Here is a 113,637-nt window from a genome sequence, read left to right as displayed (position 1 = left end):
GCGTCGGTGAACAGCAGGGCGTACTGGGCGTCGAAGTCCTGCCAGGTCATGCAGGTGCGATCGGGCGCGGCGGCGAACAGGGCGCGGTAGTGGTGCCAGGCCAGTTCGGCCAGCACCAGCGGCCAGACGTCGCGGCCGAAGGACGCGCCGGGGCGGGCCAGCGCGGCGCGGCAGGCGCCGGGCGTGGCGAAGCGGAGGCCGCCGTCGGGCGCCGCGGGCGCGGTGGCCGACGGCTTCGGGGGCAGCGGTACACCGCGGCGGGAGCCCGCGTACAGGCGGGGTTCGCGGCCGGACGGCAGATAGCGCAGCGAGCCGCCGGGCGCCCCGGAGAAGCGGCCGCCGCGGCCCTCCGTCAGCAGGGCCAGGCAGTCGACGAAGACCAGGCCGAGGCCGCGGACGACGACGGGCGCCCCGGCCGGTATGCGGTCCAGCGCGTCCGGGTCGGCGGGGCCGGGGCCGATCCGGGTCAGTCCGGGCGGGGCGGGGGCGGCGAGGGTGTCCACATGGCCCTGGGCGAGGACCACCCGGTCGGCGAGGACGGTCCGGCCGGAGTCGAGGACCACCCGCTGGCGTCCCGGGCGGCCGTACGGGGCGGTGCGCAACAGGTCGACGGCGCGCGCCCGGTGGACGTGCAGCCGTACCGACGCGGGCCGCGCGCCGGTCACCTCGGCGAAGAAGCTGCGCAGATAGCGGCCCTGGTCGCGGCGGGCGGCATAGGCGCCGTCGTGCAGCGGGGCGTCGAGCCACCCGGCGGTGGTGGGGCCGGGGCGCGGTGGTCCGGCGCAGGCGACGCTCTCGTCGGGGTACATGGTGACCTGGTCGGCGGCGGAGTTCATCCACAGCAGGCCCGGCTGGTCGGTGCGCCAGGTGCGGCCGGCGCCCGGCGGGTACGGGTCGACGACGTGCAGGTCCAGCGGGCGGTCGCCGTACAGGGCGGGCACGTTGGCGAGGATGCGCTCCACGATGGAGGCGCCGCGCGGGCCGCAGCCGATGACGCAGAGGGAGAGCGGTGCGCCGGTCTTCCCGCCGTGGTGCGGGTCCTTCCCCATCGCCGTCCTCCCCGTCCTCCCGTCCTGCCCTGCCTCTCGTGAACGCGCCTCCCGGACCCGATCCGGAGCGCGCGCCGGGAACCGCCCGGAAACCGCAGGAGCCCGGTGGCCCGCACCGCAGCGCGGGACCACCGGGCGCCGTGTCAGCAGCCCGTGCTGACGGTGGAGCCGAGAGCCTGGGCCTCACGCTCGGCCGGCACCTCGATGCCCTGAAGGTCCATGATGGTCATTTACGACACCTCCCTTCCGCGATTCGGTGGTGATGTGTACGGTGAGAGGTCCGGTGCTGTGCAGGCACCGGACGGCGTCAGCAACCGGTGCTGACGGTGGAGCCCAGCGCCTGGGCCTCACGCTCGGCGGGCACCTCGATGCCCTGCAGGTCCATGATCGACATATCGGAAACCTCCCTTCGATGTGTCGCAGTGGTGGTTGACCACGGTGGTGACGAGCCGTATCAGGTGCCGATGCGGGGCACCTGACGGCGCGTCAGCAGCCGGTGCTGATGGTCGAGCCCAGCGCCTGAGCCTCACGCTCGGCGGGCACCTCGATGCCCTGCAGGTCCATGATGGTCATTTACGACACCTCCCTTCCGTTGTCCGCAGTGCCCTCCGGCCCGGACGGGACGGCGGGGGTCGCGGCGCCGTGGGCGCCGCGGGCGCGCTCCGGGACGGCCGGGTGAACGGCCGCGGCGGACCGCGAGTCGGTGAGGAACGGGAGCAGCCGGGTGCCCCGTTCGGCGGCGGCGAGGGCCAGCAGTACGCCGGCCCCGCCGGTGGCCACGTCCATGGAGATCCGGGCCCGGCCGTCACAGGGGAAGACCGTCGCGCCGTTCAGCCTCATGGCGTGCTGCTGGAGATTGGCCAGATGGCGGTGGAGCTGCCGCTCGGCGTCCGCCGCGGGCAGCGGGACCCACTCGCGCAGGGCGGCGAGGGTGCCGATCAGTCCGGCGCGTCCGCCCCACAGCCCCGATTCGATGACGAAGTCGGCGGAGCAGGCCCGCAGCAGCCCGGGCAGGGCCGCACGGATCCGGGCGTCGTCGCGGTGGCCGAGGAGTTCGGCCGCCACCAGGGCGATGCCCGCGCTGCCGTTGTCCAGATAGGGCAGGAGCCGGAACCCCTCGTCGACCTGGAGCGTGTCCTGCGGTCCTGACGCACAGCGGTCGAGGTCGCGGTGGACGGCCCAGACCGCCTGGTCCAGCAGGCCGGTGTCGCCGGTGGCCTGATGGGCGCGGAGCAGGAACAGCGCCGGTCCGGACCAGCCGTACATCAGCCCGCCGGCGTGCCGGGAACCGGTCCGCCGCTGGTACTCGACCGGCTCCCGGAGGGCGTCGGCCAGCCGGTCGGTGACCCGGTCGGCCAGTCGCAGGGCCGTCGCGCGTGCCGTGTCGTCCGCCCAACGGTCCGCGAAGTGCAGCAGGTTGAGGCCGGCGCCGGACAGTCCGCGGTAGAGGCTGGGGCAGTGCCGTACGTCGAGTTGCCCGCCGGCCCGGTCCAGCGCGCGGCGCGCCCCTTCCTCGTCGCCCAGCTCCGCGAGGACGTACGCGATGCCGTGCAGCCCGTCGTAGAAGCCGATCCGCTCGGCCGGTACCCGGTCGGCGGCGGCCCGCAGCCAGGCGACGTGGTGCGCGTCGCGTTCCCCGAGCACGGTGTGCCGGGCCCACAGGACGCCGGCGGCGCCGTGCGCGAACCCCGCGCCGCCCTCGGCGAATTGGGCGAAGTCCCCGGGGTGCAGCCGGTCCGTGCGGTGCGGGGTGGCGCTGTCGCGCAGCCCGCGCCCGATGGAGGCGATCAGGTCCGGGGCCGGGAACGGGCCGGGGGCGCTGACCAGGGCGCACGGCGGGGCGCCTTCGGACGGCCCTGCCTGAGCTGCCGGGGCGAGCTGCCCGGCCAGCCGGGCCACCAGGTCCTCCGGGAGGCCGAACCGGCGGGCCGCGATGTCGAGCAGCGCGGGCGCCTTGTCGGGGGACAGGCCGCCGAGCGCGGCGAGCGGCAGGAACAGCCACAGGGCGATGGCGGCGAGTGCGTAGCGGTCGCCGTCCGCACCGGTGGCGTCGGCCCGGTGGAAGCCCGGTGCGCCGAGGCTGCTGGGGGTTGCCCGGTCGATCGCGTCGGCCACCTCGAAGTCCAGGAGGACCGGGATGTCGCCGGGCTGGATGATGAAGTTGCCCGGGTGCAGGTCGCCGATCCGGATGCCGCGTCCGTGGACCGAGGCGACCAGCGCCTCGATCCGGGCGAACAGGGCCAGCGCGCGGTCCCGGTGGGCGGCCACGGCCGCCTCGTCGGGCTCGGGCACGGTCAGCGGGTAGACGCCGGCCAGCCAGGACTGGAAGTCCTTCCCCTCGACGTCCTCCAGGACCAGGAACAGGTGGTCGCGGACCTCGAAGGTGCCGAAGGTGCGGGGGATGCCGGGCAGCCCGGCGAGCGTGGTCAGGATCCGGTGCTCGTGGGCGAGCCGGGCGACCGCGTCCCGGCCGACGCCGTCCGTACCGGAGTACGGACGGCCCTCCTTGAGGACGACGCTGCGCGCTCCCGCCCCGAGGGCGTGCTCCCCGGCCGGCTCGGCGCGGTAGACGCCGCCGCCGTGCGAGAAGTGCAGCGCTCCGGTGATCCGGTAGGGGAAGTCGTCCACGGCCTGGCGGGCGGCCAGCGAGTCCTTGAGGACGTCCGGGAGCGGGACCCAGTCGGGGGTGCGGAAGACGGGGGTGCGGCGGTCCGCCTCCAGGGTGCCGTCGGGGCGCCGCACGGCCGTGACGAGATCGCCGCCGCCCTCGGCGTCTTCCATGTACCGGGTGCGGAAGCCGCCGTAGCGGACGTACAGCGGGCCCTCGCGAAAGCGCAGGTCGGTCAGGACGTACGGTCCGGGACGGCCGCCGACGACGGCGTCCAGCCCTTCGAGGGTGCGGGCCAGGTCCGCCTCGTCCACGGGGTAGACGGTCAGCAGCTTGCCGGCGGAGGAGCGCTGGGCGTACTTGCGGCTCAGCGCGCGCAGGACGTTGGCGCTCTTGAGGTACTTGAAGAGCAGGCCGTGCCGGACGCAGTAGGCGGCGACGTCGGCGAGGGTGCGCTCGGCGTCCTCAGGGGCCGCGCTGACGTGGATCTTCCAGCCCTGGTCGGGGAGTTGGCGGTTCTCGTCCCGGGGCGGGCGGCAGAAGGACCAGGCTTCGTTCTCGTCGTACGTCCAGCCTTCGGGGAGCGGCGGAGCCGGGAAGCGGGTGGCCTCCAGGTCCCAGTTGCCGGGCCAGTCGAAGAAGGTGCGGTCGGCCAGGGCGAAGCTCTCGGCGCCGTCCCTCATGCGGCACCCCGCTCGTTCCCGGCGGACGCGGCCGTGTCGAGGAAGGCCGCGACCGCGCTGCGGCCGGTTTCCGCCAGGTGCCCGGCGAGGATCTCGCGGGCCTGGACCTTGTCGTCCTCGGTCACGAAGTCCTCCAGCCCGACGGCCAGTACGCGGTTCGTCGCGCTGGGCTTGAGCGAGGCGTAGTGCTCGTCGCGGAGGATCCCCCACACGATCGCGTCGTGGTAGGCGCCGTCGAGGTAGCAGTGGTCCCGCAGGATGCCCTCGACCACGAACTGGGTCTTGGTCATCAGCCGGATGATGCTCTTGTTGTAGGCGGCGGTGGTGACCTGGACGCGGTGCGCGTCGAGCTGGTGGAAGAGATAGTCGACGAGGAGGACCACGGCCTCCGCGCCGTAGCCGCGGCGCCAGAGTTCCGGGGTGCCGATGGCGCCGCCGACGGAGTAGCCGCCGATCCGGCCGGTGCGCTGGTAGCTGACGGTGCCGATGCGTTCGCCGTCGTGGGTGCGGATCACCATGTGGCTGACCCGCCCGGAGCGGTTGGCCTGTTCGACGTCGGCGGCGCCCAGCAGTTCCCAGTCGCCGCTCATCACGGCCGCCGGCGAGCCGGGCCGCAGCCAGGAGGCGATCGCCGCCCAGTCGTCGTCGCCGGGCCATTCCAAGGTCACCAGTCGTCCCTGCACGGTGCGTTCCCTCCTCAGCCGGTGTAGCGGGCCAGTACAAGTACGGCGTTGTGTCCGCCGAAGCCGAACGAATTGCTGAGCACCACGTCTCCGTCCCAGTCGCGGGCGCCCTTGGTGACCAGGTCGAGATCCGGTTCCCCGGGGTGGTCGCAGTTGCGGATCGGGGGGATCACCCGGTCCCGCAGCGAGAGCACCGCGGCGGCGGCCTCGGCCGCCCCGGAGGCGCCGAGCATGTGCCCGGTCATGCTCTTGACGGCGGTGACCGGGGTGCGCCGCAGGGTGTCGGGGCCCAGCACCTCGCGCAGCGCGGCGGCCTCGATGCGGTCGTTGAGGACGGTGCCGGTGCCGTGGGCGCTGATCTGCCCGACGTCCTCGGGGTCCTTGCCGGCGTCGGCGAGCGCGGCCCGCATCGCGCGGACGGCTCCGGCGCCGGTGGGGTCGGGGGCGGTGGCGTGGTGGGCGTCGGTGGTCGCGGCGTAGCCGGCCACCTCGGCGAGGATCGGGGCGCCGCGCCGCTCGGCGTGCCCGGCCTCCTCCAGCGTCACCACGGTGGCGCCGACCGCCATCACGAAGCCGTCCCGGTCCCGGTCGAAGGGCCGGCTGGCGCCTTCGGGGTCGTCGTTGCGGCGGGAGAGGGCCCTGGCGTTGGCGGTGCCGGCCAGGTCGACGGCGGTGAGCGAGTCGTCCGTGCCGCCGGCCAGCGCGATGTCGGCGCGGCCGTGCCGGATCAGCTCGGCCGCCTCCCCGATGGCCACCGCGCCGGTGGCGCAGGCCGCGGAGACCGCGTTGCTGGGGCCGGCGATGCCGTACTTGATGGACAGCAGGCTCGCCGGGTGGTCGATCGCGGTGAGCACCGAGTGGTACGGGGAGACCCGGCGCGGGCCCTGCTCCTTGAGGACGTCGTACTGCTGCTGGATCGCGGGGGCGGCACCGTAGCCGGAGCCGATCACCGCGGCGAAGCGGTACGGGTCGATGCCGTCCGGGGGTGTGAGGCCGGCGGCGCGCAGCGCCTGGGCGGCGGCGGCCACCGCGTACTGGGTGAACCGGTCGCTGCGGCGGGCCTCTTGGGGCGTGAGGGAAGCGTCGGCGGCCGGGTCGAAGTCCTTGACGTCACCCGCGATACGCACCGGCAGGCCGGAGGCGTCGAAGCGGGTCACGGCGCCGACGCCGCTGCGGCCGGCCAGGAGGGCGGCCCAGAAGTCCGCGGTGGTGTTGCCCACGGGGGACACCACGCCGCAGCCGGTGACGACGACCCGCCGCCGATCCGCTGCCCGTAACTCCATGAAACCCGCCTCCTACTTTTCTGCCCCTTGTCACGACTGGGGTGCCCTCATGACCAGAAAGATGACAGCCGAGTCAGAGGATTGTCAACGCCTCGCTCGCAGCAGAGTCAGCAGACCGAGCAGGTCAACAGGGGCAAGAACGTCGCTCACCAGCGAAAACGCCACCCTCCGCATGACTAGCAGAGTCATGAAATTTGACTGATGGGGCGCCAGACAAGCGCGGTGCGCCGGCTGCCGCCACCGTCGCGCCCCGTGTCCGCTCCCGTGCGCCGGGCCGCGGGTAGGGGTCCGGCGTACATAGAAAGTGACAGGAGGCGCCGGGGAAAGTGCCTACCTGCGGATGATCCGGACCGGCGGGCCGGGCGGGACGCTGGAGCGGTCAACCAGCTCCGGCACCACCAACGAGGGACGAGGGAACTCATGAAGGGTATTGCCGTAGGCATTTTTCTGGCGATCGTCGGCGTCATCCTGTGGCTCACCACAAAGGAAGTGGAGACGCCGGTCATCTCACTTCACAAGGCCGGACTCGTCCTGGCCATCGTCGGCGGCGCGGAGGCGCTCTTCGCGCTCCTGGGGCTGGGGAAGAAGTCGAATAAATAGCGTCGCATTTACGGCATTTGTGGCACGGCCAACGCTTTTGGCAGTTCCCGCTCCGACGCCCGCCCGGGTGGACCGCACGTCTCCCCGGCGGGCGTCAGTTCCGCTTTTCGAGGAGTTCGGTGAGCCGTTCCCGGGCCCGGTCGGCGTGCCGGTACGCCTGGGCGCGCCGGAACAGCTCGGCGGAATACCGGAAGTAACCGGCCGCCTTTTCCCGGTCCCCGATCCGCTCGTGTGCCGCCGCGATCTCCAGGAGCGCGGCGGCTTTCTCGTGGCTGCGGCCGGTGTCGGGCAGCGCGGCCAGCTCAGTACCCAGCGACCGGACCCGCGCCGGATCGCCGGCGGCCTCCGCGCAGACCGCCTCGGCGGTCATCAGCCAGAGCGGGAAGTCCGGTTCCTGCGCCACGGAGGCGACCACCAGCCCGCGCTCCACGATGCTGCGCGCGGCGCTCCGCTCGCCGCGGCCGAGCAGCAGCAGCGCGTAACGGCCGTTGATCTTCTCCCAGAGCCGGAATCCGGCGGCCGGGGTGACCCGGCGCACGGTGTCGGCCAGCAGCTCCGCCGCCCGGTCCGCCGCGCCGCGGTCCCACAGGTCCAGCGCCCGGTGCAGCTCGATACTGGCGCGCGGCCCGGGCAGCACCCCGTGCGCGGGCGGCCGGCCGCGGTCGGTGGCCGGCGCCCAGTGGGCGCAGCCGCTCCAGTAGGCGCAGCGGGTCAGGACGTCGAGGACCAGCAGCGAGTGGAAGCCGGTGCCGGGGGCCCGGTCGGACTCCAGCGAGCCGGTCAGCGCGTAGCGGAGCCCGTCCTGGACCCGGCCGGCCGACTCCAGCAGGTCGGCGAGCGCGATCAGCGCGCGCAGCCGGGCCTCGGCGTACGGCGCGGCGGCGAGCGCGTCCAGCATCCGCAGCAGGACGGCCGCGCCTTCGTCGGCGCGGCCCAGTGACCCCAGTATTTCGGCAATGGCGAGCTGCGCCTCGGTATATACGTCGTCCTGCCGGCCGGCCGATTCGGTCTCGGCCAGCGCGCGGAATTCCCGGAGCGCACCCTCGGCATCGCCGCCCTCCCATTGGCGGCGGGCCGCGACCAATCGACCGACCAGATCCAGCCTGCGGACCCGGCCGGTGGATTCGGCCGACTCGGCGCCGCCGGATATTTCCGTCACGCCGACCCCGAGGCGTTCGGCCAGGATCTTGAGGGCCCGGCCGCTGGGAATGCGCTTCCCGCGTTCGACAAGGGAGATGTAGCTGGAGGACATGTCGGATCCGGCGAGATCGTGCTGGGTCATTCCCGCGCCGACCCGGAGCTCTTTGATTCGCCTCCCGGTGTCCGCCAGCTCAGGCATTCGACAAATCCTCCGGATTCGAACGGTTTGATGACTGTGGTCGGCGACTGTGGTCGGCTAGACAAATCCCGAGTCACAATGAGCGCAGGCTACTTTACCAAGCAGTCAAGAAGAAGTCGACATCCTTTTTACTTTCTTCACTCGACTTCACACAGGACTTCACCAAGCCATGACGAGATCATTTCGCAGGCCCCGGATCAATGGTGCGCACAACCAATACGGGGAGCGGCGGGGAGCGGCGCGCGGACCTGACGCAACGCCCGCCCGTCCGCCGGAACCGGACGAGGGATAGGCCGAACCGGGTGCCCGCAACCGCCGCCTGCACCTTTCGATGTAGTACCGCACGCCGATGTCCGCACCCCCTGTGACGTGGTCGGATGAGACCGCGCGGGGGCATCGCGGCGCCCGCATCACTACCGCCCGACCAGCGGAGGCCCCTCCCATGACGCAGCCCCAACGCCCCGATCTGCACAAGGAGTCGGCGCCGTCGCCGACCGCGCCCCGGCAGCCCTCGGTGCTCGCCTCGGACGCCGAGCGCGAGGACATGATCGAGCGGCTGCGGGAAGCCACCGTGGAAGGCCGGCTGACGCTGGAGGAACTGGCCGAGCGCTACGAGGCGGCCTATCTGGCCCGTACGCGTGAGGAGTTGGCGTCGGTCGGCGAGGATCTGCCCGCCGCCGCACCGCCGCCCTCGCCGGCTACCGCCGGACAGCGGGTGTTCAAGGCGGTGTTCGGCGATCTGACACTGAGCAGCCCCGCCCTGGAGAACGGCATCGAGGCCACCGCCGTCTTCGGCGATCTGACCCTCGACCTGTGCTCCTCCCCGGCCCCGTCGACCGGCGAACTGACCATCTCGGCCCGCGCGGTGCTCGGCGATGTGCACCTGCTCCTCCCCGAGGGCGTCCGGGTCGAGCTGAACTGCAGCAAGCTCTTCGGCGATTTGCGCGATCTGACCCGGGCGCACTCCGGCCCGGAGTCCGTCACCCCGCTGGTGCGCATCACCGGCTCCGCGGTCTTCGGCGACATCGTCGTCGCCCATCCCAGCAGCGACCGGCGCACGTACTGGCAGAAGTGGCTCGACGAGCGCCGGCGCGGGGCCTGAGCCACCGGCCGCCGGATCGAGGGAGGAGCAGCGATGACGTCGTACGAGGCCCCGCCGCACCCCGCGCCCGCCGCGCTCCGTCGCGACGAGGGGCGGATCGCGGTGCGGTCCCATCTGCGGCACACCGGCGCGCTGGTCCGCCGCAACCTCCTGCAGATCCGGCAGAACCCGGAGTCGATGACCGACGCGCTGCTGATGCCGGTCGTGCTGACGCTGCTGTTCGTCTTCGTCTTCGGCGGCGTGCTCGGCGCCGGCGGCGACCGCACCCGGTACCTGGGGTTCCTGGTGCCGGGCCTGATGGTGATCCTGGGGATGACCATCGCGATGGCGGTCGGCACGGGCGTCAACGACGACTTCCGCACGGGCCTGATGGACCGTTTCCGCACCCTGCCCATCGCGCGCTCCTCGGTGCTGATCGCCAAGGTCGTGGTGGAGACCGGCCGGATGCTGGTCGCCATCGCGGTCCTGCTGGCCGTCGCCGCGCTGCTCGGCTTCGACGTCGCAGGGCGCTGGCCCGGCCTGCTGGCCGCGACCGGGCTGACCGCCGTGTTCGGCACGTCCCTGGTGTGGACCTTCATGCTCCTGGGGCTGACGCTGCGCAGCGCCCAGGCCGTGCAGGGGCTGTCGGTGGTGGTCCTGACGCCGCTTCAGTTCGGGTCCTCGATCTTCGTGTCGCCGGCGACGATGCCGCACTGGCTCGAAAGCCTCACCCGCCTCAACCCCCTGACCCACATGGCCGACGCGGCCCGCGGACTGGCCCTGGGCGAGGGCCCGGTGGCCGGCCCGGTGACCTGGACGGTGCTGTGGTCGGTGGGCCTGACGGCGGTCACCGCCCCGATCGCCCTCGCGAAGTTCGCCAGGAAGACCTGACCCCGGACCCGTACGGAGCGGCGGCAACCACCCCCGGCACGCCGCGGCGCGGCCCCCTCCGTACGAAGAAGACGTGCCCCGCCCCCGTCCGGCTTCCCCCGTGGCCGGCAGGGGCGGGGCACGCACAAGGCCCGGCGGTGTACGACGTGGACGACGTACACCGCCGGGCCACAGCACGGCGGTCGCGGCGGGCGCACGCTCCCGGCGGCGCCCGCCGCCGCGCTCACCCGCCGTGCGGATCCTCCTCGGCGCCCTCCCGCTCCGGGAAGTCGCCCGCCGAACCGGCCATCCCCGGCGGGGTGTCGGCCAGCGAGACCGCCACCTCCACCACCGAGGCGGTACCGCCGGCGACCTCCTGCCAGGCGGCGGCCAGCGCCGCGTCCAGCGCGTCGGCGTCGGTCACCCGCCGGTAGCCCAGCCCGTACGCGGCAGCCAGGCCCTCGGTGCCCGTGGGGCGCGCCGCGGTGAAGGCGAACCGCGAGCCCGCGCCGGAGACCCGGTCCAGGTTGGACTGGAGCCAGCCGTAGCCCCCGTTGTCGAGCACGACGTAGAGGACGGCGACCCGTGCGTCGGCGACGGACGGCAGCTCGGCCCGGAAGAGGTGGAACGCGCCGTCGCCGACCAGCGCCACCACGGGGCGCCCGGCGGGCCCGGCAAGCCGGACGCCGACAGCGGCGGCGGCGCCGAAGCCCAGCGGTGTCTGCTCGCTGGGCACCACCGACCCGCCGCCCGCACCGAGCGTCCAGTGGGGGAAGTAGTAGGACCACATGTCCTGGAGGCCGTTCTCCTGGACGAGCACCCGGTCCGCGGGGACCGCGCGGTCCAGGGAGGACAGCACCCGCGCCACCGGCACGGTGCCCTCGGGCGCCGCCTGCTCCGCCTCGGCGGCGCGGTCCGCGGCCCGCCGGGCCAGTCCGGCCCGTACCTCCCGGACCCGGTCCGGCCACCCGGTGCCCGCCTCGTGGCCGGCGAGCAGGTCGTGCCAGCCGTCGACGATCCGCCCGGCGTCCCCGAGGACGTACGCCCCGGGCCGCTCCATGGACAGCCCGTCCTCGCCCAATACGGCCTGGACGACGGGTGGTTCACCCGCCTCCGCGTCCGGCCAGCCGAACGTCGCGGTCTCCTCCAGCCGGCTGCCCAGCGCGACGACCAGATCCGCCTCGCGCCACAGCGCGTCCGCGGGAGCGACCGTGTACAGGCCGCTGACGCCGCAGTACAGGGGATGGTCCTCGGCGACCGCGCCGCGGCCCGAGGCGGTGCAGAAGACGCCCGCGCCCAGCCGCTCGGCCAGCCGCTCGATCCGGCGGCCGGTGTTGCGGTGCCGGGCGCCGCCGCCGACCAGCAGCAGCGGGCGCCGGGCCGCGGCGATCCGGCGCGCGGTGGCGGCCAGCGCGTCGGGGTCGGGCGCCAACCGTTGCGGCGCGGCGTTGCGCCAGGGCCCGGTACGGGTCACCGGCCGGTCCGCCAGCTGTTCGGCGAGTTCGACGTAGACCGGGCCGGGGGTGCCGTTGACGGCGAGCGCGACGGCCTTCTCCAGGGTGCCGGGCAGCCGGTCGGGCTCGTCGACGCGGGCCGCCCACTTGACGTACGGGCGGACCGCGGTGAGCTGGTCCAGCTCCTGGAACGCGCCGGTGCCGAGCCGGTCGAGCCGGGTGCCGTCGGCGATCAGGAGCAGCGGGGCGGCGGCCGAGCGCGCCTCCAGGACGCCGGTGAGCGCATTGGTCAGCGCCGGGCCCTTGCCGATCACGCACACCCCGGGGCGGCCGGCGGCGAGCGCGTAACCGGTCGCCATGAAGACGGCGTTGCGCTGGTCCCGGCAGAGGACGACGGAGGTGTCGGCACGCTCCAGTTCACCGAGCGGCGCCATGTCGTCCCCGGGGAGCCCGAACACCGCGCCGGTGCCCAGGTGGCGCAGGTGGTCGGCGACGGCCGCCCAGGCGCTGGGGTAGGTCCGCGGGGTCACCGGGCGGCTCCCGGGCGGTGCGCGGCGACGGCCTGCGAGATCAGCACCGGCTCGGCGCGCAGCTCCTGGCCGTCGGAGATGTAGTTGGCCATCCGGCCGTAGCCGCCGAAGGGCGCGTTGCCGTTGTCGATGGACAGCAGCGTGGTGTCGACGGTGACGGTGGTCCGCCGGCGCAGCGCCGCGACCAGTTCGGGGGCGTCGCCGTAGACGCTGGAGCCCAGGGCGCGTTCGGTGAACATGCCGGTGGTCAGGGTCGCGGCCAGGGCGTCCTGGTCGCGGTAGCCGGCCACGTTGAAGATCGGCGCGAAGAACTCCGGTACGTGCGTGCGCGGGCTCACCTCCTCGCCGACGACGACCGTGGGGTCTACCCGCCGGGTGCGGAAGTCGACATGCCCGCCGTGCACGATGCCGGCCCGGTTGCGGGCGAGGAACTGGGCCGCCTCCTCCAACGCGTCCTCGTAGAAGATCGGCCCGAAGTCGGCGTCCGGGTCGGAGTACGGGCCGTAGCGCAGCCCCTTCAGCTCGCCGACGAGGGCGTCCACGAACGGGCCGAGCAGCGACTCGTGGACCGTGAACAGATCGGGGCCCAGGCAGTCCTGACCGGTGTTCAGCACCCGGATGGCGATCGCGTCCCGGGCGGCCTGCGCGACATCGGCCCCGGGGGCGACGACGAACGGGTTGACGCCCGATCCGAGGAAGAGGAAGAGCTGCCCGGGGGAGAGCTGGCCGCGGATCTGCTCGGCGTTGCGGTAGGCGCCGGTGAACACCACGACGTCGGCGGGCAGCACCTCCTCCCGCAGGAACTCCCGCTGGCTGGCGCCGCTGAGGGTGATCGGCAGCCGGTGCCGCTCGGCGAGCAGCGCGTGCAGCCGCCGCATCTGGTCCTTGACCCGGCTGGAGGGGCGGAAGACCAGCTCGTCGGTGTAGAGCGCGGGGACGAGGAGGTAGAGGGCGTAGGAGTAGAGGATGACGTTCGACGGCATGAACGCGGCGAGCCGCGGCACCCGGCCGGGCCGGTGGGCGGCCACCTCGTCCAGGGCCCCGTCGAGGGTGGCGATGGTCGACTCGATCTCGTAGCGCGCGGCGCGGTGGGTGGAGATCTCGCACAGCAGCTCGTGCACGACGCCGCCGTCCGCCGCCAGGAAGTCCCGGACCCGGCGTAACGCCGCCGCCCGCAGGCGCGCGCTGCCGCCTTCGGCACCGCCCTCACCACGGCCTTCGGTGCGGTCGTCCTCCTTCGGCTCGGCGGCCACGGTCGGCCATGCGGGAGCGGAGCTCATGTGTCCCTCCTCGGGGCGTAGTCCATGGAGGGTCAGCGTCAGCCAATTGTCATTTATTGTCAAGCAGAGTCATTGCCGGCAACGAGAGAACATGACAACAGGTCGCGCAGCGGAACCCCCACCACAACCACCCCTTCCCAGCACCTGCGCGCCGACCAGGGAGAGCACCGCCCTAACATCTCCATGACAAAAAATGACTCACTGGTGGCCCCGGATGCCACGGCCGGACGCCCGTCCGGCCCACGCCGGGCCGTCCACAGGCCGCACCGCGCCACGGCCCGGTGAGTAGACTCACCGTCACCACACCGCGTAACGCCGTCCACCGACCGTCACCGTCCGTCCCCCCAACTCAACTGCGAGCGATTTTCTTGACGATTGAGCAGCCTGCCTTCGGGAAGCGAGTGCGGGAGGTCCGGCGCGCTCAGGGTCTGTCCCAGGGGGATCTCGCCGGCGACGACCTCTCCCCCAGCTACGTCTCATTGGTCGAGAACGGCCGCAGGATCCCCGGCACCAAGATCGCGCGGTCCATCGCGCAGCGCCTGGGCACCACCGTCGAGGCGCTGAGCGCCACCGAGCAGCCCGCCGACCGGCTCGCCCAACGCCTCGGCCTGGTGGGCCAGTTGGTCGCCGCCCGGGCCAGCCAGCTGGCCGGCGACTGGTCCGCGGCGCTGCGCCAGCTGGAGTCCGTGGTGGAGCAGGCCGACGGCGCCGACCAGGACGAGGTCCGCTGGGAGGCGCGCTGGGAGCTGGCCACGGTCCTCGGCCGGCTCGACGATCCCGCCCGCCACGAGGCGGCGCTGCGCCGGCTGTTGGACGACCCGCTCACCCGCTCCGCGCCCGTCCTGCACGCCCGGGTCGCCATCGAGCTGGCCCAGCTGCTGCGCACCGCCGGCCGGCTCTCCGACGGGGTCCGCTTCGCCGAGGAGGCCGTACGGGTCACCGGCGAGCTGGAGCCGGGCCGCCCGGAGCGGGCCCAGGCGCAGGTCGCGCTGCTCTCCGCCTCCGTGGACAGCGGCGAGTGGGGCCGCGCCGAAGAACTCGGGGCGCCGCTGCGGGCGGAGGTCGCGCCGCTGCCCGCGGGCGAACTGCGGGCGAGCGCCCTGTGGGCGGCGGCCGGTGCGCAGTATCTGGGCGGCCACCCCGACCGGGCGCTGGCGCTCCTCGCCGAGGCGGACGAGCTGATCGCCGAGACGGACGGCGTACGGCTCCGGCTCCGGCTGGCCCGCTCCCGTACGCTGCTGGCGCTCACCGCGGGCCCCGAGGACGCCGCGGACGCCCTCATGGAGCGCGCCCGGCAGGCGGCGTCGCTGGTCACCACGCCCGGCACGCGGAGCTGGCTCGCCGTGCTGGAGACCGCCGCCGCGCTGCGCCACGGCGACCCCGGGGCGGCTGCCGGGCACGCCGCCGCGATCGACCTCGAAACCGGTGAGCTGTCCCCGCTGGACCGCGCCCGGTGCACGCTCTACCGAGCGCGCGCACACCGCGCCGCCGGCGACGCGGCAGCCGCCGAGGACGGCTTCAAGGCCGCCGCGGCGGGCTACGAGAAGGCCGGCGCGTTCCGGCTTGCGCTGGAGACCTGGCGCGAACTGAGCGCCGGCGCACGCGGCGGCGAGGGGCCGGACCCGCATGCGGTGATCATGCCGTAGAGCCGCCGCGCCGCCCCGTCCCGCGACTCAACTGCCGGGAACGGGCGGCGAATCCAGGGCGGCCGGCCCCCAGAGCCGTACACCGGGCACCGGCGCGGCGGTGGCCGCGCAGGCCACCCGGTCCGGCCCGGCCGGCAGCTCCCGTACGTAGGCGAGGCCGCCGTGCGCGGTGCTCGCGCGGGCGCCGCCGCCGTACGCGGCCGCCGTGGGCCGCGCCACGGAGGCCGGCAGGGTGACGGTGCCGGCCGCCTCCCGCGCCCCGCCCAGCGCGTCGACCTCGTCCGCGGTGGCCAGTCCGCCTCGGCCGGTGAGCCGGAGGGCGGCCTCCTTGCGGGTCCACAGCCGGGCCAGCCGCCGCGCCCGCCGCTCGGCCGGGGCCCGGCGGACGAACTCGCGCTCCAGCGCGGTGAAGGGGAGCAGCAGTTCACCGACCGGGCCGCGGGGCACGGTGTGGACGCTGAGGGCCACCGGGAGGTCGCGGACCAGGGCCAGCAGCCGGCGGCCGGGATCGTCGCCGAGGGCGAGGCAGAGGCGGGCGCCGGGGGGCCAGCCGGTGTACCCGGGCAGCGCGGCGGAGACCGGGCGCCCGAAGTCGTCGCGGGTCAGGGAAATATCGTCCGCGGAGCATTGCAGCAATCGCGCCAGGAAATCCGCCAAAGCGGCCGGCCGATCAATATCCGCGGCGTCCGGCGAGAATACGTGCAGGCGACCATCGGCTAATTCATCCTGCCGTTCCGACGTCCAACCACCCTCCCACCAGGAGGATTCGGCGGATTCGTTCGCACGGTCGAGCGTATGCGCGCCACAGAAGGGCTCATCCCCCCGCATAGATCCCCTCGCACCTTGTCTCCTTTCTCCGGCCTGGTCGCGTCCGGGAAAGCAGGGCACTGAATCGCTATCAATTACTCTCAGGCGATCTTCAAGGTAACCCTGGTCTATGCCTGAGTCAACAAGTGCCGACTGAGAATCAACTCCGGTTTACTGACTGGGATTACCAGATTTCGCCAACTTGAACCCGAGGCGCGCAGCGGCGTGTCACGCCTTGACGACCGGCCGGGCGCCGTCCGGCGGTTGCCCGAAATTCACCGACCCCTCCTCACATCCCTCGCGGAAGAGGCACTCCGGCCGGGCCGGCGCGGCCTGACCGAAGCACCGCGGACGGCGGGCCCGCTCAGGAGGCCAGCCGCTTCTCCACCCGGATCACCATGTCCAAAACGGTGTGCATGTCCTTCATCTCCTCTTCGGGGAGTTCGACGCCGAAGCGCTCCTCGGCGACGACGATGACCTCGGCCATCGCCAGGGAGTCCACATCGAGTTCTTCGACCAGGGACTTCTCCTCGGTCACCTCGGTCGGCACGACGCCGGCCACCTCGTTCAGGATCTCGGCGAGCTGAGCGACGATCTCTTCGCGTGTCATGACGGTCACCTCTCTTGGGCGGAAGGGGACTTGACGGTGTGGGGCATCGGCCTGGGGGTGCGTACGGAGGGCGGTGGCGGCCCGCGCCCGGAGCGGGCGCGCGGATGCGCTCGCCGCGCGGCGACGAGGCCCGCGCGCGTCAGTCATTCTTTTGACTCTGCTTGACTATTGTAGTCAACTGGAGGTCGGATAAGTTGTCAACGATTGGCTTGACGACCTGTCAGGCTGCTGTCATGGCACTGGATTCGGGCGCGTTCTCAGTTGCGCCGGGTGACTCCGGGGTCGGGAAAGAGTCAGGATGAGTCAGACGGAGGAGCGATGAGTGGTCTGCTCGACGGAAAGCGGCTGCTGATCACCGGCGTGATCACGGAGAGCTCGATCGCCTACGCCGTGGCCCGGCTCGCCCAGCGGGAGGGCGCCCGCATCGTGCTGACCGCCTACGGCCGGCCGTCCCTCGTGGCCCGGCTCGCCCGCCGGCTGCCGGAGGAACCCCCCGTCGTGGAACTGGACGTCACCGACGAGGCGCAGCTCGCCGCCCTCGCCGACCGGGTCGGCGCCCACCTCGACGGGCTCGACGGCGTCCTGCACTCGGTCGCCAACGCCCCCGCCGGCTGTCTGGACGGCGGCTTCCTCACCGCCCCCTGGAGCGATGTCGCCCAGGCGCTGCACACCTCCACGTACTCCCTGGTGGCGCTGACCAGGGCCTGCCGCCCGCTGCTGCGGCCCGGCTCCTCCGTCGTCGGCGTGGACTTCGACGCCTCCCGCGCCTGGCCCGGCTACGACTGGATGGGCGTCGCCAAGGCCGGGCTGGAGGCGTGCTCGCGCTATCTGGCGCGCGACCTCGGCGGCCAGGGCATCCGGGCCAACCTCGTCGCCGCGGGGCCGCTGCGCACCCTGGCCGCGAGCGGTATCGGCGGCGACGGCCCGTCCTTCGAGAAGGGCTGGGCGGGGCGCGCGCCGCTGGGCTGGGACCCGCAGAACGCGGAGCCGGTCGCCCGGACCTGCCTGGCGCTGCTGTCGGACTGGCTGCCCGCCACCACCGGCGAGATCGTGCACGCGGACGGCGGCCACCACATGATCGGCGACTGACCGCCGATGGACGGGAGACCGGCGGGCGGGGCCGTGCGCCGTACGTACGTCATCGAGCGGGCCCGGGTGGCCGCCTACGCCGCGGCGCTCGGCGGCACCGCGCACCCCGCGCACACCGACCCGGCCGCCGCCCGCGCCCTCGGCCACCCTGACGTCGTCGCGCCGCCCGGCTACCTCGCCACCCTCACCGCCGACGCGGAGGACCGCCTGCTGCGCGAGGGGGCCGGATGCACCGCCGACGGCGCCGTGCACCGCGCCCAGACCCTGCGCCACGGCCGCCCCGTCCACGCCGGCGACACCCTGCACGCCACCGTCCGCGTCACCGGCAGCACCCCTCTCGCCGGGCGCCGACTCCTCACCCTGGAGAGCGAGTTCCTGGCCCCCGACGGCACCTGGGTGGCCACCACGACCGCCTCGCTGCTGTGCCCCGCCGCCGTCCCCCGGGGACCGGACCGGCACCCCCTCGACCCCACGGGATCGGAGCACCCATGACCGACACCATCGCCACCACGCTCGCCCCTCCGGTCGGTGCCGCCCGCCTCGTCGACGGCGCCGACGGCACCGCCCGCCTGGAAGGCCACACCCTCGACCGCCGGGTCCACGCCGCCGCGCACGCCTTACGGGAACTCGGTGTCCGGCCCGGCGAGCGGGTGCTGGTCCAGGGCGACAACAGCGTCGACTACGTCGTGACGCTGCTGGCCCTGATGCACCTCGACACCTCCCTCATCCCGCTCGACCACCGCCTCTCCGCGGCCGACGCGGGCGCCGCCGCCCGGCAGGCGCACGCCGCCCGGCTGGTCACCGCCGACGCCACCACGGCCCTGCCCGGCCTCCCCGCCCACCGCGTCGTCCACTACCCCCGGCTCGCCGCGGACGCCCCGCAGCCACCGGGCGCCGCCGTCGACCTGACCCGCTGGTTCGACCGGCCCGACGCGCTCGTCCTCTGGTCCTCGGGCACCACCGGGCGCCCCAAGGGCGTGGTGAAGCCCGGCCGCGCCGTGCTCGACAACTCGCGGCGCACCATCCAGGCCATGGGCTACCGCACGGACGACGTGCTCGCCCCGCTGCTGCCCTTCTCCCACCAGTACGGGCTCTCCGTCATCCTGCTGTGGTGGCTGGCCCGTTGCACCCTGCTGGTCACGCCCTACCAGCGGATCGACGCGGCCGTGCAGCAGGCCGCGGCGCACGGCGCCACCTCCGTCGACGCCGCACCGTCCACGTACCACTCACTTCTGGGCGTGCTGCGCCGCCGCCCCGAGGTGCGCGCCGGCCTCGCGGGCGTCCGCATCTGGGGTGTCGGGGGCGCCCCGCTGCCCGCCCCGCTGGCCGAGTCCTTCCGCACGGCGATGGGCCGCCCGCTGCTGGACGGCTACGGCCTGACGGAACTCGGCAATGTCGCGCTGGCCACCCCCGACGCACCACTCGGCTGCGGGCGTCCCCTGCCCGGCGTGCGGCTGCGCGTGCTGCGCCCCGACGGCACTCCTGCCGCGCCCGGCGAACTCGGCGGCATCGAGGTGCGCTCCCCGGGGCTGATGGCGGGCTACCTCCAGGACGACGGCTCGCCGGCACCGGTCGACCCGGACGCCTGGTATCCGACGGCCGATCTCGGCAGCGTCGACGCGGACGGCATCGTACGGGTCGTGGGCCGCAACCAGGCCGTGCACCGGCTGGGCTTCACGCTCTACCCCGAGAGCCTGGAGCGCCGCGCCGAAGCCTGCGGCCGGCCGGTGAAGGTACTGGCCGTCCCGGACCAACGCCGGGGCAGCGCGCTGCACTTCGTCGTCGCGGACCCCGATGACGAGGCCCCGCTCACCTGGCGCCGGCGGCTCGCCCCGCATCTCGCGGAGTACGAACAGCCCAACGCCGTCCATGTCGTGGGCCACTTCCCGCTCACCGCGAACGGAAAGACCGACACCCGTGCGCTGCGTGCGCACCTGGGTCTGGCGCCGGGGCCGGGCCCCGGTGCGGGGGGCTGAACGGACCCCGGCCGCCGGCCGTTTCACGTGAAACGGCGGATGGCTGCGGTGTCCTGCCCTCGCGCCCGCGACGTCCTGTGCAACGTCACATCAAAGTCTGTGGGTACTGCTGTGGGTACTGCTGCGTGTGGTGCTCTGGCTTCTACCGTACGTGCTGCGTTCTGTCGTACGTACTGCCTTCTGTCGTACCGTGCGTGCTGCCGTCGGTGCTGCCGTGCGTCGTGCCGAGGTGTTCGCCGGTTCCGTCCGGGCTGCTCGTCCGGCGCTGCCGGTGAGCGTCAACGGTGCGGTTCCGGTGCGGAGTTGGTACGCGTGGTACGCGCCGTTCCGCCGCCACGGCGGGCGGTCCTGACCTGCGTGCGACGTGTCCGCCCGGATCAGACGGCACGGGCGGAGTGCGAACGGCCTCGGGCCGCCGGGATGAGCGGGGTGACCGGACCGCTGCCGCCGTGGAGTGCGGCATCGGCGGGAACGCTGGACAGCGGCACGCTGCCGGCGAAGACGCGGGTGCGCGCGGTACGCGAGGTGGGCGAGGCTCCGTGCGCCTCGGCACCGATGCGCTGCTTGATGGTCGGCGGGAGCGACGGCAGCGGGCGCATCATCCGGACCGAGCCGGACTGGCCGTACCGCGGCGCGGTACGCGCGGCCGGCACGAGAGGCCGAGCCGGTTCCGCGGCAGGCGTCACGGCCCCGGGATCGTGACCCGGCTCGCTGCCGGCCACCGCCTTGGGGGTCGTCGGGCCCGGGTCCGCGCTGCCCAGGGTGCGCTCGTAGACAGCGGCGTCCCGGCGGGCCGCCGAGGCCGTGGCGGAGACACCCAGTGACGCCAGGAGTTTGCCGAGGACGGCCAGGCACACCGCCCAGAACTTCATGACCTTGTTCGCAGCCATGATCCCTCTCTTTCGGTCGGGACCCCATTGGGGGATCCACGCGTTCCTTCTGTTGCGTTTTCTTATGATGAGTACGCAATGGGAGGATTCACGGACCGACGCCCCCGGATCGGCGTTCTTCGGATGAACACCACCCGTCCGCAGTAGCCGGACCCGCGAAACCCCTGGCCTGAGGGGTGCGGACGGGACCGGCGCGGGCGGTTGCGGGGGCTCGGGGCGGGCGGGGCGGGACGTCAGCGGATGCGCGCGGTGGGCCCCCGGGGTATGCCCGTCCTGCGGGCCGCGCGGTGCGCGATACACACCGCCTCAGGCCGGTGTCCGCTCGCCGCTTCGGGACATCTCCGCCATGATGCGCACCGCGGTGGGCTCCGGGGTGGTGGGCGGGATGATCAGCAGGTCCCAGCGGCCGACGCCGGTGGAGACCAGGCAGACGGTGTCCGGGCCGGAGCGGTTGATGGTCCGGCGCAGGCGGACGACATGGCCGGAGACCAGGATGCTGCCGGGCAGCGCGGGCCAGCCGGCGCCGTTCACCGTGGCATGGGTGATCCGCGGCCAGTCGAAGGGCAACGCGGCCAGCAGCTCGGGGAGTTCGGTGACCAGGTCGGCCGAGTGCGGCCACCAGACCCCGTCGATCCGCCGGGTCACCTCGCTGTGCGGCGCGATGGCCAGTCGGGCGACGGGCGGCGGGGCGTGGTGCCGGGGAGGATCGGGATGTGGGGCACGGCCCCCGGGGGCGCTGGTCATACGGGGCTCCTGACGCGACGGGCCGCGACCCGCGCCGGGTCCGGCCAGCGCACGTCCCATACCCAGCCGAGGCGTTCGAAGAGCCGGATGACCGCGGCGGACACATCGATCTGGCCGCGGTCGACACCGTGCCGGGCGCAGGTCGGGTCGGCGTGGTGGAGGTTGTGCCAGCTCTCGCCGAACGAGAGCAGGGCCAGCGGCCACAGGTTGGTCGCCCGGTCGTGGCGCCGGGTGCGGAACGGCCGGTCGCCGATCACATGGCAGAGCGAGTTGACGCTCCAGGTGACGTGGTGGAGCAGCGCGATGCGGATGAAGCCGGCCCACAGCAGGGCGGTCAGGGCGGTGACCCAGGTGCCACCGAGGGCCCAGCCCAGGGCGAACGGCAGGGCCAGGGTGAGCAGGCACAGCGCGGGGAACGCCCGGTCCACCGCGCGGATGGCGGGGTCGGCGAGCAGGTCGGGCGCGTAGCGCTCGTGCGGGGTGGGGTCGTTGCCGAAGAGCCAGCCGATGTGTGAGTGCACCAGTCCCCGGAGCTGACCGCGCAGGCTGGTGCCGTAGCGGTAGGGGGAGTGCGGGTCGCCGGGGCGGTCGGTGAAGGCGTGGTGGCGGCGGTGGGTCGCCACCCAGTCGATGACGTCGCCCTGGAAGCTCAGCGATCCGGCGACGGCGAGCACCACGCGCAGCGCGGGCGCCGCGGTGTAGCTGCCGTGGGTGAGGCCGCGGTGGAAGCCGATGGTGACGCCGAGGCCGGTGACGACGTAGAAGACAAGGGCCAGCAGCAGGTCCGTGAGGTGGACGACGCTGCCCCACAGCAGCGGGATGGCGACCGCCAGGCCGACGAACGGGGCGACGACGATGATGCCGGTGACCGTGACATACATCCGCCGGCCGCCGCTCGGCCGCGGGTCGGGGCCGGTATCGGGGAACGGCGACGTCCCGTCGTACTCCTTCGCCGACGGAACGTGGCCGGCGGTCGGGGTCACCGGTCGTGACCTGTGTCCCGGGAGGGCGGCGGCGGGCCCGCCGGATGCGGTCCGGGGTGGGCGCCGTGCGGGTGCCTGTGGAGCCGATGCTGGAACGACTCCCACAGATGCGCATAGCGGTGCGGGTTGGGGCGTCCGGCCTGCTGGGCGTAGACCCGGGCGATGAACAGCACGCCCATCGCGACCAGGGCCAGCAGCACGATCACGGTCAAGAAGGTCTGCATGGTGCTCACCCGAATACTCCCGGATGCCCCGGGTGTTCTCGGCACTTCGGTGCATTCTTCGCATTCCGCCGGTGCCTCCCACGGTACCCCGCAGCGATGCCGCATACCGCACCAAACCGGGGCATGAGGGCAGGGGGCGACCTCCGCGCACCTTCCACGGGACAGTAGGTTTTACTTCCGCATGACCAATTGCATACCGGAAGCATGCCTGACACGTGCCTGGCGCATCGCCTCCGGATGCCGTCCGCCCGACCAGTCGAGGAGAGCCAGATGGCGCTGTGGGACCGGATCAAGGATTCCGCGCAGACGATGCAGACCCAGCTCGTCGCCAAGAAGAACGACCTCAAGAGCGGCGCCTTCCGCGACGCGAGCATGGCGATGTGCGCCCTGGTGGCCGCCGCGGACGGCACCGTCGACGCCTCGGAGCGGCGACGGGTGGCGCAGCTGATCGCCACCAACGAGGTGCTCCGGAACTTCCCGGCGGACGATCTCCAGCGGCGCTTCGACGGCTACCTGGACAAGCTCGCCGCCGACTTCGACTTCGGCCGGGTCGCGGTGCTCCAGGAGGTCGGCAAGGTGAAGAAGCCGGTGGAGGCACGGGCGGTCGTCCAGATCGGCATCGTCATCGGCGGCGCCGACGGCGACTTCGACGCGACCGAGCGGGCGCTGGTGCGCGAGGTGTGCTTCGCGCTGGGGATCGCCCCGGCCGAGTTCGACCTCTGACCGCACGCACAAGGGAGCGGGCGCCGCACCGGGCTCCCGCTCCCCTGCCGCGCGGCCGGACCGGCTCAGACGTCGACGCCGAAGTCCGCCGCGATGCCCGCCGGCCCGGAGGCGTAACCCTGGCCCACGGCGCGGAACTTCCACTCGCCGCCGTTCCGGTAGAGCTCGCCGAAGGCCATCGCGGTCTCGGTCGAGGCGTCCTCGGTCAGGTCGTAGCGGGCCGACTCCACCCCGCCGGCCTGGTTGACGACGCGGATGCACGCGTTGCGAACCTGGCCGAAACTCTGCCCCCGGCTCTGCGCGTCGTGGAGGGAGACCGGGAAGACGATCTTCGTGATCTCGGCCGGGACGCCGCTGAGGCTGACGTTGATGGTCTCGTCGTCGCCCTCCCCCTCACCGGTCAGGTTGTCGCCGGTGTGCCGCACCGAACCGTCCGGGCTGTTGAGGTTGTCGTAGAAGACGAAGTGCCGGTCCGAGGCGACCTTGCCGCCGTCGGTGCACAGCAGCGCACTGGCGTCCAGGTCGTAGTCCGCGCCCGTGGTCGTCCGCACGGCCCAGCCCAGGCCGACCGAGACCGCGGTCAGGCCGGGCTATGGGGGCACCTCCCGGGCATGGGGGTACCCCCGCGCGAGCGAAGCCGAGCGTGGGGGGAGGAGCCGAGACCGGGGGACTTCGACAGCGAGACATGGCCTCCCTCGGCCAGCGAGACTCCCATGGCTTCCGTCCCAGATGCTGCCTGTTTGCGTGGTGGTGTGCCGGTACCGACTGATGTTGCCCGTTTTCCGGCGGTCGTCCAGGAAAACTACAGGGGTGTAGAAGTCGGTGGCGGGGATCCGTGCCGCGCGGCGCAACCGCCGCGATCCGGGCGCAGCGGCCGGGCCGCCGGGCCCTGGCCGGGACCGGCCCGCGCCGTAAAATGCCCCGGTGTCCCGGCCCGCGGGACGCCCGTGCGACGGGAGGCGACGAGATGGGCGGCACCCCCTTCGGGGAGTCCCTCGGCCAGAGCCCCGGCCGGCAGCGGACCCGGCGCGGGCAGGGCCAGTTGGAGGCCCAGGTCCTGGCCGCACTGCACCACGCACCCGGACCGGTCACCGCCGCCTGGGTCCAGGACCGGCTCGGCGACGGCCTCGCGTACACCACCGTGATGACGATCCTGTCCCGGCTGCACACCAAGGGGGCGGTCACCCGCGAGCGGACCGGCCGGGCGTACGCCTGGACGCCGGCGGCCGACGAGGCCGGGCTCGCCGCGCTGCGGATGCGCCGCGTGCTGGACGGCGAACCGGACCGGGACGCCGTCCTGACCAGCTTCGTGTCCGCGCTCTCGGCACACGACGAGCAACTGCTGCGCAGCCTCCTGGACCGCGTCGAGGACGGTGAGGACGGCAAAGACGGCGCGGACGGCAGAAACGCAGCCCCCGGTCCCGGAGCGGGTCCCGATCACCCCGCGGACGAAGCACGCGGAGGCTGACCGGTGGGCGTCTTCGTGTTCCTGCCGCTCGTTCTGCCGCTCAGCACGCTGCCGATCGCCCGGCTCGCGGAGCAGCACCTCCCCCCCCGGGTCACCACCCGCCTGCTGACCCTGCTCGCCGCGGTCCTCGGCCTGTGCAGCACGCTCTGCCTGGGGCTGCTGGTGGTCGTCGGCACCGCCCAACTGCCCGGCAATCCGCTGCCGGACGGCTGGTCGGACCCGGAGGTGCGGTCCGCGGTGCCGCACGCGGAGATCGCCGGCACCGCGGCGATCCTCGCGCTGGCCGCCGCGCTCACCGCGGTCGGCAGCGCGCTGCGCCGCGACCGCCGCATCCGGGCGCGGACCCACGGCGCGCTGGACGTGCTGCCGGCCGGCGCCGATCCCGCGGTGCTGCCGGACGACGATCCGTACGCCTATGCCGTGCCCGGCACGCCCGCGAGGCCGGGGCGGCCCGCCCGGCCCGGCCGGATCGCGGTCTCCCGGGGCATGCTGCGCAGTCTGAACGGCGCCGAGCAGCGCGCCCTGTTCGCCCATGAGCGCGCACATCTGCGCTGCCGCCACCACCGCTACCTGCTGGCCGTACGGCTGGCCGGATGCGTCAATCCCCTGCTGCTGCCGCTGCGTTCGGCGGTCGCCTTCAGCACCGAGCGCTGGGCGGACGAGGAGGCGGCGCGGGCGGTCGGCGACCGGCGGCTGACCGCGCGGGCGGTGGGAAAGGCGGCGCTGATCGCGCGGCCCGCGCCGTATCCGGGGCTGGCGCAGTTCGCGGCGCCCGAGCCGGGGCCGGTGCCGCGGCGGGTGGCGGCGCTGCTCGGACCGGTGCCGCCGGCGCGCAACTGGCCGCCGGCGCTGACCCCGGCGGGGCTGGCCGCGCTGGTCGCGGCGGCGGGTACGGCGGCCTCCGCGCTGTCCTCGCTGAACTCGGCGGTAGCGCTGTTCCTCGTTCTGAAGGCGGCAACGCCCTGGTGAGGGCACACTGATCCCTGACTCTCCAGCGCGCCACGCGGCGGACACCGGTCTGTGATCCGTAGCACAGCGGTCAACTTCTACAGCGTTGTAGAAGTTGCCGGTAGGGTTGCGCCTGACATGCGCAACAGGCGTGGCCGGAGGGGGAGATGGCAACGAGGTGCGGACCCCTGACCGGGGACAGCCCGCCTCCAGAGGCGGAGGTGCGATGGGTCTATCAACCAGTCGAGGTCCAATATCGGGACGGCGCCTGGGAGTTGGGCCGGATCAGCGCCTGGTGGACGGATACCGCGGGCGACGAGTGGTGCCTGCTGCGCACCGTGCCCGGCGGCAGCGCCCCGCAGTGGCTGCGCTACGACCCGGAGTCCGTACGGCTCCTGCCCACCACCGGAATCTGAGCCGCCCGCACGGCCGTCCGCCCCGCCCCGGATCGCCGCTGCCGCCGGCCGCGGCCACGGAATCCACGCCCTCCCCTGTACCCGCGCCCGTCCTCAGATACACGCTCCTTTCCCGATGCGCGGCCGGCCCCGGACGCGCGCGCGACTCCGTTTCCGCGCACCCCCTCGTACAGCAAGACCAGCTCCAGAAGGACCAGAAGGGCCATCGGCGTGCATGACAGGCAGACGCACAGGCAGACGGCCCGGCGGGGCAGCGGCGAAGGGAGCGGGCGGCGCGCGGCGGACGACGACGCGTCCGCCGCGGACGGCGGCACCCGCGCCGAGCGCCGCAAGGCCGGGAAGACCCGGATGACCCGGCGCGGCCGGATCCTGGCCTGGACGGGCGGGGTGGTCGGCGTCGTCCTGCTCGGCACGGCCGGGGTGGGCGCGTGGGTGTACCAGCACCTGAACGGCAACATCCACGGCGGGGACGTCAGCAGCGCGCTGGGCGGCGACCGGCCGGTCAACCTCAGCCCCGGCTCCAAGAACATCCTGGTCGTCGGCTCGGACAGCCGGGCGGGCACCGGCGGCAAGTACGGCAGCGGCCTGACCACGATGCAGTCGGACACCCTGATGGTGCTGCACATCGCGGCGAACCATAAGTGGGCCACCGCGGTGTCCTTCCCGCGGGACTCCTGGGTGCGGATCCCGGCGTGCGACAAGGGCGGCGGCGGGCAGTCGTCCCCGCACCACTTCAAGATCAATGAGGCGTTCTCGATCGGCGGGCTCAGCGGCAACGTCATCAACGCCGCGGCGTGCAGCATCAAGACGCTCGAGAAGAACACCGGGCTGCGGATCGACCACTTCGTCTCCGTCAACTTCGAGGGCTTCAAGGGCATGGTCGACGCGCTGGGCGGCATCGAGGTCTGCCCCAAGCACGCCATCCACGACAAGAAGGCCCAACTGGACATGGAGGCCGGCTGCCAGACCGTCAAGGACGAGAAGGCGCTCGGCTACGTCCGCACCCGCTACAGCGTCGGCGACGGCTCCGACCTCGGCCGGATCGGCCGCCAGCAGGAGTTCATGAAGGCGATCGCGGCCAAGGCCCAGTCCCAGCTCACCAGCCCGACCGCGCTCTACGGCTTCCTGGACTCGGCGACCAAGTCCCTCACCACGGACAACGATCTGGCCGGCGTCAAGCCCCTGTACGACCTCGCCTCCACGGTCAAGGACATCCCCTCCGACCGCCTCACCTTCCTCACCGTGCCCACCTATCCGCGCGAGGCGGACATCCCCAGCGACAAGGCCAACGTGATCTGGCAGTACCCGCAGGCCAGCGAGCTGTTCAGCGACCTGGCCCACGACCGCGAGATCGGCGCCGCCGGGAAGGCCAGGTTCGCCGAGGCCGCGAAGAACCCGGTGACCGCGCACTCCGTCCGGATCCGGGTCCTCAACGGCACCGGCACGCCCGGCCGGGCCGCCACCGCCGCCGAGGAGCTCCGCAAGCTCGGCTTCACCATCGTCGCCACCGGCAACGCGCCGACCACGGACAAGACCAGCATCGGCTACCCGGCTTCGCTGAAGACCCAGGGCGAGGTGCTGGCCGCCCGGCTGCCGGGCACCAAGGCCGCGGAGTCGGCACAGGCGTCACCGGGCGCGGTGACGCTGACCATCGGGCCGGACTTCACCACCGCCAACAGCTGACGGCCGCCGCGCAGTTGCGCTCCGGCTCGCCCGAGCCGGAGCGCGGCGTTGTGACCCACCGCTCGTCAGGCCTGCAGCCGCTCGACGGGGCGGGAGGTGTGCACCTCGATGTCGTGCGCGGCGCGGTTGAGCAGCTGATGGCTCAGGTCCGACAGCGCCCGCGCGGTCGCCAGCTCGTCCCCGATGGCGGGGACGTTCTCGTCCGTCGGATTGCACCTGGCGGTTCCCTGGCCGACGATCTGCCCGCCTTCCTTGCCGCGCAGCCGGGCCTCGGCCTGGACCTCGCTGCCGGATTCGACGATGCTGATCTCGGCGTTCCACGTCTTCGTACGCCTACCCGTACCGGTCACCGGAAGCCTCCCTCCGCCCCCTGGGAACAGTCCCCACACACAGCGTCGCACCGGCGCCGACCAGCCGCATCTGGAGGCTGGCCACAGGGCAATTGGGGGGCTGGCCCCATGGCCGGGCGGGCGGCCGGGTCCGTAGTGTCACGCGGGAAGGGCCGGGATCCGGTGGGAGCGGGCCCGCGCGGCGGGCTTCGGCCCGGCGCCCGGGGACGCGCCGCGGAGAGGGCCAACTCATTTCGTATCGGGGGGTATTCATGCGCAGGCAGGTCCGCTTCATCGGGGCCGTGGCGCTGGTCGGAATCGGGGCGGTCACCGTCGGTGCGTGCAGCCTGGTGGCCGGCACGACCTTCACGGACGACGCCGCGGTGTCGCAGAAGATCACCTCCGTCCGGGTGGACACCCGCGACGGCGCGGTGACGGTGCACGGCGGCAAGGGCGGCGACACGGTCTCCGTCCACCGGTCGGTCACCTACCGCGGCGACCGCCCGCAGGGCCCCAGCCACCGCGTCGAGGGCGGGACCCTGGTGCTCGGCGGCTGCGGCGACGAGTGCTCGGTGAGCTACACGGTCGATCTGCCCGGCACCGTCCCGGTCACCGGCGAGACCACCAACGGCGCGCTGAAGCTGTCCAGCGTGGGCGCGGTGAAGGTGTCCACCAGCTCCGGCAGCATCGACCTGGACCAGGTGTCCGGCGCCGTGGACGTCCGGACGACGAACGGCGCGGTCACCGGCAAGGGGCTGGCGGGCAGCCGCACCGCCGTCGAGACCTCGAACGGCCGGATCGACCTGACCACGACGACACCGCAGGACGTCCGGGCGAAGACGTCCAACGGCGCGATCGCGGTGACGGTGCCGGACGCCCACTACAGGGTGTCCGCGGACACCGACAACGGCGCGAAGAAGATCGGCGTCACCCAGGATCCGGCGGGGCGCTACCGGCTCGACCTGACCACCTCGAACGGGGAGATCACCGCCGAGAAGGCCGCCGGCTGAGGCCGCTTCGTCTCCGCCCCCGGCGGCGCCGCACCGCGACGTCGTAAACCTGCCGGACCTCGGGGGCGGCCGACTGCTGCACTGGTGAGCACCGCAACAGACCGCTCACCAGGACGGAATCCATGCCGACCGCCGCCCGCACCGCCACCGCATCCGAATCCGCAGCCGCAGCCGCAGCCGCAGGACCCGCGGCCGTCGCCCGCTCGCCGCTGAACGGCTGGCTCGCCGTGATCGCGGTGATGCTGGGGATCTTCTCCATCGTCACCACCGAAATCCTGCCGATCGGCCTGCTCACCGATATCGCGGCCGACTTCCGCATCTCGGACGGCACGGCCGGGCTGATGATGACGCTCCCCGGGCTGCTGGCCGCCTGCGCCGCGCCGACGGTGACGGTGGCCACCGCACGGATCGACCGGCGGCTGATGCTGTGCGCCTTCCTCGCGCTGCTGGCGCTGGCGAACCTGCTCGCCACGGTCGCACCGGCCTACTGGCTGGTGCTGCTGTCCCGGGTGCTGGTCGGCATCGTCATCGGGGGTTTCTGGTCGATCGGGGCCGGGCTGGCCGAGCGGCTGGTGCCCGCGGAGTCGGCGGGCCGGGCGACCGCGGTGATCTTCTCCGCGGTGCCGCTGGGCTCGGTGCTCGGGGTGCCCGCGGGGACCTTCCTCGGCAACCTCGCCGGCTGGCGGACGGCCTGCGCCGTCGTGGGGGCGCTGTCGCTCGGCGTGCTGGTGCTGATGGCCCTGGTGAGCCCGTCGCTTCCCGCCGTACGGGCCACCAGCGCGACGATGCTGCGCGGCATGCTGCGCGGCGTCCCTACCCGTTTCGCGCTGCTGATGACCTTCCTCGTCGTGCTCGCGCACTTCGGCGCCTACACCTATGTGACGCCCTTCCTGGAACAGGTCACCCACGTGGCATCCGCCGGGCTGATCACCGTTTTCCTGCTCGCGTACGGCATCGCGGGAATCGCCGGGAACTTCCTCGGCGGCGGGATGGTGGCGCGCCGCCCGCGCACCGTCTTCGGGGCCGCGGCGGGGCTGCTCGCCCTCGCCACGCTGCTGCTTCCGGTCCTGGGCCGCGGGGAAGGGGGTGCGCTGGTGCTGCTGGTGGTCTGGGGCATCGCGTACGGCGCGGTACCGGTCGCTTCGCAGACCTGGTTCGCCAAGGCGGCGCCCGCCGCGCCGGAGGCGGCGTCGGTGCTGTTCACCGCCTCGTTCCAGGCGACGCTGTCGCTCGGCGCGCTGGCCGGCGGGATGATCGTGGACCGTACGTCGCCGTCGACCGTGATGGCGCTGGGCGGCGCGACCGCGGTCCTGGTGGTCCTGGCGGCGTGGGTGCACCGCGCCAAGCAGCTGGAGTGGCCGCGGAGTTGAGGGCCCGGACGGGGTTCGCGAAGGAGAACGGGGGCGGTGTTTCACGTGAAACGCCGCCCCCGTCACGCCACTTCGCGCCTCAGTCCTCCCCCTCCAGCTCGCCCTCCGTCTCCAGGAAGGCGTCCCGCAGGGCGGCCAGCGTCTCCGCGTCGGGCTTCTCCCACATACCGCGGGACTCGGCCTCCAGCAGGCGTTCGGCGATGCCGTGCAGTGCCCAGGGGTTGGCCTCCTGGAGGAAGGCGCGGTTCTCCGGGTCGAGGACGTAGGTCTGGGCGAGCTTGTCGTACATCCAGTCGGCGACGACCCCGGTCGTGGCGTCGTAGCCGAACAAGTAGTCCACGGTTGCGGCGAGTTCGAAGGCGCCCTTGTAGCCGTGGCGACGCATCGCCTCGATCCAGCGGGGGTTGACGACCCGGGCGCGGAAGACCCGGGAGGTCTCCTCGACGAGCGTCCTGGTGCGGACCGTCTCGGGGCGGGTCGAGTCGCCGATGTACGCCTCGGGGGCCTTGCCCTTGAGCGCCTTGACCGTGGCGACCATGCCGCCGTGGTACTGGAAGTAGTCGTCGGAGTCCGCGATGTCGTGCTCGCGGGTGTCGGTGTTCTTGGCGGCCACCGCGATGCGCTTGTAGGCGGTCTCCATCTCGTCGCGGGCCGGGCGGCCTTCGAGCCCGCGGCCGTACGCGTAGCCGCCCCAGACGGTGTAGACCTCGGCCAGGTCCGCGTCGGTGCGCCAGTCGCGGGAGTCGATGAGCTGGAGCAGGCCCGCGCCGTACGTGCCCGGACGGGAGCCGAAGATCCGGGTGGTGGCGCGGCGTTCGTCGCCGTGGGCGGCCAGGTCGGCCTGGGCGTGGGCCCGGATGAAGTTGCGGTCGGCGGGCTCGTCGAGGCCGGCGGCGAGCCGTACCGCGTCGTCGAGCAGGCCGATGACGTGCGGGAACGCGTCCCGGAAGAAGCCGCTGATGCGGAGGGTGACGTCGATGCGGGGGCGGCCCAGCTCGTCGAGCGGGACGGCCTCCAGGCCGGTCACCCGGCGCGAGGCGTCGTCCCACACGGGGCGGACCCCGAGCAGCGCCAGCGCCTCCGCCACATCGTCCCCGGAGGTGCGCATCGCGCTCGTGCCCCACAGGGACAGGCCCACCGACTCCGGCCAGTCGCCGTTGTCGTCGCGGTAGCGGGACAGCAGCGAGTCGGCGAGCGCCTGACCGGTCTCCCAGGCGAGGCGCGACGGCACGGCCTTGGGGTCGACGGAGTAGAAGTTGCGGCCCGTCGGAAGGACGTTGACCAGCCCGCGCAGCGGCGAGCCGGACGGACCGGCCGGCACGAAGCCGCCGTTGAGCGCGTGCACCGCGTGGTCGAGTTCGTCGGTGGTGGCGGCCAGCCGCGGCACGACCTGCCGGGCGGCGAAGTCGAGGATGTCGGCGACCGCGGCCGGGTGCCCGTCGGCGACCCCGGCCACCGCGGCCGGGTCCCACTTCGCGTCCTCCATCGCCTGGACCAGCGCGCGGGCGAGGGCCTCGGCGTCGTCGGCGGCCGTCCGGGTCGCGGCCGACTCGTCCAGGCCCAGTGCCTCGCGCAGTCCGGGCAGCGCCGAGGTGCCGCCCCAGATCTGCCGGGCGCGCAGGATGGCGAGGACGAGGTTGACCCGCGCCTCGCCGGTCGGCGCACCGCCCAGGACGTGCAGCCCGTCGCGGATCTGGGCGTCCTTGACCTCGCACAGCCAGCCGTCGACGTGCAGCAGGAAGTCGTCGAAGCCGTCGTCGTCGGGGCGTTCGTCCATGCCCAGGTCGTGGTCGAGCTTGGCGGCCTGGATCAGCGTCCAGATCTGCGCGCGGATGGCGGGCAGCTTGGCCGGGTCCATCGAGGAGATCGCGGCGTACTCGTCGAGCAGCTGCTCAAGGCGGGCGATGTCGCCGTAGGAGTCCGCGCGGGCCATCGGCGGGACGAGGTGGTCGACGAGGGTGGCGTGCACCCGGCGCTTGGCCTGGGTGCCCTCGCCCGGGTCGTTGACCAGGAACGGGTAGACGAGCGGGAGGTCGCCGAGCGCCGCGTCCGGGCCGCAGGCCGCGGAGAGTCCGGCGTTCTTGCCGGGCAGCCACTCCAGATTGCCGTGCTTGCCGAGGTGCACCATCGCGTCGGCGCCGAAGCCGCCGTCCGCGGCGGGGGCGGCGATCCAGCGGTAGGCCGCCAAGTAGTGGTGCGAGGGCGGCAGATCGGGGTCGTGGTAGATCGCGATCGGGTTCTCGCCGAAGCCGCGCGGCGGCTGGATGAGGATCAGCAGATTGCCGCGGCGCAGCGCGGCGAGCACGATGTCGCCGTCGGGGTTGTGGGAGCGGTCGACGAACATCTCGCCGGGCGGCGGGCCCCAGTGCTCCTCGACGGAGCTGCGGAGTTCCTCCGGAAGCGTCGCGTACCAGCGGCGGTAGTCGGCGGCCGGGATCCGGACCGGGTTGCGGGCCAGCTGCTCCTCGGTCAGCCACTCCTGGTCGTGGCCACCGGCCTCGATGAGGGCGTAGATCAGCTCGTCGCCGTCGCCGGACGCGAGCCCGGGGACCGGCTCGGCGCCGAAGTCGTAGCCCTCGGCCTGGAGGCGGCGCAGCAGCTCGACGGCGCTCGCCGGGGTGTCCAGGCCGACCGCGTTGCCGATCCGGGAGTGCTTGGTGGGGTACGCGGACAGCACCAGCGCCAGGCGCTTCTCGGCGGCCGGGATGTGCCGCAGCCGGGCGTGCCGGACGGCGATCCCGGCGACCCGGGCGGCGCGTTCGGGGTCGGCGACGTACACCGGGAGGCCGTCCTCGTCGATCTCCTTGAAGGAGAACGGCACGGTGATCAGCCGCCCGTCGAACTCGGGCACCGCGATCTGCGAGGCGGCGTCGAGCGGGGACACCCCCTCGTCGTTCTCCTCCCAGGCGGCGCGCGACCCGGTCAGGCACAGCGCCTGGAGGATCGGCACGTCCAGGGCGGCCAGCGCGCCCGCGTCCCAGGACTCGTCGTCGCCGCCCGCCGACGCCTCCGCGGGCTTGGTGCCGCCCGCGGCCAGCACGGTGGTGACGATCGCGTCGGCGGCGCGCAGTTCCTCGATCAGCTCCGGCTCGGGGGCGCGCAGCGAGGCGACGAAGAGCGGGAGCGGACGGCCGCCGGCCTCCTCGATCCGGTCGCACAGATCTTGTACGAAGGCGGTGTTGCCGCTCATGTGGTGGGCGCGGTAGTAGAGCACGGCGACCGTCGGGCCGCCGGCGTCGCACGCCGCGCGCTCCAGCCGGCCCCAGGAGGGCGCGGGCGCGGGCGGCTCGAAACCGTGGCCGGTGAGCAGGACGGTGTCGCTGAGGAAGCGGGCCAGCTGCTCCAGGTTGGCCGGGCCGCCGTGCGCGAGGTAGGCGTGCGCCTCGGCCGCGATGCCGACCGGGACGGTGGACGCCTCCATGAGCTGGGCGTCGGGGGCCTGTTCACCGGTGAGGACGACGACCGGGCGGTGCTGGTCCGCGGCCAGCAGCACGTCGAGCCCCTCCTGCCAGGCGCGGATGCCGCCGAGGAGGCGTACGACGACGAGATCGGTGCCGTCGAGGAGGCCGGGCAGTTCGGCGACGTCGAGTCGGGCCGGGTTGGCGAGCCGGTACGGCACCGGCCCCGCGGCGGCACGAGCGCTGAGCAGGTCGGTGTCGGAGGTCGACAGCAGCAGGATCACGGCGCAGCCTTCCTCGGGGTATCCGCGCCCCGGGTGGTCGTATGGACGGCGGGAGTTCCTGGCTCACCCGGCGGTGGCCGGGTTCACAGTGGCGGGACCGCGCCGGATTCTCACCGGGCTTCCTCCCTGGCGCCGTCGCTGGCGTCCGGCGGGTCAGCCGACCCACCGACCTGCATAGTAAGGGCTGCGTCCCGGCAGCGGGAGCGCGCCTCCGGGGGCGCTCGCCGGGGCCTTGCGCCCCCGGTTTCGGAGCGACCCGGCGTAGGTATGCTCGCCGCCATGCCGCCCTCCCCCGCACCACCGCCCCACCGGGCCGAACCGCCCGTACGGGATCGTGGTGACGCCTGCCCGGGAGCGCTGCGGCTGCACTCCGCCGCGGACGGGCAGCTGGCCCGAGTGCGGCTGCCGGCAGGGGACTTGACGGTAGGCCAGGCCACCGCGCTCGCAGACGCCGCCGCACACCTCGGCGACGGCCACCTCTCGCTCACCTCCCGCGGCAACGCCGAACTCCGCGGACTGCCCGACGGCTGCGGCCGGCGGCTCGCGGACCTGCTCGCCGGCGCCGGGCTGCTCCCTTCCGTCCGCCATGAGCGGATCCGCAACATCGTGGCCTCGCCGCTGGCCGGACTGGACCGGCACACCCCGCCTGACGTGCGGGTGTGGGCCCGCGGCCTGGACGCGCTGCTCTGCGCGAGCACGGCCGCGACGGGGCTTTCGGGCCGGTTCCTCTTCGTCCTCGACGACGGGCGGGGGGATGTGGCGGGGCTCGGCGGCGATGTGACCTTGATCGCAGAATCGGGCATCGCGGGATCGGAGATCGCGGAATCGGGCGCTGCGGGTGCCGCGTCCGGGAGCGGGGCGCTGCTGCGGGTCGGTGACGACCCGGCCGCGCTGCGGATCGCCGGCGAGGACGTTCCGCGTGCCGCGCTCACCGCCGCCGAGACCTTTCTGACCATCGCCGCGGCGAGCGGCAGCGGCGCCTGGCGGGTCCGCGAACTCCCCGCCGACCGCGCGCTCACCGCCCGCGAGGTGGCGCGAGCCCTGCGGGCGGCGGGCATCGCCGCGGAACACGTGAATGACGTGAATTGCGTGAATGACGCGGGATATTCGGAATGCGCTGCGGATGCCGCCGAGGCCCCCGGTCCGCTCTCTGCCCCGCGGTACGCCGACTCCCGCGCCCCCGGCCTCGTCGACGGCGCCGACGGGCGCCGGGCGCTTGCCGTTCTCGCGCCCCTGGGTCGGCTGACCGTCGCCCAGTGGCGCGCGCTGACCGGCATCGCCGCCGACGACGGCGCGGGCGAACTGCGGCTCACCCCCTGGCGCGGGATCGTCCTTCCCGGCCTGCCGGCCGCGACCGCGCCCCTGCGCCTCCGCGAACTCGCCACCGCCGGGCTGATCACCGACCCGGCCTCCCCTTGGCACGGCCTCAGCGCCTGCACCGGCCGCCCCGGGTGCACCAAGTCCCTGACGGATGTCCGCGCCGACGTCGCCGCCGCCCTCGCCGAGGGTGCCTCCGCACCCGCGGGAGGCGGCGGCCTCCCCGTCCACTGGTCCGGCTGCGCACGCCGCTGCGGACACCCCCGCGGAACGTGGGTCGATGTCGTCGCGACACCCGACGGCTACCGCACCGCCGTCGTACGGCCCGAGGACCCGGCACCGTCCCCCGCCGTACGGAGACCCTCACGACCGGCGCCGGTTTCACGTGAAACACCCCAACTGCCCACCGTTTCACGGGAATCGGCCGCACCGGACCCGGTTTCACGTGAAACACGACCGGCACCGGGTCCGTCCCACACCACCCCCATCACCCCTCAACCCACCACCCCGAGGCCCCAGTGACCGCGTTCGAGTACGAAAAGGACGGGGCGGAGATCTACCGCCAGTCCTTCGCCACCATCCGCGCCGAGGCGGATCTCTCCGGGCTGCCCGCCGACGCCGGCCAGGTCGCGGTCCGGATGATCCACGCCTGCGGCATGGTCGACCTCGTACGCGACCTGGCCTTCAGCCCCGGGGTCGTGGCGCGTGCCCGCGCCGCACTGCGCGCCGGTGCACCGATCCTCTGCGACGCCAACATGGTCGCCAGCGGCGTCACCCGCAAGCGGCTGCCCGCCGACAACGAGGTGCTCTGCACGCTCACCGACCCGTCCGTGCCGGAGCTCGCCGCGCGGATGAGGACGACGCGCAGCGCCGCCGCGCTGGAACTGTGGCGGGACCGGATGGAGGGCGCGGTGGTCGCCTTCGGCAACGCCCCCACCGCTCTCTTCCGGTTCCTCGAAATGATCGAGGAAGGGGCGCCCCGCCCCGCCGCCGTCATCGGCATACCCGTCGGCTTCATCGGCGCGGCCGAGTCCAAGGACGCGCTGATCGACCACCCGTCGAAGCTGGATCACATCGTGGTGCGCGGGCGGCGCGGCGGCAGCGCCATGACCGCAGCCGCTATCAACGCCCTGGCGAGCGAGGAAGAGTGAGCGTGAGCGAGCAGCAGGCCCACAACGGCGTGCCGGAACAGCAGTCGGCGCAGCACCCGGAGCGGTCCACCGGCCGTCTCTACGGCGTCGGCCTCGGCCCCGGCGACCCGTCCCTGATGACGGTGCGGGCGGTGGAGGTCATCGCCCAGGCGGACGTGGTGGCGTATCACAGCGCCCGGCACGGACGCTCCATCGCGCGCTCCATCGCGGCGAAGCACATCCGAGCCGACCACATCGAGGAAGCGCTGGTCTACCCGGTCACCACCGAGTCGACCGACCACCCCGGCGGCTACCGGGGCGCGCTGGACGAGTTCTACGAGTCCGCGGCGGCCCGGCTCGCCGCCCACCTCGACGCCGGCCGCACCGTCGCCGTCATCTCCGAGGGCGATCCGCTCTTCTACGGCTCGTACCAGCACATGCACAAGCGGCTGGCCGACCGCTACCCGACCGAGGTCGTCCCCGGCGTCACCTCCTTCAGCGCCGCCGCGGCCTGCCTGGGCACCCCGCTCGCCGAGGCCGACGAGGTGCTGACGATCCTCCCCGGCACGCTGCCGGAGGAAGAGCTGACGGCGCGGCTGGCCGCCACCGACTCCGCCGTCGTCATGAAGCTCGGCCGCACCTTCCCGACCGTGCGCCGCGCCATGGCACGCTCCGGCCGGATCGCGGAGGCCCGCTACGTCGAACGCGCCACCATGTCCGGTGAGCGCACTGACCGGCTCGCCGCCATCGACGCCGACACCGTCCCGTACTTCTCGGTCGCGGTGGTGCCCAGTCGGATCGCGGCCACCGAAGCGCCGCCGGCCGCCGAGCACGGCGAGGTCGTCGTGGTGGGCACCGGTCCCGCCGGCCCCCTCTGGCTCACCCCCGAGTCCCGCGGCGCGCTGGCCGCCGCCGAGGACCTGGTCGGCTACACCACGTACCTGGACCGCGTGCCGATACGCCCCGGGCAGCGCCGCCACGGCTCCGACAACAAGGTCGAGTCCGAGCGCGCCGAACTCGCCCTCGACCTGGCCCGCCGCGGCCGGCGGGTGGCCGTGGTCTCCGGCGGCGACCCCGGCATCTTCGCCATGGCCACCGCGGTCCTGGAAGTCGCCTCCCAGGACCCGTACCGCTCCGTCCCGGTGCGCGTGCTGCCCGGGGTCACCGCCGCCAACGCCGCCGCCGCCCGCGCCGGCGCCCCGCTGGGCCACGACTACGCGGTCATCTCGCTCTCCGACCGCCTCAAGCCCTGGGACGTCATCGCCACCCGCCTCGGTGCGGCGGCCTCCGCCGATCTGGCCCTGGCCCTGTACAACCCCGGCTCGCGCTCCCGTACATGGCAGGTGGCCAAGGCTCGCGAACTCCTCCTGGAGCACCGCGCGCCGGACACCCCGGTCATCCTGGCCCGCGACGTCGGCGGCCCCGAGGAATCCCTGCGGACCGTCCCGCTCGCCGACCTCGACCCGGACCAGGTGGACATGCGCACCATCCTCCTCGTCGGCTCGTCGCAGACGCAGGCGGTGCGGCGCGATGACGGGACCCAGACCGTCTGGACGCCCCGGAGGTACCCGGAGTCCTAGGGTCTTTCCGACCCTGACCCATCGGACAGGATTTGGGGGCCGGGCGACGGGCCGGCCCCCAATCCGGCCCGTTCTCAGCCGAGTTGGCGGGTGACCGGCGGTAGTCCGAGGGCCGTCCGCAGCCAGTCCGCGGCCTCCTCGGGCCCTGCGGCCACCGGTACCCCTTCCGGGGCGGGTGGCCGCTGGACGACCACCACGGGGATTCCGGCCTCGCGCGCCGCCGTCAGCTTGGGGGCCGTCGCCGCCGCGCCGCTGTCCTTGGTCACCAGGACGTCGATGCGATGGTGGCGCAGCAGGTCCCGCTCCCCGTCCAGGGTGAAGGGGCCGCGGTCCAGAAGGGCCGTCATACGGGGCGGGCGCGGCGGCTCGGGCGCGTCGACGGAGCGGACCAGGAACCAGAGGTCCGTGAGGTGGGCGAAGTGCGACAGCCCCATCCGGCCCGTGGTGAGGAAGACCCGGGCGCCCAGGCCGGGGAGGGCACGGGCGGCGTCGGCCAATGAGGGGACCGGGTGCCAGATGTCGCCGGGTCCGGGGACCCAGCCCGGGCGGCGGAGCGCCAGCAGGGGAGTATGGGCGGTGGCGGCGGCCTGGGCCGCGTGGAAACTGATCGTGCCGGCGAAAGGATGGGTGGCGTCGATGAGCGCGTCCACCGCATGCTCGCGCAGCCAGCGGGCGAGGCCCTCGGGGCCGCCGAACCCGCCGATGCGCACCTCCCCGGCGGGCAGCCGCGGTGCCGCCACCCGCCCGGCGAGGGAACTCGTCACCCGTACCCGCGGTTCCTGCTCCAGGGCGGCGGCCAGGCGGCGGGCTTCCGTGGTGCCGCCGAGGACCAGTACGTGGCGGGCGGTGTCGTTCATCGGCATGGGCAGCGGGTTCCTCCGTGGCTGACGCGCAACCGAAGGGTACGGGAGGCCGGAGCGCGCAGCTCGCGCACACCGGGCTGCGGCACGGGTGGACGACCGGGGCGTGTGCCACAGCGGCGAGCAGCGCCGCGTACACGGCACTGCTGAGCGGGGAGTTCCCGGACCCGGTGACGATCACCCTGCCGAAGGGGCAGACGCCGTCCTTCGCCCTCGCCGTCGAGGAGCTGACGGCTCCGGGTGCGGAGCCGGCCCGCGCCATGGCCGGGGTGGTGAAGGACGCCGGGGACGATCCCGACGTGACGCACGGGGCGTTGGTGCGCGCCACAGTACGCGCGCTGCCGGCCGGTTCGGGCGTGGTGTTCAGAGCCGGTCCCGGGGTCGGGACGGTGACCCGGCCGGGGCTGCCGCTGGATGTCGGCGAACCCGCCGTCAACCCCGTACCGCGCCAGATGATCCGGGAGCATCTGACGGCCGTCGCCGAACGGTACGGCGGCGGGGGAGCCGCGGCCGACGTCGAGGTGGAGATCTCCGTCGACCACGGGGAGGAGATCGCCCGCAGCACCTGGAATCCGCGGCTGGGGATCCTGGGCGGGTTGTCGATCCTGGGGACGACCGGGATCGTCGTGCCGTACTCCTGCTCCGCCTGGATCGACTCGATCCGGCGCGGGGTGGACGTGGCGCGCGCCGCGGGACGGCGCCATGTGGCCGGGTGCACGGGATCGACCTCGGAGAAGGTCGCCGTCGCGCTGCACCACCTGCCGGAGGACGCGCTCCTGGACATGGGGGATTTCGCGGGGGCGGTGCTCAAGTACATCCGCCGCCATCCCGTCGACCGGCTGACGATCTGCGGCGGCTTCGCCAAGTTGTCCAAACTGGCGGCCGGTCATTTGGATCTGCACTCCGCGCGATCCCAGGTGGACAAGGGCTTCCTGGCCGAGCTGGCCCGGCGGGGCGGTGCGGACGAGGCGCTGACGGACGCGGTGGCCGGGGCCAACACCGGCCTCGCCGCACTCCAGTTGTGCGCGGCGGCCGGCGTTCCGCTCGGCGACCTGGTGGCGGCCACAGCACGTGACGCGTCACTGGCCGTGCTGCGCGGGGCGCCGGTAGCGGTCGATGTCATCTGTATCGACCGGGCGGGAATGGTGGTGGGACGGGCAGAGCCGCGCGGGCCGGGAGGCTGAACGGGCCGCTGCGGTGCGGTTTCACGTGAAACCGCACCGCGGCGATCGGACGCCGGCGGAAACCGGCGCCCCCCGCCGCGCGGCCCGTCGCCACTACTGCGACATCTCGCTCCGGCGCCCGAACTCGCCCTCGCGACCCTGGTCCATGCGCTGGTGACCGGTTTTCTCGTGGGTACGGAAGACAGGTCCGTAACCGTGGTCCCGCCAGCAGCTGGCGTCCCCACCGGTCAGCGCGCCCAGCGCCGACCCGAGGGCACAGGCGGCCATCCTGATCGGGCTCTCCTTCATCTCGAAGTGATGGCGCTTCGCCTTCCCGTGGCCGTCCTCCCGACCGTCGGCACTGGCGGCGGTGGTGCCGCAGAGGGACAGCAGGATCGCGGCGACGGCCGCACCGGCGGCCATTTTGGTACGCATCGTGGCGTGCTCCTTTGCATCGGTCCCCCCGGTGTCGCAGCTTCCTTACCGGCAGCCCTCGGCACGGAAACGGATATTCACCCCGATGCGGTCATATAATCATCCGGACAGGTCCGAGGGGCCCATCACGGCGCTGACGTACCCTCAAAGGCCGTCGGATCTCCGCACGGTGCGTGCGGGCGCTCCCGCTCCGCCGAGTAGAGGTGGCTGTCGCGGAACTGCTCGGCGCCCAGCGTGCGGCCGACCATGATCACTGCTGTCCGGACCACCCCCGCGCCCTTCACCTGGCCGGCGATATCGCCGAGCGTGCCGCGCAGGACGAGTTCGTCGGGACGGGAGGCCATCGCCACGACGGCGGCCGGGCAGTCCGCGCCGTAGTGCGGCAGGAGTTCGTCCACGACCCGGTCGACGTAGCGGGCCGCGAGGTGCAGCACCAGCAGCGCACCGCTGCGCCCCAGGGTGGCCAGGTCCTCGCCGTCGGGCATGGGGGTGGCCTGCTGTGCGATCCGGGTGAGGATGACGGTCTGCCCGACGGTGGGCACCGTCAGTTCGCGCTTGAGGGCCGCCGCGGCGGCGGCGAACGCGGGCACGCCGGGCACGACCTCGTACGGCACCCCGGCCGCGTCCAGGCGGCGCATCTGCTCGGCCACCGCGCTGAAGACGGACGGATCGCCGGAGTGCAGCCGGGCGACGTCGTGGCCCTCCTTGTGGGCCCGCACCATCTCCACCGTGATCGTGTCGAGGTCGAGCTGCGCGGTGTCGATCAGCCGGGCCCCGGGCGGGCATTCGGCGAGCAGTTCGCGCGGCACCAGGCTGCCCGCGTACAGGCACACGCCGCAGGCGGCGAGGGTACGGGCGCCGCGCAGGGTGATCAGGTCGGCGGCGCCGGGACCCGCGCCGATGAAGTGGACGGTCATGGTTCCTCGGTCTCCTGGTGGGTGGGGTGCACGGAGGTTTCCCGGGCACCGGGATGTGCGGGTTTCACCGCCGACCACTGGGTGACCGGCATCGCCTGCCGCCAGCCCGTGAAGCCGCCGACCGGCACCGCGTGCGCGACCGCCAGCCGCACCAGTTCGCCGCCGAACCGCCGGTACCGGTCGGCGAGCAGCGCCTCGGACTCCAGCGTCACGGTGTTCGCGACGATCCGGCCGCCCGGCGGCAGCGCCGCCCAGCAGGCGTCCAGCAGTCCGGGGGCGGTCAGGCCGCCGCCGATGAACACCGCGTCCGGCGTCGGCAGCCCGTCCAGCGCGGCGGGCGCGGGACCGTGCACCACGCGCAGCGCCGGTACGCCGAGGGTGTCCGCGTTGCGGCCGATCCGCTCGGCCCGTTCGCCGTCGCGCTCGACGCTGACCGCACGGCAACTGCGGTGCGTGCGCAGCCATTCGATGGCGATGGAGCCGGAGCCGCCGCCGATGTCCCAGAGGAGTTCGCCGGGCGCGGGCGCCAGCGCGGCCAGGGTGGCGGCCCGGACATGACGCTTGGTCAGCTGGCCGTCGTGTTCGTAGGCGTCGTCCGGGAGCCCGGGCACCGCCGGCAGGCGCAGTGCGCCCGGTGCGCGGACGCAGTCCAGCGCGATGACGTTCAGCGGATCGCCCGCCGGCGCGTCCCAGCCGTCGGCGGTACCCTCGCCCAACCGCTCGCGCGCGCCGCCGAGTTGCTCCAGGACACGCATCCGGGTCGGCCCGAAACCCCGCGCCCGCAGCAGCGCCGCGACCTCGCCGGGTGTCCCGGCCCCGGCGGACAGCACCAGCACCCGCCGCCCGTCGTGGAGCGCCCCCGCCAGATTCCCCGCGGGCCGCCCGACGAGCGTGACCACCTCGGTGTCCTCCACCGCCCACCCCAGCCGGGCGCAGGCGTAGGACACGGACGACGGATGCGGCACCACGCGCAGCGGCCGCGGCGCCGCCGCCCCCTCCGCCAGCACCTCGATCAGCGTCCGGCCGATCCCGTGGAACATCGGGTCCCCGCTGGCCAGTACGCACACCCGGCGCCCTTCGTGCGCGGCGAGCAGCCCCGGTACGGCGGGCCGCAGCGGCGAGGGCCACGGCACCCGCTCCCCGGCGCACTCCGCGGGCAGCAGCCCGAGCTGCCGTGCCCCTCCGATCAGCACCTCGGCCGCGGACAGCTCCCGCCGGGCGGCGGCGGACAGACCGTCCCAGCCATCGGCCCCGATGCCTACGACGGAGAGGGGTGGTGGGGCGCTCACTGCCGGGTACCTCAAGGGGCGCGAAGGGACGGGTGCCGAACTCTACTGACCGGCCCTGCTGCGGCCTCCCGCGGGGAGGCCGCAGCAGGGCCGAGGGGTGACCGAACACCCCTATTGCACATTGGTTGCAATTACTTGCTATTACTGTCCGGGGACACCGAACGGGACACGACGCGAGGGGAGTGCGGTCCATGGGCTCACCAGTGGTGCTGGGCATCGAATCGTCCTGCGACGAGACGGGCGCCGGCCTGGTGCGCGACGGGCGGCTCCTCGGGCACGCGCTGGCGTCGAGCATGGACGAGCACGCCCGGTTCGGCGGCGTGGTGCCGGAGATCGCGGCGCGGGCGCATGTGCACGCGCTGACCCCGGTGGTGCGGGGCGCGCTGGCCGACGCGGGGCTGCGGGCCGCCGATATCGGGGCGGTGGCGGTGACCACCGGACCGGGGCTGTCCGGTGCCCTCCAGGTGGGACTGGCCGGGGCCAAGGGGCTGGCATACGCGCTGGGGGTGCCGCTCTACGGGGTGCACCACCTGGCGGGGCACGTCGCCGCCGACACCCTGGAGCACGGACCGCTGCCCGACCCCTGCGTGGTGCTGATCGTCTCCGGTGGGCACACCTCGCTGTTGCTCGTACGCGACCTGACCCGCGACCGCATCGTGCACCTCGGCGACACTCTGGACGACGCCGCCGGGGAGTGCTTCGACAAGGTCGCCCGGGTCTTCGGGCTGCCGTACCCCGGCGGCCCGGCCATTGACCGGACAGCGCGCGAGGGGGATCCGCGCGCTGTCCCCTTTCCCCGCCCGCTCACCGTGGGCCCGCCCGAGAAGCGGTTCACCTTCTCCTTCTCGGGGCTGAAGACCGCGGCGGCGCGCTGGGCGGAGAGCCACCACGCCGCGGGGCATCCGCTGCCGGTCGCCGACGGGGCGGCGGCGCTCCAGGAGGCGGTGGCCGATGTGCTGACCCGCAAGGCGGTGGCCGCCTGCACCGAGCACGGTGTGGGGACGCTGGTGGTGGTCGGCGGGGTGGCCGCCAACTCCCGGGTCCGCGCGCTGGCGGAGGAGCGCTGCGCAGCGGCGGGCATCGCGCTGCGGGTACCGCCGCTGCGGCTGTGCACGGACAACGGCGCGATGATCGCCGCGGTCGGCGATCTGCTCGTCCGGGCGGGTGCCGAGCCCGCTCCGCTCGATGTCTCGATCGACCCGTCGGCGCCGCTGGAGTATGCCGCGCTGCATCCGGTGGCGGCGGGGCGGGCGCTCGCCGCATGAGCCACAGGAGAGGCGCCCGGTGCGCGGCGCCGTGGGCGCGCCCCTTCCGTGGCGACGTCGCCTCCGGCACGGCGTGTTTCACGTGAAACGGCGACCGGCCATGCGCCGGGGCCGTTCGGCGCCGCCTGGCCCCGGTCCGCGCAGCCGACTCACTCCACCGCTCTGACCAGGGAAGATACGCCGTTCGACGGTAATGACAACGGTCACCGGTGCAGCCTTTGGATCTTTTGTCGAAGTGCGGTTTGCTTCGCAGCGAGGACCCCGGAAGGAGCGCGCCCATGACCGAGCACGCCCACAGCGGCCACAGCCACTCGCACAGCCACTCACACGCCGTCTCCCCGAACGCAGACCGGCGCTGGCTGCGGGCCGCACTCATCCTGCTCACCGCCTACATGGCGGTCGAGGTCTCCATCGGCTTCCTGGCACAGTCGCTGGCACTGATCTCGGACGCCGCCCACATGCTCACCGACGTGGTCTCGATCGTGCTGGCACTGGTCGCGATGCGGCTGGCCGCGAAGCCCGCGCGGGGCGGGTACACGTACGGCCTCAAGCGCGCCGAGATCCTCTCCGCGCAGGCCAACGGCATCACCTTGCTGCTGCTCTCCCTCTGGCTGGCGTACGAGGCGGTCCAGCGGCTGATCTCGCCGCCCGCGGTCACCGGGGGGCTGGTGGTGGTCACCGCGCTGTCCGGTGTGGTGGTGAACCTGATCTGCACCTGGTTCCTGTCGAAGGCCAACCGCTCCAGCCTCAACGTGGAGGGCGCCTACCAGCACATCCTCACCGACCTGTTCGGCTTCATCGCCACCGCGATCTCCGGTCTGATCGTGCTGACCACCGGCTTCGAGCGGGCCGACGCGATCGCCTCGCTCGTCGTCGTCGCGCTGATGCTCAAGGCCGGTACCAGCCTGGTGCGGGAGTCCGGCCGGATCTTCATGGAAGCCGCCCCGGCCGGGATCGACCCGGACGCGCTGGGCGATCACCTCGTGGCCGCCGACCAGGTCGTCGAGGTCCACGACCTGCACATCTGGCAGATCACCTCCGGGCAGCCGGCACTCTCCGCGCACATCCTGGTCGCACCGGCCGGCGACTGCCACAAGGTCCGCCGCAATCTCCAGGAGCTGCTGAGCGGGGAGTACGGCATCACCCACGCCACCCTCCAGGTCGACCACGTCGGCGAACAGGACAACGACGAGCTGCTGACACTCGAACCGGGCCCGGGCCACGGGCCCGAGCCGGCCGCAGGCCACTGCGACGACTCCCACGGGCCCGTGCACCGCCCGGGACCGCACCGGCACTGAGCCCGCCGAGCGGGCCGCCCTCACTCGGGTGAACCCGGCCCGCGAGCGCCCGGAGAGCCACTGGTGCGAGCGGCACCGGTGCTCGGATGACGGCATGAGAACCGCCGCCGTCTGCGCGCTGCTGTACGCCGCCACGCTCCCCGCACCACCGGCCGCCGTCCCCGTCCCACCCGCCGTCTCGGTGTCGGTGTCGGTGACCGACGGGGTCGACCGGGCCGAGGCGGGCAGGCGACTCGACTACCGCATCACCGTCCACAACCTGGGCGCCCACGACGTCCACCGGGCCCGCATCGAGCAGGAGATGCCGGCCACCACCCTCTCCGCCACCGCGGCCGGCGGCACCGTCGGCGGCCACGGGACGAGCCGGCAGAAGGCCGTGTGGCACGCCGACCTGCCCGCGCACGACATCCAGGTGTTCACCGCCGGCGCGGTGCTCGGCGCCCCCCGCGACCCCGACACCACCGCCGCTCCCGGCACCCTGCGTGCCGCCTCCACGGTCTGCGTCTACGCCGGCCCGTCCGCCGCCCCCACCGCCTGCTCCGGCAACCTGGACGATCTGCCGACGGCCCGGCCCGGGCCGGAGCGCCGGGACACGTGGGTGTGGCGGGGTGCGGCGGCCCTGGTCAGTGCGCTGTTCGTCTCCGGGGCCGTCCGGGCGGTCCGGCGCGGCCGTGCCCGGCGGTCCGGGTGACCGCGGCGACCGGCGGCTGTCCGGGAGCCCGGACGGCCGCCCACCCGTACGGTCACCCGTTGGCACCGGCCCCGCTCGCGGCCGACGGCCCCACGGACTTGCCTGGAGCTGGCCGTAGTCCGCCGTTCCAGGAAGGACCGCAACGCGATGTCAGCGAGCGCACCCGTACGCGCCGACGGCCGGGTGGCGGCGGCGCGGTGCCCTCCCGGGCAGCCGCAGCGCCGCGGACGCTCGCTGGCCGGCGGGGTGCTGCTGCTGGTCGGGACGCTGCTGCTGCCGCTGAGCCTGGCCGCCGTATGGGCCCGCGCGGAACTCACCGACACCGACAGTTATGTGGCCGCGGTCGCCCCGCTCGCCGGAAACCGCGCCATCCAGAACGCCCTCGTCGACGACGTCACCAACAGCGTGATGCCCCATGTCCGGCTCGACGGGCTGCTCAAGGTCGTCCCGCGCGCCGAACGGCCGGCACTGCGGCGGAAGTTCACCCGCGGCATCCGCGAGTTCGTCGGCAAACAGGTCCGGCAGGTCGTCACCGGCCGCACCTTTCCCTCCGTCTGGACCGGTGTGCACCGCACCGCGCACCAGACCCTGGACGGCACGCTGGCCACCTCGGTCGACACCCCCGTCACCCTGGACCTCACCCCGGTCCTCGAACGCGTCAAACACCAGCTGTCCGGCAACGGCCTGGGCATCGACCTCGCCCGCCGGGTGCCGCGCACCGGTGCCTCGATCGTGCTGCTGAGACCGCCGGACGTGCCGCGGTTCCGGGCGGTGTTCCAGGCCGCGCGCACCGGCGCGCTGGTGCTGCCGCCGGCCGCCGCGCTCTGCCTGCTGGCCGGGCTGCTGCTGGCGCGGCGCCGGCGCCGGGCGCTGATCTGCGCGACAGCGGGCTGCACGGTGGCCTGTGCGCTGCTGGCCGCGGCACTGGCGCTGGTCCGCACCCGGGTCCTGGACGCGCTGCCCGCCTCGGTCTCCCGGCCGGCCGCCGATGCGTACGCGGACGCGCTGACCGATCCGCTGCGCACCGGTGTGTGGTGCGCCGTCGGCACCGGCGCGCTCGTCCTCGCGATCGCCGCCGCGGGCCCCCCGGCCGCCCGCGTACTCCGCTCACCGCCCCATCCGCCCGCTCCCACCGACTCCTCCTGACCGGGGCGGCCGCGGCCGCCCCGGCGAGAAGCGGCACCTCACCCGCGAGCGGAACGCGCACCACGCCGAGGCCCTGCGTGCGGGTGCGACCACCCCAACGCCCCCGAGGCGCTGGAGGAGTTGACGGAAAGAGCCCGGCGGGCAGACCGGCCTCAGATCGCCAAGACGGTCTTCCCCTGCGCCCGGCCGGTGCGGCTCGCCGCCAGTTCCTCGGGGGCCTCCTCCAACGGGACCTCGCGGCCCACGAGGACTGTCAGACGACCCGCGTCGAGATGGCCGGCCAGGATGTCCAGCAGTTGCGGGGACGGACGGTTGACGAAGTTGAAGCCGCGCAGATTGTGTTCGGTGAGCACATCGGCGTCGGCCGAGCCGATGAGCGAGACGGCCGTGCCACCGTCCCGCACGGTCCGGGTCAGCTCGATGAACTCTTCCGGGCCGCTGGCCATGTCGATCAGGACATCCACCCCGTCCGGGTGCGCCGCCAGGACCTGGTCGGCGACCGGGCCCGCGGTGTGGTCCACGGTCTCCGCGGCGCCCAGGGTGCGCATCAGCTCCGCCTTGGCCGGACGGGCGGTGGCGATCACCTCGGCCCCACGGCCGGCCGCGAGCTGAGTGGCGAAGGTACCGACCCCTCCGGTCGCGCCGACGATCAGCACCCGGCGACCCTCGCCGATCCGGGTCTCCTCGACGAGGTTGTAGGCGGTCATCCCAGCCGTCGGCACGGCGGCGGAGGTCGCGTAGGTGACACTGCGGGCGGCCGGCGCGAGGGAGTTCTCGTCGGCGACGGCGAGTTCGCAGTACGAGCCGCCGCCCCGCTCCGGCCGCTGGAACTGGCCGAACACCGGGTCGCCGACGGTGAACCGCCGTACACCGGGCCCGACCGCGACCACCTCTCCCGCTCCGTCCGTCCCCATGACCAGAGGGAAGGAGGCCTGCACGGCGTCCCCGAACATGCCGTCGGCCAGCTTCCAGTCGACCGGGTTGAGTCCGGCGGCGGCCAGCCGCACCAGGACCTCCCCGGGCCCCGGCTCGGGCTGCGGCAGCTCCATGAGCTGTGGCTGTTCACCGAATGCGCTGACTGCTACGGCTCTCATGCGGCGTTCCCTTCCACCCGTCCGAGGAGGCCGGGTGGATCGTAAGCACGCGGGCGGGGCGGGACGCGGCAGGACGGGAGGGGCTGCCCCGGAAGCAACTCTTACGGCCCCCGTCCCGTCTCGCCTCCCCCACTCGTTTGCCCGCATGACGGGACCGGTGGCGGACCGCGGGATTCAATGGCGCAATGATCCGGTTCGAGTCCGTCACCAAGCGCTACCCCGACGGGACCACCGCTGTCGACGACCTCTCCTTCGAAGTCGGCGAGGGCGAGTTGGTGACTCTCGTCGGACCGTCCGGCTGCGGCAAGACGACGACCATGATGATGGTCAACCGGCTCATCGACCCCACACAGGGCCGGATCTTCGTCGAGGGCTCGGACGTCGCCGGCGTCGATCCGGTCGGGCTCCGCCGCCGCATCGGCTACGTCATCCAGCAGACCGGCCTCTTCCCGCACCGCACCGTCCTCGACAACACCGCGACCGTGCCGTACCTGACCGGCTGGAAGAAGGCCCGAGCGCGCGAGCGAGCCGCCGAACTCCTCGACCTGGTAGGGCTGGACCCCGCCGTCTACGGCTCGCGCTATCCCGACCAGCTCTCGGGCGGCCAGCGCCAGCGGGTCGGGGTGGCCCGTGCCCTGGCCGCCGACCCGCCCGTGCTGCTGATGGACGAGCCGTTCGGCGCGGTCGACCCGGTCGTCCGCGACCGCCTCCAGAAGGAGTTCCTGCGGCTCCAGGCCACCATGCACAAGACGGTGCTTCTGGTCACCCATGACATCGAGGAGGCCATCCGCCTCGGGGACCGGATCGCGGTCTACGGACAGGGCCGGATCGAGCAGTACGACACCCCGGCGAGCGTGCTCGGCACCCCCGCCACGCCCTATGTCGCCGAATTCGTCGGCACCGACCGGGCGTTGAAACAGCTCTCGGTCACCGGTATCGACCGCGACGACCTGGAACGCCCGCCGTTCGCCCGGCTCGCCGAATCCGCTGCCGAGGCGGTGACCCGGTTGCGGTCCGAGGGCGCCCGCTGGGCGGTGGTGCTGGACAGCAACGGCGCACTGCACGGCTGGGTGGCCACGGAGAAGCTGGCCGGGGCCGGCGGCACCGTCGCTGACCATGCCCGGCGGATGGAGGCATGGGTCCCGGTGACCAGCACTCTCAAGGCGGCCTTCAGCGAGATGCTCAAGCACGACGCCGGCTGGATCGCCGTCCTGGACGGCCACCGGTTCCTTGGCGTCCTGACCCCCACCACCCTCCACGAGGCGCTGCGCCGCACCATCTCCCCGGACGAACGAGGAGTGCCGCGGGGGCGGGCAGAGGTGGACTCGGTCCCTACGGAGTGAGGCGAGCCGGCCCGGCACCGTACGACAGCAGCGCGGCGTTTCACGTGAAACATGGAGGATGGCGCACCGTTTCACGTGAAACACCGGCATATCGCGGATGTTTCACGTGAAACGCCATCCCGTCCCAATCACTGCTGCCTCAACAGCCCTTTCGACACGAGGTAGTTGTGCGCCACGTCCGCCGGCAGCCGCCGCCAGCTGTCGACCTGTTCGTTCAGGTTGGCCAGATCGGCGGTGGTCAGCACGGTGTTGAGGCGGTTGAGCGCGGCGGCCGGACGGGCGCTGCCGGCGCGGGCGCGATTGACGACGGGGACGACATAGTCGGCGTTCTGGAGCTTCTTGTCATCGTCGAGGACCACCAGCCCGAACTGGTCCAAGGTCGCGTCCGTGCTGGTGGTCAGCACCATCTGGTCCTGCCCGTTCTGCACGGCCTGCTTCGCGGGGGTGGTGCCGACGCCCTTCGGGTCGACGGCGGTGACGTCGATCCCGTACGTCTTCCGCAACCCCGGTGCGCAGAAAGGCCGTTGGACGCATTCGTCGCCCGCCGCCAGCCGGACCGGCAGCCTGGCGCGGCCCAGGTCGCTGAGGGTCCTGAGGTGGTGCTCGGCGGCGTACCCGGCGCTCACCGCGAAGGCGTTCTGGTCGACGGCCCGGCCCGCCGGGAGCACGGTCAGGCCGCGCGGGGTGGCCAGCCGGCGCAGTGCGGCCATGGTCGTGCCGAGGTCGGGGGAGGCGACCGGGGCGGCCTTCGGGCCGTGCTCCTTGGCGTTGAGCCAGTCCGCGAGGGTGGCGGCGTATTCGGGCACCACGTCGATCTGGCCGGACTCCAGCGCGGGCTCGTACAGCTCGCGGTTGCCGACGGTGAGGATGCCGGCGTGGTAGCCGGCCTGGTGGAGCAGCGCCGCGTACATCTGGGCCAGCAGCTCGCTCTCGGTGAAGCCGGCCGAACCGACGGACAGATCACGGCTGTTGCCAGGCGAGGCGGTGATCGCGCCGCGGTGCTCCAGGGAGGGCCCGCCGACGCACGCCGTCAGACCCGCCAGCGCGACCAGCGCGAGCAGTGCCGCCGGGACAGCGCTGCGGGCCGCGGGCGCCGGGCCCGGCGTACGGGCCGGTCTCACCGGGTCCGCCCCCGTACCCACACCGGCGCGAACCGCTGCACCAGCTCGAAGACGGCCTCCATCAGCAGCGCGAACACCGCGACCACCACCGCCCCGGCCACGACCTGCGGAGTGCTGGCCAGGTTGAAGCCCGCCGTGATGATGCGGCCGAGTCCGCCGCCGCCGACCAGCGCGGCGAGCGTGGCGGTGGCGACCAGCTGCACGGCGGCGATCCGGACGCCGGTCAGGACGAGCGGAAAGGCGAGCGGCGCCTCGACGTGCCACACCAGCTGCGCCCCGGTCATCCCCATGCCCCGCGCGGCTCGCACCATGTCCCGGTCGACCTCGCGCATTCCGACGTAGGCGTTGGTCAGCAGCGGCGGAATGGCGAACAGCACCAGCGCGACGACCGTCGGCCACTGCCCGTACCGCCCGATGGGCGTCAGCAGCAGGAGGACGAGAACGGCGAAGGTCGGCACCGCGCGGCCGACGTTGGCGAGGTTGACCGCCAGCGCGCCGCCCCGCCCCAGATGCCCCAGCGTCAGTGCGATCGGCAGCGCGATCAGGGCGCTGATGGCGAGACAGGCGAAGGTCAGGACGAGATGCTGCTCCAGCCGGTGGCCGATACCGTTCTCGCCGGACCAGTTGGTGGCGGTGGTCAGCCAGGACCAGACCTCGGAGAGGGTGTTCATGCTCGCCGCCCGGAGGCGGCGGGCAGCCGCCTCCCGCGGCCGCTCCGGGACCTTCGGCCCGCCCGCCGCCACGGGGTGAGCAGGCGTTCCGCACCGAGCAGCAGCACGTCGAAGACCACCGCGATCAGCACGCAGAGCACGGACGCGGTCAGCACCTGCGCCTTGAAGAACGCGTTCATGCCCGTGTAGATGAGGTTGCCCAGCCCGCCGTAGCCGACGATCGCCCCGACCGTGGTGAGCGCGACCGCGGAGACCGTCGCGATCCGCAGCCCGGCCATCGCGGCCGGCACCGCCAGCGGCAGCTCCACCGTCAGCAGCTGCCGCATCGGCCCGTATCCCATGCCCCGGGCGGCCTCCTTGGCCTCGGCCGGGACGCCGTCCAGCCCCGCCAGGATGTTCCGGACGAGCAGCGTGAGGGAGTAGAGGGCGAGTCCGACCACGACCAGGGTGGCGGAGAGCCCGTAGACCGGCAGCAGCAGCGAGAACATCGCCAGCGACGGGATCGTGTAGATGACGGTGGTGATGCCGAGCACCGGCCCGATCGTCCAGCGCCTGCGCCGGGCCAGCAGCGCGAGCGGGAGCGCGATCACCAGCCCCAGCGCCACCGAGACCACCGTCAGCCGGACGTGCTGCCCGACCGCGTCGAGCAGGATCTGCCGGCGGGTGCTCAGGTAGTCGCCGCAGATCCAGTCGTTCCGTGCCAGGCAGTCGTCCGGCGGTGCGGTCACGGTAGAAGTCCACCCCGGGCCGGGCTGAGTGTCGCGCGGGGCGCGTCCGATTGGGCTGCCGTCGGCCCCGCACCACGTATCCACCCCGTCTATACACATGGCGTGTAGCATCTATGTATAGTCGCTGGCGCCCCTACGGCCAGGGTCGGCGCATCGGGCCACGGCTCGTCCGCGCCTGCTCCGCCATACCCGAAAGCGCAGGTCACGGAAGTACGCGCCGCGCCCACAACGCCCCGCAGAGAGCCCACACCAACCCCGAGAAGAGACCAGGAAAGGCATCGCATGCCGAAGCAGATATCCGCGGCCCGCCGCACCGCCCTCGCCGGGCTGCTGACGGCCACCTCCCTGGTCCTGGCCCTCGGCGGCTGTGCCTCGTACGACGTCACCGCGCCGGCCGACGCACGGGCCGACGCCCCGGCGTCCGACAGCACGGCCCAGGGCGCGACGACCACGGGCGGCAAGGACCAGGGCGCGGACGGCGGCAGCGACGTCGACTGCCGCAAGGCCAAGTGCGTGGCGCTCACCTTCGATGCCGGCCCCAGCGAGAACACCAACCGCCTGCTGGACATCCTCAAGGAGAACAAGGCCCACGCGACCTTCTTCATGCTCGGCAAGAACCACATCGCCGAGCGCCCCGCCGAGGTCAAGCGGATCGACGCCGAGGGCCATGAGCTGGCCAACCACACCTGGTCGCACCAGATCCTGACGGAGATCAAGCCGGACGAGGCCAAGCGCGAGCTGTCCCGCGTCCAGGACGCGGTCCGCAAGATCACCGGCAAGACGCCCAAGCTGATGCGCCCGCCGCAGGGCCGGACCAACGAAGAGGTCTCCAACATCAGCAAGGACCTCGGGCTGGCACAGGTCCTGTGGAGCGTGACCGCCAAGGACTACCAGACCAACGACTCGGCCCTGATCACCAAGCGGGTCCTCGACCAGACCGAGCGCGACGGCATCATCCTGCTCCACGACATCTACAAGGGCACCGTGCCGGCCATCCCCGGCATCCTCAAGGAACTGAAGAAGCGCGGCTACACGGTCGTCACGGTCTCCCAGCTGCTGTCCCCGGCGAAGCCGGAGCCGGGGATGGTCTACCGGCCCTGAGCGGGGCCCCGTTGGGGCGGGGAGTCCGGCCGCGCCCCGGGGACGGCCGGACACGCAAAGGGGGCGCCGGACCGGTCCGGCGCCCCCTTCCGCGCTGTGCCGCGCGCTACGGCGTACGCATCACCCCTGCGGGCTCTCCGCCTCAACCCGCTTGTGCGCCTTGTCATCGGCGGGCGGCTGATCCTTGGACGGCATGCTCCTCGCCTGCCCCGGCGCCGGCTTCTGCGGCGTGGCCGCCTCCGTGTCCTGCGGGAAGGTCAGCTGCTGGCTCTGCCACTCCAGGGCCGGTACGACCTCGCGGCGCCAGGTCCCGAACTGGTGGCTGCCGTGCGGCAGGATGATGGAGTCGATCGTCATCGGCGGCTTCGCCGCCTGGATGAACTTCATCGTCTCACCGTAATCCGACTCGCCCTGGCGGCTGCTGGCCACCAGCGCGGAGATCTGCGGCGCCGGCAGGTGCTCCAGCCGCCACAGCAGGTCGTGCTCGTGCTCGCGCTGGGCGCCCTCCGGGCCGGGGCCGAAGAGGCTGCCGGTGGTGAGGTCGTCCTTGATCGCGTAGTCACCGGACAGCGAGACCGCCGACGTGTACGCCTTCGGGTTGCGCATCGCCAGCTGGAGCGAGCAGGTACCACCGGACGAGTACCCGAACGCGCCCCAGGCGCTGGGGTCGTGGCCGACCCGGTAGGCCGACTTCATCGCATCCGGCAGGTCCTTGGTGAAGAACGTCTCCGCCTGGGGTCCGCCCGGCACATCCACGCACTCGGTGTCCCGCGGCGGCGCGATCGTCGGCCGGACCATCACGATCACCGTCGGCTGCATCTTGCCGTCGGCAATCAACCGGCCCGCATTCTGCGGAATCTGGAGATGCTGGGCGAGATTCATGATTCCGCCCGGATAGCCGCTGATAACGACCATGACGGGGAACCGCTGCCGGTGGAACTGCTGCTGGAAATACTGCGGCGGCAAATACACAAAGCCCGGGTTAATGGCCCGTGTACGGCGGCCGACGATCCGCACGGACTCGACCTTGCCCACCTTGTCGGCGGGGCCCTTAGGCAGTCCGGTGACCCGGTCGAGGCCCTGTGGGCCCGCCGGTTGGACCAGCCCGCCCTTGATGTTTCCGACCGTGGCGTACTGCCCGTCGCCCTGGCCCACCGACGCCGGGGCCTGGTCGTTGTTGCCCAGCAGCTCGTCCCAGTTGCCGTAGAACTCGAAGTTCGCATTCACGGCCAGGGCGAGCGCGGACACGATCGCCACCTGGGTCACCATGATGGCCCCCAACCTGCCCAGCACCTGCCGCCATCCGTTGCGCGACAACCTCGGCCAGAGCCACACCGTGGCGGCCACACACGCCACCGCCAGCACAACCACCGTGATTTCGAGCGACTGACTGGTCAGCCCCATGCGCCCACATCTCCCGTCACCCTCGAAAGGGTTCTTGCCTTCTTATCGGCCGCCCCCGAGGCACAACGGCGGCTCAGGACAATGGTCACCGGAGAAGACGAGCCCATCTGGGAATCGGATACCTGCGCGACTTATTTCTTACCGACCCCTTGCCCGTTCGTTTCCCCGGCGTGATGTGTGCGAGCGGGCACGGCACGTACGTACGAGACGGCAGAACCGCGCACCTGTTTCACGTGAAACAGGTGCACCGGCAACCCCGTCGGCCGGTGGCACCGGTCGCCGCCACCGCCACCGGCGGCCCAACACACGAGTCCGCGAACTGCGGCCGCCGCATGGCTAGTTGACGTTACGGGCGGCGACGGATCACACGCCCCTGCGACATCACCGACACATTCGCCATTCCTCGCATTGAACGCCTCATACGCAACTACCGCACCACACAAGGAGTCAAGACCCACCGCAGGAACGATCACAACCGTCCTTTATCGACGATCACATGTCTTTTTCCCAAAGATCGATCCCGCTGTTTCGCCCCGCGGACCACCTCCCTTTCCCCGCCCACGACGCACTGCCCGAAACCACATCCCCGCACAACACCCCCGTATGGCCCACCATGCGAGGCGCGGGTTCCCACGAAGAGGCCGGTGCAGGCCGCTACCCTTACGTATCCGTCCTGGTCAGGGACATGTCCGCGCTTCACGGACATTCGCCGCACCCACCACACGCAAGAGAGGTCCGCCGATGGGCATTCGGAGTCTGCTGCGCAACGCTTTCGGTCGCTCCAAGGCGACCCGCGACGAATCCGGCGCGGCCCGGGGCAGCGCCGACAAGCCGGAATCGGCAACGATCCCGGAGGCCCGCGAGGAGTCCACCCCACCCCCGGCCACCCCCACTCCTGAGGCCGAGGTCCCGGCGGCCCGTACGGCACCGGGCGAGGCCCCCGAACCGGCACCGCTGCCGGTGACGGCCACTCTGCCCGCGCAGGGAAGCCCGGTTGACCGCGCGCCGGAGCCCTCGGTGTGCGAGCAGGTCGTACGGGACGAGCCTGCCGCCGAGCCGGTGGCGGTGAAGCCGGCCGAGAAGACCGAGGACCGGGCCGCTGAGAAGGCCGAGGACGCGGCGGGAGAGACGGTCGCGGACGAGGCCGTCTCCGACCTCGTCAGCCGGGCTTTCGACAACCCGGCCCCGGTCGCGCCGACGGAGAAGGCACAGCCCGAGGCCGAGACCGGTGCCGGGACCGAGACCGAGGACCAGGCCGAGAGCTCCGCCGAGGACGAGCCGAAGGCGACCGAGACGAAGGCCGAGGAAGCCGGAGCGGCGGACGAGCCGGCGAAGGCCGAAGAGGCCGAAGAGGCCGCGGAGGACGAGGCCAGGGCCACGGCCGAGGCTGCGGCTGCGGCGGTGGAAGCCCCCGAGGACGCCCCCGTAGCGGAGCCGGTCGCCGAGCCGGCCGCAGCGGAGACCGAGGCCACCGCCACGCCCCCCGCGGAGACCCCCGCGCCCGGCGCCCCGCACCCCCTCGCGGCCACCGCCCCCGCACTCCTCCCCCTCTACGACTCCGCCGCCGCCACCCTGGAGAAGCACCAACTCGCATCCCAGCGCGCCACCGTCTACCTCGTCCTCGACCGCTCCGGCTCGATGCGCAACTACTACAAGGACGGCACGGTCCAGCACCTCGCCGAGCAGGCCCTCGCCCTCTCCGCGCACTTCGACGAGAAGGCCACCGTTCCGATCGTCTTCTTCTCGACCGATGTCGACGGCACCGCCGAGCTGGACCTCCCCGGCTACGAGGGCCGCATCGAGGAACTGCACTCCGGCCTCGGGCACATGGGGCGCACCAACTACCACTGGGCGATCGAGTCCGTCGTCGAGCACTACAAGAAGTCCGGCTCCACCGACCCCGCGTTCGTCATCTTCCAGACCGACGGCGCGCCGACCTCCAAGCCGGCCGCCGAGCGGGCGCTGTGCGAGGCGGCCGGAATGCCCGTCTTCTGGCAGTTCATCGGCTTCGGCGACCCGGACGCCAAGGGCTTCGACTTCCTCCGGAAGCTCGACGACCTGACCGTCCCGGAGCGGCGCGCCGTCGACAACGCCGGCTTCTTCCACGCCGGCCGCGACCCCCGCGGCCTCTCCCACGACGAGTTCTACCAACAGCTGATGGTCGAGTTCCCCGAGTGGCTCACCGAGGCCCGGAGCGCCGGCGTCCTCAAGGACAACTGACCCGTCACGCAGACATCCCCCCGGCCGCGGCCGGGCCCCACCGGGCCCGCCCGCGGCCGGTGCCGTTTTCCCGCACGGCACCGGCTCCGCAGCGCGCCGCGGCCCGCACAACGGGCGAGTCCGCACCCCCTTACCTACGCTGAATGGAGGCGCTCCGTTGGAACCGGTTGCGAGGCGGGTCGTGATGAGTAACCCGAGCGGCGAAGGTGAAGAAGGCGGCGCCGGGGCCTGTCCGGGCACCGGGGCCGGTCCCCCTGCCGGGGTCCCGCCCGCCGAGCCCGATCCCCGGCGGTGGTGGGGGCTCGGCGTGATCGCGATGGCGCAGTTGATGGTGGTGCTGGACGCGACCATCGTGAACATCGCGCTGCCGTCGGCGCAGCAGGCGCTGGGGATCTCCGACGCGAACCGGCAGTGGGTGATCACCGCGTACACCCTCGCGTTCGGCGGGTTGCTGCTGCTGGGCGGGCGGATCGCCGATCTGGTGGGGCGGAAGCGGACGTTCATGGTCGGGCTGGTGGGGTTCGCGGTCGCGTCGGGGATCGGTGGTGCGGCCACGGGGCCGGGGATGCTGTTCGGGGCCCGGGCCCTGCAGGGGTCGTTCGGGGCGCTGCTGGCGCCATCCGCGCTGTCGCTGCTGACGACGACCTTCACGCGGGGGCGGGAGCGGAGCAAGGCGTTCGGTGTGTACGGGGCGATTGCCGGTGGGGGTGCGGCGATCGGGCTGCTCGCCGGCGGGCTGCTGACCGAGTACCTGAACTGGCGGTGGTGCCTGTACGTGAACGTTCCGGTCGCGGTGGCCGCCTGCACCGGTGCGGCCGTCCTCCTGCGCGACCGGGGCGGCCGCGGGCGGGTGCACCTGGACGTGCCGGGCGTGGCGCTGGGGTGCGGTGGTCTGGTCGCGATCGTCTACGGGTGCAGCGAGGCGGCACCCCGGGGCTGGGAGGACGGGCTGGTCGTCGGCATGCTGGTGTGGGGTGTGACGCTGCTGGCCGCCTTCGCCTGGTGGCAGACCCGGGCGCAGTACCCCCTGCTGCCCCTGCAGGTCGTCCGGAACCGGAATCGCGGCGGTGCGTTTCTGACGATGGCGCTGGCCGTGATCGCGATGTTCGGGATGTTTCTCTTCCTGACCTACTACCTGCAGGGCGTTCTCGGGTATTCGCCGATCAAGGCCGGGCTGGCGTTTCTGCCGATGACGGCCGCGATCGTCGTCGGATCGACGCAGATCTCGGCGCGGCTGCTGCACCGGCTCGCGCCGCGGCTGCTGATGGTCCCGGGTGCGCTGCTCGCGGCGGCGGGGCTGTTCACTCTGAGGTTCCTGACCGCGGCACCCGCGTACGCCGCGCATGTCCTCCCCGCCGAGCTCCTGGTCGGCCTGGGCATGGGCCTGATCTTCATGCCGGTGATGGCGACGGCGACGGCCGGGGTGGCCCCGCAGGACGCCGGAGTCACGTCGGCGACGGTCAACACCGCGCAGCAGGTGGGGGGTTCGATCGGTACGGCGCTGCTGAACACCATCGCGGCGTCGACGAGCGCGACGTATATCGCAGGTCATCTGACGCGCGCGGCCCGGGGCACGGGCCGGCCCGGTCTGGATCCGGCGGTCCGGGTGGGGATCGTGAAGGACGGGGTGGTGCACGGGTTCACCACGGCGATCGGGGTGGGTTCGGGGATCATGCTGCTGGCCGCCGTCGTCGCCGGCGTGGTGGTCAACGGGGCGGCACCGCAGCGCGGGCCGGTGCCGGCGACGGACGGCGCGGAGTCGGCAGAGGCGGGAGTGTGAGCGCCGCCGCCGGAGCGGCGTGGCGAGCGGCGGGCCGCAGGCCGCGGCACCGGTCCGTTTCACAGGAAACACGCCGTACCGGTTACTTGCGGCGCGCGTGATGATGGGGGATGCGGGGGGGGCGTTTCACGTGAAACGCACCGGTCCGGAATCCCCGTCCCTTCCCGGCCCCGGAGCCCCGTCCGCCCCCGAAAATCCCCGCGCGACCGCCCCCACCCCGTCCAGTACGATATTGACGTTCCGTAAAGCAAATCCTCACTCACCGTAGCGACTTGGGAGCAGCCGGCAATGGCTCGACACCTCATCACCAGCGCCCTTCCGTACATCAACGGGATCAAGCACCTGGGCAACATGGTGGGGTCCATGCTCCCGGCCGACGTCTATGCCCGGTACATGCGGCAGCGCGGACACGACGTGCTCTACATCTGCGCGACGGACGAGCACGGGACGCCCGCCGAGCTGGCGGCGAAGGACGCGGGGCAGTCGGTCGACGCGTTCTGCGCGGAGCAGCACGACAAGCAGAAGGCGATCTACGACGGCTTCGGGTTGGAGTTCGACTACTTCGGGCGCAGCTCGTCGCCGGAGAACGTGGAGCTGACCCAGCACTTCGCGCGCAAGCTGCACGAGAACGGCTTCATCGAGGAGCGGGCGATCCGCCAGGTCTACTCGAACGCCGACGGCCGCTTCCTGCCGGACCGCTACATCGTCGGCACGTGCCCGCACTGCGGCTACGACAAGGCCCGCGGCGACCAGTGCGAGAACTGCACCCGGGTCCTCGACCCGACCGATCTGATCGACGCGCGGTCGGCGATCAGCGGCAGCGGTGATCTGGAGGTGCGCGAGACCAAGCACCTCTTCCTGCTCCAGTCGGAGCTGCAGCACGAGGTCGAGGGCTGGCTGGCTGGCAACGGCAGCAAGGAGTGGCCGACCCTCGCCTCCTCCATCGCGCACAAGTGGCTGACCGAGGGCCTCCAGGACCGGGCGATCACCCGCGACCTCGACTGGGGCGTCCCGGTGCCGGCCGATGTGTGGCCGGAGCTGGCCGCGGAGGGCAAGGTCTTCTACGTCTGGTTCGACGCGCCGATCGAGTACATCGGCTCGACGAAGGAGTGGGCGGACCAGGCGCCGGAGGAGCGCGACTGGAAGTCGTGGTGGTACGAGGCCGACGACGTCCGGTACACGGAGTTCATGGCCAAGGACAACGTGCCGTTCCACAGCGTGATGTTCCCGGCGACGCAGCTGGGGACCCGCGAGCCGTGGAAGAGGGTCGACTTCCTGAAGGCGTTCAACTGGCTCAACTACTACGGCGGGAAGTTCTCGACGTCGCAGAAGCGGGGCATCTTCACGGACGCGGCGCTGGAGCTGCTGCCGGCCGACTACTGGCGCTACTTCCTGATGGCCAACGCGCCGGAGTCGGACGACACTTCCTTCACCTGGGAGCTGTTCTCGTCCTCGGTCAACAAGGACCTGGCGGACACGCTCGGCAACTTCGTCAACCGCGTGCTGTCGTTCTCCCGTAAGCGGTTCGGCGACGAGGTGCCGGCCGGCGCCGAGGCCGGGGCCGCCGAGCAGAAGCTGGGCGAGGAGATCGCCGGGCTGCTGGCGGAGTACGAGGGCCACATGGAGGCGCTCCAGTTCCGCAAGGCGTCGGCCTCGCTGCGTGCGCTGTGGAGCGCGGGCAACTCCTACCTGGAGGAGAAGGCCCCGTGGCTGGAGATCAAGACCGACAAGGACGCGGCGGCGCTGACGCTGCGGACCGCGATGAACCTGATCCACCTCTACGCGGTGGTCTCCGAGCCGTTCATCCCGACGTCGGCCCAGGCCATGCGGAGCGCGTTCGCGCTGGAGAACGACACCGCCCGATGGGTCTCGCAGGACGAGGCGAAGGCGCTGGCGGCCGTCCCCGCCGGGACGCCGTTCACGGTGCCGCCGGTGCTGTTCGCGAAGATCACCGAGGATGATCTGGAGGCGTACCGGGAGCGGTTCGGCGGCGAGGAGCAGTAGACCGCACCCCGCACATACGGCGAAGCCCCCGGACCGGGTTCGGTCCGGGGGCTTCGCCGTATGTGCGGCCGGTAGGCGAAGGGGCCCGGAACCGAGCGGTTCCCGGGCCCCCTCTCAGGCTCTCGGCGTCACTTCGTCGGCTTGTACGGCGTCGGCTTCGCGGGGCCCGTGCGGATGCTCAGGTGCAGCTCCTTGAGGCGCGCCTCGTCGACCTCGCTCGGGGCGCCCATGAGGAGGTCCTGGGCGTTGCCGTTGAGCGGGAAGGCGATGGTCTCGCGGATGTTGGGCTCGTCGGCCAGCAGCATCACGATGCGGTCGACGCCGGGGGCGATGCCGCCGTGCGGCGGGGCGCCGAACTTGAAGGCGCGGAGCATGCCGCCGAACTCGGCCTCGACGGTCTCCTTGTCGTAACCGGCGAGGGCGAACGCCTTGTACATGACGTCCGGCTCGTGGTTGCGGATGGCGCCGGAGGACAGCTCGGTGCCGTTGCAGACGATGTCGTACTGCCAGGCGAGGATGTCCAGCGGGTCCTTGGTCTCCAGCGCCTCCAGGCCGCCCTGCGGCATGGAGAACGGGTTGTGGGAGAACTCGATCTGGCCGGTGTCCGCGTTCTTCTCGAACATCGGGAAGTCGACGATCCAGCAGAACCGGAACTCGCCCTCGACGAAGTGGCCGGCGCGCTTGGCGGCCTCGACGCGGACCGCGCCCATGATCTTGGAGACCTCGTCGAACTCGCCGGCGCCGAAGAACACCGCGTGGCCGGGCTTGAGGTCCAGGGCGACGACCAGCGCCTTGACGTCCTCGTCGGTGAGGAACTTGGCGATCGGGCCGGCCAGCGCGTTGCCTTCGCCGACGCGGATCCAGGCCAGGCCCTTGGCGCCCTGCTGGACGGCGAAGTCGCCCAGCTGGTCGAAGAACTTCCGCGGCTGGTCCGCGGTGTCCGGCACGGCCAGGGCGCGCACGTGCTTGCCGGCGAACGCCTTGAAGCCGGAGTTCTCGAAGACGTCGGAGACGTCCACCAGCTCCAGCTCGGCGCGCAGGTCCGGCTTGTCGGAGCCGTACTTGACCATCGCCTCGCGGAAGGGGATCCGCGGGAACGGCGAGGTGACCGTGCGGCCGTTGCCGAACTCGGTGAACAGCTCGGTCATCAGCCTCTCGACGGGCTGGAAGACGTCCTCCTGCTCGACGAAGCTCATCTCGATGTCGAGCTGGTAGAACTCGCCCGGCGAGCGGTCCGCGCGGGCGTCCTCGTCGCGGAAGCACGGCGCGATCTGGAAGTAGCGGTCGAAGCCGGCGATCATCAGCAGCTGCTTGAACTGCTGCGGGGCCTGCGGGAGCGCGTAGAACTTGCCGGCGTGCAGGCGGGAGGGGACCAGGAAGTCGCGGGCGCCCTCGGGGGAGGTCGCGGACAGGATCGGGGTCGCCATCTCGTTGAAGCCGAGGGCCACCATCTTGTGGCGGATGGCGGAGATCACGGCGGTGCGCAGCATGATGTTGCGGTGCATGCGCTCGCGGCGCAGGTCGAGGAAGCGGTATTCGAGCCGCTTCTCCTCGTTGACGCCGTCTTCCGCGTTGATCGTGAAGGGGATCTGCTCGGCGGAACCGAGCACCTCGACCTCGGTCACCTCGATCTCGACCTCACCGGTCGGCAGGTCGGGGTTCACGTTGTCGGCGCCGCGCGCGCTGACCTTGCCGTCGATCCGGACGACGGATTCCTTGGTCAGCGAGCCGAGCGCCTCGTTGGCGGGGGTGCCGGGACGGGCGACGAGCTGCACGAGACCGTAGTGGTCGCGCAGATCGATGAAGAGGATGCCGCCCAGGTCACGTCGATTGTGCAGCCAGCCGCTGAGGCGGACGTCGGTGTCGACGTCCGCGGCTCGGAGCTCGCCGCAGTTATGGGACCGGTACCGATGCATCGCTCATCCAAGTCGTCGCGAGTCGAGGTGGGGAGCTGTCGGGAGAGAAGGGGCGACACGAGACTCGAACGCCCGATCGATCGCCTTGTGGATCACCCGAAGACCACCCCAGGAATGGCATAACCGCTCCAGGTTACCGCCCGGCCCCCATGACCTGGTTGACATATCCCCATCAGGCCCTCCTCGACAGGAGACCGGGCGCCCCCGCTGCGAGGATGGTCACGTCCGGCTCGTTGGCCGGGCTTCGTCAAACCCACATAAAGTGATGCAATGCGCACCGAGGATCTCCTGGCCGCCATCGAGACCGGCCTGTGGCGCTGGGACAACGCATCGGGCCGGGTGACCCTCGACGCCGAAGCGGCCCGGCTCCTCGGGCTTCCCGCCGAGCCGGCGGAGCTGACCGAGGCCGCGGTGCGCTCCCGTTTTCATCCCGTGGACTTCGCCGAGATCAACGGCGTCGTCCAGCTCGCCGTCTCCGAAGGGACCCTCGCCGAGGCCCGGCTGCGCATCGTCGACGAACGCGGGCGGGTGCTCCGCATCGTGCGCACCCGCTCCCGGCCCCGGCTCGTCAACGGTGACTTCGATCTGGTCGGCACGCTCCAGGAAGTCCCCGAACCGCAGCCCGGCACGTCCGCGGCGCACACCCCGATCACCGGCGACTGGCGACGCTCGCGCGAGGCGTTCCTCCTGGACGCGGGCCGGGCGCTGGCCGAGGCGCGGTCGACCGCCGAGGTCCTGAGGGTCGCGGCCGGGCTGTCCATGCCGGGGTTCATGCCGGACGGCCTGGCGGTCTTCGGCATCGAGGGCGACCGGCTCTCGGTCATCGGCCACCACGGCCACCGTCCCGGCGATGAGCGGCCGTTCTCCGGCATGACGCTGGAGACCGAGTATCCGGCGGCCGAGGTCATCCGGACCGGCCGGGCCATCTACCTCCCCACCCCCGAGGAGTACCGGCGCCGTTACCCCGCCACCTGGCCGCTGGCCGCCCGCTTCCAGCGGACCTCGTGGGCGTTCCTGCCGCTGGTCAACGCGGGCCGCACGATCGGCGCCTGGATGGCCGGCTTCGCGCAGCCGGTCGCCTTCACGCCCGACGAGCGCTCGGTGCTGACCACCGTCGCCCGGATGCTGGCCCAGGCGCTGGCCAGGGCCGGTGTGCAGGAGTCGCAGCACGAACTGGCGGTGGGGCTGCAGCGCAGCATGATGCCGACGGTGCAGCCCGACATCCCGGGGATGACGGTCGCGGCCCGCTACGTGCCGACCGGCGGCGGGCTGGAGGTCGGCGGCGACTGGTACGACATGATCCCGCTGCCGTCCGGCCGGATCGCGCTGGTCATCGGGGACGTCCAGGGCCACGACGTACGGGCCGCGGGCCTGATGGGGCAGCTGCGCATCGCGCTGCGCGCCTATGCCTCCGAGGGCCACCACCCCGACGCGGTGCTCTCCCGCGCCTCGCGCTTTCTCGCCGGGATCAACGAGACCGAGTTCCGCGGCCTCGGAGAGGACCAGCGCTTCGCGACCTGTCTGTACGTCGAGGTGGACCCGGCCACCGGGCTGCTGGACATCGCGCGGGCCGGCCACCCCGACCCGGCGATCCGGATGGCCGACGGCCCGATGCTGGTCCGGCCCACCGCGGGCGGGCTGCCGCTGGGCATCGACCCGGACACCGACTACCCCACCACCCGGCTCGTCCTGGAGCCCGGCGAGACCATGCTGGTGTGCACCGACGGGCTGATCGAGACCGGCGGCCACGACCTGGAGACCGGCTGGGCCCGGCTGCGCGGCATCTTCGAAGGGCATGAGGCCGGGGCGGACGAGACCAGCGGCGAGAGCCTGGAGCGGCTGGCCGACACCCTGGTCCAGGCCGTGCACGGCCCCTCCTCGCACCACACCACCGGGCCGCTGGTGGACCGCCGCGAGGACGACATCGCCGTCCTGCTGCTCTCCCGCGACGGCGGCAGCTGCGGGGTGGGCACCGGCGGGCGGCCGACGCGGCAGCCCGTACGGCGCACCGTGTTCTCCGTCGCCCAGGCCGAGCCGGAGCGGATAGCGGAGGCACGCCGGCAGATCCGCGCGGTGCTGCACGACTGGGCCGACCCGGACCAGGTCGACGCGGCGGTGCTGATGGTCTCCGAGGTGGTCACCAACGTGCTGAAGCACACCGACGGGGACGCGCTGCTGGTCGCCGAGATCTCCGGTGAGCGGGGCCGCCGGCGCATCCGGGTCGATGTCGCCGACGGCAGCGACGAGCTGCCGCACCGCCGCAGGCCCGGCGAACTGGCGTCCTCGGGGCGCGGTCTGGTGCTGATGGAGCTGCTGGCCGGCGCGTGGGGAGTGGATCCGCGCGGGGACGGCAAATCGACGTGGTTCGAGCTCTACGAGGACGCCGGATCGGCGGTGGAGCCGTCCGGCCCGGTGTCACCGGATCCCGAGGAGCCGGCGCCGGAGTCCGCCGCGTAGCCCTTGCGCAGTTCGTGCAGGACACCGGAGGCGGCTGCGGTCAGCGGTACGGACAGCAGCATGCCGAGGATGCCGGCGACGCTCGCCCCCGCCGTGATCGCCAGCATGACCACCGCCGGGTGCATCTGCACGGTACGGCTCTGGATCATCGGCTGGAGCACATGGCCCTCCAGCACCTGCACGGCGAGGACCACGCCGAGCGCCCAGAGCGCGATCACGATGCCGCGGTCCGCGAACGCCACCAGGATCGCCACCGCACCGGAGATGAACGCGCCGAGGTAGGGGATATAGGCGCCGACGAAGACCAGTGCGCCCAGGCCGAGGGCGCCCGGCACCTGCAGGATCAGCAGTCCGACGGTGATGCAGATGGCGTCGATCAGCGCGATGAAGGTGGTGCCGCGCATAAAGCCCTCGATGGACTGGAAGCCGCGCCGGGCCATCCGCTCCAGCTGCGGCGCCGAGTCGCCCGGCGCCCAGTCGTGCAGCGCGCGGACGGCCTTGTCCGAGTCCCGCAGGAAGAAGAACGTCAGCAGCAGGGCCAGCACCGCCGCGGCGATGAACTGGCCGACGATGCTGACACCGGCCAGCAGCCCGGAGGCCGCGGTGCCGCCGAACTTGGTCACCAGGCTCTTGGCGTTGGTGGCGAGGTCGCTGAGCGAGTTGCCGGCCGTGCCGAAGTGCCGGGACAGGTCCGACGCGGCGTCCTTGAGCGACGCGAGGATCTGATCACCGGTGTCGACCAGCGCGCTGACCACGATGTAGCCGGCACCGCCGACCACGACCACCAGCACGGCGCAGGTCAGCCCGGCCGCCAGCGAACGGTTGAGCTTCATCGCCACCAGCTGCCGGTAGAGCGGCCCGAGCAGCGCGCTGCCGAGCAGCGCCAGCAGGACGGGCGTGACCGCCGCGCTCAGCTCGACGCACAGCCACACCCCGACGCCCAGCACGGCCGCGACCAGGAGCACCGTCGCGCACCAGGCCGCGGCGCGGCGGGCCTCGATGGGCAGCAGCGGCTGCCTGTCGTGCGGCGGCCGGCCGGGCTCGGCGCCGCTCCGGTCTTGATCCGAGTCGTTTCGCACGCCGACAGTCCACCACGCCGATGCGGCAGTCGACGGGCATGGGGTGCGACGGCTGCGGTGTCCGGCAGGGCGCGCGGAGCGGCGTTTCACGTGAAACACGTGTGCGGGGGCGGCATTTCACGGGAAACGCCGCCCCCGACTCCCCGCCGTGGCGGGCAGCTCAGCGCGCGTCGGCGGGTATCCTTCCGAGCCGTCCGGCCTGGAAGTCCTCGAATGCCTGGGCCAGTTCGGCGTGGGTGTTCATCACGAACGGGCCGTAGTGCATCATCGGCTCGCGGATCGGCAGCCCGCCCAGCAGCACGACCTCGAAGTTAGGGCTGCGCGACTCCTGGTTCTCGTCCGCCCGGATCGTGATCGCGTCACCCGCACCGAAGACGACCGCCTGGCCCATGCGGAACGGGCGGCCCTCCGCACCGGCCGTACCGCGGCCGGCCAGGGAGTAGGCGAGGGCGTTGAAGTCCGTGCGCCAGGGGAGGGTCACCTCGGCGCCCGGGTTCATCGTCACATGCATCATCGTGATCGGTGTGTGGGTCACGCCCGGCCCCCGGTGTCCGTCGAGGTCACCGGCGATCAGCCGCAGCAGCGCCCCGCCGTCGGCGGAGGTCAGCAGCTTCACCTGGCCGCCGCCGATGTCCTGGTAGCGGGGCGCCATCATCTTGTCGCTCTTCGGCAGGTTCACCCACAGCTGGAGGCCGTGGAAGAGGCCGCCGGACATCACCAGCGACTCCGGCGGTGCCTCGATGTGCAGCAGGCCGGAGCCCGCCGTCATCCACTGGGTGTCGCCGTCGTTGATGACACCGCCGCCACCGTGCGAGTCGCGGTGCACGAACGTGCCGTCGATCAGATACGTGACGGTCTCGAAGCCGCGGTGCGGATGCCAGGGGGTGCCCTTGGGCTCTCCGGGCGCGTACTCCACCTCGCCCATCTGATCCATCATGATGAAGGGATCGAGGTGCTTGTAGGCGATGCCCGCGAACGCCCGGCGCACGGGGAAGCCCTCGCCCTCGAATCCGCTCGGAGCGGTGGCGACGGTCAGCACGGGCCGGGTGTGCGCGCCGGCGGGCGCGGCCACCCGCGGCAGGGTCAGCGGGTTCTCTACGGTCACAGCGGGCATGACGGCCTCCTCGGTCGTTCGCGATTCAATAAGTTAGTTGAATCCTGAACAACTCGCAAGGCGTGCGGCATTCCCGGCTGCGTCGCGTCACTGTTTCCGCAGGTCAGACAGGGCGAAGCAAGCTGACGTACAAAGGGTCGGGGTCAGCCGTACATGCGCCGCATGGCGAAGTCGACCATCTGCTCCACGGCCTTGGCGTCGAAGACCATCCGGTGGTCGCCCTCCATGTCGAGGACGAAGCCGTAGCCGGTCGGCAGCAGATCGAGCACCTCGGCACCGGTGATCACGAAGTACTTGGACTCCTTGCCGGCGTACCGCCGCAGCTCTTTGAGCGAGGTGAACATCGGGATCACCGGCTGCTGGGTGTTGTGCAGCGCCAGGAACCCGGGGTTGTCGCCGCGCGGGCAGTAGACCTTGGACGTCGAGAAGATGCCCTGGAAGTCCTCGGCCGACATCGAGCCGGTGGTGAAGGCGCGCACCGCGTCGGCGAGGGAGGGCGGGGACGGCTCGGGATAGAGCGGCTGCTCGCCGTAGCCCCCGGGGGCCGGTTGCTGCGGCGGGGGCGGCGGAGCTCCATACTGCTGCTGCCCGGCACCCGCGTTCTGGTCGTAGCCGTACATGCGCCACAGCGTACTGATTCGAGGAATGCGCGGGGGACGCTCGTCACAGATCGGCCGAGAGGGGTTGCTTCTTATTACCGGTGGGTAGCATCATCGGAGCTACTTGCTGGTATTGCGTATCGAGGTCCCTTCCTCGCATCGAGGTCCTTCCTCGCAAAGAGGCCCTCCCGAACCCTTACGGAGCCGTACCCATGGGGCACTACAAGTCGAATCTCCGCGACATCGAGTTCAACCTCTTCGAGGTGCTCGGCCGTGACAGCGTGTACGGCACCGGACCGTTCGCGGAGATGGACGTCGACACCGCCAAGAGCGTGCTGTCCGAGATCGCCCGGCTGTCGGAGAACGAGCTGGCCGACTCGTACGCGGACGCCGACCGGAATCCCCCGGTCTTCGACCCGGACACCAACACCGCGCCGGTCCCGGACACCTTCAAGAAGAGCTACCAGGCGTACATGGACGCCGAGTGGTGGCGCCTGGGCGTCCCGGAGGAGATCGGCGGCACCACCACGCCGCGCTCGCTGCTGTGGGCCTTCGCCGAGTCCATCCTGGGCTCGAACCCGGCGGTGTGGATGTACGCCTCCGGCCCGGCCTTCGCCGGTGTGCTCTTCGAGGAGGGCACCGAGCAGCAGAAGCACATCGCGAAGCTCGCCACGGAGAAGGGCTGGGGCTCCACGATGGTGCTGACCGAGCCGGACGCCGGCTCGGACGTCGGCGCCGGCCGCACCAAGGCCGTCAAGCAGGAGGACGGCTCGTGGCACATCGAGGGCGTGAAGCGCTTCATCACGTCCGGTGAGCACGACATGGCGGACAACATCCTCCACTACGTCCTCGCCCGGCCGGAGGGCCACGGCCCCGGCACCAAGGGCCTGTCGCTCTTCCTCGTGCCGAAGTACGAGTTCGACTTCGAGACCGGCGAGCTGGGCGAGCGCAACGGCGTCTACGCCACCAACGTCGAGCACAAGATGGGCCTCAAGGCGTCCAACACCTGCGAGATGACCTTCGGCGACCGCCACCCCGCCAAGGGCTGGCTGATCGGCGAGAAGCACGACGGCATCCGCCAGATGTTCCGGATCATCGAGTTCGCCCGGATGATGGTCGGCACGAAGGCCATAGCCACCCTCTCGACCGGCTACCTGAACGCCCTGGAGTACGCCAAGGAGCGCGTGCAGGGCCCGGATCTGGCCGCGTTCACCGACAAGGCCGCGCCGCGCGTCACCATCACCCACCACCCCGACGTGCGCCGCTCGCTGATGACGCAGAAGGCGTACGCCGAGGGCATGCGCGCGCTGGTGCTGTACACCGCCACGGTCCAGGACGAGATCCTCATCAAGGAGGCCGCGGGCGAGGACGCCTCCGCCGAGAACGCGCTGAACGACCTGCTGCTGCCGATCGTCAAGGGCTACGGCTCGGAGAAGTCCTACGAGCAGCTGGCGCAGTCGCTCCAGACCTTCGGCGGCTCCGGCTACCTCCAGGAGTACCCGATCGAGCAGTACATCCGGGACTCCAAGATCGACACCCTCTACGAGGGCACCACCGCCATCCAGGGGCAGGACTTCTTCTTCCGGAAGATCGTCCGCAACCAGGGCGCGGCGCTGACCCAGCTCTCGGAGACGATCAAGAAGTTCCTGGCCGACGCCGAGGGCGGCGCGGAGCTGGAGCAGGCCCGCGGCGAGCTGGCCAAGGCCGCCGCCGACCTGGAGGCGATCGTCGGCGCCATGCTGACGGACCTCGCCGCCACGGAGAAGGACGTCAAGTCCATCTACAAGGTCGGTCTGAACACCACCCGCCTCCTGATGGCCTCCGGTGACGTCGTCATCGGCTACCTGCTCCTCAAGGGCGCCGCGGTGGCGGCCGGGAAGCTGGCCGGTGCGTCCTCGAAGGACAAGCCGTTCTACGAGGGCAAGATCGCCGCCGCGAAGTTCTTCGCGCACACCGTCCTGCCGGGCGTCGCGGTGCAGCGCGGGCTGGCCGAGTCCGTCGACCAGTCGCTGATGGAGCTCGACGAGGCCGCGTTCTGAGCGACGCGGTCAAGTCCCGGCGGTCCGGGGCCTGTTCCCGGACCGTCACGCCGTTCTTAGAGAGCTCTCAGAATCGGCGGCCAGACTGAGTGGTGCCCGCCTCCCTTCCCCCGAGGAGGCGGGCACCGTCGTTTCGGCCCGATGAGGCGGACGAGCCGGCTGGGGCCCGTGCGCCCGACCAGAAGCGGAATCATTCGTTCCAGTGGGGTCAGCGGCCTGGAATGCGGAAATCGTGGCCGGAAGGCAACGGAGTCGCGCCCCCTGGGCACGGGGATTCGCGGACTTCGCTCCTTATGCTGAATCCATGACCAACTCCACCCGCTTCGACCGCGGCCACACCGACGACCTGATGTCCTTCCTCGCCGCCAGCCCGTCGCCGTACCACGCGGTGGCGAACGCGGCGGAGCGGCTGGAGAAGGCCGGCTTCCGGCAGCTGGCGGAGACCGACGAGTGGGGCGGCGAGAGCGGCGGCCGGTATGTGCTGCGCGGCGGCGCCATCATCGCGTGGTACGTCCCCGAGGGCGCGGGCGCCGCGACCCCCTACCGCATCGTCGGAGCGCACACCGACTCGCCCAATCTGCGCGTCAAGCCGATCCCGGACACCGGTTCCCGGGGCTGGCGGCAGATCGCCGTCGAGATCTACGGCGGCACGCTGCTCAACACCTGGCTCGACCGCGACCTGGGGCTCAGCGGCCGGGTGACGCTGCGCGACGGCAGCCACCGGCTGGTCAACGTGGACCGGCCGCTGCTGCGGGTGCCGCAACTCGCCGTCCACCTGGACCGCTCGGTGAACACCGACGGGCTCAAGCTCGACAAGCAGCGCCACATGACGCCGATCTGGGGCCTGGGCGAGGTTGCCGAGGGCGATCTGATCGCGTTCGTGGCGGAGGAGACCGGGGTCCCGGCGGACGACATCAAGGGCTGGGACCTGATGGTGCACAGCGTCGAGCCCCCCGCCTATCTGGGGCGCGACCGTGAGCTGGTCGCCGGGCCGCGGATGGACAACCTGCTGTCCGTGCACGCCGGTACGGCCGCGCTCGCCGCGGCTGCGGCCGCCGGCGGCACGCTGACCGGCATCCCGGTGCTGGCCGCCTTCGACCACGAGGAGAACGGCAGCCAGTCGGACACCGGCGCCGACGGCCCGCTGCTCGGCACGGTGCTGGAACGTTCGGTCTTCGCCCGCGGCGGTTCGTACGAGGACCGGGCGCGGGCCTTCGCCGGCACCGTCTGCCTGTCCTCCGACACCGGTCACGCCGTCCACCCCAACTACAGCGAGCGGCACGACCCCGGGCACCACCCGATGCCCAACGGCGGGCCGATCCTCAAGGTGAACGTCAACCAGCGGTATGCGACGGACGGCAGCGGGCGGGCCGTCTTCGCGGCGGCGTGCGAACGGGCCGGTGTGCCCTGGCAGTCGTTCGTGTCCAACAACGCGATGCCCTGCGGCACCACGATCGGACCGATCACCGCGGCCCGGCACGGCATCGCGACCGTCGACATCGGCGTGGCCATCCTGTCCATGCACTCGGCCCGCGAGCTGTGCGGCGCCCAGGACCCGTATCTGCTGGCGAACGCCCTGACGGCCTTCCTGGAGAGCTGAGTTGGAATTCTCACTGCTCGGCCCGATCGCCGTGACGACCGGCTCAGGAGAGCTGTCGCTCGGGCCCGCCAAACGGCGCAGTGTGCTGGCGCTGCTGCTTCTGCAGCCCAACACCACCGTTCCACTGGAGCAGTTGATCGACTCCCTGTGGGAGGACGAGCCGCCCGAGCACGCCCGCACGGTCGTCCAGGGGCATGTCTCGCGGCTGCGCGCGACACTGGCCGCGGGCGGTGCGGAGACGTACGGCATCGAGCTGGCCACGCACGGCTCCGCCTATCTGCTGCGGCTGCCGGAGCAGCTGATCGACGCGCACCGCTTCAGTGAACTGGTGGCGCTGGCCCGCCCGGAGGCGGCACCTGCCGACGCCGTGCCGCTGCTGCGCGAGGCGCTGGGGCTGTGGCGCGGGCCCGCACTGACCGGCACGGTCACCAGCCCGCCCTTCGCCGCCGCCGCGCATGCGCTGGAGGAGCGCCGGCTGACCGCCGTCGAGGCGCTGGCGCGGGCCCACGGTGCGCTGGGCGAGCACGAACAGGCCGCGGCGATCCTCTACTCCGCGGCCGTCAACCACCCGCTGCGGGAAGGGCTGATCGCGGCGCTGATGCGGGCACTGTTCCGTACGGGGCGGCAGTCGGACGCACTGGAGTGGTTCCACCGCACCCGGCGGCTGCTCAACGAAGAGCTGGGCGTGGACCCCGGCGAGCGGCTGCGCGACGCGTACGAGGAGATTCTCCGCGCGGAGGCGGCGGACGGCGGACGGAAGACGGCGCCCGCGGGCTCGTCGTTTCACGTGAAACACGGGCAGGATGACCCGCGGCCCGGGGACACCGCCGGTGCGTCCCCCGCGGACGCCACGACGACGGGGACGGGCCGCGGGGCCGGTGCGGCACCTCGGCTGCTGCCCCGGCCGCCCGCCCGCTTCCTGGGCCGACAGGACCAACTGGGCGCACTGACTGATGCGTTGACGGACCGTACGACCGGCGAGAGCCCACTCGCGGTGGTCGCGGGACCGGCAGGCGTCGGCAAGACCGCATGCGCCGTGCAGTGGGCGCATCTGCACGCCGGAGCCTTCCCCGACGGGCAGCTCTTCGCCGATCTGCGCGGTTTCGGCGAGGGCGACGAGGCGGCACCGGCCGAGATCCTGCGCGACTTCCTGCTGGCGCTCGGCACACCGCCCGAGCGGGTGCCCGGCTCCGCGCAGGCCGCCTCGGCGCTGTTCCGCTCACTGGTCGCCGACCGCCGGCTGCTGGTCGTCCTCGACAACGCGCGGAGTTCGGCGCAGGTACGCCCGCTGCTGCCCGGCGGCCCGCACTGCGCCACGGTCGTCACCAGCCGCAGCCGACTCGACGGGCTGGTCGCCACGGACTGCGCCCGGCCGGTGAGCGTCCAGGTGCTCGGCCACGAGGAGGGCGCGGCACTGCTCGGCGCGATGCTCGGGCCGGAGCGGGTCGCGGAAGACCCGGCCGCCGCCGAGGAGTTGGTGGCGCTGTGCGACGGGCTGCCGCTGGCGCTGCGGGCCGCCGCCGCCCAGCTGACCGCCCGGCCGCGCTGGAAGCTGGCCCGGCTGGCCGCGGCGCTGCGCGACGAGCGGCGGCGGCTGGCGCTGCTGTCGGCGGAGGACACCGGGATCGCGGCGGCGCTGCGGATGTCGGTCGCCCGGCTGTCGGCGGATGACGCCCGGCTGCTGAGCGCGCTGGCGACCAGCGCCGACGGCCATCTCAACGCGTCGGTGGCGGCGGCGCTCGCCGGGTACGACCCCGAGCGCACCCAGGACGGCCTGGAGCGGCTCGCCGAGATGCATCTGGTGGACGAAGAGGCGACCGATGTCTACACGATCAGTACGCTGACGCAGCTGTTCGCGCGCGACGAGCGCGGTGAGGAGAGCGATGGGGAGAGCGGGCGGGGCAAGGGCCCCGGTGGCGGCAACGGCTGAGCACCGCGGCAGCGGACGGCGGCCGTTAGGCAAGCGTTAGCGGCACGCCAGCGGCGGGCGGCAGTCTTGTGGACGGACCGCAGGACAAGCAGGCCCGGCCGGATCGCATCCGGCCGCACCGCAGAGCGCACCGCACGGCGCGCTGCCCATCGGGGGGAGACCGACATGCCGCAGACCGACGCCCACACCCGCACCACCCGTACGCCCCGCACCGCCCGCCGCCGTACGCTGCGGATCGCGGCGGCCGGACTGACCGCCGTCGCCGCGCTCACCCTCACCGCCTGCGGCGGCCAGGACGACCCGCTGAAGACCGCCGCCGCCAAGCCGTTCAACCCCGCGCCTCAGGACGCCCAGGACCCGGCGGCCAACGGTACGAAGGGCACGCAGGGCACGAAGGGCACTGAGGACTCCAACGCCTCGGTGAGCGGCGGCGGGAGCGCCTCGGCGGGGCAGGCGTCCGGTGGCCGCGGCGGCAACGCGACCGTGACGGACGGCTCGGCCGGCGGCGCCAAGCAGCGCGGCTCGCATGCGCCGGGCGGGTCCACCGCCGGCCGGGGCCACGGTGCGGGCGCCGGGCACACCGCCTGCGACGCCGCCCGGATCCGCATCGTGGCGAAGCCGCTGACCCGGCCGGTCAACCATCTCCTGCTGGAGGCCACCAACACCTCCGGTACCACCTGCGACCTCTACGCCGCCCCGTTCCTGCAGTTCGACGACGCGCAGGCGCCGGTCCCGGACCTGCCGGAGAGCAAGCCGCAGGCCGTGGTCACCCTCGCGCCGGGCAAGTCCGGCTATGCCGGGGTGATGACGTCCGGTGCCGACGGCGGCGCGCACGGCCGCACGGTCACCTCGCTGTCCGTCTGGGTCGCGGGCCGTGACGGCAAGGGCAGCGTCGGCGGTGCGGCGAAGGTGGCGCTGCCGGGCGGCTCGGCGTACATCGACGACAGTGCCCGGGTGTCGTACTGGCAGGCGGACCCGAGCGACGCGGCCTCCTGGTAGACCGGCCCGCCTCCTGGCAGGCCATCCGTCGCTCCCTTGAGCGGGGCGCCCGCGACTCCCCCTGCGGGCGCCCCTTCGTCTGCCGCCGCACCGCGGGCCGACCGGGCGACTCCCGGACGGTTTCCGTGCGGCTTACAGAGGCTGCGGCTGTCCCGTCATGTCCCACGGCGCCCGCCCGGTGTCCCGCGATGGAGTCCCGCCCGCCGCGTCCTTGCAGCTCACAGCGGTGCGCGGCGGGCGGTACGTCCCATGGAACGCGGAACGGCGGACCGTGCCGCGCGCCGGCACCACCATGGTCTCCGTCGCGCAACCGGCCATCCGGGCCGGACCGATTCGGAGGGGAACCGGCATGGACGAGCACGGCACCACGTATCCGGGGGACGGCACAACCCCCGCGGACGGCAGGGCATCCGCGATCCGCCGGACCGTGGTGCGCAGGGTGCTGCCCGCGGTCGCCGCGGCCGGGATCGGCGTCGCCGGGATCGCGGGGGTGGCGCACGGCAGCGAGACCGCGGCCCCGGGAACCGCCGCCGCCGGCTTCCCGACCTGGGGCACCCGCTGGGTCGTGCACGCCACGGCCGACACCGCTTCCCCCGCGGTCGGAATGATCAACAAGACCGCGGCCGGCCAGGACCGGATCACCGCCGACTACCAGGTCGACACCGGGCACCGGGTGTGCGAGGGCAGCGCCTGCTCGACGTACATGGCGCATCTGACCGGGCCGGTCGGCGGGTTCCTCAGCGTCGTCGCGGTGGCCGTCCCTCAGGACCGGCTGCCGGGCATACCGGTCCACGGCGCGCCGCCGCACCCCGGCCGCGGCCGCCAGGAGATGCTGGCGCGCGCCGCCACCTGGCTGACCGCCGACCACGGCGCCCAGGTCCCGTACAGCCAGGTCAGGGTCTGGAAGGACGGCTACCGCCAGGACTGCTCGGGCTATGCGTCGATGGCCCTCGGGCTGCCGACGCCGGGCACCAACACCGTGGGGCTGGCCACCGACCGCGGCCTCACCCGGCCGATATCGCTCGGCGAACTGCAGCCCGGCGACCTGCTCATCGACGCGATCGGCGACCACAACCACCGGCATGTCGTGATCTTCGAGAAGTGGAACAACGCCGCGCACTCCTCGTACACCGCGTTCGAGCAGCGCGGTGGCCATGGCACCGACCACCGGAGCCTGACCTACGGACTGCCGGGCGGCGACGCCCGGTTCAGGCCCTACCGTCCCGTGGAGTTCGGCGACTGACCCGAATCGGGGGCGCGTTTCGGGATGGATCCGGGGCGCGGAGTCTGTTGCAACTTCACAGGGCGATCCGGGTTCGTTCCGGATCGCGTAACGAGGGGCACTTCCGTCACAGGGGAGCGGAAGTGCCCCTCGCGCGCGCATGTCCGCTGTGCTGGAATGCGAGACGTGCCTGGCCATGAGAACGACGCCGCAAATGTCCGCCGCAAGCCACTGGCCCCGCTTCCCGCCGAACTCTCCGGACCCGTACGGGACTTCGCCGCCGCCCTGCGCCGGATGCACGGCGAACTGGGCTACAGCCTTCAGGAGTTGTCGGGACGGCTGCCCGCCAGCCGGTCGTCCCTCTCGCGCTATCTGCGCGGCCAGAGCCTGCCCGACGAGCGGCTGCTGGTGCAGTGGTGCAAGCTCTCGTTCACCGGTGAGGACCGGATGCCCGCGCTCGTGGAGCTGCTGCACCGCGCCCAGGAGGCGGCGGACGCCCCGCCGGTGCCCGCCCCGCAACCCGGCGACGAGGCCGTGCCGGGTTCCGGCGAGCGGACGGGACCGGAAGACCCGGAAGACACAGCACCGGCCCGGAGCCGGCTGCGGTTGCTGCTCGCCGGGTTCTGCACCGCCGCCGTACTGGCCGGCGCCGCGTTCGCCGTCCTCGCGCTGACCGGCCCGGACAGCGGGGGTCCGGCGGAGGGCGGCGGCCGGGCGCCGGCCCCCGCGAGCACGTCGACCGGCGCCGGATCCGCCCTGATCACCGTCCACAACGTCGAACGGGCCTGCCAGCACAGCCGCAGCGACTACTGCGGACTCGGGCTGGCCCGCGATCCGTACGCACCGTATCTGCGGCCCAACATCGTGGGCCATGTCTGGCACGGCGATGCGCTGCACGCGGTCTGCGAGATCGCCGACGGTGTCTCCGTCACCGACGAGATGGGCGGGCACAGCAGTATCTGGTTCCGGGTCGTTCACGGGGGCGGGCAGGTCTGGGCGCCGGGCATCCGGATCCGTCCGGAGCAGCTGGCGAACGCCGAACTACCGCGCTGCCGCGACGGATCGTGAACGTCCGGCCGTACCCCGGCCACCGCGTACGGATGCCGGCCCGGAACGCACCCGCGCTGTTCATGTGAGCCCCGGTGACTATCGTGGCGACGCCATGGCAGCCGGAGACACCTGACCGCAGCGACTCCCAGGGGGAACCACTCATGACCGCACGCCGCACCCGCCGCCGCTCCGCCGCCTACGCCGCGCTGGCCCTCGGACTCGCCGGCTCACTCGCCCTGACCGGCTGCAAGAGCTCGAAAACCCACCGGAGTTCGTCCACGGCCTCCCGGAGCACGCACCACGTCATCGGCGGTGCGGGCACCGCGAGCCGTCGCAACGGCCGTACGACGTACTGCTCCCTCTCCACGTCCCGGCTCCAGTTCGGCCAGCAGACGGGTCCCAAGGGATACGTCACCGTGCGGTACCGGAACTCCTCCAGCACGCTGAGCTGCACGCTGTACGGCGCGCCACTGCTGTCCTTCAACCAGGCGAAGACCCCGCTGCCGCCGGTGAAGGCGGGATCGAACCACCAGGTCACCCTCCGCCCCCGCGACACCGCCTACGCGGTCGTCCCGACCAACACCCCCGCCGCGCTGGGCACCCGGCAGGAGAACGTGGCCATCCGGTTCGCACGGTCCACCGGGTCGCCGGTGACGTTCGACTTCACCGAGAAGCGCGACGTCATCTCCGTCGGCCAGAGCAGGGTCAGCGACTGGAACAGCAGCCTGGCCGGGGCCAGGCTGGAAGCCGGCGTCGGCGACTGACCGCGCACGGGCGGCCCCGGCCACCGGGGCCGGGACCACGCGGTTTTCCGGGCTACTCGGCGTCCAGCCCCGCCAGGACGAGCCCCAGCCGGGCCACGCCGCCGTCGGTGACCCGGACCGGAACGCCCCAGTCCTGCTGGTGCACATGGCAGGCCGGGTACTCGACGTCCGGGGCGTCGTCGCAGGACGCGGCCATCGCCGAGACATGCAGCACGCCCTCGGTGACACCGTCCGCCAGCACCAGGTCCCGGGCGAGATCGGTGCCCGCACCGGCACCGTCGGCGAGCAGCTCCGGCGGCGTCGCACTGACGAGCAGCCGCGTCGAGGGGCCGTAGCGGGTGTCGAGCTTCTGGCCGGCCGGGGCCTGGAAGACCACGTCCAGGCGGAGGCTGCCCGGGGCGACGTCGGTGGCCGCGCGCCGGGTGCGGTGGGCCACCGCCTCGACGCGTACCGCCTCTTCGGGCAGCCGCAGGCGGGTCAGCCGGTGCCGCGCGGACTCCACGACCACGATGTCGTCGTCGGCGAGCACCGCCGCGGACGGTTCCCGCAGATCGGTCGCGAGCGTCGTCACCTCGCCGCTCGCGGGGTCGAAGCGGCGCAGTGCGTGGTTGTAGGTGTCCGCGACGGCGACCGAGCCGTCGGGCAGCGCGGTGACGCCCAGCGGGTGCTGGAACAGGGCCTGCGCGGCGGCGCCGTCGCGGTGCCCGAAGTCGAAGAGCCCGGTGCCGACGGCCGTGTGGACCACATGGCCGTCGCCGTCCGCCGCCCGCTCGATCCAGCGCACCGCGCTGGTCTCCGAGTCGGCGATCCACAGCCGGTCGCCGCCCGCCGCGAGCCCGGAGGGCTGGGCGAACCACGCCTGTTCGGCGGGCCCGTCCACCAGCCCCTCGTTGGTGGTGCCGGCCGCGACGGCGACCGTGCCGTCCGCCGGGTCGTACGTCCACAGCTGGTGCACGCCGGCCATCGCGATCCACAGCCGGTCCTGCCACCAGGCGAGGTCCCACGGCGAGGAGAGGTCCACCTCGCGGGCCGGCCCGGAGGACGGCGAACCCTGCCACCACTGCCTGCCGGTGCCGGCCACCGTCTCCAGCGCACCGCTGCGGGGGTCGAAGACCCGGATGGCGTGGTTGACGGTGTCCGCGACGGCGACCGTGCCGTCGGGCAGCAGCGCCAGGCCCTGCGGCTCGTTGAAGGAGTCCGGGCCCAGCCCGCGCTCGCCGGTCCCGATCCGGCGCAGCACCTGCTCGCCGTCGGCCGCCAGCTCCACCAGCTGATGCCGGGTGGTGTCGGAGACGAGGAAGGTGCCGCCGGGCAGCCGTACCGCCTTGCCGGGGAACCGCAGGTCGGTGGCGACCGGCTCCGGCGGTACGTACGGGCCGTCGCCGCGCCGGAGGGTGCCCTTGGCGCCGTGTTCGGCGACCAGCTCCTCGACGAGCTTCTCGATGGCGTGCGCATGGCCCTCACCCGCGTGCTGGGCGACCACATAGCCCTCGGGATCGATCACCACGAGCGTCGGCCAGGCCCGCACCGCGTACTGCTTCCAGGTCGCCAGCTCGGGGTCGTCGAGGACCGGGTGCTCGACGCCGTACCGCTCGACGGCGTCCACGACCGCCTGGTGCTCGGCCTCGTGCACGAACTTCGGGGAGTGCACGCCGATGATCACGACCGAGTCGCGGTGCCGCTCCTCCAGCTCCCGCAGCTCGTCCAGGACATGCAGGCAGTTCACACAGCAGAAGGTCCAGAAGTCGAGGATGACAATGCGTCCTCGCAGGTCGGAGAGGGTGAGATCTTTTCCGCCGGTGTTGAGCCAACCGCCCTTGCCGATCAGCTCGGGGGCCCGGACGCGCGCACGTGAAGCCATGTGGACATTCAACGTCACCCCGGTGCGTCCGCATTCCGCAGGGGCCGTGGGGAACACCTCACCCATGCCGCGATCCCACGGGGACCACTCCCCGCGCTCCCGCAAGTACGTCGTGCACGACCGGATCTTCGGCATCGGTGAGGACTGTCGCCGCTGCGCCACCACTACCGCGTGGAGCCGGTCGACGGGACCGAGCCGGACGTCGGCGGCAAGATCCTGGACCGGGAGTCCGCGGTCGAGTGCGACGGCGAGCTGCTCGCCGAGATCTCCCGGCGCCGGCTCACCGTACGCGACACCTATGCGGTCGACGCCGTACGGGAGGACGCCGATCCGCCGCTGCTGATCGCCATCGCGGTGTGCGTGATCCGGATGACCGAGCGGGAGCGCGGGGACGGCTGAGGGCTCGGGGCGGGCACGGCCAAGCCTCCCGCCCGCGAAGGGAATTGACCGATTTAGCCCGTTACGCACCGTTCGGGGGCGGCGAACCGCGCACAGTACCACCGCCAAAGCTTTCGAACGGCTCCGCCGTCAAACATCCACCTACGATGGTGACCCGAAAGCACTGCCGGGGTGCCCGTGCGCAAAGTAACTTAACTGCACAGACAGCAGCCCGCGTACGAACCGTCCGAGGGGTCCCGTGACCGTCCATCCCAGCCTTCAGTCCTCCATCGATGCCTGGACGCATTCCATAGAAGCGATAACCGAGCTGGTGACGCCGCTCGTCGAGGGTGAGTGGAGCAGGGCGACAGACCTCCCAGGATGGTCCGTACGCGACGTCGTCTCCCACGTCATCGGTCTGGAATGCGAGATGCTGGGCGACCCGCGGCCGATCCACACCCTGCCGCGCGACCTCTACCACGTACGGAGCGAGTCGGCCCGCCGCATGGAGGTCCAGGTCGACGTCCGCCGGCACCACACCGCACCGGAAATGCTCAGCGAGCTCGAATACACCGTCATCCGGCGGTCCCGGCAGCTGCGCAACGAGTCCCGCCAGCCGGACGCCGTGGTGCGCAGCCCGCTCGGCGAGGAGCGGACGCTGGAATTCGTACTGGAGCAGCGGGCGTTCGACGTCTGGGTGCACGAGCAGGATCTGCGCCGGGCGCTCGGCAAGCCCGGCAATCCCGACTCCCCCGGCGCGCATGTGGCCCGCGATCTGCTGGTGCGGGTGCTGCCCGGCATCGTCGCGAAGAGGGCGCAGGCGCCCGCCGATTCGGCCGTCGTCTTCGACATCACCGGCCCGGTGGAGTTCATGCGCACGGTGCGGGTCGGCGCCGACGGCAAGGCGACGATCGACGGCAGCGTCTCGCTCGGCCCGACGGTGACACTGGCCATGGACTGGGATGCCTTCCACCGGCTGGCCTGCGGCCGGGTCCGCCCGGCGGCCATCGCCGGGCAGATCAAGATCGACGGGGACCACGAGCTGGCCCAGGCCATCCTCGACCACTTCGCGGTGACGCCGTAGCGGGCTCCCCGGCAGCGCGCCCCGGCGGGAACGGGTCATCCTGACGGGGCGTCCCCCTGGGCGCAACATCGCGGAACTGCACGATCACACAACGCGGAACCACGACAACGCAGAACGCAAAGACGCGGCAACACGGAAGCGCGCAGGCGCAGCCCCGCTGCGCCCAGGCCGCTGCCTGTCGACCGGACAGCACGCGGGGAGTTGGCCGTTTCACGTGAAACGGCCTGCCGGTTTCACGTGAAACCGGAGCCGCTCCCGACTCGATCCGCCAACTCCCGGGCGTTTTGCGGGAGATGGATCATTCCCGGACGGCACTCCTGGGCACTTCGACCCACGGCACCGGCCCCCCTCACGCCGGGACGTGCACCGCCTCCACCCTGCTGACGACCAGCCGCTCCCGCTCGCGCCGTGCCGCGCGCCGGCGCAACCGCAGGATCTGCGAGAGGCCGATGGCCTCCAGGACGAAGACCGAGGAGAAGGCGATCCGGTAGTTCTCGCCCGTGGCGTCCAGGAGGACGCCGATGGCCAGCAGGGTCGTCATCGAGGCGGTGAAGCCGCCCATGTTGACGATGCCGGATGCGGTGCCCTGGCGCTCCGGCGGGTTGGCGGGCCGGGCGAAGTCGAAGCCGATCATCGAGGCGGGACCGCAGGCACCCAGCACCACACAGAGCATGACCAGCAGCCACATCGGGGCGTGCGCGGCCGGCCAGCACACGGTGAGGGCCCACAGCAGGGCGGTGGCGGCGACGGTGCTCAGGGCCAGCGGCGTGCGGGCCGCGTGGTGGCGGGCGATGACCTGCCCGTAGACCAGGCCCACGCCCATGTTGGAGAGCACCACGAGCGTGAGCAGTTCACCGGCGGTGCCGCGGGAGAGGCCCTGCGCCTGGACGAGGAACGGGAGTCCCCACAGCAGCAGGAAGACCATCGCCGGGAACTGGGTGGTGAAGTGCACCCACATCCCCAGCCGGGTGCCCGGCTCGCGCCAGGCGTCCGCGATCTGCCGGCGGACGAACGCGGCTCCGCTGTGCTCGGCGGCAGCGGGCGGCGGCGCGAAGCCCTCGGGGTGGTCCTTGAGGAAGAGCAGCAGCAGGACCAGTACGGCGACCCCGCCCAGCGCGCTGCCAGCGAAGGTCGTCGTCCAGCCGAAGGTGTGCAGCAGCCGGGCCAGGACGAGGGTGGAGATCAGGTTGCCCGCCATGCCGACGAGCGCGGCGATCTGCGCGATCATCGGGCCGCGGCGGGCCGGGAACCACCGGGAGCCCAGTCGCAGCACGCTGATGAAGGTCATCGCGTCCCCGCAGCCGAGCAGCGCGCGCGAGCCGAGCGCCATGGTGTACGTCGCGGAGAGCGCGAAGCCGAACTGCCCGACGGTGTAGAGGACAACGCCGAGGGTCAGCACCTTTTTGGCGCCGAGCCGGTCGACCAGCAGGCCGACGGGTATCTGCATGCCCGCGTACACCAGCAGCTGGAGGATCGAGAAGGTGGACAGCGCCGAGGCGTTGATGTGGAAGCGCACGGCGGCGTCCAGGCCGGCCACGCCCAGGCTCGTGCGGTAGGTGATCGCGACGAAGTAGACCGCGACGCCGATGCCCCAGACGGCCATCGCCCTGCGGCCGCCGGGCGGGTCCGAGGGCAGCAGCCGGGCGGCGCCCCCACCTATGCCACCGCCGGCGGTGGTGTCGGTGCCGCCGCTCATCGCTCGTCCCCCTGCGCGAGGTTGCGGACCCAGCTGACGTGCCGCTGTACGGCGTCGGCGGCCGCGTCGGAGTCGCCCGCGCGCAGCGCTTCGAGGATTTCCGTGTGCTCGGCGATGTTCTTGGCGATCCGGTCGGGGTGGGCGTGCATGACCGCGACGCCCATCCGCAGCTGCCGGTCGCGCAGTTGCTCGTAGAGCCGGTCCAGGATCTGGTTGCCGGCGCTGCGCACGATGGCGGCGTGGAAGGCGCGGTCGGTGACGGAGACGGCGGCCAGATCGCCGGCCGCGGCCTGTTCCCGCATCGTCTCCACCAGCGCGCCGAGTTCCTCGATCAGCGACTGGCTCGCGGGTACCGCCTTGGCCGCCGCGTGCTTCTCGACAAGCAGCCGGGTCTCGACGACGTCGGCGATCTCCTGCGCGGAGACCGGCAGGACCAGGGCGCCCTTCTTGGGGTAGAGCTTGATCAGCCCCTCGGCCTCCAGCCGCAGCAGCGCCTCGCGCACCGGGGTGCGCGACACCCCCACGGCGTCGGCGAGCTCCCCTTCGGTGAGCAGCATTCCGCCCTCGTAGCGGCGCTCCAGAACTGCGTCCTTGATGTGTGCGTAGACCCGCTCGGCGGCGGGGGGCTGTTTGGCGGGAACGGGACCGGTCTCCCTTGTGGGGGCGGTGGGCGTGGACGCTGATGGCATGCGCACAGGATAGATACAACAGGTATGCGACCGTCACCCCATTCCGGGATGCGGACGATCAACGGGGTGTTTGTCCTGGTAGAGGCGTTATGGGCGGGCGGCCGGGGCCCGCGCACGGTCACCGGCCGCCCCTGCCTCAGTCGCGCATCAGCCCCTGGGCGATCAACCGCTCGACCACCTGCCCATGGGCGGGCGCGCATCGCGTCCGCGCTCCCTCACGGTCGAACCAGGCGTACTCGGCGATCTCCCGGCCGGGGACCGGAGCGATGTCCTGGGGCCCACCGGTGAAGCAGGTCATGTGCAGCCGCCGGCCGTTCTTGCCATGCGCAACGGCGTGGATGACGAACGCCTCGGTCAGCTCCGCCACGGGAACGTGCAGGCCGAGCTCCTCGGACAGCTCCCGGGACAGCGCCTCGCGGGCCGTCTCACCCGGCTCGTACTTGCCGCCCGGGAGGTAGAAGGTGTCGTTCCCCCGCGTCCGGACGCTCAGCAGCCGCCCGTCGCGGACGTGCAGCCAGGACACCGACCTCAGCGGCGCCTGGCGCTCCAGGGCGATCAGCGGATGGCCGGTCTGCTCGTCGGTCCGCCGCCCGCGCTCCGTGAAGCCCAGGTGCGCGGAGAAGCGGCGGGCGCGGGCGTTCTCCTCGAAGACCTCCAGGGACAGCGCGCCGTACCGCGCCGCCGCGTGCTCCAGCAGCTCCCGCCCGGTGCCGCCGCCCTGTGCCTCGGGCGCCACGAACAGCCCGCCGACCTTGGCGCCCGCGTCGTCGCCGGTCCCGCCGCCCAGCAGACCGAGCAGCCCGATGACGGTGCCGTCGCGCTCGGCGACCCAGTTCTCGGCCTCAGCGAGATACACCTCACGGAGGAGGCGGGCCCGCTCGCCCCCGCCCTCCCCCTCGATGAACGGATGCGCCTGCCGTGCGGCGCGGGACCACAGGTCGGTCACCGCGTCCTGATCGGCGGGCCGATAGCGCCGGATGATCGTTTGACTGCTCACCCCGCCGACCGTAGGCAGCCCGGCCGGCGGCGGCAAACCCTTTCCGGCCGGGGCCACGCCCCCGGCCGAAGGGGGACTCCAGGGGGACCACCGGTCCGACTCAAGACTGACGAGAGTCCATACCTGGCGCGTACGGACGGGCCGGAATCCCATGGGTGAATGGAGGCATGGAGTCGATGAGGCTCCGCAGGACAAGGGGAGTTGACCATGCAGCCCAGCACGAACACCGGCCGCCGCGCCCGGAACGCCGTCGTACTGGCCTTGATCGTCGCCACCGTGTGGGCGGGCACCGCACTGACCCGCGGCGCCACAGAGGTCGATCCGTCCACCCCGACGGGGCCCGTGGCGCACTTCGGTCGCGCCGTGGAGCTCATCCGGGGCTGAGCAACGGAGAGGGGCGGTGTTTCACGTGAAACTCGCCGACCGTTTCACGTGAAACTCCGCCCCTGCTGCCGCTGTGGGCTCCTCCGGCTCAGCCCCAGGTGATCAGACGCTTGGGGCGTTCCAGAATCGCCGCGATGTCCGCGAGAAGCTTCGAGCCCAACTCCCCGTCGATCAGCCGGTGATCGAAGGACAGCGCAAGCGTGGTGACGTGGCGCGGCTTGACCTCGCCCTTGTGCACCCACGGCTGGAGCTTGACCGCACCGAAGGCGAGGATCGCCGACTCTCCCGGGTTGAGGATCGGCGTACCGGTGTCGACGCCGAAGACGCCGACGTTGGTGATGGTGACCGTACCGCCGGACATCGCCGCCGGTGAGGTCTTGCCCTCGCGGGCGGTCGCCACCAGCTCGCCCAGTTCCGCGGCGAGTTGGGGGAGCGCCTTGGCGCCCGCGTCCTTGATGTTGGGGACGATCAGCCCGCGCGGGGTCGCCGCCGCGATCCCGAGGTTGACGTAGTCCTTGTAGACGATCTCCTGATTCGCCTCGTCCCAGGCCGCGTTGACCTCCGGGTGGCGCTTGAGCGCGACCAGGAACGCCTTGGCGACCAGCAGCAGCGGATTGACCCGCAGCCCAGCCATGTCCGGGTCCCGCTTCAGCTCCTGGACGAGCTTCATCGTGCGGGTCACGTCGACGGTGATGAACTCCGTGACATGCGGCGCGGTGAAGGCACTGGCGACCATCGCCTGAGCGGTCGCCTTGCGCACGCCCTTGACCGGCACCCGGCGCTCGCGGGCCGCCGCGTCGAAGGTCCCGACGGGCGCCGCCACGGCCGGTGCGCTCACCTCGGCGACGGCGGGCACAGCTGCCGGCGGGGCCGCTGCCGCAGTGGCCGCCGCGTAGACGTCGTCCCGGGTGATGATGCCGTCCGCGCCGGTCGGGACCACCGTCGCCAGATCGACGCCGAGGTCCTTGGCGAGCTTCCGGACCGGGGGCTTGGCCAGCGGCCGGCCGGCGGCCGGGGCCGGCGCCGCGGGCACCGCGGACGCCTCGGGGACGATCACGGGAGTGGCCGCCGGGACGGGTGCGGTCCGTCCGTTCAGCTCGGCCTGGAGCCCGGCGGTCGCCGGCTCCGGCTGCGCCGGGACGGCCGGCTGCACCTTGCGCGCCCGGCGCTTGGTCGAGGCCGGCGCGGCGCCGTAACCGACCAGCACCGCCTGCCGGCCCTGCGGCTCGGCCTCCTCCTCGGTGGCGGCGGGCGCGGCGGCCTCGCCCGGCTGCCCCGCGACGGGCCCGGCCCCCGGGTCGGTGTCGACCGAGATGATCACGGTGCCGACGTCGACGGTGGTGCCCTCGTCGAAGTTCAGCGCATGCACCACCCCGTCGTAGGGGATGGGCAGTTCGACGGCGGCCTTGGCGGTCTCGACCTCGCAGACGACCTGGCCGTCGGTGACGGTGTCGCCGGTCTTGACGTACCACTTGAGGATCTCGGCCTCGGTGAGCCCCTCGCCCACGTCGGGCATCTTGAACTCGCGGATGCGCTGCGCGTTCGCGGCGCCGGCGGTTCCTGTAGTCATGGTCACGGCTCTCCTCAGCCCTCAGTACGCCAGCGCGCGGTCAACGGCGTCAAGCACCCGGTCCAGTCCCGGCAGGTACTCGTCCTCCAGCCTGGACGGCGGGTACGGGGCGTGGAAGCCGCCGACCCGCAGCACCGGTGCCTCCAGGTGGTAGAAGCAGCGCTCGGTGATCCGGGCGGCGATCTCCGCGCCGGAGCCGAAGAAGACCGGCGCCTCGTGGACGACGACCAGCCGGCCGGTCTTCTCCACCGAGGACTGCACGGTGTCGAAGTCGATCGGGGAGATCGAGCGCAGGTCGACGACCTCGACCGACTTGCCCTCCTCGGCCGCGACGTTGGCGACGTTCTCGCAGACCTTCACCATCGGACCGTAGGCGGCCAGGGTGAGGTCGGAGCCGGTTCGGGTGATCCGGGCCTTGTGCAGCGGGTCCGGGATCGACTCGGTGTCCAGCCGCGACTTGTCGTGGTAGCGGCGCTTGGGCTCGAAGTAGATGACCGGGTCGTCGCCGGCGATGGCCTGCTGGAGCATCCAGTAGGCGTCGGAGGAGTTCGAGGGAGAGACGATCTTGAGGCCCGCGACATGCGCGAACAGCGCCTCGGGGGACTCGGAGTGGTGCTCGACCGCGCCGATACCGCCCGCGTACGGGATGCGGATGACGACCGGCACCTTGACCTTGCCGAGCGCCCGCGCGTGCATCTTCGCGAGCTGGGTGACGATCTGGTCGTAGGCGGGGAAGACGAAGCCGTCGAACTGGATCTCGGCGACCGGGCGGTAGCCGCGCAGCGCCAGGCCGATCGCGGTGCCGATGATGCCGGACTCGGCGAGCGGGGTGTCGATCACCCGCTCCTCGCCGAAGTCCTTCTGCAGACCGTCGGTGACGCGGAAGACGCCGCCGAGCTTGCCGACGTCCTCGCCCATGACGAGGACCTTGGGGTCGGCCTCCATGGAGGCGCGCAGCGATGCGTTGATCGCCTTGGCGATGGTGATCTTCTCGAAGACGGCCATGGTCAGTTCCCCTCCGCGATGGCATCGGCGTCGGCGAACGACGCCTGGTACGCGGCGAACTGCGCGCGCTCCTCATCGACGAGCGCATGCCCGTCGGCATAGACGTTCTCGAAGATCGCCATGGTGTCCGGGTCGGGCATCGCCCGTACGACGTCGCGGACCCGCTTGCCCAGGGCCTCGCTCTCCTCGTCGATCGCGGCCAGGTACGCGTCGTCGACGAAGCCCTCGGACTCCAGATACGTCCGCAGCCGCAGGATCGGGTCCTTGGCCTCCCACGCCAGCCTCTCCTCGTCGGCCCGGTACTTCGTCGGGTCGTCGGAGGTGGTGTGCGCCCCCATCCGGTAGGTGAACGCCTCGATGAGCATGGGGCCCTGGCCGGTGCGCGCCCGCTCCAGCGCCGCCTTGGTCACCGCCAGGCAGGCCAGGACGTCATTGCCGTCGACCCGGACGCCGGGGAAGCCGAAGCCGCGGGCGCGCTGGTAGAGCGGCACCCGGGTCTGCTTCTCGGTGGGCTCGGAAATCGCCCACTGGTTGTTCTGGCAGAAGAAGACGACCGGGGCGTTGTAGACCGCGGAGAAAGTGAAGGATTCGGCGACATCGCCCTGGCTGGAGGCGCCGTCACCGAAATACGCGATGACCGCGGAATCCGCGCCGTCCTTCTGCACGCCCATCGCGTAGCCGGTCGCGTGCAGCGTCTGCGAACCGATCACGATGGTGTAGAGGTGGAAGTTGTTGCTGTTGGGGTCCCAGCCGCCGTGATTGACGCCGCGGAACATTCCCAACAGGTTCGTCGGGTCGACGCCGCGGCACCACGCCACGCCGTGCTCCCGATAGGTCGGGAAGACGTAGTCGTCGTCACGCAGTGCCCGCCCCGAGCCGATCTGGGCGGCCTCCTGGCCCAGCAGCGAGGCCCACAGGCCCAGTTCGCCCTGGCGCTGGAGCGTGGTCGCCTCGGCGTCGAAGCATCGCGTCAGCACCATGTCGCGGTACAGCCCGCGCAGCTCCTCGGGGGAAAGGTCGATCGCGTAATCCGGGTGCTCGACCCGCTTCCCTTCCGGGGTCAGCAGTTGTACGAGCTGGTCCTGCTCCGCCTCGTCCGGACGGCCGCCGTTCCCGGCCTGGGACTGCGGCGCCTTCTTCGTCGGCGTCGCCTTTTTGGCGGTGGTGCGCTTGCTGCCGCCGCGGGCGGTTTTCCGCTCGGCAGTGCCTTCCACGGTCACGTGCTGCTCCTCCGTCTGTCCGGCCCCCGGGGTCCGCCGGTGGCCGTATTGCGGCTCACCCGGTATCCGATACGGCGCACGGGGTGTGTGCGAACGCGGCCGGGTCCGGGTGGAACAAAGCGCCCCGGAGTGGCCTGCTCATTGCACGTTACCCATTGCCAATGGGTAAGCGGAAACCGCTCTGACCTGCGATTTTGCTTGGATTTCCAAGTAAATCGCGAAGGGCGGGAACAACTCCTGGTCACAGCGTTGCAGGCCGCCGGGACAACGGCACGTTATATCGGTGACCTGGAGCACGGGAAGGGTTGATGTGTGAGACTGGGAAGGTGCGCGAAGACGGAAAAATCACGGTTTTCCTGCTCGATGACCACGAAGTGGTCCGGCGGGGCGTCCACGAAATGCTGTCGGTCGAGGAGGACATCGAGGTCGTCGGCGAGGCCGGCACGGCCGCGGACGCGCTGGTCAGGATCCCTGCGACGCGTCCGGACGTGGCAGTGCTCGACGTCCGGCTGCCGGACGGCAGCGGTGTCGAGGTCTGCCGTGAGATCCGCGCCCAGGACGAGGACATCAAATGCCTGATGCTCACCTCGTTCGCCGATGACGAGGCCCTTTTCGATGCCATCATGGCCGGTGCGTCCGGATATGTTCTCAAGGCCATTCGGGGCAGCGAACTCCTCTCCGCGGTCCGCGACGTGGCAGCCGGAAAGTCGCTGCTCGACCCCGTGGCCACCGCCCGCGTCCTGGAACGGCTGCGCGACGGGAACACCGCGAAGGGCGACGACCGGCTGGCGAACCTCACCGAGCAGGAACGCAAGATCCTCGATCTCATCGGCGAGGGCCTGACCAATCGCGCAATCGGCGAACGGCTCCATCTCGCCGAGAAAACGATCAAGAATTACGTTTCCAGCCTGCTGTCCAAGCTCGGCATGGAACGCCGCTCCCAAGCCGCCGCCTATGTCGCGCGAATGCAGGCCGAACGGCGCTGACCAGGCCATGAGCGCCGGCCCCGGCCGCGGCACCGTCGAGACCGAGCCCGGGGAAAAGGACCAACGTCCCGCGGCTCCAGGGCTGCCGCCTCTACCCACGGACGCGCCCGACGGGCAGGCTGAGCCCATGCCCACCGACGACTTCCGTGCCATCGAGCTGCTCAGCCGCACCCCCTACGGGCGCGTGTCGGCCAGCCGTCGGGCGCTCCCCTTCACCACCGTCACCCGGCACATCGTCGTCGACGGCCGGCTGATCCTGCGGCTGCACCGCGGCTACGACTACCACCGGGCGCTGGACGGCAGCGTCGTCGCCTACGAAGCCGACAACGTGAACAGCGGGGAGCCCGACACCTGGTCCGTGCAGTTCACGGGCACCGCCCGGGTCATCCGGCCGACCCCCGCCGAGCGCGAGCTGTTCGGCCGCACCCCGCGGCTGGCCGACGGGGCACCCTTCGACCCGGTCTTCCTGCGCATCGAGCCGGAGTTCGTGACGATGCATTACCTCACGGACGTACCGGTCTTCCGATATGCACACCCTCTGTAAGGCTTTCCGGTATACCCACTCCAGTGGGTGTAGTTGATCTAACATCTGGCGCGTGCTGCGCTCATCTGTAGTCCGGTCTGCGGTGACGCCCGACCGCGACACCCTCGGATCCCTGCTGCGCCACTACGACCGCGCCGGCGCGCCGCTCTCCTGCGAACCCGTCGCCGAGGGCCTGCTCAACCACGGCTACTTCCTCGCCACCACCCGCGGGCGCTACTTCCTCAAGCACCACCTCGACGGCGACCGCGACGCCCTGACCCGCCAGCACCGCGCCACCCGCCGGCTCGCCGGACTCGGCCTGCCGGTCGCCCCGCCGGTCGCCGACGCGGACGATCGCACCGTCACCGTCCTGGACGGCCGCTGCTACGCCCTGCACCCCTGGATCGAGGGCCGGCACCTGGGCGGCGCCGCGCTGACCGGCGCCCAGTCCCGCCGGCTCGGCGCCCTGCTCGGCCTCGTCCACACCGCGCTGGCGCAGGTCATGGCGGACGAACCCGCCCCGCCGCGGCCACCCGGCACGGACGCCGCGGCCGACCCCGAGCGGACCTTCGAGACGATCGACGAGCTGCTCGCCCTGGCCCGCGGCGCCCGCCCCCGCACCAGCTTCGACGAACTGGCCGAGCACCGGCTCCTGGAGCGCCGGGCCCTGCTGGACCGGCAGGCGCACCGCCGTCCGCCGCCGGGCGCGCAGCCGCCGGCGGGCTGGGTGCACGGCGACTTCCACCCGCTGAACGTGCTCTACCGCGGCACGGAACCGGCCGCGATCGTCGACTGGGACCGGCTGGGCGTCCAGCCGCGCGCCGAGGAAGCGGTACGCGCCGCCGCGATCTTCTTCGTACGCCCCTGCGGCACGCTGGACCTGGCCAAGGTCGCGGCGTACGCGAGCGCCTACCGGGCCGTCTGCGGGGCCGGCGCCGACGAACTGGCGGCGGCCGTCCACCGGGTGTGGTGGGAGCGGCTGAACGACTTCTGGATGCTCACCTGGCGCTACCAGCTGGGCGACCGCCGCACCGACCCGCAGTTCCCCGCGGCGGCGGCGCTCGCCGTGTGGTGGACCCGCGAATACCCGGCCGTGCGGAGGGCGTTCACGGGCTGACCCGCGCGGGTCAGCCCGTCACCGGCCGGTCAGCCGCCGGTCGTACCGAGCGTCGTACCGCCGTTGTTGATCCCGCCGTTGCCGGTCCCGCCGTTCGTCGTGCCACCGTTGGTGGTCCCGCCGTTCGTCGTGCCACCGTTCGTGGTCCCGCCGGTGGTGGTGCTGGGCGGCGCCGAGGTCGGCGGCTCGGAACTCGGCGGCGCCGAGGTCGGCGGCTCGGAACTCGGCGGCTCGGAGGACGGCGGGGCGCTGGGCCGGTGGCTCGGCCGGTGGGAGTAGGTGTTCCCGCCGCCGCTGGAACTGCCCGGGAACGTCTCGTGGGTGGTCTGCTCGTCCGTCGGCGGCGCCGTGGACTCCTCGGACTGCGAAGCGGACGGCGACTGGACCACCGGAGGCTGGCGCCTCTGGTGCTGGTTGTTGGTGTTCTGCAGCGCGAAGGCCACGCCCACCGCGATGGCGATCAGCGCGAGCACCGCGATCAGCCAGACCTTGCCGCGGCCGCCCCTGCCCTGCCGGCGACCGCCCTCGTAACCGCCGTCGTCCCGTCCGGGCGCGACGATCGGCTGCGCCGCGGTCCGGCCGGCGTCGGGGTGCGACAGGGCCGTGGTCTCGGCGGCGCCGCCACCGCGGAGGGCCATGGTGTGACCGCCGTCGTGCATCGCGACCGGTCCGGTGTTCCAGGTACCGGTGTGGCCGCCCTGCTCGTGCAGCATCTGGAGCGAGTACTGGACCAGGCCGCGCATCTCCTCGGCGGTCTGGAAGCGGTCGTCGGGGTCCTTGGCCAGCGACCGCATGACCAGGCCGTCCAGCTCCGGCGGCACCGCCTCGGCGACCTCGGAGGGCGGCACCGGCATGTCCTGGACGTGCTGGTAGACGACCGACAGCGGGGTCTCACCGGTGAACGGAGGCCGCAGCGCGAGGAGTTCGTACAGCAGGCAGCCGGTCGCGTACAGGTCGGAGCGGGTGTCGACGGTCTTGCCGAGCGCCTGCTCCGGGGAGAGGTACTGGGGGGTGCCCATGACCATGCCGGTCTGGGTCATGGTCGACTGCGCGCCGTGCAGCGCGCGGGCGATGCCGAAGTCCATGACCTTCACGGCACCGCTGTTCGTGATGATCACGTTCGCGGGCTTGATGTCGCGGTGCACGATGCCGTGCTGGTGGCTGTAGGCCAGCGCTTCCAGGACGCCGGAGACGATGATCAGCGCCTGGTCCGGCGGCGGGGCGTCCGCGTTGAGCAGCAGATCGCGGATGGTGTGGCCCTCGACCAACTCCATCACGATGTACGGCACGGTGTTGCCGCCGACGAAGTCCTCACCGGAGTCGTAGACCGCGACCACCGCGTGGTGGTTCAGCCCGGCCACGGACTGCGCCTCACGTGTGAAGCGCGCCTTGGACACCGGGTCCTCGGCGAGATCGGCACGCAGCAGCTTCACGGCGACGGTACGGCCCAGCCGTACGTCCTCGGCGGCGAACACCTCCGCCATACCGCCGCGGCCCAGCCGGCGCGTCAGCCGGTAGCGGCCGTCGCCGACCAGTCCGCCGTTACCCCACATCTCCGGTGCGTCCGGGACATTGGAGCCGGTGGCGTCAGGATCGGACGGCCCCTGGGGGCGCTGCGTCGGTGCCATCGGTCCTCGCCGTCGAATCGATCCGCATCACAGCGGTAAGGTCTCGGTCTTCGCTAGAGCACGCTACAGGTTCCGCGGCACCCACCGGTCCGTCGTGGACCGGCCATCCAACCCTCCGCCCACCTGGTGTGGCAAGTTCACCAGGGGTAACCGGACCGCCGGAACCGCTCACAGCCGTGGTCGGATCTTGCACATCTGGTCACGGAACGGGCACACAGCTTGACGTGTCCGTGGCCTGGGGCAGACTTGGCTGCGGAATTCCAGATTTTGATCGCCTGACATGTGGGCAGTGCGCCTAGGGGGAAGCGGAACCATGAGCCAGGACGGCGCTCAGGGCCAATTCGAGGGCCGTTCGGTCGGCGGTGGACGTTACCAGCTTCGTGATCTTCTCGGAGCCGGCGGCATGGCGTCCGTGCACCTCGCCTACGACAGCGTGCTGGACCGCGAAGTCGCGATCAAGACCCTGCACACCGAGCTCGGCCGCGAGCAGGCGTTCCGTGAGCGCTTCCGGCGCGAGGCCCAGTCAGTGGCGAAGCTCACGCACACCAACATCGTCTCGGTCTTCGACTCCGGCGAGGACGAGCTCGACGGCGGCATGGTGCCCTACATCATCATGGAGTACGTCTCCGGGCAGCCGCTCCGCTCCGAGCTGGACAACGACATCGCCCAGCACGGCGCGATGCCGACGGAGAAGGCGCTGAAAATCACCGCCGATGTGCTCGCCGCTCTGGAGGCGAGCCATGAGATGGGCCTGGTCCACCGGGACATCAAGCCGGGCAACGTCATGATGACCAAGCGCAACGTCGTCAAGGTCATGGACTTCGGCATCGCCCGCGCCATGCAGTCCGGCGTGACGTCCATGACCCAGACCGGCATGGTCGTCGGCACCCCGCAGTACCTCTCGCCCGAGCAGGCGCTGGGCCGCGCTGTGGACGCCCGCTCCGACCTCTACTCCGTCGGCATCATGCTCTTCGAGCTGCTGACCGGCCAGCTGCCGTTCGACGCGGACTCCCCGCTGGCCATCGCCTACGCCCACGTCCAGGAAGAACCGCCGGTCCCGTCGAGCATCAACCGCTCGCTGCCGCCGGCCGTGGACGCGCTGGTGGCCCGCGCGCTGAAGAAGAACCCCAACGAACGGTTCCCGACCGCGGAGGCGATGCAGGACGAGTGCCTGCGGATCGCCGGGTCCGCCCAGTCCGGGGCGACGCCGCTGATCATCAGCGAGGGCCCGCGCGCCCGCACCAGCGGTGCGTCGGTGTCCTCCGCGGTGTTCCCCACCACGTCGGGCAACCCGCAGAGCCCGGTCCCGCCGAACGTCCAGCAGCCGTACCAGCCGACACAGGCGGCCTTCGGCCCCTCGACGCCGCCGCCGGTGAACAACCCCTTCCCGACGCCGGCACCGACCCCGGCGCCCTTCGCCAACGGCGGCTTCCAGGCCCCGCCGCCGTTCAACGGGCCGCCGGCGCCGCCGCTGACCGCCCCGATGCCGTCGGCCGGTGGCCCGCGGCCCCGGAAGAACAACAGCCCGGTGATCATCGTCGCGGCGGTGGTCGGCGTCATCGTCGTCACCGTGATAGCCATCGGCATCGGCCTGAGCGCCGGCAGCTCCGGTGACGACGCCGGCGGCTCCCCGTCGTCCTCGTACACGCCGTACTCCTACACCCCGTCGCCGACCAACAGCGTCCGGCCCGAGGACAAGACGGCGACGATCCAGGCGTCCGAGTGCACCAGCCCGGCCAAGAGCTACAGCGACAAGGGCAAGATCCTCGTCCCGTCCTTCAAGTACAAGAACCTGGACTCGGTCAAGGCATGCATCCAGGCGGCCGGCTGGAAGTACAAGGTCGTCAGGGAAGCGAACGACTCGCTCTGGGCCAAGAACACCGTCACGGACCAGACCCCGGCAGCCATCAGCTGGTGGGACCCGAGCAGCGGCGACACCATCCAGCTGACGATCTCGACCGGCCGCAGCAACTGACGGCAACGGACAAGCAGACGGCGGAGGGGCCGGCACGCGGATCGCGTGCCGGCCCCTCCGCCGTTACGGACGTGCCGTACGCCCGGACCTCAGAGGTACGGGCCCGAGCGCGCACCGCTGTGACCGGGGTGGTCCTCATGGCCTTCGATGGGGACACCGGGCGGCAGGGCGCGGCGCATCTGCTCCAGCTGGGCGCGCGCCGCCATCTGCTGGGCGAAGAGCGCGGTCTGGATGCCGTGGAAGAGTCCCTCCAGCCAACCGACCAGCTGGGCCTGGGCGATCCGCAGCTCCGCCTCCGTCGGCACCGACTCATCGGTGAACGGCAGCGACAACCGCTCCAGCTCCTCGACCAGCTCGGGCGCCAGCCCGTCCTCCAGCTCTTTGACCGAGCTGGAGTGGATCTCCTTGAGGCGCACTCGGCTCGCCTCGTCGAGGGGAGCGGCCTTCACCTCTTCCAACAGCTGCTTGATCATGCTGCCGATACGCATGACCTTCGCGGGCTGCTCAACCATGTCCGTCACCGGAACCTCACGGGGCTCTTCGCCCTCGTCCCCGCCACCGGCGCCGGCGCTGCCGAGCGCCATGCCGTCCGGGCCGACAACCAGGACGTGCTGGTTCTCCTGCGACCGTTCGTTCATCGGCATATCCATGCCGCCATTCTCTCGTACGACAGGTCCAGAACGGTGGTGCCCCCGGGAGAAGGTGATCCACCTCCCCAGGGCGGCAAACCTCCGATACCGCGTGACATCCGGGCCCATCTGGAAATTTCGCCGCTCCGTTTCACGTGAAACCGCGGAATTCTCCTGTTTCACGTGAAACGCGTGACCGCCCCATTTGGCATGAACCCGCAGAGTCGCATCGTTTCACGTGAAACCACGGAGCTACGACGGTTTCATGCGAAGCCGGGCCACGAGGGCCGTTTCATACGAAACGGCGATCTCGCGTGCGTTTCACGTGAAACACGTGCTCAGCGCCGGCGCAGCCGGAGGGCGAGGAAGGCGAGCCCCAGGCCGGTGAGCGCCATTCCGGCGCCCATCGGAAGGACCCGCTCGACGCGGGCCGCCGGGGCATCGAGCGCATACGGGCTCTCCGCAGGTGCCGGTCCGGCGGCGTCCGGGGCCTGCTCAGGCGACGGCAGCGGCCGGTACGGGCTCGGGAGCGGACCGGCGCGGTCGCGGTCGCGCGAGGTCGACGGCTGCTCCGGGCGGGCGGGCGCCGCGCCGGGATCCGTACGAGCAGGGCTGCGGCGCGGCACGGGAGCGGAGCTGGGGGCCGGCTGCCGGCTGGGGGCGGCTGCGGGCGGGTTGGCGGGCTCGGAGCGGTCCGCGTCCCGGGGGTCGGCGTCACGGTCGGTGAGGTCCAGGGCGAAGTACGGCGGCCAGTGCAGGTGTGGACCGAACGGGTGATGCGGGTGGTGGCGGCGCCACGCAAACAGGAACGGGCCGCCGGGGTGGTGCGAGAACCCGGGGAGGGTGCCAGGCAACGCGAAGAGGTGGTCCGGCAGGTCCCGGAGGTCGTCGGCACTGGGGAAGTCCAGCAGGCGCACCGGCACCCGCGGGCGTCCGGGATAGCCCGCCATCGCGTGCCCTACGGCCAGCGGGGGATTAGCCGCGTGGTCGTCCTTCGGTTCGTCGGGGCGGGCGGCCGGTGTGGCACGGACGTCCACGGCCATCGCGGTGCCGGCTGTCATGGGGAAGGGTAGGGCGGCGGCGACCACCAGCAGTCCGGTGGCAATGCGCGAACGGAGTCCTGGTACGACCACAGTGCCCCTCCCGTGCCGAGCCGTCGAGTGACGTGCCCAGCGTCACACGGCGGAATATCCGCGGCATCTTGAGCAGGTCGCACCGAGTGACCTGCCGGCAGGGGGAGGGGCACGGGGCGGCAACGGCCCCGGGCGCTACGGGCGGTCGGTTCAGACGGTCAGCACGACCTTGCCGACATGGGTGCTGGCCTCCAGGATCCGGTGCGCCTCGGCGGCCTCCGGCATCGGGAGCGTGCGGTCCACGATCGGGCGGACCTGGCCATTGCCGATCAGCGGCCAGACGTGCTCGCGGACGGCGGCGACGATGGCCGACTTCTCGCTCACCGGGCGGGCCCGGAGACCGGTGGCGGTGATCGCGGCGCGTTTGGAGAGCAGGGCGGCGAGATTCAGCTCCGCCTTCACTCCGCCCTGCAGGCCGATGATCGCGAGGCGTCCGGCGATCGCCAGCGCCTTGACGTTCCGCTGGAGGTACTTGGCGCCGATGATGTCGAGGATGACGTCCGCGCCCTTGCCGTCGGTGGCCTTGCGGATCTCCTGGACGAAGTCCTGTTCGCGGTAGTCGATGAGGACGTCCGCGCCCAACTCGGCGCAGCGGGCCAGCTTTTCGGGGCCGCCCGCGGTGACCGCGACCCGGGCGCCGACCGCCTTGGCGAGCTGGATCGCCATCGTGCCGATGCCGCTGGCGCCGCCGTGGACCAGCAGCGTCTCCCCGGGTCGCAGGTGCGCGATCATGAAGACGTTCGACCAGACGGTACAGGCGACTTCGGGGAGCGCGGCGGCCGTGACGAGGTCGAGTCCGGGCGGCAGCGGCAGCACCTGACCGGCCGGCACGGCGACCTTCTCGGCGTACCCGCCGCCCGCCAGCAGCGCGCATACCTCGTCTCCGACCGCCCAGCCGTGCACGCCGGGACCGACCGCGGCAATCCGCCCCGAGCACTCCAGACCGGGGTACGGGGAGGAGCCGGGCGGCGGGTCGTAGAAGCCCTGGCGCTGGAGCAGGTCGGCGCGGTTCACGGCGCTGGCCGCGACCTCGATCAGGACCTCGCCCTCGGCGGGCTGTGGGTCGGGCACTTCGGCCCAGACGAGTGCTTCGGGGCCACCGGGCTCGGGGATAGTGATCGCTCGCATGGGCGCGAGGCTACTCGCCGACCGGCCGCGGGGCGACGGTGCGGGTCGGCGTCGCGGCAGGTCGGACGGATCGGGGCCCCGGAGAAGCCGATTGCCCGACCCCGCCCGGCTGCTCCTTATTCGTCCGCCCGGCGCATCGGGGCGACGCCGGTGCCGGGCAGCGTCGGCTTGGCGGGGCGGACGGGCGCCCTGCCGAACTGGTCCGACTCCTGTGCCGAGGCGACCCGGACGATGGTGATCAGCCGGTCCGCGGCCTGCAGGGGGCTCGCCTCCGGGTCGTCGTACCCCAGCAGCCGGTGCCCCCGCAGGACCGAAACGACCAGGTCATCGGTCTCCCGTACGGACCGGCCGACCTCCGCCTTGACCACCGGCCGTTCCACGAGGTCGAGACCGCTGCCCTGCTGGATCAGGTCCTCCATGACGGTGCCCGCGCTGGGACTGTGCACGGAGAGCCCGAGCAGCCGACCGGCCGCGCTGGCCGAGGTGATCACCGCGTCGGCGCCGGACTGCCGCAACAGCGGCGCGTTCTCCTCCTCCCGCACCGCGGCGACGATGTTGGCCCGCTTGTTGAGCTGACGAGCGGTCAACGAGACCAGGACGGCGGTGTCGTCGCGCTGGGTGGCGATGACGACCTGGTGCGCGCGCTGGATCTCGGCCCGCAGCAGGACGTCACTGCGGGTCGCGTCGCCGACCACACCCGCGAACCCCTCGACCACCGCCGCGTCGACCACCTTGCTGATGGGGTCCACGATGACGATGCGGTCGCGGGCAAGGCCCGTGGCGCAGAGGGTCTGGACGGCGGACCGGCCCTTGGTCCCGTAGCCGACGATGACGGTGTGATCGCGCAAGGCGTTTCTCCAGCAGTTTGGCGAAAGTAACCCAAGTTCATGGACAACGAGCTTGTGCGGCGGGCTCGTTGGGGCGATCTCAAAGGTCAGAACTGAGCCGGTCTTGTCCGTCTGTCCTTCGAGGCCGACGAGGGATCCGCCGCTGCCGAGAACGACGCTACCGACAACACGGAGACCGAGCCCGCCTTCCGTCCCCTGACCGGGCGGGACATCAAGGGCCGCGATGAGCAGGAGAAAGACAACCGGTCGTTCGTCGAGTCGCGGGGCGGACGGTACGTCTACGCGTACGAGGAACCGGACACGAGCGCATGGCAGCGCAAGCGCGTACGCCTGCCCAACGGGGAGATCGGCTACCGCGGCGAAGAGCCGCGCACCGGCGCCGACCGTGCCCAACTCGCCTATCGCATCACCGCCGACAGCCCCCCCCCCGCACACTCCGCGCCGTCTGAAACCACGCTCCGGCGACTGTCAAAAGCTGACTTCACTTACCCAGGGGCGCGCCGGGCGGCGCGCCGGGCGGCCCGGCCGCCCCGCCGGGCCGCGGCCTGGCGAACGGTCCCGGCGGACGCCCGCCGCCCGCACACCACCACGCACCCAGGAGTACTCGCCAGCGGACAACCGCCGTACAGGGCGGGGTGTTGTGGCTGGGGCCGACGGTCTGCGTCGCCCAGCCCGAGGTGTGCATGGGGTGCCGGGGGACGTCGGGAGATCGTCGAAGCGGGAGCCCCTGCCTCCACGGCTCGTGTCGGTGGGCGCCTTTGGCTACAGCCCGCAGGAGCCGCGGTCGAGGTGGAAGTATCGGGCATTGGCCCAGCGGCACAGCCGGATACCGACGATGACGCCGACGATGGTGATCAGGGCAGGCAGGTATCCGCTGGCGACCTGGATGATCGGGATTGCGGGGCACCCACCTGAGATCGCCCAGCCCGTACCGAACAACACCGCGCCGGGGATCACGCCGGCGTGGATGCGCCCTGGGGTGCGACGGACCCGCAGCAGAGCGAACGCGCACACGATGATCACCACGGCGCCGGCGAAGGAGAGGAGCATGCGCAGGTCCTGGAAGGTGAACATGCGGTTCAGCTCGGCGTAGTCGCCGAAGCCGATGTTGGTGACGGTATAGCCGAGGGCCAGTCCGGTGAGGATGTTGGCCAGCAGAATCGCGCCTCGGGTGCGCATCAGATCACCTTCCACAGGAGGAACGACACCACGACGGCGGTGCCGAAGAACACGGCGGTCGCGACGATGCTGACCGGGCGCAGCCGACCGCAGCCGCTGAGTCCGTGGCCGGAGCTGCACCCACCGGCCAGCCGCGTGCCGAAGCCGACCAGCACGCCACCCACGAACAGCACGGCGATCATGGTGGCCGGATTGGCGGTGACCAGGTTCCGGAAACCCGGGCCCATGTCGTGGCGGAGGTGGAACCGCCCGGAGGTGACCGCGGCGACGAGCCCGCCGAGGAAGACCGACATCAGCAGGGCAGCCTGGGTGACCAGCGGGGCCGGGCGCAGGCTCGTGGCCGCGGGGCGCTCACCCGCTGCCGGTTCGGCGTCCGCTTCGAGCGGTCGCGACGTCCCGTACGGTTCCTGCGGCACGGTGGACGCGCCGGTGCCGGTACCGAAGTGCTCCGCTGTAGCTGCGGCGAGCGCCTCGGCGAGAGCTTGATCGTCGGTGAACTCCTCGTCCATCTGCTCGAGGCGGCGTTCCCGGCGCCAGTGCAACACGCGATCCCACGCGGCCGACACCCCGAGAGACCGATCGGTGATGAGGGTGTGGTTGATGGTGACCAGAGCGAGCCCGATAGCGCCCGCCCACCAGGGCCAGTAGGTACTCATGCGGGTCCTCTCATCCAATCGGCAAGTCGAGCCCACCAGCCGCGCTTCGGGCTGGGCGCTTGCCCCGTGTGTGGAGCGAGGCTGTCTGAAGGCCGGGCAACCTGCGGGGGCGGTGACGGTTGGTTGGGCCGGACAGCTGCTGGCGGAGGTGTTGCCCCGAACTGGGCCCTGGCCTCCGGTATCGCGGTTCCGGGTCCTGACTGCTCATGTGGCCGGGTCGGCGCTGGCTGGGGCCAGGACGCGGTCTCCGGTGACCCGGGAGCGGACCGTGGCGGTGGGGCCTGCCGGGGTACCGCCGCCGGGCTGGTGGCGCCGGATCGGTCCACCTCGGCCGGGGGTTCGAGGTGTCGCGCGCGGGCTCCGTTGGGCAGCAGGCTGATCGGCACGCGCTCGCCGGTGAGTGACATCTGATAGCGCGCACAGCCGAGCCATCGATCCTCGCTGTCGCAGTAGTATTCGCGCCAACCTTGCAAGCTCGCCCTGAGTAGGGGGAAAAGGGGGCATCCTGCGGCGTGCGAGCAACCCACGTTGCTCCTTCCTGACCGGCGCACCACCCGTTCGGGGAGAGTGGTTGCCGTTCTCGATTCCTGCCCTCACTGCGCCCGGTCGACGGTCTGAAAAGCAATGCGGTGACAGGAAGTGGCAATAAGGTGCTGCGTCTCCGTTCCTCGACCGGGCGTGATGCAATCACCGTTTCAGCATCTCGAGCAACTTCAGGGTATTTTTCAATCGGGTCACTTGGCGCCACTTGGCGTGATATTCCACGCAACGGTTATGAGACTTCTGTCTCTCATGTCTGGACATCCACGACCAGCATGGCGGCCACTTGTGTCGCAATTCGACCTCATGATTGCGGCTCGTGCCGGTACAAGTCAGATTTTTGGGGAGAGGGTGAAACCACCGGAGTCTCTTGTGGTGATGGCGTGGATATCGTGGATCTTGAATGAAGAGCCAATGGAGGGGAGTTATGTGTCAACGTGCTGCCTGTCGGTCGTGCCGGAAGGCGACCTATGAGGGCTGCGGGAGGCATGTGGACCAAGTGATGATGGGCGTGCCGATGGCTCAGCGGTGCATGTGTGAGCCTGCGGAGCGCCGGGGTGCGCGCACAGCGGAGGCGTCGACGCGAGCGGAGTCGGCGCGAGCCCGTCAGGGCGGGTCGTCGCAACGCACGCGGACTCCCGAGCATTCAGAGGGTTCACCGAGTCGATCGGGAGCCGGCTTGTGGGCTCGGCTCGTCGAGTGGATGAAAAGCCCCACATGAGGCAATCGCAATCACCCGATTGCGCCCCTCTCGGGCACTTTTGCTTAAGGAAGTTGGCTATTGACCAGTTGTAGCCGTCGTGGACGCGTGCGAGAGGGCGACCACGCCGGCCGCCGGCGCCATGCGACGGGTCACCGGCGTCCTGGCGCGCTGGGTGAGCGCGGTATGAGCACCGGTGCGCCTGGGCGAGGCCACCTCGGGCCCGCACCCCCACCCGCACCTCGCAGCACTGCGCCCCGCCGACCAAGCGATCGACGGGGCGCAGAATCCAGGCCCCGAATGACCAGCAGTACAAAGAGGATTTTCGGGGCCCAGTAGCCGTCAGAGCCCGGCTATGCCGGAAAAGCCGGCCTGGCCCGAGATGGGGCCGGTGACCTGGATGCCACCGCCGCCGCTGATCGTGCCGCTGGGCAGACCCGGCAGGCCCGGCAGTCCCGGCAGCCCGGGCAGGCCCGGAAGCGCGGACGTGCCGTCCTGAACCATGTCGCCGAGAACGCCGCCGGAAACGCTGTCCAGGTCGGCCTCGGAAATCTCTCGGGTCTCGACGGGGGTGAAGTCGTTACGCATGACTGTCCTTTCCACTGGTGGCTTGGCGCGAGAGCAAACCATGCCGACCGGCCGCCCGGCGACCCCGGCTCATCGGTAATTTCTGCCGAGGTTCCCAATATCCCCACATGCCGACCCGTGGGACCGTTCACGGGATCGCGGAAACTCCTTCACATGCCTTGCGAGATCCGACGCCCGTGGCCGGTTTACGGCACCATCGCCGCCGGAAACCGGTGGGACATGTCGGCATTCGAGTCCGGCCAGGGCGCGGCGGGCCCGGGTGATACGAGGAGCCTGTGGTCTTCCTGTGCGCTTCGCGGATGGTGCCCTCAAAGAAATTCCGCCCGCGCTACCTGCACCGCCTCCGCCGGAGCCTTACCTGCCGCCATCGGCCGCATCGGCACCGACACCTTCCCCGGCGACGACGTCGGCCTTCACGACTACAACCACGTCGTGAAGGCCGACGTCACACAGGCTCCGAATCGACCGACAGCATCCGATCGGTGTGGGGCCCCTCCGCTGTTCGGAGCCTGCCGACGAGCAGGTGTCCCAGCTGTTCGACTGTCCGGTGAGAGCTCTCACCTGCGGAAACCGACCGGATCGCGCGAAGCGGCGCTGTCTGGGCTGTCCGGTCACAGAAGGCTGAAACAGGCTGGCAGGCCACCTTGGGGAGTTCTACAGGCAGTTGACTCCGTACCGCGGAGAGGCCGTCACCGCCTTTGAAGGACGCCTCGGGGAAGTACTCCCGCCTGAATCAGCGGATCGCCTCATCCATCAGGGCATATCGCCTCATCCATCAGGACATACAGAAGGCCGACGAGCGACCCGCTGCTGATGATCTCCCGGCGGTCGATCATCCCGCGCACGTCGGCGAGCGGGATCCACTCGATGCGGTCGGATCCCCGTCCTCTATGAGGCCCACGGGCAACCTAGTGGAGGCGGGCCAGCAGGTGGGCGTCGAGGAAGCCCCGCTCGGAGGCCGGGTCGTGGAGCAGCCGGGCGAACGTGACGAGCCCGGCCCCGGCCAGCAGCTCGGCGAACCGGTCAACCGGCCAGCTATAGGCGGGCGTCACCTTGTGATCGAAGCGGACCGGCTCGGGTCCGTCGGTCGCGAAGAACGAGACCAGGAGCAGGCCCCCTGACGCCAGGACACGCACCTGCTCGGCGAGCAGCGCGGGTAGTTCCCCAGGAGGGGTGTGGATCATCGAGTAGTGGGCCAGCACGCCGCCGAGCGCGCCGTCCTCGACCGGCAGGTCCTCCATCCGCGCCTCGTCGAACCGCAGCGCCGGATGGGCCCGCCGGGCATGGTCGATCATGCCCGGGGAGAGGTCGAGCCCGAAGGCGTCCAGCCCCAGGTCGTGCAGCATGGCCGTCAGATGTCCGGGCCCGCACCCGACGTCGGCTGCCCGCGGGTTCCCCGTCCCGCGCACCAGCTCGGCGAAGGTGCCGATCATGTTCCGCGAGAACGGTTGCGTCTCCAACCGATTAGCGAACTTCGATGCATACAGCTCGACGACCTCGTCGTAGGCCGCCCTGGTCCCGTCCTGGTGTTCCCCCACGGGAAAGAAGCTAACACCCGCGCACGTTCGCAGCTTCTCAAGCCCCGAGCCGCCCCCCACCCCCAGGGCGTGTCCTATGAGTCCAGCAGCAAGGGCACGTTCAGCCAGTGACGTCCAGGGCGCCGCAGCGACAGCCGCTATCCTCCCGGGCCAGCCGTTCGCGACCAAGCCTCCCTCACCGAACGTGTGGTGAGGGAGGCTTGGACGTGCTGGTGTCCTTCTGACCGGCGCCGACCCATCGGACAGGCACCGGGAACCGACTGCCCCGTCACATGATCGCGGGACAGGCTCCAGGGCAGTCTCCGGAGCGCCGAAACGAAGTCGAGCGGACGATCAACGCCCTCAAGAACTCCCGTGCCGTAGCCACGAGATACGGCACGAGGGCCTACGTCTTCCTCGTCCGCCGGATAGGACGGTGTCCGCCGGGCAAGTCGGCGATACCGAGGGTCAGTTCTGGTTCACCGGCCAGACTGCAGCCGGGTCGCAGTGGGCAGGGCAGGCCAGCAGATAGACCTCGTTGCCGAGGAAAAGCCCGTAGGTGTTGGCGTCGACGCTGTAGGGCTGCTCTGGTTGGCCGGGGTGGACGGCGAATTCCATGCCCTCCGGCACCTGGCAGAGGTACACCAGCTCGGCGCCGCACGCGCACCGGTAGAATTCGGGGCCCTGCGCCCAGGATGGCGCACCGCCCACTTTGAATGTCTGGGCTCCCAGCCCTTGCGCGTCGGGACTGTCCACGAAGGGGCGCAGTTGCAGCGGTAGCGCGCACAGGGATGGTTCCGGCTCCGCCGCCGGCAGCGTCGCGTGGCGCTGGAGCAGCAAGCTCCAGAACGGACGCGGATAGGGCGGGTGTGGAGCTTCCCAGTACCGGGGCACGAGTCGCCCGTCGGTCAATTGCGGGTCGGATGCGTCGTTGTGCGCGCGGCAGTGAAAGACCAACAGGTGGTCGCCGCCGAAAGGTTCCAGGTCCGGGGGGATATCGAGCTGGAAGAACAGCGCCATCCGCTCGCCGCAGAAACACTCCGGCCACTCCTGGTCCTCGTCGAGGAAGGGCCAGCCGCCCACCGAGTTCCGTACCGGCCGGACCAGAGGTTCGGTTCCGACCTCGATCGCGCGCGCAGGCAACCCCGCCCGCATTCCCCGCACATCAGGTTCGACCATCCGCTCACTCTAAGGGCTGCCCGATAACTGCTGACCACGGGTGAGAGGGCCATGGTGTGCCTGGTGTGATCACGGCGTCGGAGCCGTACTGGACAGCCCCTTGCTCCGGGCTGAGGCCACATCGGTTCCGCAAGTTGACCAACGCGCTTCGGCGAGACGGGCAGACCGCCCGGCAATTCCCTCACTCGAAGCGGGGCACTCGCGAGTGGGGCTCACCGACAGTTCGCCAGAGCGCCGCTCGATTCACCAGCGGCAATGGCGGGAGTGGCATTACTGGTGTCTTGCGGCGGATCCGGCTTATCGATCTTCTTGAGGCCGGAACGACCATCCGCCATCGCCTTCTCCCACGCGACGCCATCACCATCCAGGAAACGAATAAATTCATGCGCCCCGAGGTAATATTTGTGAAGCTGTTCGACTTTCTGCAAACTGCAAGGCGGAATTTCATCGAAGTAGACATACCGCTTCACGTCCTCGAACACCATGACCACCTTGGCGATCGCGGCATCACTGCGATTCAAGATGGTCAGAGACTCCGCCTGCCCTTGGGGGTTGCTCTGGAAGGAGTACGAGACCAGCGATGCTTGAGCTTTCTCACTCTCTTCCTCGGAACGACGCTCCGTCCTTTTCGCCTGATCACTGGCATCCCTGGCAATCTGGGCTCCATAGATGGAGTTTCCCAGTGCGATGACCGCCACTGCCAGGCTCCCCCACGCCGCCCAGGCCGTAGGCTCCGGACGCTTCTTCTTTTTCTTCTTCTCCCGCTTGCCGGAGTCATCAGGCGGCTGGGGGCTGTCCGATGTCATGTATCCAGGAGTACATCCGGATGTGACCGAATGCCTGACGGGGTACTCCGAACGCGACACGAGGCAGCCTGATCCCTGAGGATGGCCTTATGCCTTATGGACGGACTTCCGCAGAGCAAGCCGCACAAGAGGGGCCGCCCCTATGAGGGAAGAGCAACAGCCACTCCGCGACACCGGGAAAGTCTCCATCTTCCGGTCTCTCTGGTCGCGTTCACGAGCCCAGGCCGAGGAGGACGCCGAGGACGGCCGGTCCGTCGTCATGCCCGTGCAGGGCGTGAAACCACCGCTTCAGCAGGTCTTCCGTCGGCTGGTCATGGCCCTTGTGGTGCTGGCACTCACGACGTTCGTCGTGTGGGTCGACCGTGCCGGGTACCACGACAACGCCGGCGGGACCGTCGGTCTCCTCGACTCGGCGTACTACGCGACCGTGACCCTTTCGACCACGGGCTACGGCGACATCACCCCGGTCAGCGACGGCGCTCGGCTGGCCAACATCTTCGTCGTCACGCCGCTGCGCGTCCTGTTCCTGATCATCTTGGTCGGCACCACGCTGGAAGTGCTCACCGAGCGCACCCGGCATCAAGTACGCGTTCATCGCTGGCGTTCCCGTATGCGCGACCACATCGTCGTCATCGGGTACGGAACCAAGGGCCGGCACACCGTCGAAACCCTGGTCGGCCAGGGCGTATCGAAGCAGAAGATCGTTGTGGTCGATCCGCAGAAGCAGACGGTGGATGCAGCCGGCAACGACGGGCTCGTGGGGGTCCTCGGGGATGCGACCCGTTCCGACGCGCTGCGCAGGGCCGAGTTGCACCGGGCCTCGAAGGTGGTCGTCGCCACCCATCGGGACGAGACAGCCGCCCTGGTGACGCTGACCGCGCGCCAGCTCAACAGGCACGCCTCCATCGTGGTGGCGGTCCGGGAGGACGAGAACATCCCGCTGCTGAAGCAGAGCGGAGCCGACACGGTCATCACGAGCTCCAGCTCGGCGGGCCAGCTGCTCGGTATGGCGATGACCAGCCCGAGCGCGAGCACCGTCCTGGAAGAACTGATGACGTACGGAAGCGGACTGGACCTCAAGGAGCGCGCGGTGGCGAAGTCCGAGGCGGGACGTTCCCCCCGCGAGTGCAGTGACCTGGTCGTGGCCGTCCTACGAGGGGGCAGGGTGCTGGACTACACCGAGCCCGAGGCCGCGACGCTCCAGCTCACGGACCGGCTGATCACCGTTCAGCGGGCAACGTCCGGGGACCACGTGAACTGAAAGCGTGTGTTCCGTCCGGCACGGTGTCGACTCCGGCGTCTCCCTTGCCGTTGCTCGCGGGTGCGTTCGGTCGGCACCTCCAGGACCGTGCCGACCAGGATGGTCAGGAAGACCACGCGCGGTGGCGTGACGAGCAGGATGTTCAGCAGCCGGGCGCCGGCGCTGCAGGGGACGATGCCGCCGTGTCCCGTCGTGGAGAGGGTGACGGTCGCGTGAGAGACGCAGTCGAGCGGATCGAGGGGCCCGCCGGCGTTGTCGTGGTACCCCTTGCGGTCGCTCCAGACGATGAAGACCGTCGCGACGAGCACGGGCAGGGCCATCAGCGGCCGTCGGGCGACCTGCCGTATCGGCGCCTTCGGAGTGCGGCGGGGCGGATCACCCGGTGGGACCGGTCCTCGGGAGGCTCACGTGACGCGGCGTGGTGGGACGGGAGCTTCACGCGGGGCCTCCCGCAGGATCCGCGGCGTCGTAGGGCGCGCCGGGGGCGGTCCAGCCCGCTGACCAGCTCGCCGGCCAGGGGAGTTCGAGGAGTTCGACCTCGGCGCCGTACTCCGCGCCGCCGGGCGGGATCACGGCCATCGCGTCGGCGGCGGCGATGCCGCGCAGCATGGCGGGACCCTGGAAATGCAGCGGCGTGGCCACCAGTCCGTGCCGTTCGTCGTCGCGGTAGGCGACCGGGACGAGCCGGGTGTCGTGCGGATGGCCGTGAACGGCGGCGGCCAGCGGCGCGCGGTACGGGGCGGCGGGCCGGCGGGCGGCGAGGGCACGGAGCAGCGGCTCGGCGAGGGTGAGCAAGCCGGACACCGCGGCGAGAGGGTTCCCGGGGAGGCCGACGAGGTGCCGGCGCGGTGCGAGGCGGGCCAGCAGCATGGGGTGGCCGGGGCGCACCGCCACCCCGTCCACCAGCAGCTCGGCGCCCAGCCGGCGCAGGGTGGGGTGCACGTGGTCGACGGGGCCCGACGCGGTACCGCCGGTGGTGACGACCAGGTCGGCGGTGGACCCGGCGAGGGCCTCGTACAGCGTGTCGGCGTCGTCGGCGAGATGCCGCGGCGCGGCCGCCTCGGCGCCGAGTTCCCGCAGCCAGGGCGCGAGCATCGGGCCGAGCGCGTCCCGGATCCGGCCGTCCTCGGGCAGCCCCTGGCGCAGCAACTCGTCGCCCAGGACCAGCACTTCGACGGCGGGCCGGGGGTAGACGGCCAGCTCGTCGTAGCCGGCCGCCGCGGCCAGGCCGAGGACCGCGGGGGTCACCACGGCGCCGGCCGGGAGCAGGTGGTCGCCGCGGCGGCACTCCTGGCCGCGCGGGCGGATGTCCTGACCGGGCGGCACCGGGCGCGGCGCGTACAGCCGGGCGCGGCCGTCGGGCAGGTCGAGGACCTCGCCGTGCTCGCTGCGCAGTACGGCGGTGGCGCCGGGCGGGATGCGGGCGCCGGTGGCGATCGGGATCGCATGGCCGTCGGGGAGCGCTTCGGTGGTGGCGTGGCCGGCGAGGATGCCGGCGGACGGGCCGGGCTCGCCGTCGTCCTCCGCGGGGCGGACGACGCGCCAGGGGCCGGGGCCGGAGACCGCCCAGCCGTCCATGGCCGAGGTGTCGAACGACGGCAGGTCGGTGAGCGCCGTCAGGGCCGCGGCGAGCGTGCGGCCGAGCGCGTCGCCGAGCGCGGCCGTCCCGGGCTCGGGCGGCTCGGGCACCGCCCGCGCGGCGACGTCCCGGGCCGTGGGCCAGGAGGTGGCCGGGCGGCCGGCGTGCGGCCGGGCCTTCCCGGGACCGGGCCCGGCGGGGTGGTGCGGGCCGTCCCCGCCGCCGGTGCCTCCGTGGCCACCGGCGCCGGACGGTCCGCTGTCGCGGGCGCCGTACGGCCCGTCCGCGGCACCGGACCGCAGGCGCGCCGGGGCGACGTCGTTGACCAGCGCGAGCGCATCGTCGAACGGGTCCCCGGTCACCTCGCGGAACGCGCCGCCGAACTCCCCGTCGGTCATTGCGCGGGCTTCGCTTCGCTGCCGGCGCCGCCCGCCTCCGCCGCCTTGGCCGCCGGTGCTTCCTCGGCCTCGGCCTCCGCGGCCCAGCGGTCGGCCAGCGCGGCGGTACGCTGCGCCAGCTCGGCCACGTCCCGGCCCTGTTGGGCCGCCGCGTAACCGACGAGGAAGGTCGTCAGCGGCGCGGCGGGGCGGGCCACGCCGTGCGCCGCGTCCCGCGCGAGGTCGAGAAGCGCCGCCGTGTCGACATCGAGGTCGATGCCCAGTTCGGCCTTGACTGCGGTGATCCATTCGTCCAACACGTGTCCATGCTCCCTGATACGGGCGCGAGCCGCGCTGATGTCTTCCCAGGTGTCGCAGTCGAAGGAGGCCGTGGACGTGGCGTCCTGGACCCGCGTGAGCGCCAGCGCGGACGTCAGGCGGCGCAGCGGCAGCCCGGCCAGGGTGCCGTGTTCGGCGCGCAGCAGGTCGAGCCGGCGGCGCACCGGCGCCGCACCGTAGGCGGCCACCAGCGGCTGGTCGCGGCCCTCGGCATCGCACAGCAGCGCACCGTCCCGGGGCGCGGCGCCGTGCGCGGTCGCCGCCTGGAGGAGGTCCCGTACGGTCGCGGCCGTCAGGAACGGCAGATCGGCGGAGAGGACCAGCACCGTCGGCGCGGTGGTGTGCCGCAGCCCGGCGTCCAGCGCGGCGAGCGGGCCGCCGCCGGGCGGGTCCTCCAGGGCGTGGACGACGGCGCGGACGGTGGGGCGGCCGGGGCCGACGACGACCGTGACCGCGGCGTCGGGGCAGGCGGCCAGCACCCGGTCCAGCAGCGGACGGCCGCCGACGGACAGGGCGGGCTTGTCGGCCCCGCCGAGCCGCCGGGCCGCGCCCCCGGCCAGCACGATGGCGTCGTGGACGGTGTGGTCGCTCATCCCTTGAGTATCACCAGGGGTGACGCGATCACACAGCCCTGGACCCGGTCATCCCGTCACGGCCGTCACAGCCGGCGCACCGCCCGCCCAGAGGGCGGCCGGTCGCGCCGGCCCGGCGGTCAGAGCCCGCGCAGCAGCAGCGCGGGCCGCTCCACGCAGTCGGCCACATAGCGCAGGAACCCGCCCGCGGTGCCGCCGTCGCACACCCGGTGGTCGAAGGTGAACGAGAGCTGGACGACCTGACGGACGGCCAACTCGCCTTCGTGGACCCAGGGTTTGGCGGATATCCGGCCGACGCCGAGCATCGCCGCCTCGGGGTGGTTGATGATCGGCGTGGAGCCGTCGACCCCGAAGACGCCGTAGTTGTTGAGCGTGAACGTGCCGTGGGTCAGCTCGGCCAGCGACAGCCCACCGGCGCGCGCGGTCTCGGTGAGCCGGGCCATTTCGGCGGACAGCTCCTCGACCGTGCGGTTCTGCGCGTCCCGGACGACCGGCACCACCAGGCCGCGGTCGGTCTGCGCCGCGAAGCCCAGATGGACGGCGGGCAGCCGGACGATCTCCTGGGTGGAGGTGTCGACGGTGGCGTTCAGCTCCGGATAACGGGCGAGCGCGGCCGTGCAGATCCGGGCCAGCAGCGCGAGCAGCGACACCTTGGGAGCGCCGGGCACATTCATCGCCTTGCGGGCGGCGAGGAGTTCGGTGGCGTCGGCGTCCACCCAGCAGGTCGCGTCCGGGATCTCCCGGCGGCTGCGGCTGAACTTCTCGGCGGCGGCGCCGCGCATCCCCCGGAGCGGGATCCGCTCCTCCCCGGGGACGGCCGCGGTGCCCGTACCGAGGGCGGCTCCGGCGGCGGCCGTCTCCCGCTCGCGCAGCGCCCCGATCGCGGACTCGACGTCCGTACGGAGAATCAGCCCGTCGCGGCCGGATCCCGTCAACCCCCGCAGATCCAGGCCGTGTTCCCGCGCGATACGGCGCACCAGCGGAGAGATGACGGCGACCGTACGGGTGCCTGCGGCCTCGGCTCCGGCCGCGGCCGCCCGGGTGCCGGTGGGCACGGGGGCAGCGGCCGCGGACGCTGTCGCCTCAGGGGACTTCGCCGACGCCCGCGCCCCGGGGCCGGCCGGCGTCCCGGGCCGGACCCGCCGCCGGCGTGCCGCCGACGCGCTCGTCCCGTACCCGACCAGCACATTGCCCGACCCGGAATCCGCCGCGTCCTCCCCGGCGGGGGCAGGGGCAGGGGGCGCCAACGAGTCCGGCTCCGCGCCCGCGGTGTCCGGTCCCGCCCCACCGCTCGGCGCCAGATCGTCCGCCGCCCCCACGGCGACCGTCACCAGGGCGGCACCCACCGGGACTTCGGCCCCCTCCGCGCCGAAGCGGGCGGTGACCACACCGCCATACGGGCATGGCACCTCGACCATCGCCTTGGCGGTCTCGACCTCCACCACCGGCTGGTCGACGGCCACCACGTCGCCGACCTCGACCAGCCACTGCACGATCACCGCCTCGGTGAGGCCCTCCCCCAGGTCGGGCAGGGTGAACTCGCGGACCACGGCCATCACTCACCACGTCCCTCGGTCCAGTCCGACTCCCACTGGAGGCGGGCGACGGTGTCCAGTATCCGGTCCACACCCGGAAGGTGGTACCTCTCCAACATCGGAGGCGGATAAGGGATGTCGAAACCGGCGACGCGCAGCACCGGCGCCTCCAGGTGGTGGAAGCAACGCTCGGTGATCCGCGCGGCGATCTCGCCGCCCGGGCCGCCGAAGCCGTTGGACTCATGGACGACCACGGCCCGCCCGGTGCGCCGTACGGACGCGCAGACCGTGTCGTCGTCGAACGGCATCAGCGAGCGCAGATCGAGGACTTCCAGGTCCCAGCCCTCGGCCCGGGCGGCCTCGGCGGCCTCCAGGCAGACCGGGAGCGAAGGGCCGTAGGTGATCAGCGTGGCACTGCTGCCGGGGCGCCGGATCACGGCGCGGCCTATGGGGGCCACCGGAGTCGGTGCGTCCGGCGACCAGTCGGCCTTGGACCAGTACAGCCGCTTGGGTTCGAGGAAGACGACCGGGTCGTCGGAGGCGATGGCGGCACGCAGCAGCCCGTACGCGTCCTCGACCGTGGCCGGGGTGACGACCTGGAGGCCGGGGGTGGCGAGGTAGTACGCCTCGGAGGAGTCGCTGTGGTGCTCGACGCCGCCGATCCCGCCGCCGTACGGGATGCGGATGGTGAGCGGCATCGCCACCGCGCCGCGGGTGCGGTTGCGCATCCGGGCGACATGGCTGGCCAGTTGCTCGAACGCCGGGTAGGCGAACGCGTCGAACTGCATCTCCACGACCGGCCGCAGCCCGTACATGGCCATTCCGACGGCGGTGCCCAGGATGCCGGCCTCGGCGAGCGGGGTGTCGATGCAGCGGTCCTCGCCGAACTCCGCGGCCAGCCCGTCGGTGACCCGGAAGACGCCGCCCAGGGCACCGACGTCCTCGCCCATCACATGGACGGACGGGTCCTCGGCCATGGCGTCGTGCAGCGCGCGGGTCAGCGCCTGCGCCATGGTGGCGGGCTTGCGCGCGGTCGCCGGAGCGATGGTGGTCATGGCCTGGCCTCCTGGGCGGGCGCCGCGGCGCCCGCTGCGTGCTCGGTGTGTCCCTCGGCCTCGGCGGCCAGCTCGGCACGCAACTGGGCGGCCTGGTCGCGCAGTTGGCTGGTCTGCCGGGTGAATACGTTGTCGAACAGGTCCATCGGGTCCAGCAGCGGGGTGGCGTTCATCCGCTCCCGCAGGTCGGCCGCCAGGTGCTCGGCGCTCTCCCGGGTGGTGGCGACGAAGGCGTCGGTGAGCAGACCCCGGTCCGTCAGCTCGCGCTCCATCAGGGCTATCGGGTCGTGCGCCCGCCAGGTCTCGACCTCGTCGTCGGTGCGGTAGCGGGTGGCGTCATCGGCGTTGGTGTGCGCCTCAAGGCGGTAGGTCACGGCCTCGACCAGGGTGGGGCCGCCGCCCTCACGGGCCCGCCGTATCGCCTCGGTGAGGACGTCGTGCATCGCGGGCGCGTCATTGCCGTCCACCAGGCGACCGGGCATGCCGTAGCCGACCGCCTTGTGGGCGAGCGACGGCGCGGCGGTCTGCTTGGCGAGCGGGACGGAGATCGCGAAGCCGTTGTTCTGTACGAGGAAGACGACCGGCGCCTGCCACACCGCGGCGAAGTTCAGCGCCTCGTGGAAATCGCCCTCGCTCGTGCCGCCGTCGCCGACCATCGCCAGCGCGACCACGTCGTCGCCCTTGAGGCGGGCGGCGTGTGCCAGGCCCACGGCGTGGGGGAGTTGCGTGGCGAGCGGGGTGCACAGGGGGGCGATGCGGTGCTCGTGCGGGTCGTATCCGGTGTGCCAGTCGCCCCGCAGGAGCGTCAGCGCCTGTACGGGATCGAGGCCGCGGGCCACGGCGGCCAGGGTGTCGCGGTAGCTGGGGAAGAGCCAGTCGCGGTCTTCGAGCGCGAGCGCCGCGGCGACCTGGCATGCCTCCTGCCCTGTGGAGGACGGGTAGACCGCCAGCCGCCCCTGCCGCGTCAGCGCGGTGGCCTGGGCGTTGTACCGACGGCCCCGCACCAGCTCCGCGTACAGCCGCTTCAGCAGCCCCCGGTCGACCCCGCGGGCGGCGTCCGTCCCCAGGAGGCGGTACGGCTTCGCGTCGGGCAGAAGGGGTGCCGGGTCTACGCGGGGCCGCCAGTCGGGCGGCGGTCCGGCCAGGCCGCTCGTGTGCCTTCTGCTGCCGGGCTGCTCAAGGACCGTCATGACGAGCACCTCCTCGGATCGAAGGGGCGGCGCGAGGCGCCTCATAAGGGGTGGTGGGCGGGCGACGCACGGGCAGGATGACGTCGGTCGGGGCGGGTACGCCCTTCCCTACCGATTGTTCGGTCGCTGATGCATTTTGGCTACAGCCGGGTTCAGCCTGTGGACAAACGGTTCTCCACAGCTTGTGATGAAGGCAGGGCGTCCACAAGGGGGAGGCGGGATCACATGCCGGAGGAACAGATGGCCAATCCAGGCGGGCAGCCACCGGTGACGCCCGCTCCGCCCGCTCCGACAGCGCGCCCCCTCGA

97 protein-coding genes, 4 pseudogenes and 1 riboswitch (2 of these 102 running past the window's edge) are annotated in these 113,637 nt (G+C 72.1%); of the genes and pseudogenes, 45 read left to right on the top strand and 56 right to left on the bottom strand.

The annotated features are described in order from the left end of the window. The 7 genes from GR130_RS00740 to GR130_RS00725 all read right to left on the bottom strand — a co-directional run. Positions 1-1,049: the 5' portion of an FAD/NAD(P)-binding protein gene (locus tag GR130_RS00740; RefSeq protein WP_159502927.1), read on the bottom strand. It extends 742 nt beyond the left edge of the window; only the first 1,049 of its 1,791 coding nucleotides appear in the window; the start codon lies at positions 1,047-1,049; the stop codon falls past the left edge of the window. Positions 1,050-1,192: 143 nt separating this feature from the next. Continuing rightward, positions 1,193-1,270 (bottom strand): class III lanthipeptide, encoded by a 78-nt coding sequence (locus GR130_RS41740; protein WP_373299802.1) that lies wholly within the window; start codon positions 1,268-1,270, stop codon positions 1,193-1,195. Positions 1,271-1,356: 86 nt separating this feature from the next. Then, the gene (locus GR130_RS41735) at positions 1,357-1,434 is read right to left on the bottom strand and encodes a class III lanthipeptide (RefSeq protein WP_373299802.1); all 78 of its coding nucleotides are present in this window, start codon (positions 1,432-1,434) and stop codon (positions 1,357-1,359) included. 101 nt (positions 1,435-1,535) lie between these two features. Continuing rightward, positions 1,536-1,613: a class III lanthipeptide gene (locus GR130_RS41730; RefSeq protein WP_373299803.1), complete on the bottom strand. Its 78-nt coding sequence runs from the start codon at positions 1,611-1,613 to the stop codon at positions 1,536-1,538. Positions 1,614-1,622: 9 nt separating this feature from the next. After that, positions 1,623-4,340: a class III lanthionine synthetase LanKC gene (gene lanKC, locus GR130_RS00735; protein ID WP_159502926.1), complete on the bottom strand. Its 2,718-nt coding sequence runs from the start codon at positions 4,338-4,340 to the stop codon at positions 1,623-1,625. Then, positions 4,337-5,023, bottom strand: a complete 687-nt coding sequence (locus GR130_RS00730) for a GNAT family N-acetyltransferase (RefSeq protein WP_159502925.1) — start codon at positions 5,021-5,023, stop codon at positions 4,337-4,339. Before GR130_RS00730 ends, lanKC begins: the two co-directional genes overlap by 4 nt. Positions 5,024-5,037: 14 nt before the next feature. Beyond that, positions 5,038-6,306 carry a beta-ketoacyl-[acyl-carrier-protein] synthase family protein gene (locus GR130_RS00725; protein ID WP_159502924.1) on the bottom strand — a complete coding sequence of 423 codons (1,269 nt, stop codon included), beginning with the start codon at positions 6,304-6,306 and terminating at the stop codon, positions 5,038-5,040. 420 nt (positions 6,307-6,726) lie between these two features. Here GR130_RS00725 and GR130_RS00720 point away from each other — a divergent pair, with 420 nt between their 5' ends. After that, entirely contained in the window at positions 6,727-6,906 is a 180-nt protein-coding gene (locus GR130_RS00720) for a DUF5708 family protein (RefSeq protein WP_043270175.1), read from the top strand. A 94-nt stretch (positions 6,907-7,000) separates the two neighbouring features. Here GR130_RS00720 and GR130_RS00715 read toward each other — a convergent pair whose 3' ends face one another. After that, positions 7,001-8,245: a helix-turn-helix domain-containing protein gene (locus tag GR130_RS00715; RefSeq protein ID WP_159502923.1), complete on the bottom strand. Its 1,245-nt coding sequence runs from the start codon at positions 8,243-8,245 to the stop codon at positions 7,001-7,003. Between the two features lie 442 nt (positions 8,246-8,687). On the opposite strand from GR130_RS00715, the gene GR130_RS00710 reads away from it, so the two are divergent. Both GR130_RS00710 and GR130_RS00705 read left to right on the top strand, forming a co-directional pair. Beyond that, positions 8,688-9,347 carry a DUF1707 SHOCT-like domain-containing protein gene (locus tag GR130_RS00710; RefSeq protein ID WP_159502922.1) on the top strand — a complete coding sequence of 220 codons (660 nt, stop codon included), beginning with the start codon at positions 8,688-8,690 and terminating at the stop codon, positions 9,345-9,347. A gap of 33 nt (positions 9,348-9,380) precedes the next feature. Further along, the gene (locus GR130_RS00705; RefSeq protein WP_159502921.1) at positions 9,381-10,217 is read left to right on the top strand and encodes an ABC transporter permease; all 837 of its coding nucleotides are present in this window, start codon (positions 9,381-9,383) and stop codon (positions 10,215-10,217) included. Between the two features lie 223 nt (positions 10,218-10,440). Here GR130_RS00705 and GR130_RS00700 read toward each other — a convergent pair whose 3' ends face one another. Together GR130_RS00700 and GR130_RS00695 are read right to left on the bottom strand one after the other, a co-directional pair. After that, entirely contained in the window at positions 10,441-12,180 is a 1,740-nt protein-coding gene (locus GR130_RS00700) for a thiamine pyrophosphate-binding protein (RefSeq protein WP_159502920.1), read from the bottom strand. Continuing rightward, positions 12,177-13,460 (bottom strand): aldehyde dehydrogenase family protein, encoded by a 1,284-nt coding sequence (locus GR130_RS00695; RefSeq protein ID WP_159502919.1) that lies wholly within the window; start codon positions 13,458-13,460, stop codon positions 12,177-12,179. Before GR130_RS00695 ends, GR130_RS00700 begins: the two co-directional genes overlap by 4 nt. Positions 13,461-13,828: 368 nt before the next feature. Here GR130_RS00695 and GR130_RS00690 point away from each other — a divergent pair, with 368 nt between their 5' ends. Next, positions 13,829-15,106, top strand: coding sequence for a helix-turn-helix transcriptional regulator (locus GR130_RS00690; protein WP_159502918.1), 1,278 nt, complete (start codon positions 13,829-13,831; stop codon positions 15,104-15,106). A 27-nt stretch (positions 15,107-15,133) separates the two neighbouring features. Here GR130_RS00690 and GR130_RS00685 read toward each other — a convergent pair whose 3' ends face one another. Together GR130_RS00685 and GR130_RS00680 are read right to left on the bottom strand one after the other, a co-directional pair. Continuing rightward, a complete protein-coding gene (locus GR130_RS00685) occupies positions 15,134-15,742 on the bottom strand; it encodes a 4'-phosphopantetheinyl transferase superfamily protein (RefSeq protein WP_159502917.1) in 609 nt (202 codons plus the stop codon). Positions 15,743-16,277: 535 nt separating this feature from the next. After that, positions 16,278-16,523, bottom strand: coding sequence for an acyl carrier protein (locus GR130_RS00680; protein ID WP_159502916.1), 246 nt, complete (start codon positions 16,521-16,523; stop codon positions 16,278-16,280). Positions 16,524-16,841: 318 nt separating this feature from the next. On the opposite strand from GR130_RS00680, the gene fabI reads away from it, so the two are divergent. Genes fabI through GR130_RS00665 form a run of 3 tightly spaced genes read left to right on the top strand, consistent with a single transcriptional unit; the run spans position 16,842 to position 19,588 of the window. Next, the gene (gene fabI, locus GR130_RS00675; protein WP_159502915.1) at positions 16,842-17,612 is read left to right on the top strand and encodes an enoyl-ACP reductase FabI; all 771 of its coding nucleotides are present in this window, start codon (positions 16,842-16,844) and stop codon (positions 17,610-17,612) included. A 6-nt stretch (positions 17,613-17,618) separates the two neighbouring features. Further along, entirely contained in the window at positions 17,619-18,104 is a 486-nt protein-coding gene (locus tag GR130_RS00670) for a MaoC family dehydratase (protein ID WP_159502914.1), read from the top strand. Beyond that, on the top strand, positions 18,101-19,588 hold the full coding sequence (locus GR130_RS00665) for a class I adenylate-forming enzyme family protein (RefSeq protein WP_236572626.1): 1,488 nt from the start codon (positions 18,101-18,103) through the stop codon (positions 19,586-19,588). Before GR130_RS00670 ends, GR130_RS00665 begins: the two co-directional genes overlap by 4 nt. Before the next feature lie 377 nt (positions 19,589-19,965). Here GR130_RS00665 and GR130_RS00660 read toward each other — a convergent pair whose 3' ends face one another. The 4 genes from GR130_RS00660 to GR130_RS00645 form a co-directional block, all read right to left on the bottom strand. Beyond that, a complete protein-coding gene (locus GR130_RS00660; RefSeq protein ID WP_159502913.1) occupies positions 19,966-20,478 on the bottom strand; it encodes a DUF6344 domain-containing protein in 513 nt (170 codons plus the stop codon). 306 nt (positions 20,479-20,784) lie between these two features. After that, positions 20,785-21,222 (bottom strand): DUF5994 family protein, encoded by a 438-nt coding sequence (locus GR130_RS00655; protein WP_159502912.1) that lies wholly within the window; start codon positions 21,220-21,222, stop codon positions 20,785-20,787. After that, positions 21,219-22,205 (bottom strand): acyl-CoA desaturase, encoded by a 987-nt coding sequence (locus GR130_RS00650; RefSeq protein ID WP_159502911.1) that lies wholly within the window; start codon positions 22,203-22,205, stop codon positions 21,219-21,221. The genes GR130_RS00655 and GR130_RS00650 overlap by 4 nt, the downstream gene beginning before the upstream one ends. Then, positions 22,202-22,429, bottom strand: a complete 228-nt coding sequence (locus tag GR130_RS00645) for a hypothetical protein (protein ID WP_236573887.1) — start codon at positions 22,427-22,429, stop codon at positions 22,202-22,204. The genes GR130_RS00650 and GR130_RS00645 overlap by 4 nt, the downstream gene beginning before the upstream one ends. 270 nt (positions 22,430-22,699) lie before the next feature. Between GR130_RS00645 and GR130_RS00640 the strand changes: the two genes are divergently transcribed. After that, complete coding sequence (locus GR130_RS00640; protein WP_159509581.1) at positions 22,700-23,152, top strand: tellurite resistance TerB family protein; 453 nt, start codon at positions 22,700-22,702, stop codon at positions 23,150-23,152. Between the two features lie 65 nt (positions 23,153-23,217). Here the strand turns inward: GR130_RS00640 and GR130_RS00635 are convergent, their stop codons facing one another. After that, positions 23,218-23,736 (bottom strand): TerD family protein, encoded by a 519-nt coding sequence (locus GR130_RS00635; protein ID WP_159509579.1) that lies wholly within the window; start codon positions 23,734-23,736, stop codon positions 23,218-23,220. A 383-nt stretch (positions 23,737-24,119) separates the two neighbouring features. On the opposite strand from GR130_RS00635, the gene GR130_RS00630 reads away from it, so the two are divergent. From GR130_RS00630 to GR130_RS00615, 4 genes are all read left to right on the top strand, one after another. Then, the gene (locus GR130_RS00630) at positions 24,120-24,620 is read left to right on the top strand and encodes a BlaI/MecI/CopY family transcriptional regulator (RefSeq protein ID WP_159502909.1); all 501 of its coding nucleotides are present in this window, start codon (positions 24,120-24,122) and stop codon (positions 24,618-24,620) included. A 3-nt stretch (positions 24,621-24,623) separates the two neighbouring features. After that, the gene (locus tag GR130_RS00625; protein WP_159502908.1) at positions 24,624-25,589 is read left to right on the top strand and encodes a M56 family metallopeptidase; all 966 of its coding nucleotides are present in this window, start codon (positions 24,624-24,626) and stop codon (positions 25,587-25,589) included. A 200-nt stretch (positions 25,590-25,789) separates the two neighbouring features. Further along, positions 25,790-25,984, top strand: coding sequence for a hypothetical protein (locus GR130_RS00620; RefSeq protein ID WP_159502907.1), 195 nt, complete (start codon positions 25,790-25,792; stop codon positions 25,982-25,984). A gap of 348 nt (positions 25,985-26,332) precedes the next feature. After that, positions 26,333-27,667: an LCP family protein gene (locus tag GR130_RS00615; RefSeq protein WP_159509577.1), complete on the top strand. Its 1,335-nt coding sequence runs from the start codon at positions 26,333-26,335 to the stop codon at positions 27,665-27,667. 65 nt (positions 27,668-27,732) lie between these two features. Here GR130_RS00615 and GR130_RS00610 read toward each other — a convergent pair whose 3' ends face one another. After that, complete coding sequence (locus GR130_RS00610; RefSeq protein ID WP_159502906.1) at positions 27,733-28,017, bottom strand: DUF1876 domain-containing protein; 285 nt, start codon at positions 28,015-28,017, stop codon at positions 27,733-27,735. 251 nt (positions 28,018-28,268) lie between these two features. Between GR130_RS00610 and GR130_RS00605 the strand changes: the two genes are divergently transcribed. Further along, positions 28,269-29,006, top strand: coding sequence for a DUF4097 family beta strand repeat-containing protein (locus tag GR130_RS00605; RefSeq protein ID WP_159502905.1), 738 nt, complete (start codon positions 28,269-28,271; stop codon positions 29,004-29,006). Between the two features lie 122 nt (positions 29,007-29,128). Beyond that, the gene (locus GR130_RS00600) at positions 29,129-30,376 is read left to right on the top strand and encodes an MFS transporter (protein WP_159502904.1); all 1,248 of its coding nucleotides are present in this window, start codon (positions 29,129-29,131) and stop codon (positions 30,374-30,376) included. Positions 30,377-30,455: 79 nt separating this feature from the next. Here GR130_RS00600 and cobN read toward each other — a convergent pair whose 3' ends face one another. Next, positions 30,456-34,058 (bottom strand): cobaltochelatase subunit CobN, encoded by a 3,603-nt coding sequence (gene cobN / locus GR130_RS00595; protein ID WP_159502903.1) that lies wholly within the window; start codon positions 34,056-34,058, stop codon positions 30,456-30,458. Positions 34,059-34,091: 33 nt separating this feature from the next. Beyond that, positions 34,092-34,240, bottom strand: a riboswitch (cobalamin riboswitch). 85 nt (positions 34,241-34,325) lie between these two features. Between cobN and cobG the strand changes: the two genes are divergently transcribed. Genes cobG through GR130_RS00580 form a run of 3 tightly spaced genes read left to right on the top strand, consistent with a single transcriptional unit; the run spans position 34,326 to position 38,085 of the window. Then, entirely contained in the window at positions 34,326-35,897 is a 1,572-nt protein-coding gene (gene cobG, locus GR130_RS00590; RefSeq protein ID WP_159502902.1) for a precorrin-3B synthase, read from the top strand. Further along, complete coding sequence (locus GR130_RS00585) at positions 35,894-36,526, top strand: precorrin-8X methylmutase (RefSeq protein WP_159502901.1); 633 nt, start codon at positions 35,894-35,896, stop codon at positions 36,524-36,526. Before cobG ends, GR130_RS00585 begins: the two co-directional genes overlap by 4 nt. A 29-nt stretch (positions 36,527-36,555) precedes the next feature. After that, entirely contained in the window at positions 36,556-38,085 is a 1,530-nt protein-coding gene (locus GR130_RS00580) for a precorrin-2 C(20)-methyltransferase (protein ID WP_236573886.1), read from the top strand. A 74-nt stretch (positions 38,086-38,159) separates the two neighbouring features. Here GR130_RS00580 and GR130_RS00575 read toward each other — a convergent pair whose 3' ends face one another. Further along, positions 38,160-38,942 (bottom strand): cobalt-precorrin-6A reductase, encoded by a 783-nt coding sequence (locus GR130_RS00575; RefSeq protein ID WP_159509575.1) that lies wholly within the window; start codon positions 38,940-38,942, stop codon positions 38,160-38,162. 23 nt (positions 38,943-38,965) lie between these two features. Here GR130_RS00575 and GR130_RS00570 point away from each other — a divergent pair, with 23 nt between their 5' ends. Beyond that, positions 38,966-40,129, top strand: a complete 1,164-nt coding sequence (locus GR130_RS00570; protein WP_159502899.1) for a cobalt-precorrin-5B (C(1))-methyltransferase — start codon at positions 38,966-38,968, stop codon at positions 40,127-40,129. Between the two features lie 93 nt (positions 40,130-40,222). On the opposite strand, the gene GR130_RS00565 is transcribed toward GR130_RS00570, so the two are convergent. From GR130_RS00565 to cbiE, 3 genes are all read right to left on the bottom strand, one after another. Then, a complete protein-coding gene (locus GR130_RS00565) occupies positions 40,223-40,543 on the bottom strand; it encodes a hypothetical protein (protein WP_159502898.1) in 321 nt (106 codons plus the stop codon). Positions 40,544-40,668: 125 nt separating this feature from the next. Beyond that, positions 40,669-41,460, bottom strand: coding sequence for a precorrin-4 C(11)-methyltransferase (cobM, locus tag GR130_RS00560; protein ID WP_159502897.1), 792 nt, complete (start codon positions 41,458-41,460; stop codon positions 40,669-40,671). After that, entirely contained in the window at positions 41,457-42,749 is a 1,293-nt protein-coding gene (gene cbiE, locus GR130_RS00555) for a precorrin-6y C5,15-methyltransferase (decarboxylating) subunit CbiE (protein WP_159502896.1), read from the bottom strand. The genes cobM and cbiE overlap by 4 nt, the downstream gene beginning before the upstream one ends. Positions 42,750-42,940: 191 nt before the next feature. Here cbiE and tsaD point away from each other — a divergent pair, with 191 nt between their 5' ends. From tsaD to GR130_RS00535, 4 genes are all read left to right on the top strand, one after another. Further along, complete coding sequence (gene tsaD / locus GR130_RS00550) at positions 42,941-44,014, top strand: tRNA (adenosine(37)-N6)-threonylcarbamoyltransferase complex transferase subunit TsaD (RefSeq protein WP_159502895.1); 1,074 nt, start codon at positions 42,941-42,943, stop codon at positions 44,012-44,014. A 278-nt stretch (positions 44,015-44,292) separates the two neighbouring features. Next, on the top strand, positions 44,293-45,312 hold the full coding sequence (locus GR130_RS00545; RefSeq protein ID WP_159502894.1) for a cation diffusion facilitator family transporter: 1,020 nt from the start codon (positions 44,293-44,295) through the stop codon (positions 45,310-45,312). 94 nt (positions 45,313-45,406) lie between these two features. Beyond that, a complete protein-coding gene (locus GR130_RS00540) occupies positions 45,407-46,003 on the top strand; it encodes a hypothetical protein (protein ID WP_159502893.1) in 597 nt (198 codons plus the stop codon). Positions 46,004-46,150: 147 nt separating this feature from the next. After that, complete coding sequence (locus GR130_RS00535) at positions 46,151-47,149, top strand: hypothetical protein (protein ID WP_159502892.1); 999 nt, start codon at positions 46,151-46,153, stop codon at positions 47,147-47,149. 152 nt (positions 47,150-47,301) lie between these two features. Here the strand turns inward: GR130_RS00535 and GR130_RS00530 are convergent, their stop codons facing one another. After that, a complete protein-coding gene (locus GR130_RS00530) occupies positions 47,302-48,243 on the bottom strand; it encodes an NADP-dependent oxidoreductase (protein WP_236572624.1) in 942 nt (313 codons plus the stop codon). A gap of 185 nt (positions 48,244-48,428) precedes the next feature. Between GR130_RS00530 and GR130_RS00525 the strand changes: the two genes are divergently transcribed. Then, complete coding sequence (locus tag GR130_RS00525; RefSeq protein ID WP_159502891.1) at positions 48,429-49,586, top strand: betaine/proline/choline family ABC transporter ATP-binding protein; 1,158 nt, start codon at positions 48,429-48,431, stop codon at positions 49,584-49,586. Between the two features lie 128 nt (positions 49,587-49,714). On the opposite strand, the gene GR130_RS00520 is transcribed toward GR130_RS00525, so the two are convergent. From GR130_RS00520 to GR130_RS00510, 3 genes are read right to left on the bottom strand one after another with little or no spacing between them, the layout of a single operon-like run. After that, positions 49,715-50,707, bottom strand: a complete 993-nt coding sequence (locus GR130_RS00520; RefSeq protein ID WP_159502890.1) for an ABC transporter substrate-binding protein — start codon at positions 50,705-50,707, stop codon at positions 49,715-49,717. Beyond that, a complete protein-coding gene (locus GR130_RS00515) occupies positions 50,704-51,378 on the bottom strand; it encodes an ABC transporter permease (RefSeq protein ID WP_159502889.1) in 675 nt (224 codons plus the stop codon). Before GR130_RS00515 ends, GR130_RS00520 begins: the two co-directional genes overlap by 4 nt. Further along, positions 51,375-52,106 carry an ABC transporter permease gene (locus tag GR130_RS00510; RefSeq protein ID WP_159502888.1) on the bottom strand — a complete coding sequence of 244 codons (732 nt, stop codon included), beginning with the start codon at positions 52,104-52,106 and terminating at the stop codon, positions 51,375-51,377. The genes GR130_RS00515 and GR130_RS00510 overlap by 4 nt, the downstream gene beginning before the upstream one ends. A gap of 282 nt (positions 52,107-52,388) precedes the next feature. Here GR130_RS00510 and GR130_RS00505 point away from each other — a divergent pair, with 282 nt between their 5' ends. After that, positions 52,389-53,207, top strand: a complete 819-nt coding sequence (locus GR130_RS00505) for a polysaccharide deacetylase family protein (protein WP_159502887.1) — start codon at positions 52,389-52,391, stop codon at positions 53,205-53,207. A 120-nt stretch (positions 53,208-53,327) separates the two neighbouring features. Here the strand turns inward: GR130_RS00505 and GR130_RS00500 are convergent, their stop codons facing one another. Then, positions 53,328-54,611, bottom strand: a complete 1,284-nt coding sequence (locus tag GR130_RS00500) for an alpha/beta hydrolase (RefSeq protein WP_159502886.1) — start codon at positions 54,609-54,611, stop codon at positions 53,328-53,330. Positions 54,612-55,352: 741 nt separating this feature from the next. On the opposite strand from GR130_RS00500, the gene GR130_RS00495 reads away from it, so the two are divergent. The 3 genes from GR130_RS00495 to metG all read left to right on the top strand — a co-directional run bounded on the left by GR130_RS00495 (position 55,353) and on the right by metG (position 60,615). Continuing rightward, entirely contained in the window at positions 55,353-56,831 is a 1,479-nt protein-coding gene (locus GR130_RS00495; RefSeq protein ID WP_159502885.1) for a VWA domain-containing protein, read from the top strand. 184 nt (positions 56,832-57,015) lie between these two features. Continuing rightward, positions 57,016-58,611 (top strand): DHA2 family efflux MFS transporter permease subunit, encoded by a 1,596-nt coding sequence (locus GR130_RS00490; protein ID WP_201304767.1) that lies wholly within the window; start codon positions 57,016-57,018, stop codon positions 58,609-58,611. Positions 58,612-58,899: 288 nt separating this feature from the next. Further along, complete coding sequence (metG, locus tag GR130_RS00485) at positions 58,900-60,615, top strand: methionine--tRNA ligase (protein WP_159502884.1); 1,716 nt, start codon at positions 58,900-58,902, stop codon at positions 60,613-60,615. Positions 60,616-60,743: 128 nt separating this feature from the next. Here metG and aspS read toward each other — a convergent pair whose 3' ends face one another. Next, positions 60,744-62,531: an aspartate--tRNA ligase gene (gene aspS, locus GR130_RS00480; RefSeq protein ID WP_159502883.1), complete on the bottom strand. Its 1,788-nt coding sequence runs from the start codon at positions 62,529-62,531 to the stop codon at positions 60,744-60,746. Between the two features lie 270 nt (positions 62,532-62,801). On the opposite strand from aspS, the gene GR130_RS00475 reads away from it, so the two are divergent. Beyond that, positions 62,802-64,988, top strand: coding sequence for an ATP-binding SpoIIE family protein phosphatase (locus GR130_RS00475; RefSeq protein WP_159502882.1), 2,187 nt, complete (start codon positions 62,802-62,804; stop codon positions 64,986-64,988). Here GR130_RS00475 and GR130_RS00470 read toward each other — a convergent pair. From GR130_RS00470 to GR130_RS00460, 3 genes are all read right to left on the bottom strand, one after another. After that, a complete protein-coding gene (locus tag GR130_RS00470) occupies positions 64,904-66,067 on the bottom strand; it encodes an AI-2E family transporter (RefSeq protein WP_159502881.1) in 1,164 nt (387 codons plus the stop codon). The two genes, GR130_RS00475 and GR130_RS00470, sit on opposite strands and share 85 nt — an antisense overlap. A gap of 160 nt (positions 66,068-66,227) precedes the next feature. Further along, a complete protein-coding gene (locus tag GR130_RS00465; protein WP_159502880.1) occupies positions 66,228-67,181 on the bottom strand; it encodes a pirin family protein in 954 nt (317 codons plus the stop codon). Between the two features lie 143 nt (positions 67,182-67,324). Continuing rightward, on the bottom strand, positions 67,325-67,801 hold the full coding sequence (locus GR130_RS00460; RefSeq protein WP_043265151.1) for an SseB family protein: 477 nt from the start codon (positions 67,799-67,801) through the stop codon (positions 67,325-67,327). Positions 67,802-67,992: 191 nt separating this feature from the next. Here GR130_RS00460 and GR130_RS00455 point away from each other — a divergent pair, with 191 nt between their 5' ends. From GR130_RS00455 to GR130_RS00425, 7 genes are all read left to right on the top strand, one after another. Continuing rightward, the gene (locus GR130_RS00455) at positions 67,993-69,819 is read left to right on the top strand and encodes an acyl-CoA dehydrogenase (protein ID WP_159502879.1); all 1,827 of its coding nucleotides are present in this window, start codon (positions 67,993-67,995) and stop codon (positions 69,817-69,819) included. 304 nt (positions 69,820-70,123) lie between these two features. Then, positions 70,124-71,419: a M18 family aminopeptidase gene (locus tag GR130_RS00450; RefSeq protein ID WP_159502878.1), complete on the top strand. Its 1,296-nt coding sequence runs from the start codon at positions 70,124-70,126 to the stop codon at positions 71,417-71,419. A 1-nt stretch (position 71,420) separates the two neighbouring features. Then, positions 71,421-73,349: an AfsR/SARP family transcriptional regulator gene (locus GR130_RS00445; RefSeq protein WP_159502877.1), complete on the top strand. Its 1,929-nt coding sequence runs from the start codon at positions 71,421-71,423 to the stop codon at positions 73,347-73,349. 165 nt (positions 73,350-73,514) lie between these two features. Next, a complete protein-coding gene (locus GR130_RS00440) occupies positions 73,515-74,348 on the top strand; it encodes a DUF4232 domain-containing protein (protein ID WP_159502876.1) in 834 nt (277 codons plus the stop codon). Between the two features lie 349 nt (positions 74,349-74,697). After that, on the top strand, positions 74,698-75,591 hold the full coding sequence (locus GR130_RS00435; protein WP_159502875.1) for a hypothetical protein: 894 nt from the start codon (positions 74,698-74,700) through the stop codon (positions 75,589-75,591). Positions 75,592-75,747: 156 nt separating this feature from the next. After that, entirely contained in the window at positions 75,748-76,638 is an 891-nt protein-coding gene (locus GR130_RS00430) for a helix-turn-helix domain-containing protein (protein WP_201304766.1), read from the top strand. Between the two features lie 143 nt (positions 76,639-76,781). Continuing rightward, positions 76,782-77,384: a DUF4232 domain-containing protein gene (locus GR130_RS00425; protein ID WP_159502873.1), complete on the top strand. Its 603-nt coding sequence runs from the start codon at positions 76,782-76,784 to the stop codon at positions 77,382-77,384. A 52-nt stretch (positions 77,385-77,436) separates the two neighbouring features. On the opposite strand, the gene GR130_RS00420 is transcribed toward GR130_RS00425, so the two are convergent. Further along, entirely contained in the window at positions 77,437-79,245 is a 1,809-nt protein-coding gene (locus GR130_RS00420) for an NHL domain-containing thioredoxin family protein (protein WP_159502872.1), read from the bottom strand. Between the two features lie 144 nt (positions 79,246-79,389). Here GR130_RS00420 and GR130_RS00415 point away from each other — a divergent pair. Together GR130_RS00415 and GR130_RS00410 are read left to right on the top strand one after the other, a co-directional pair. Continuing rightward, a pseudogene (locus tag GR130_RS00415) lies at positions 79,390-79,644 on the top strand (hypothetical protein); the annotation flags it as partial. A 238-nt stretch (positions 79,645-79,882) separates the two neighbouring features. After that, complete coding sequence (locus tag GR130_RS00410; protein ID WP_159502871.1) at positions 79,883-80,707, top strand: maleylpyruvate isomerase family mycothiol-dependent enzyme; 825 nt, start codon at positions 79,883-79,885, stop codon at positions 80,705-80,707. 349 nt (positions 80,708-81,056) lie between these two features. Here the strand turns inward: GR130_RS00410 and GR130_RS00405 are convergent, their stop codons facing one another. The 3 genes from GR130_RS00405 to GR130_RS41500 form a co-directional block, all read right to left on the bottom strand. Further along, positions 81,057-82,403: an MFS transporter gene (locus GR130_RS00405; RefSeq protein WP_201304765.1), complete on the bottom strand. Its 1,347-nt coding sequence runs from the start codon at positions 82,401-82,403 to the stop codon at positions 81,057-81,059. Next, positions 82,400-83,092, bottom strand: coding sequence for a GntR family transcriptional regulator (locus GR130_RS00400; protein ID WP_159502870.1), 693 nt, complete (start codon positions 83,090-83,092; stop codon positions 82,400-82,402). The genes GR130_RS00405 and GR130_RS00400 overlap by 4 nt, the downstream gene beginning before the upstream one ends. A gap of 136 nt (positions 83,093-83,228) precedes the next feature. Next, complete coding sequence (locus GR130_RS41500; protein ID WP_159502869.1) at positions 83,229-84,089, bottom strand: GNAT family N-acetyltransferase; 861 nt, start codon at positions 84,087-84,089, stop codon at positions 83,229-83,231. A gap of 207 nt (positions 84,090-84,296) precedes the next feature. On the opposite strand from GR130_RS41500, the gene GR130_RS39590 reads away from it, so the two are divergent. Beyond that, positions 84,297-84,473 (top strand): hypothetical protein, encoded by a 177-nt coding sequence (locus GR130_RS39590; RefSeq protein ID WP_201304764.1) that lies wholly within the window; start codon positions 84,297-84,299, stop codon positions 84,471-84,473. Between the two features lie 88 nt (positions 84,474-84,561). Here GR130_RS39590 and GR130_RS00390 read toward each other — a convergent pair whose 3' ends face one another. The 3 genes from GR130_RS00390 to pdhA (GR130_RS00380) are packed head-to-tail and all read right to left on the bottom strand — an operon-like array spanning position 84,562 to position 88,268. Then, a complete protein-coding gene (locus GR130_RS00390) occupies positions 84,562-86,043 on the bottom strand; it encodes a dihydrolipoamide acetyltransferase family protein (RefSeq protein WP_159502868.1) in 1,482 nt (493 codons plus the stop codon). 21 nt (positions 86,044-86,064) lie between these two features. Beyond that, the gene (locus tag GR130_RS00385) at positions 86,065-87,048 is read right to left on the bottom strand and encodes an alpha-ketoacid dehydrogenase subunit beta (RefSeq protein WP_159502867.1); all 984 of its coding nucleotides are present in this window, start codon (positions 87,046-87,048) and stop codon (positions 86,065-86,067) included. Between the two features lie 2 nt (positions 87,049-87,050). Next, the gene (gene pdhA / locus GR130_RS00380; RefSeq protein WP_159502866.1) at positions 87,051-88,268 is read right to left on the bottom strand and encodes a pyruvate dehydrogenase (acetyl-transferring) E1 component subunit alpha; all 1,218 of its coding nucleotides are present in this window, start codon (positions 88,266-88,268) and stop codon (positions 87,051-87,053) included. Between the two features lie 326 nt (positions 88,269-88,594). Between pdhA (GR130_RS00380) and GR130_RS00375 the strand changes: the two genes are divergently transcribed. From GR130_RS00375 to GR130_RS00365, 3 genes are all read left to right on the top strand, one after another. Further along, positions 88,595-89,254, top strand: coding sequence for a response regulator (locus tag GR130_RS00375; RefSeq protein WP_159502865.1), 660 nt, complete (start codon positions 88,595-88,597; stop codon positions 89,252-89,254). A gap of 127 nt (positions 89,255-89,381) precedes the next feature. After that, positions 89,382-89,798, top strand: coding sequence for a pyridoxamine 5'-phosphate oxidase family protein (locus tag GR130_RS00370; RefSeq protein WP_159502864.1), 417 nt, complete (start codon positions 89,382-89,384; stop codon positions 89,796-89,798). 52 nt (positions 89,799-89,850) lie between these two features. Continuing rightward, a complete protein-coding gene (locus GR130_RS00365) occupies positions 89,851-90,894 on the top strand; it encodes a phosphotransferase (RefSeq protein ID WP_159502863.1) in 1,044 nt (347 codons plus the stop codon). A 29-nt stretch (positions 90,895-90,923) separates the two neighbouring features. On the opposite strand, the gene GR130_RS00360 is transcribed toward GR130_RS00365, so the two are convergent. Next, positions 90,924-92,522, bottom strand: a complete 1,599-nt coding sequence (locus GR130_RS00360; RefSeq protein WP_159502862.1) for a protein kinase domain-containing protein — start codon at positions 92,520-92,522, stop codon at positions 90,924-90,926. A 313-nt stretch (positions 92,523-92,835) separates the two neighbouring features. Here GR130_RS00360 and GR130_RS00355 point away from each other — a divergent pair, with 313 nt between their 5' ends. After that, entirely contained in the window at positions 92,836-94,497 is a 1,662-nt protein-coding gene (locus GR130_RS00355) for a Stk1 family PASTA domain-containing Ser/Thr kinase (protein WP_159502861.1), read from the top strand. An 89-nt stretch (positions 94,498-94,586) separates the two neighbouring features. Here GR130_RS00355 and GR130_RS00350 read toward each other — a convergent pair whose 3' ends face one another. The 8 genes and pseudogenes from GR130_RS00350 to GR130_RS00310 form a co-directional block, all read right to left on the bottom strand. Next, complete coding sequence (locus GR130_RS00350) at positions 94,587-95,147, bottom strand: bacterial proteasome activator family protein (RefSeq protein ID WP_201304762.1); 561 nt, start codon at positions 95,145-95,147, stop codon at positions 94,587-94,589. A 317-nt stretch (positions 95,148-95,464) separates the two neighbouring features. Further along, positions 95,465-96,187, bottom strand: coding sequence for a hypothetical protein (locus GR130_RS00345; RefSeq protein WP_159502860.1), 723 nt, complete (start codon positions 96,185-96,187; stop codon positions 95,465-95,467). A gap of 222 nt (positions 96,188-96,409) precedes the next feature. Beyond that, positions 96,410-97,387: an NAD(P)H-quinone oxidoreductase gene (locus tag GR130_RS00340; RefSeq protein ID WP_159502859.1), complete on the bottom strand. Its 978-nt coding sequence runs from the start codon at positions 97,385-97,387 to the stop codon at positions 96,410-96,412. A 116-nt stretch (positions 97,388-97,503) separates the two neighbouring features. Continuing rightward, positions 97,504-98,247, bottom strand: a pseudogene (locus GR130_RS00335) (potassium channel family protein); the annotation flags it as partial. A gap of 750 nt (positions 98,248-98,997) precedes the next feature. Beyond that, entirely contained in the window at positions 98,998-99,414 is a 417-nt protein-coding gene (locus tag GR130_RS00330) for a YeeE/YedE thiosulfate transporter family protein (RefSeq protein WP_159502858.1), read from the bottom strand. Beyond that, complete coding sequence (locus GR130_RS00325; RefSeq protein WP_159502857.1) at positions 99,414-100,070, bottom strand: YeeE/YedE family protein; 657 nt, start codon at positions 100,068-100,070, stop codon at positions 99,414-99,416. Before GR130_RS00325 ends, GR130_RS00330 begins: the two co-directional genes overlap by 1 nt. Positions 100,071-101,652: 1,582 nt before the next feature. After that, on the bottom strand, positions 101,653-101,898 hold the full coding sequence (locus GR130_RS00320) for a type A2 lantipeptide (RefSeq protein WP_159502856.1): 246 nt from the start codon (positions 101,896-101,898) through the stop codon (positions 101,653-101,655). Between the two features lie 908 nt (positions 101,899-102,806). Next, positions 102,807-103,436, bottom strand: a complete 630-nt coding sequence (locus GR130_RS00310; RefSeq protein WP_159502855.1) for a class I SAM-dependent methyltransferase — start codon at positions 103,434-103,436, stop codon at positions 102,807-102,809. Positions 103,437-103,741: 305 nt separating this feature from the next. Between GR130_RS00310 and GR130_RS41725 the strand changes: the two are divergent. Continuing rightward, a pseudogene (locus GR130_RS41725) lies at positions 103,742-103,831 on the top strand (IS5/IS1182 family transposase); the annotation flags it as partial. A gap of 52 nt (positions 103,832-103,883) precedes the next feature. Here GR130_RS41725 and GR130_RS00305 read toward each other — a convergent pair. Together GR130_RS00305 and GR130_RS00300 are read right to left on the bottom strand one after the other, a co-directional pair. Next, entirely contained in the window at positions 103,884-104,594 is a 711-nt protein-coding gene (locus GR130_RS00305; RefSeq protein ID WP_236572622.1) for a hypothetical protein, read from the bottom strand. 212 nt (positions 104,595-104,806) lie between these two features. After that, the gene (locus GR130_RS00300) at positions 104,807-105,400 is read right to left on the bottom strand and encodes a hypothetical protein (protein ID WP_159502854.1); all 594 of its coding nucleotides are present in this window, start codon (positions 105,398-105,400) and stop codon (positions 104,807-104,809) included. A gap of 142 nt (positions 105,401-105,542) precedes the next feature. On the opposite strand from GR130_RS00300, the gene GR130_RS00295 reads away from it, so the two are divergent. After that, positions 105,543-106,661, top strand: coding sequence for a potassium channel family protein (locus GR130_RS00295; RefSeq protein ID WP_159502853.1), 1,119 nt, complete (start codon positions 105,543-105,545; stop codon positions 106,659-106,661). Between the two features lie 35 nt (positions 106,662-106,696). On the opposite strand, the pseudogene GR130_RS00290 reads toward GR130_RS00295, so the two are convergent. The 6 genes and pseudogenes from GR130_RS00290 to pdhA (GR130_RS00265) form a co-directional block, all read right to left on the bottom strand. Next, a pseudogene (locus tag GR130_RS00290) lies at positions 106,697-107,100 on the bottom strand (ion channel); the annotation flags it as partial. Beyond that, positions 107,097-108,638, bottom strand: coding sequence for a molybdopterin molybdotransferase MoeA (locus GR130_RS00285; RefSeq protein ID WP_159502852.1), 1,542 nt, complete (start codon positions 108,636-108,638; stop codon positions 107,097-107,099). The gene GR130_RS00285 and the pseudogene GR130_RS00290, both read right to left, overlap by 4 nt. Beyond that, complete coding sequence (locus GR130_RS00280; protein ID WP_159502851.1) at positions 108,635-109,549, bottom strand: NTP transferase domain-containing protein; 915 nt, start codon at positions 109,547-109,549, stop codon at positions 108,635-108,637. The genes GR130_RS00285 and GR130_RS00280 overlap by 4 nt, the downstream gene beginning before the upstream one ends. Before the next feature lie 119 nt (positions 109,550-109,668). Next, entirely contained in the window at positions 109,669-111,105 is a 1,437-nt protein-coding gene (locus GR130_RS00275; RefSeq protein WP_159502850.1) for a dihydrolipoamide acetyltransferase family protein, read from the bottom strand. Then, complete coding sequence (locus GR130_RS00270) at positions 111,105-112,139, bottom strand: alpha-ketoacid dehydrogenase subunit beta (RefSeq protein WP_159502849.1); 1,035 nt, start codon at positions 112,137-112,139, stop codon at positions 111,105-111,107. The genes GR130_RS00275 and GR130_RS00270 overlap by 1 nt, the downstream gene beginning before the upstream one ends. Continuing rightward, positions 112,136-113,329 (bottom strand): pyruvate dehydrogenase (acetyl-transferring) E1 component subunit alpha, encoded by a 1,194-nt coding sequence (gene pdhA / locus GR130_RS00265; RefSeq protein WP_159502848.1) that lies wholly within the window; start codon positions 113,327-113,329, stop codon positions 112,136-112,138. Before pdhA (GR130_RS00265) ends, GR130_RS00270 begins: the two co-directional genes overlap by 4 nt. Positions 113,330-113,554: 225 nt before the next feature. Between pdhA (GR130_RS00265) and GR130_RS00260 the strand changes: the two genes are divergently transcribed. Beyond that, positions 113,555-113,637, top strand: partial view of an Lrp/AsnC family transcriptional regulator gene (locus GR130_RS00260; protein ID WP_159502847.1) — the beginning only. Its footprint extends 436 nt past the window's final position; only the first 83 of its 519 coding nucleotides appear in the window; its start codon is at positions 113,555-113,557; its stop codon lies beyond the right edge, outside the window.

The organism is Streptomyces sp. GS7, assembly GCF_009834125.1.
Taxonomy (GTDB): domain Bacteria; phylum Actinomycetota; class Actinomycetes; order Streptomycetales; family Streptomycetaceae; genus Streptomyces.
Note: the sequence above shows the minus strand (reverse complement) of the source record. Positions and strands in the feature narration are given on the sequence as shown.

Bases quoted from the DNA above. Each gene is read 5' to 3' on its own strand.
- GR130_RS41740 (WP_373299802.1), bottom strand. From the start codon at position 1,270: ATGGACCTTCAGGGCATCGAGGTGCCGGCCGAGCGTGAGGCCCAGGCT.
- GR130_RS41735 (WP_373299802.1), bottom strand. From the start codon at position 1,434: ATGGACCTGCAGGGCATCGAGGTGCCCGCCGAGCGTGAGGCCCAGGCG.
- GR130_RS41730 (WP_373299803.1), bottom strand. From the start codon at position 1,613: ATGGACCTGCAGGGCATCGAGGTGCCCGCCGAGCGTGAGGCTCAGGCG.
- lanKC (WP_159502926.1), bottom strand. From the start codon at position 4,340: ATGAGGGACGGCGCCGAGAGCTTCGCCCTGGCCGACCGCACCTTCTTC.
- GR130_RS00725 (WP_159502924.1), bottom strand. From the start codon at position 6,306: ATGGAGTTACGGGCAGCGGATCGGCGGCGGGTCGTCGTCACCGGCTGC.
- GR130_RS00720 (WP_043270175.1), top strand. From the start codon at position 6,727: ATGAAGGGTATTGCCGTAGGCATTTTTCTGGCGATCGTCGGCGTCATC.
- GR130_RS00715 (WP_159502923.1), bottom strand. From the start codon at position 8,245: ATGCCTGAGCTGGCGGACACCGGGAGGCGAATCAAAGAGCTCCGGGTC.
- GR130_RS00710 (WP_159502922.1), top strand. From the start codon at position 8,688: ATGACGCAGCCCCAACGCCCCGATCTGCACAAGGAGTCGGCGCCGTCG.
- GR130_RS00705 (WP_159502921.1), top strand. From the start codon at position 9,381: ATGACGTCGTACGAGGCCCCGCCGCACCCCGCGCCCGCCGCGCTCCGT.
- GR130_RS00695 (WP_159502919.1), bottom strand. From the start codon at position 13,460: ATGAGCTCCGCTCCCGCATGGCCGACCGTGGCCGCCGAGCCGAAGGAG.
- GR130_RS00680 (WP_159502916.1), bottom strand. From the start codon at position 16,523: ATGACACGCGAAGAGATCGTCGCTCAGCTCGCCGAGATCCTGAACGAG.
- fabI (WP_159502915.1), top strand. From the start codon at position 16,842: ATGAGTGGTCTGCTCGACGGAAAGCGGCTGCTGATCACCGGCGTGATC.
- GR130_RS00670 (WP_159502914.1), top strand. From the start codon at position 17,619: ATGGACGGGAGACCGGCGGGCGGGGCCGTGCGCCGTACGTACGTCATC.
- GR130_RS00665 (WP_236572626.1), top strand. From the start codon at position 18,101: ATGACCGACACCATCGCCACCACGCTCGCCCCTCCGGTCGGTGCCGCC.
- GR130_RS00660 (WP_159502913.1), bottom strand. From the start codon at position 20,478: ATGGCTGCGAACAAGGTCATGAAGTTCTGGGCGGTGTGCCTGGCCGTC.
- GR130_RS00655 (WP_159502912.1), bottom strand. From the start codon at position 21,222: ATGACCAGCGCCCCCGGGGGCCGTGCCCCACATCCCGATCCTCCCCGG.
- GR130_RS00645 (WP_236573887.1), bottom strand. From the start codon at position 22,429: ATGCAGACCTTCTTGACCGTGATCGTGCTGCTGGCCCTGGTCGCGATG.
- GR130_RS00640 (WP_159509581.1), top strand. From the start codon at position 22,700: ATGGCGCTGTGGGACCGGATCAAGGATTCCGCGCAGACGATGCAGACC.
- GR130_RS00630 (WP_159502909.1), top strand. From the start codon at position 24,120: ATGGGCGGCACCCCCTTCGGGGAGTCCCTCGGCCAGAGCCCCGGCCGG.
- GR130_RS00615 (WP_159509577.1), top strand. From the start codon at position 26,333: ATGACCCGGCGCGGCCGGATCCTGGCCTGGACGGGCGGGGTGGTCGGC.
- GR130_RS00605 (WP_159502905.1), top strand. From the start codon at position 28,269: ATGCGCAGGCAGGTCCGCTTCATCGGGGCCGTGGCGCTGGTCGGAATC.
- GR130_RS00600 (WP_159502904.1), top strand. From the start codon at position 29,129: ATGCCGACCGCCGCCCGCACCGCCACCGCATCCGAATCCGCAGCCGCA.
- cobG (WP_159502902.1), top strand. From the start codon at position 34,326: ATGCTCGCCGCCATGCCGCCCTCCCCCGCACCACCGCCCCACCGGGCC.
- GR130_RS00575 (WP_159509575.1), bottom strand. From the start codon at position 38,942: ATGAACGACACCGCCCGCCACGTACTGGTCCTCGGCGGCACCACGGAA.
- GR130_RS00565 (WP_159502898.1), bottom strand. From the start codon at position 40,543: ATGCGTACCAAAATGGCCGCCGGTGCGGCCGTCGCCGCGATCCTGCTG.
- cobM (WP_159502897.1), bottom strand. From the start codon at position 41,460: ATGACCGTCCACTTCATCGGCGCGGGTCCCGGCGCCGCCGACCTGATC.
- tsaD (WP_159502895.1), top strand. From the start codon at position 42,941: ATGGGCTCACCAGTGGTGCTGGGCATCGAATCGTCCTGCGACGAGACG.
- GR130_RS00545 (WP_159502894.1), top strand. From the start codon at position 44,293: ATGACCGAGCACGCCCACAGCGGCCACAGCCACTCGCACAGCCACTCA.
- GR130_RS00540 (WP_159502893.1), top strand. From the start codon at position 45,407: ATGAGAACCGCCGCCGTCTGCGCGCTGCTGTACGCCGCCACGCTCCCC.
- GR130_RS00535 (WP_159502892.1), top strand. From the start codon at position 46,151: ATGTCAGCGAGCGCACCCGTACGCGCCGACGGCCGGGTGGCGGCGGCG.
- GR130_RS00530 (WP_236572624.1), bottom strand. From the start codon at position 48,243: ATGAGAGCCGTAGCAGTCAGCGCATTCGGTGAACAGCCACAGCTCATG.
- GR130_RS00525 (WP_159502891.1), top strand. From the start codon at position 48,429: ATGATCCGGTTCGAGTCCGTCACCAAGCGCTACCCCGACGGGACCACC.
- GR130_RS00515 (WP_159502889.1), bottom strand. From the start codon at position 51,378: ATGAACACCCTCTCCGAGGTCTGGTCCTGGCTGACCACCGCCACCAAC.
- GR130_RS00505 (WP_159502887.1), top strand. From the start codon at position 52,389: ATGCCGAAGCAGATATCCGCGGCCCGCCGCACCGCCCTCGCCGGGCTG.
- GR130_RS00500 (WP_159502886.1), bottom strand. From the start codon at position 54,611: ATGGGGCTGACCAGTCAGTCGCTCGAAATCACGGTGGTTGTGCTGGCG.
- GR130_RS00495 (WP_159502885.1), top strand. From the start codon at position 55,353: ATGGGCATTCGGAGTCTGCTGCGCAACGCTTTCGGTCGCTCCAAGGCG.
- GR130_RS00490 (WP_201304767.1), top strand. From the start codon at position 57,016: ATGAGTAACCCGAGCGGCGAAGGTGAAGAAGGCGGCGCCGGGGCCTGT.
- metG (WP_159502884.1), top strand. From the start codon at position 58,900: ATGGCTCGACACCTCATCACCAGCGCCCTTCCGTACATCAACGGGATC.
- aspS (WP_159502883.1), bottom strand. From the start codon at position 62,531: ATGCATCGGTACCGGTCCCATAACTGCGGCGAGCTCCGAGCCGCGGAC.
- GR130_RS00475 (WP_159502882.1), top strand. From the start codon at position 62,802: ATGCGCACCGAGGATCTCCTGGCCGCCATCGAGACCGGCCTGTGGCGC.
- GR130_RS00465 (WP_159502880.1), bottom strand. From the start codon at position 67,181: ATGCCCGCTGTGACCGTAGAGAACCCGCTGACCCTGCCGCGGGTGGCC.
- GR130_RS00460 (WP_043265151.1), bottom strand. From the start codon at position 67,801: ATGTACGGCTACGACCAGAACGCGGGTGCCGGGCAGCAGCAGTATGGA.
- GR130_RS00455 (WP_159502879.1), top strand. From the start codon at position 67,993: ATGGGGCACTACAAGTCGAATCTCCGCGACATCGAGTTCAACCTCTTC.
- GR130_RS00450 (WP_159502878.1), top strand. From the start codon at position 70,124: ATGACCAACTCCACCCGCTTCGACCGCGGCCACACCGACGACCTGATG.
- GR130_RS00440 (WP_159502876.1), top strand. From the start codon at position 73,515: ATGCCGCAGACCGACGCCCACACCCGCACCACCCGTACGCCCCGCACC.
- GR130_RS00435 (WP_159502875.1), top strand. From the start codon at position 74,698: ATGGACGAGCACGGCACCACGTATCCGGGGGACGGCACAACCCCCGCG.
- GR130_RS00430 (WP_201304766.1), top strand. From the start codon at position 75,748: ATGCGAGACGTGCCTGGCCATGAGAACGACGCCGCAAATGTCCGCCGC.
- GR130_RS00425 (WP_159502873.1), top strand. From the start codon at position 76,782: ATGACCGCACGCCGCACCCGCCGCCGCTCCGCCGCCTACGCCGCGCTG.
- GR130_RS00420 (WP_159502872.1), bottom strand. From the start codon at position 79,245: ATGGCTTCACGTGCGCGCGTCCGGGCCCCCGAGCTGATCGGCAAGGGC.
- GR130_RS00405 (WP_201304765.1), bottom strand. From the start codon at position 82,403: ATGAGCGGCGGCACCGACACCACCGCCGGCGGTGGCATAGGTGGGGGC.
- GR130_RS00400 (WP_159502870.1), bottom strand. From the start codon at position 83,092: ATGCCATCAGCGTCCACGCCCACCGCCCCCACAAGGGAGACCGGTCCC.
- GR130_RS39590 (WP_201304764.1), top strand. From the start codon at position 84,297: ATGCAGCCCAGCACGAACACCGGCCGCCGCGCCCGGAACGCCGTCGTA.
- GR130_RS00390 (WP_159502868.1), bottom strand. From the start codon at position 86,043: ATGACTACAGGAACCGCCGGCGCCGCGAACGCGCAGCGCATCCGCGAG.
- GR130_RS00385 (WP_159502867.1), bottom strand. From the start codon at position 87,048: ATGGCCGTCTTCGAGAAGATCACCATCGCCAAGGCGATCAACGCATCG.
- GR130_RS00370 (WP_159502864.1), top strand. From the start codon at position 89,382: ATGCCCACCGACGACTTCCGTGCCATCGAGCTGCTCAGCCGCACCCCC.
- GR130_RS00360 (WP_159502862.1), bottom strand. From the start codon at position 92,522: ATGGCACCGACGCAGCGCCCCCAGGGGCCGTCCGATCCTGACGCCACC.
- GR130_RS00355 (WP_159502861.1), top strand. From the start codon at position 92,836: ATGAGCCAGGACGGCGCTCAGGGCCAATTCGAGGGCCGTTCGGTCGGC.
- GR130_RS00350 (WP_201304762.1), bottom strand. From the start codon at position 95,147: ATGGATATGCCGATGAACGAACGGTCGCAGGAGAACCAGCACGTCCTG.
- GR130_RS00345 (WP_159502860.1), bottom strand. From the start codon at position 96,187: ATGACAGCCGGCACCGCGATGGCCGTGGACGTCCGTGCCACACCGGCC.
- GR130_RS00340 (WP_159502859.1), bottom strand. From the start codon at position 97,387: ATGCGAGCGATCACTATCCCCGAGCCCGGTGGCCCCGAAGCACTCGTC.
- GR130_RS00330 (WP_159502858.1), bottom strand. From the start codon at position 99,414: ATGCGCACCCGAGGCGCGATTCTGCTGGCCAACATCCTCACCGGACTG.
- GR130_RS00325 (WP_159502857.1), bottom strand. From the start codon at position 100,070: ATGAGTACCTACTGGCCCTGGTGGGCGGGCGCTATCGGGCTCGCTCTG.
- GR130_RS00320 (WP_159502856.1), bottom strand. From the start codon at position 101,898: ATGCGTAACGACTTCACCCCCGTCGAGACCCGAGAGATTTCCGAGGCC.
- GR130_RS00305 (WP_236572622.1), bottom strand. From the start codon at position 104,594: ATGGTCGAACCTGATGTGCGGGGAATGCGGGCGGGGTTGCCTGCGCGC.
- GR130_RS00300 (WP_159502854.1), bottom strand. From the start codon at position 105,400: ATGACATCGGACAGCCCCCAGCCGCCTGATGACTCCGGCAAGCGGGAG.
- GR130_RS00295 (WP_159502853.1), top strand. From the start codon at position 105,543: ATGAGGGAAGAGCAACAGCCACTCCGCGACACCGGGAAAGTCTCCATC.
- GR130_RS00285 (WP_159502852.1), bottom strand. From the start codon at position 108,638: ATGACCGACGGGGAGTTCGGCGGCGCGTTCCGCGAGGTGACCGGGGAC.
- GR130_RS00280 (WP_159502851.1), bottom strand. From the start codon at position 109,549: ATGAGCGACCACACCGTCCACGACGCCATCGTGCTGGCCGGGGGCGCG.
- GR130_RS00275 (WP_159502850.1), bottom strand. From the start codon at position 111,105: ATGGCCGTGGTCCGCGAGTTCACCCTGCCCGACCTGGGGGAGGGCCTC.
- GR130_RS00270 (WP_159502849.1), bottom strand. From the start codon at position 112,139: ATGACCACCATCGCTCCGGCGACCGCGCGCAAGCCCGCCACCATGGCG.
- pdhA (WP_159502848.1), bottom strand. From the start codon at position 113,329: ATGACGGTCCTTGAGCAGCCCGGCAGCAGAAGGCACACGAGCGGCCTG.